The organism is Rhizobium sp. Leaf453 (genome assembly GCF_001425605.1).
Lineage (GTDB): Bacteria > Pseudomonadota > Alphaproteobacteria > Rhizobiales > Rhizobiaceae > Pararhizobium.
This window is the reverse complement of sequence record NZ_LMRG01000004.1, coordinates 54,168-162,821: the sequence shown is the minus strand read 5'-3', so window position 1 is coordinate 162,821 and position 108,654 is coordinate 54,168. Positions and strand designations below refer to the sequence as shown.

The following is a 108,654-nucleotide window of genomic DNA, read 5'->3' as shown; positions in this document are numbered from 1 at the left end:
CTTCGCAAAGGCTTTGGCATCTTCCCATGGCGCGGCCTTCGCCAAGGGCACGATCACATGGATACCCTTGCCACCGGAGACCATGGCGACCGATTTCAGCCCCAGAGTCTGCAGCGCCTCGCGCAGCACGAGGGCCGCCTTCTTCACCGTCTCGAATGTCACGCTCGGATCCGGATCGAGGTCGAACACCAGGCGGTCGGCGGCATCCAGCCGCTTGATCGTCGAGCCCCAGATATGCAGTTCGATCGTGCCCATCTGGACAGCGGCGACCAGTCCCCTGGCATCATCGACATAGAGGTAATTGGCGGTATCGCCGTCTGATTCCTCGATCGGCACCTGATGGATTTCATCCGGAAAGCCGTCGCTGGCGTGCTTCTGGTAAAAACACTGATGATCCGGGCCTTGAGGGCAGCGCAGGATCGAGGCGGGATGATCGGCGATGAAGGGCAGCATGCGGTGGGCCACGACACCGTAATAGCGGGCGAGATCGATCTTGGTGATATCCGGATCGGAGAACAGAAGCCGCTCCGCATGTGTGATGCGAATTCCGAGCACATCGCCGTCCGTGTCCTTCTCCCTGCGCTTTGCAACAGGCTTTTCCGGAGCTTTGTCGGTATTCGCCGCCTTGCTTTCCTTCTTTGCCGCAGCCTTAGGGGGCGGCGTCTTCTTCGTTTCGGGTGTCACGGCGGAAGCCTCCTTGTCCTCGCGCAGGCCTTCGAAGGCACCATGGCGAATGTGGCCGTCAGCGGTAAATTCGGCGAAATCGACTTCCGCGACAAGCTCCGGTTTCAGCCAGATGGCCCCACGAGAGATATCTTTCGGTACGGTTTCAAACGGCGAGGTTTTGCGCTTCAATCTCTCGAACCGCGCAGCCAGATCCGCCATCGTCTCCTCATCGAAACCGGTGCCGACCCGGCCTTGGTAAACGAACTTGTCGCCATCATAGGCACCTACCAACAGCGAGGCGAAGGCGCGGCCGCGTTTGTCGGACGGCGAATAGCCGCCGATAACAAATTCCTGCCGTTTGGTGCATTTGATCTTCAGCCAGCTGCCGACGCGGCCTTCGCGGTAGGGCGCATCGGCCTGTTTGGCAATGATACCTTCCTGTCCGGCCTTGCACATGGCTTGAAAGACCTTTTCGCCATTGCCGCGAACATGCTCGCTATATTGAATGGCGCGTGTGGTCTCCAGCGTATCGAGCAGGGTCTTCAAGGCCTGCTTGCGCTCGACGAGCGGCTTCTTGCGCAGGTCCTTCCCATTCAGGTGCAGAAGGTCGAAAGCGTAGAACCGCGTTTCGCCGCCGGTCTTGATGGCCTTCTGCAAGGCCGAGAATTTGGAGCCTTCCTCAGATGCGGCCACGGCTTCCCCGTCGATCAGCGCGGTATCGCAATCGAGATCGGCGAACCCATGGGCAATGTCCGGAAATTTTTCCGTCCAGTTGAGCCCCGTCCGGGTAAAGCAGGCGACGCCTTGCTTGCCGATCGAGATCATCAGGCGGTAACCGTCAAACTTTGCTTCGTTCAGCCAGTCATCGCCAACGGGCGCATCTGCGGTCAGTGTCGCAAGCTGCGGGTTGACGAAAGCCGGCGCGTTGCCACGACGTTCTTTCGCGGTCTTCGGGGCGGTCGGTTCCTCGGCGATGGCGCCGGCCTTGACGTTGGCGGCGGCGCTTTTGCTCGACTGCCAGACATGGGCCGTTTTCTCGCCATGGCCGGAGGCGATCTCCTCCATCGAGCGCCCGGTTTTCACACTGGTGAGATTTTCGGTGAGCAGGCTTTCGCCATCCTCGTCCGTCTCGTCGTCGTGCTCCTTGATCAACAGCCAGTTTTCCCGCTTTTCGCCATTTCGCGGCTTCATCCGCACCAGTGTCCAGCCGCCGTGCATGCGCTGGCCGTGAATGTGGAATTTCAGCTTGCCTTCCTTCAGGCCTTCATCCGGGTCGTTGTCGGGTTCCCACCAGCCGGTATCCCAGAGCATGACCGTGCCGCCGCCATATTGCTTCTTCGGGATCGTACCCTCGAAATCGCCATAGGCGAGAGGATGGTCCTCGGTGCGCACGGCAAGGCGCTTGTCCTCGGGATTGATGCTCGGCCCGCGCGTCACCGCCCAGCTTTTCAGTACGCCCTTCCATTCCAGCCTAAAATCGTAGTGAAGCCGGATTGCGTCATGTTTCTGCACCAGAAACAGCTTTCCGGCCTTCGATCGTTTCGTCGCGCCTTTTGGCTCCGCGGTCTTGGTGAAGTCACGCTTGCGATTGTATTCGGTCAGGGAATCGTACTGCTGGACCATGAGGTTCACGCGGACTTTTTCTTCGCAGGTGCCTTCTTCGGCGCGGACGGTTTGGCGCTGCTGCCTTCCAGGCTCTTCTTGAGGGCCGACATCAGGTCGACGACATTGTCGCCGCGCTTGCCCTTGTCATCCTCTTCCTCATCCACCTCTATCTTGGCCTTCTTGCCCTTCAGCTTCCGCTGGACGAGGTCTTTCAATGCAGTGGAGTAGTTGTCCTTGAAGTTCGCGGCATTGAATTTCGAGGTCTTCTTGTCGATCAGCGCTGTCGCCACATCGAGCAGTTCGTCATCCGATGTCTTTCCCGAAAGCCCGTGAAACATCGGGTCCGCCTTGCGCAGTTCATCGGCGTAATGCAGCGTTTCGAGAAGCAGGCCATCACCGCAGGGCTTGATGGCGGCGATATATTCGCGTCCACGCAGGGTCAGTTGACCGAGCCCTACCTTTCCAGCCTTGCGCAAAGCGTCGCGAACGACCCGATAGGCGTCCTCGGCGAGATCGTCGGAAGGGACGACGTAATAGGGCTTGTCGTAATAGATCGGGGAAATTTCTGAGGCATCAACGAACTGGACGAGTTCCAGCGTCTTCTTCGTCTCGAGCTTCACCGCATCGATTTCTTCCGGCTCGAGCAGGACATATTTGCCGCTCTCATACTCATAACCCTTGACGATTTCGTCGGTGTCGACGGGACCTATGCCCTCAACCACCTTGTCGTAATGCACCGGCTTGCCGGAAGGTTCGTGAATCTGGCGAAAAGAAAACCGAGCGCCGGTCTTGGTAGCGCTGAACACTTCGACGGGAATGGAAACGAGGGAGAGGCGCAACTGACCTTTCCACATTGCACGCGATACCATGTTTCCACCTTTTGATGTTTGGAGTGCTAGTGCGAAATCTTTCCGTTGCTGCCGTCGCGGGCGAGAAGACGTTCGAGGGCCGCGACATCCTCGCTGGTGATGACCGGCACGGGATCGGTCACCATCGCCTGCAGCACTTCCGGTGACATGGCGTCGTTCTCGATTGCCCATTCCAGAGCTTCGCGGGTTTCCCGCTCGGCGCGGAGTTGCGCGTAGAGCGCTAGGATCAGGCGGTCGCGATGGTCGAAATGCGGCCGGGAAGGGCGCTTGGTCGATGGTTTCGGGGTTATATTGCTCATGGCCGCATAACGTGGCGATGGGCTGAATGTTCCGCCGTCACGGTGCCGTAAAGGCAAACGGACGCCGCATTGCAGTGCAGTAAAGTAACACTCCCTTAACCATAATGATGTCTTAATGCCTCTATTAGGGTTTTGTGCAATGCACGTCATCCTTTCACCAAGATTGAACGCAAGAAGGCAGACAGGAAGCTTAAAGACCGGCATGACGTCGGTTCAACGGCAGCTGCCGGGTCAATCTTGCAACAATGACGTTTGAGCTACCTGGCTGTGAGCATGAGACTGCTCTTGCCGGGCGTTTGGATTCGGGGATTTGAGACGATGGAACAGGTTGGATTGGCTGCGGCGACGACGGACGTGACGCTGTGGTCGCTATTCATGGAAGCGGGCTTCGTCGTGAAGCTGGTCATGCTGGGACTGATCGGCGCCTCGATCTGGACCTGGGCGATCGTTGTCGACAAGACGTTGAAATTCGGCAAGGTCCGCCGTCAGCTGGATGCCTTCGAGCAGGTCTTCTGGTCCGGCCAGTCGCTGGAAGAGCTCTACCGGACGCTCTCCGACCGGGCGACTTCCGGCATGGGTGCGATCTTCGTGTCGGCCATGCGCGAATGGAAGAAATCCTTCGAGCGCGGCGCCCGTTCGCCGATCGGCCTGCAGATGCGTATCGACCGCGCCATGGACGTGACGCTCGCCCGTGAAGCCGAAGCACTGGAATCGCGGCTCGGTTCGCTGGCCACCATCGGTTCGGCCGGTCCGTTCGTCGGTCTGTTCGGTACGGTCGTCGGTATCATGACCTCGTTCCAGGCCATCGCCGGCTCGAAATCGACCAACCTCGCGGTCGTTGCTCCCGGTATCGCGGAAGCGCTTCTCGCCACCGCGATCGGCCTTCTCGCCGCTATTCCGGCGGTTATCGCCTACAACAAATTCTCCGCCGATGCCGGCAAGCTGACCTCCCGCATGGAAGGTTTCGCCGACGAGTTTTCGGCCATTCTTTCGCGCCAGATCGATGAGAAGCTGCAGCCTCGCCAGGCTGCACAATAAGCGCTGCGCGACAAGCGCACGGTCTTCGCAGGAACAGGGGTATAGACGATGGGTATGTCAGCAGGTGGAGCCAAGGCCTCGGGTGGCCGGCGTCGCGGTGGCCGTGGCGGTCGCGGCGGCAAGGCCGTGATGAGCGAGATCAACGTCACGCCGTTCGTCGACGTCATGCTCGTTCTCCTGATCATCTTCATGGTCGCCGCACCGATGATGACGGTCGGCGTGCCGATCGACCTGCCAGAAACGCAGGCCAAGGCCCTGAATTCCGAAACACAGCCGATCACCATTTCCGTCAAGAGCGACGGCCAGGTCTTCCTGCAGGAAACCCCGATCCCGGTCGAGGAAGTCGCCGCCAAGCTCGAAGCCATCGCCACCACCGGCTACAGCGAGCGCATCTTCGTGCGCGGCGATGCGACGTCTCCCTATGGCGTGATTGCCGACGTCATGTCGCGCATCCAGGAAGCCGGCTTCAAGAATATCGGTCTCGTAACCCAGCCGAAAAAGGGCCAGTAGAGCGCGTACGATGAAGACCAGTCTCATCACATCGGCTGTTCTGCATGCGCTGGTGCTCACATGGGCGCTGGTGTCGCTCGGCAGCCCGGCTGACTTCCAGGTCGCCGATGTCGAGGCGTTGCCTGTCGACATGGTTCCGATTGAAGAACTGACGCAGTTGGAGCAGGGCGACAAGGAAGCGCCCAAGGCTGAAGTCCCATCCGTCACGCCGACCAAGCGTCCGGATACCGTCGAAAATGCCGAAAATGTCGGCGAGAACAATGTCGATCTGAAGTCGGCTCCAGTGCCGGACGCCAAGCCAAGCAACAACGAAGCGGCGGCAGCTCCCGAAAAGACCGAGAAGGTCGAACCGACGCCGGACCCGGCAAAGGAAGAGACCAAGGAAGTCGTCGAGGAAAAGCCTGCGTCTGAGCCGGCCACCGAAGTTGCCTCGCTTCCCGAGCCGAAACAGGAAGTCAAGCCGGACTCGAAGCCGGAAGAGCAGCCGGCTGAAGAAAAGCCCGCCGAGAACCCGGAAGCGGAGGCCTTGCCGGATAAGGTGCCGACGCCCATGGCCAAGCCGAAGGTTGAGCAGAAGGCGCAGACGGCCAAAACCCCGGATCGCAAGAACGAAGAAAACAAGAAAGAGAAGAAGAAGGCGTCGTCCGCCAACGATTCCGATTTCAACGCGGACGAGATCGCGGCGCTTCTCAACAAGACCGACCCGTCCAATGGCGGTGCGAAGCGCGGCAAGACGGAAAAGGCGTTCGGCGCGTCCAAGACGACCGGTAACACGCTGTCGCAGAACGAAATGGACGCACTGCGCGGGCAGATCCAGAAGAACTGGAGTTCTTTTGCCGGCATCGAGGGGCTGGACGGCATGATCCTGACGGTGAGCTTCGAACTCGATCCGCAGGGCAATATCGTCGGCCAGCCGGAAGTCGAGACCAAGGGTGGCTCCGAAGCAGCGCGACGGACGATGGCCGGCAGCGTACGCCGCGCCATCCTGAAGTCGCTGCCTTTCGAGGGGTTGCCGGCTGACAAATACGATTCATGGAGAGAGATGGTCGTGAATTTCGACCCCAGCTCCATGTCGATCCAATGACAAGCAATGAATGAATGGCTGAAAGGCTTGGATAAATGCTGAAACGCAACATCTTCCGTTTTTTCGTCGCGCTCGCGGCGGTGGTCACGCTGTCGACCTCGCCCGTGTCGGCGCGCGTTGAACTCAACATCAACAAGGGCAATGTCGAGCCCATGCCGATCGCCGTCAGCGATTTCCTGCAGGGCGAGCTTGGCCAGAAGATTTCCGATGTAGTCGCCGCAGATCTGAAGCGGTCCGGCTTGTTCGCGCCGATCGACAAGAACGCCTTCATCGAGAAGATTTCCAACCCGGACGCCGCACCACGCTTCGAGGACTGGAAGGTCATCAATGCGCAGGCGCTGGTGACCGGCCGCGTCACGCAGGAAGGCGATGGCCGCCTGAAGGCTGAATTCCGTCTCTGGGATACGTTCGGCAACTCGCAGATGACCGGCCAGCAGTTCTTCACCCAGCCGGAAAACTGGCGCCGTGTCGCCCACATCATTGCTGACGCGATCTACAAGGAAATCACCGGCGAAGACGGTTATTTCGATACCCGCATCGTCTATGTCGCCGAAAGCGGCCCGAAGACGGCCCGCAAGCGCCAGCTGGCGATCATGGACCAGGACGGCTTCAACGCTCGCGCGGTCACCAATTCCAACGATATCGTCCTGACGCCGCGCTTCTCGCCGAACAAGCAGGAAATCACCTACATGTCCTTCGAGGGCAACGAGCCGCGCGTTTACCTGCTGCAGCTTGAAACTGGACAGCGCGAAGTCGTCGGCAATTTCCCCGGCATGACGTTTTCGCCACGTTTCTCGCCGGATGGCCAGCGGGTTATCATGAGCCTGCAGCAGGACGGCAACGCCAACATCTACACGATGGACCTGCGTTCGCGCACGACGACGCGCCTGACCTCGACGGCCGCCATCGATACCTCGCCGTCCTATTCGCCGGATGGCAGCCAGATCGTATTCGAAAGCGACCGTGGCGGTCGCCAGCAGCTCTATGTCATGAGCGCGGGCGGTGGTGGCCAGAACCGCATTTCCTTCGGCGACGGCTCCTATTCGACCCCGGTCTGGTCGCCGCGTGGAGACCTGATCGCCTTCACCAAACAGTCGGGCGGCAAGTTCTCGATCGGCGTCATGAAGCCGGACGGTTCGGGCGAGCGCATCCTGACGACGGGCTTTCACAATGAAGGTCCGACCTGGGCGCCGAACGGCCGCGTGCTGATGTTCTTCCGCCAGAGTGCCGGAGCCGGCGGTCCGCAGCTCTACTCGATCGACATCACCGGCTACAACGAACAGCAGGTCCAGACCAAGGGTTTCGCATCCGACCCGGCCTGGTCACCGCTTCTGGAATAGCATTGCCACAATGCGGCGGGAAATGTGGCGACGTGCCCCTTTCCTGCCGCAAAGTGCTGATTTAGCAGGCCATAATACGAATTTTGACGTTCTGTTAACCATAGCTGTTGAAAGTGGATTAACCGCTTCCGGTTACAGTTCGGCAACCCTGATTTTACACTTCCAAGGAGACCGGCCCATGAGCCGCATTCACGCCCAGGCCGAAGGCCGCATGCAGACCCTCGCCCGCAACCCGGTCATGGTTGCCCTGTTCATGACGCTCGCCATTGCCGGCTGCGCCAACAAGAAGAACAGCCTGCCGAACGACGCTGCTGGCCTTGGCCTCAACGCCGCTACCCCGGGTTCGGCCCAGGACTTCACGGTCAATGTCGGCGACCGCATCTTCTTCGATACGGACTCCACCTCGATCCGCGCCGATGCACAGGCAACGCTCGATCGTCAGGCCCAGTGGCTGGCCAAGTACCCAAACTATGCGATCACCGTCGAAGGTCACGCCGACGAACGCGGTACCCGCGAATACAACCTGGCTCTCGGCGCACGCCGCGCTGCCGCGACCCGCGATTACCTCGCTTCGCGCGGCATTCCGGCCGGCAAGATCAAGACGATCTCCTACGGCAAGGAAAAGCCGGTCGCCGTCTGCGACGACATTTCCTGCTGGTCGCAGAACCGCCGCGCCGTCACGGTGCTCGGTGGCGCCGGCATGTAATTGCCGGACAGTCGAAAAAGCTTCGAGAGCGGGCGGTCTTCGGGCCGCCCTTTCTTTTTTGTCACACTTTAACCGAACTCCGTTGCTTTTTGGGGCCAATTGGAAAACTGTGCGGCAATCGTCCAAGGCCTGATTTGCATCGGCTGGCGGCGAGAGTGGAATAATCAAACAGGACTCATGACATGAAACATTTTGTCGTGGCGGGAATGATCGGCCTCACTGCCTTCGTAGGCTTCGGGCAGATGGCGACCGCCATGCCGCTTTCCGCGTTGTTGAACCGCGTCATCCATGGCGAGAGCCAATCGCCGCAGAAGACGCCGCTGCTGAAAGTCCAGTCGAGCGAGGTTGGACGCATCGGGCAGCTCGAGGAACAGATCCGCCAGCTCAATGGGCGTATCGAGGAAATGAGCTTCCAGCTTCTGCAGATGCAGGAGCAGATCCGCAAATTCCAGGAAGACAACGAATTCCGCTTCCAGGATCTGGAAGGTGGCAAGTCGGGCTCCACCAAGAAGAGCCAGATTGAAACACCCAGCACAAACGACACTGCATCCGCGACCCCACCGGCCACGGATGACCAGGCAGCAGCCGATCCCAACGCAGGTTTGGGGTCGGATACCACTGCCGGCGCCAACAATGGTACGCCACCCTCGACACTCGGCCAGATTATCTTCGACGACGCGGGCAATCCGGTCGGCGCCAATCAGGATACGTCCAGCCTCGAGCAGACGCTTCCGGGCGTGGATACGGGCATCAACCAGACGCCCGAGACGCAGCAGCAGTCCGCTTCCCTCGACAATCCCGGCGATCTCTATCAGTCCGCCTACGGCCATGTGCTGACGGGAGACTACAGCACCGCCGAAAACGAATTCCGCAGCTACCTCGAAGCATTCCCGAAGGGCGAAAAGGCCGCGGATGCCAGCTTCTGGATGGGCGAGGCGCAATATTCGCAGGGCAAGTTCAACGATTCCGCCAAGACCTTCCTCGATGCGCACCAGGCGTACAGCAAGTCGCCCAAGGCGCCGGAAATGCTCCTGAAGCTCGGCATGTCGCTCGCCGCCCTAGACAACAAGGACACCGCCTGCGCCACGCTGCGCGAGGTCAACAAGCGCTATCCGAAGGCATCTTCTGCCGTGAAGGCAAAGGTCACCAGCGAACAGAGCCGCCTTGCCTGCTGACCGTGCAGCGCCGCAGTCTGCTGCCGCGCCGCACCGCGCCGTCGAGACGGCAAGACATTTTCTTTCTTCTTTCAAGACGCCTGGCCTGATCCTTGTCGCGATCTCCGGGGGCAGCGATTCCAAGGGGTTGCTGCTGGCGCTCAGCGAGGCGATTTCTGGTGACGGATTTTCTGCATTTTCGCTGGCAGCCTGTACCATCGACCATGCGCTCAGACCTGAATCCGGTGACGAGGCCCGTGCCGTTGCTGCTTTCTGCGCAGCGCGCGGCATTACCCATGTGACCCGGCGATGGAGCAGTGAAAAGCCGGTGACCGGCATTCAGGCTGCGGCACGGCTGGCCCGGTACGGCCTCCTGGCCGACGTGGCGCAGGAATTTGGCGCGCAGTGTATCGTGACCGGTCATACGCTGGATGATCAGGCGGAAACGGTTGCCATGCGGCAGAGCCGATCGGAACCGGATGCGATCGGGCTGGCGGGTATGGCTGATGGCGTTCTGTTCGACCGGCGAATCTGGATCATGCGGCCGTTCCTCGGCCTGCGCCGCGGCGACATCCGTGAATACCTTATGTCCCGGCAGGAAGATTGGTTCGACGACCCCAGCAATTTCAACCGGGGTTTCGAGCGTGTCCGCGTCCGGCAAGCCATTGGCGAGAATATGGCTTCAGATCGCGATCAGTTCATCGCCGCCGCCACGGCGCGCCGCCGGTCGAGTGAGCGCGTCGCCGAGCTTCTCGCGTTGCACGTCACCGGCTTCGGCGCGCTCGCCATGCGGATCGATCCGGCGCTGGCCGAAAACATCGCCGATCCGATTTGTCAGCGGGCGATCCTGTCGCTGGCCGCCGTCATCGGCGGGCGATCCTATCCCTCGGGTCGGGAGACGGTCGCTCGGCTTGCCGCCCTTCTCGCCAAAGGGCAGGATGGTCGCATGACTGCTGGCCGTGTCGTCTTCGACCGCCGCCGGTCGGGCCTTTACCTTTATCGCGAGGGAAGGGGGCTGCCGGAGTTGGCGGTGCCGCCGCTGAGCACGGCCATCTGGGACAATCGATTTCTCGTCGCCAATTCCGGTGCGGAACCACTTGTTATGAGAGCCGGCGCGGATGCCGCACGGCTCTCTGCGGGACCGATTGCCGCAGGCCTGCCTGAAGCGATCGTCAAGCGCGCGGCCATATCTACCCCAAACTTTTTCGACGATCTGCCGCCAGAGGTATCCGTCGAGGCCCTAATCGGTCTTTATGACACCTTTTTGCCGCGTTTCGACCTGATTATGGCGGATGCGTTAGCCGTGCTTTTGGGCCGTGACCGTTTTATTCCACCTCCGGTTCACGATGTTTTGACGGAAAAGAAGGGTTGGACTTGAGTTTGCCTTGGCAAGCCAGTCCCGCAACCCTATGTTAGGCGCAAGAATGCAGCCACAAATCATTGCGGGTTGCGACAGAGGTTCCGGGGAGTTCGATGAACCCTAATTTTAGAAATTTCGCCCTTTGGGCGATCATAGCCCTGCTGTTGATCGCGCTGTTCAGCATGTTCCAGCAGCCGACCGAGCGCACCGGGTCGAAGGATATTCCCTTCTCCCAGTTCCTGAAGGACGTTGACGGGAGCCGGGTCAAGGAAGTGCTGATCACCGGGAACAAGGTGATCGGTTCGTATACCGAAAGCGGCGCGACCTTCCAGACCTATGCGCCGGCGATCGATACGGCGCTGACCGAGCGCATGGAAGCCAAGAACGTGACCGTCACGGTTCGCCCCGAGACCGATGGTTCGTCTGGTTTCCTGAGCTATGTCGGCACACTTCTGCCCATGCTGCTGATCCTCGGTGTCTGGCTGTTCTTCATGCGGCAGATGCAGGGCGGTTCGCGCGGTGCGATGGGTTTCGGCAAGTCCAAGGCGAAGCTTCTGACCGAAGCGCATGGCCGCGTCACGTTTGACGATGTCGCTGGCGTCGATGAAGCCAAGCAGGACCTTGAGGAAATCGTCGAGTTCCTGCGCGATCCGCAAAAGTTCCAGCGTCTCGGCGGCCGTATTCCGCGTGGTGTGCTGCTCGTCGGTCCTCCCGGCACCGGTAAGACGCTGCTGGCGCGCTCCGTCGCCGGCGAAGCCAATGTGCCGTTCTTCACGATTTCCGGTTCTGACTTTGTTGAAATGTTCGTCGGTGTCGGTGCAAGCCGTGTCCGTGACATGTTCGAGCAGGCCAAGAAGAATGCGCCTTGCATCATCTTCATCGACGAAATCGACGCCGTCGGCCGCCATCGTGGCGCCGGTCTCGGCGGTGGCAATGATGAGCGCGAACAGACGCTCAACCAGTTGCTCGTCGAAATGGACGGCTTCGAGGCCAATGAAGGCATTATCCTGATCGCCGCGACCAACCGTCCCGACGTTCTCGATCCGGCGCTTCTGCGTCCGGGCCGTTTCGACCGCCAGGTCGTCGTGCCGAACCCGGATATCAATGGCCGCGAGCGTATCCTCAAGGTGCATATCCGCAACGTGCCGCTGGCGCCGAATGTCGATCTCAAGGTTCTGGCCCGCGGCACACCCGGTTTCTCGGGCGCCGATCTGATGAACCTCGTCAACGAAGCCGCCTTGATGGCTGCGCGCCGCAACAAGCGTGTCGTCACCATGCTGGAATTCGAAGACGCCAAGGACAAGATCATGATGGGCGCGGAACGCCGCTCCTCCGCCATGACCGAGGCCGAAAAGAAGCTGACCGCCTATCACGAAGCAGGCCATGCTATTACGGCGCTCAAGGTTCCGGTCGCAGATCCCCTGCACAAGGCGACGATCATTCCGCGCGGACGTGCGCTCGGCATGGTCATGCAGTTGCCGGAAGGCGACCGCTATTCCATGAGCTACAAGTGGATGGTCTCGCGCCTCGTCATCATGATGGGTGGCCGTGTCGCGGAAGAGATCACCTTCGGCAAGGAAAACATCACCTCCGGCGCTTCGTCTGACATCGAGCAGGCGACCAAGCTTGCGCGCGCCATGGTCACGCAGTGGGGCTTTTCCGACGTGCTCGGTCATGTCGCTTATGGCGAGAACCAGCAGGAAGTCTTCCTCGGTCATTCGGTTTCGCAGTCCAAGAACGTTTCGGAATCGACAGCGCAGAAGATCGACAGCGAAGTGCGCCGCCTGATTGACGAAGCCTATGTGGAAGCGACCCGGATTATCACCGAGATGCACAGCGAGTTCGTCGCTATCGCCGAAGGCTTGCTCGAATACGAGACGCTGACCGGCGACGAGATCAAGTCTCTCATCCGTGGCGAAAAGCCGGCGCGTGACCTCGGTGACGATTCGACGCCGCATCGTGGTTCGGCCGTTCCCTCGACAGGCACCAAGAAGGACGGCTCCGTCGGCAAGGGCGATGAAGCGGAAGGCGGGTACGAGCCGCAGCCGCAATAAGGCTTTCGGCTACAGGCTTGTGTGTGACAATAAACCATCATAGAACCGCCGCGCCGTGAGGTGCGGCGGTTTTTCTTTGCCATTCATAGTACAAATGTCTTCGTTGCCGGTTCCTGCTTGGTAACGTGCTGTAATGAATTCTGATGATAAAACGGGATGCTGTCGCGCCGGTTTTATGGCAAGAGAAGAACCATCGCAGTTTTCCACGCGATCGCGGCCTGATGCAGACGCATCGGCATGCGATCCGGAAATGCCGGTATTGCGGGAAGACGTTCCTGCGGAGCGCGAACGTCTCGCGGCGGCGCCTTTGACCAGAACTGGAGTTTTTATGAAGCGCAAATATTTCGGCACGGATGGCATCCGCGGACAGTCGAACCTTTTCCCGATGACCCCGGACCTTGCCATGCGCGTCGGCATCGCTGTCGGTACGATCTTTCGCAACGGTGCCCATCGTCACCGGGTGGTGATCGGCAAGGATACGCGCCTCTCCGGTTACATGCTGGAAAATGCCTTGGTCGCAGGCTTCACTGCCGCCGGCCTCGATGTGTTTCTGCTCGGACCGATCCCGACGCCCGGCGTCGCCATGCTGACACGCTCGCTGCGCGCCGATGTCGGCGTGATGATCTCCGCCTCGCACAATCCGTTCGAAGACAATGGCATCAAGTTGTTCGGACCGGACGGCTACAAGCTTTCCGACGAGATCGAAAGCCAGATCGAGGATCTGCTCGACAAGGACATGGCAGCGCAACTGGCGAAGTCCCACGAGATCGGCCGCGCCAAGCGCGTCGAGGGCGATATCTATCGCTACGTCGAACATGCCAAGCGCACGCTGCCGCGCGACGTGACACTGCAGGGTCTGCGGATCGCCATCGACTGCGCTAATGGCGCTGCCTACAAGGTCGCCCCGCTCGCACTTTGGGAGTTGGGCGCCGAAGTCGTCACCATCGGCAACGAACCGAACGGGATGAATATCAACCTCGAATGCGGCTCCACCCATCCGGACACGTTGGCTCGCAAGGTCCACGAGGTGCGCGCCGATATCGGCATCGCGCTCGATGGCGACGCCGATCGCGTCCTCATCGTCGATGAGACCGGTACGGTCGTCGACGGTGACCAGTTGATGGCGGTGATCGCCGATGGTTGGGCGGCCGATGGCATGCTGCGAGGCGGCGGTGTCGTCGCCACCGTCATGTCCAATCTGGGCCTCGAACGCTATCTCAAGGGCCGTGGGCTGGATCTGCACCGGACCAAGGTTGGTGACCGCTATGTCGTCGAGCAGATGCGCAAGGGCGATTTCAACGTCGGTGGGGAACAGTCCGGTCATATCGTTCTGTCGGACTTCGGTACGACAGGCGACGGTCTCGTCGCCGCGCTGCAGATTCTTGCCTGCGTCAAGCGGCAGGGCAAGACGGTCAGCGAGGTCTGCCACCGCTTCGACCCCGTGCCGCAAATCCTGAAGAATGTGCGCATCTCAACCGGCTCGCCGCTCGAGGACATCACGGTTCGCCAAGCCATCGCCGATGCGGAAGCAGAACTGGCCAAGAACGGCCGATTGCTGATCCGTCCCTCGGGCACCGAGCCGTTGATCCGCGTCATGGCGGAAGGCGATGATCGTACCCAGGTGGAGCGGATCGTCGATGAGCTGATCGGCGTTATCGGCGGCGTTCGCAACGTCGCCTGACGAATCAGAAAATCACAAGATTTCCAGTTTCGAAACGCACCGGCTTTAGTTTGCCGGTGCGTTACTGCTGGCGGTTGCAAAATGTCGCGTAAAACGCACAAAACATAGTAAATTTCTATACTTAATGCTATATTAACCGCCGTCTGCAAGGATTATCCCAGTTTCAATTTCGCCCGATATAACTTTCTGTCGGTGAGACTGCGGAGAAACCCGATGAACAAGTATTTAATAGCTATTGCGGCAGGATTGCTCGCCACCTCCGCCTCGGCTGCGGACCTCGTGTACGAAGAACCACCCGTCGTCGTGCCGATGGGCGGATGGTATCTTCGTGGTGATCTGGGCATGAGCAACCAGCGCCTCGGTAGCCTGGAACACCCGCTGTTCAATGACGTCGAAATTCACGACATGACGGATGACGGTGGCTTCGGCAGCGCGCCGACTGCGGCAATCGGTGTGGGTTATCAGTTTAATGACTGGCTGCGTGCCGACGGTTTTGTCCAGTATCGTGGCAACGCCGAATTTACCGGCGCGGACCGCTATGGGCACACCGAGAATGGTGACGTCGTCTGGGACGGCACCAACGATTACAGCGGCGAAAAGTCGGAATGGCTTTTGATGGCCAATGCTTACGTCGATATCGGTGAATGGTACGGCATCACCCCCTATGTGGGTGCCGGTATCGGTGCTTCGCGCAACACCATTTCTCACTTCCGCGACGTCAACGTTCCGACAGGTGGTTTTGCCTACGCGGACAGCGGCCACAACTGGGATTTTGCCTGGGCTCTGCATGCCGGTCTCGCCTACAAGGCGACTGATCGCCTAACGGTCGATTTCGGCTACAGCTACCTCGACCTCGGCGATGGCGAGACGGGTGGTATCAATGCCTATGACGACACGGTCAGCACCTCGTCTATGAAATTCAAGGACATCACATCCCACGATTTCAAGATGGGTCTGCGTTATTCTCTGCAATAGTCGTGCAGACAAAACGACATGAGGGGCTGCCGGTTCGGCGGCCCTTTTTTCGTTTTTCAAACTATTCTGTCGTTAACTTTTTCTGAAAAAACATGCTTAACCGCTGCTTAACTTGTCCCTGCAATTGTTAACGCCTGCAGACGGCGCGCCGCGATTCGCTCGCCGTCAATAAAGGTGGACGAGGGTACAATGATAAACTGGCGGTATTTGTTTCAGGCGGCCTATACGCCGCTTGCCTTGGCCGTTATCGTCGGGTCCGTACCGCCCGCTCATGCTGCCGACGACTTGCTTGATGCGCCCGAGGTTACGATCTCTGCCGCGGCTGGCGGTGATGCGGGTTTCTATGTCCGTGGAGACTTGGGCTATGCAGGCTGGGCAGGAGAGGGCACACCTTCGCTGCGCGCCTTAAATACCGTTGCCGGAATCTCGGATAGCGCATCCTTCGATGATGCACGTTTCGGCAAACCGTTTTCGGGATCGCTGGGCGTTGGCTACCAGTTCAACGACATGATGCGCGCCGACCTGACCGGCGAGTATTTCGGTGGCGACTACGATGCATCAGGGCAGGCGAACTTTGCCTGCGCCGGAGAAGCGATCGGTACGCGCTGTGCCGGTGACGCGCGCGCCGACTACAGAGGCATCGGCCTGATGGCGAATGGCTATGTGGATATCGCCACGCTTGCCGGCTTCACACCCTATCTCGGCGCCGGACTTGGCGTCACACGGCTGGACTGGAGCGACGTGTCGCTCACGACGGAATGCGTCCCCGGAGTGGTGGCCTGTTCCGGCGCGGCAGCGGCGACGCAGTCGCTGAACGGCGACAGCAGCTGGCGTTTCACGTATGCTCTGATGGCCGGCGTGTCCTACGATGTCACCGAGCGCCTGAAGCTCGATCTCAACTATCGGTATTCACAGATTGCCGACGGCGACATGTTCGGTGGCACCGACATCAAGGGTTTCGACGACGGTTTGTCCCGCCACGAAATCCGGGCCGGCCTGCGGCTGTCGCTCTGGTAGCCGCGCGAGGTTGCCGAAACCGCCAAAAATCTTTTCACCAGCGACATAAGTTTCTTGACTTCCTTCCGCTCCCGCCATATCCACGGCGGCAGGCCACCTCTCCCTAACGAGAGGCTTTCTATCTGGAAGGATAGCTCAGATGACGACCCCTGCGACGCCGGAATTGCGCCCGGCAAATACCCATTTTTCCTCTGGTCCTTGCTCTAAGCGTCCCGGTTGGTCGCTCGAAGCGCTCTCTGATGCCGCGCTCGGTCGCTCGCATCGCGCCAAGGTTGGCAAGAGCAAGCTCAAGCAAGCCATTGATCTCACCCGTGAAGTCCTGAACGTTCCGGCGGATTACCGCATCGGCATCGTGCCCGCGTCCGACACAGGCGCCGTCGAAATGGCGCTCTGGTCGTTGCTCGGCCCGCGCGGCGTCGACATGGTCGCCTGGGAAAGCTTCGGCTCCGGGTGGGTTTCCGATGTCGTCAAGGAACTCAAGCTCCCTGATACCCGTAAGTTCGTTGCCGACTACGGCAAGATCGTTGACTTCACTCAGGTCGATTTCGACCGTGACGTCGTCTTCACCTGGAACGGCACGACCTCGGGTGTGCGTGTTGCCAACGGTGACTTCATACCGGCCGACCGCAAGGGCCTGACCATCTGCGACGCGACATCGGCCGCCTTCGCGCAGGATCTCGACTTCGCCAAGCTCGATGTCGTCACCTTCTCCTGGCAGAAGGTTCTGGGCGGCGAGGGTGCGCATGGCATTCTCATCCTGTCGCCCCGCGCCGTCGAGCGTCTCGAAAACTACGAGCCGGCCTGGCCGCTGCCGAAGATTTTCCGCATGACCAAGGGCGGGAAGATCATCGAAGGCATCTTCCAGGGCGAGACGATCAACACGCCGTCGATGCTCTGCGTCGAGGATTATATCGATGCGCTCAACTGGGCAAAGTCGCTCGGTGGCCTCAAGGCTCTGATCGCGCGGGCTGATGCCAATGCCCAGGCCATCCAGGATTTCGTCGCCAAGACCGACTGGATCGCCAATCTGGCAGCCGACCCGGCAACGCAGTCGAACACGTCCGTTTGCCTGAAGATCGTCGATCCGCAGGTTGCAGCCCTCGACGCCGCCGGACAGGATGCCTTCGCCAAGGGCATGGTCGCGCTGCTGGAAAAGCAGGGTGTCGCCCACGACATCGGCGCCTATCGCGATGCCCCGTCTGGCTTCCGAATCTGGGCCGGCGCGACGATCGAAACGTCCGACATCAAGGCTCTGATGCCCTGGTTCGACTGGGCGTTCGCGACGCAGAAGGCAACGCTTTCGCAGGCTGCGGCCTGATCGGTTTTCGACCGCGCTGACAGGCGCGGTCCTCTCATCCTTTTCAATTTTGACGAAACCAATGGAGGCCTCTCATGGCACCTCGCGTACTCGTATCCGATGAACTCTCCGAAACCGCCGTCCAGATCTTCCGCGATCGCGGCGTGGAAGTCGATTTCCAGCCGAAGCTCGGCAAGGACAAGGACAAGCTCGCCGAAATCATCGGCAATTATGATGGTCTGGCCATCCGCTCCGCCACCAAGGCGACCGAGAAGCTGATCGCTGCCGCAACCAACCTCAAGGTGATCGGTCGCGCCGGTATCGGCGTCGACAACGTCGATATCCCAGCTGCCTCGCGCCGCGGTATCATCGTTATGAACACGCCGTTCGGCAACTCGATCACCACGGCCGAGCATGCCATCGCGCTGATCTTCGCCGTTGCCCGCCAGCTGCCGCAGGCCGATGCCTCGACGCAGGCCGGCAAGTGGGAAAAGTCCAAGTTCATGGGTGTCGAGATCACCGGCAAGACGCTCGGCGTCATCGGTGCCGGCAATATCGGCGGCATCGTCTGTGCCCGCGCCATCGGCCTGAAGATGCACGTCATCGCCTATGACCCCTTCCTGTCGAAGGAACGCGCCGAGGAAATGGGCGTCGTCAAGGTCGAACTCGATGAACTGCTGGCCCAGGCCGATTTCATCACCCTGCACGTGCCGATGACCGACAAGACGCGCGGTATCCTGAGCCGTGAGGCTCTGGCCAAGACCAAGCCGGGTGTCCGTATCATCAACTGCGCCCGTGGCGGTCTGGTCGATGAGCATGCGCTGGCCGATGCCATCAAGTCCGGCCATGTCGCCGGCGCCGGATTTGACGTCTTCGAGGTCGAGCCCGCGACGGAAAGCCCGCTGTTCGGCCTGCCGAACGTTGTCTGCACGCCGCATCTCGGCGCTTCGACGACGGAAGCGCAGGAGAATGTCGCTCTCCAGGTCGCCGAGCAGATGTCGGATTACCTCGTCAAAGGTGCCGTCTCCAACGCCATCAACATGCCGTCGATCACGGCGGAAGAAGCGCCGATCCTGAAGCCGTTCATCAAGCTCGCCGACGTTCTTGGTGCCTTTGTTGGCCAGGTCACCGAAAGCGCGATCAAGGAAATCGAAATCCTTTATGATGGCGCGACCGCGACGATGAACACCAAGGCTCTGACGAGCGCTGTTCTTGCCGGTCTGATCCGCGCACAGGTGGCGGACGTCAACATGGTCTCGGCTCCGGTGATGATCAAGGAAAAGGGCATCATCCTGTCTGAAGTCAAGCGTGACAAGTCGGGTGTGTTCGACGGCTACATCAAGCTGACGGTGACGACCGAGAACCAGACCCGCTCGGTCGCCGGCACCGTCTTCTCGGACGGTAAGCCGCGCTTCATCCAGATCAAGGATATCAACCTGGATGCCGACGTCGGTAATCACATGGTTTACATCACCAACACCGACGTTCCCGGCATGATCGGCTTCATCGGCACGACGCTCGGCGACGCCGGCGTCAACATCGCCAACTTCCAGCTCGGCCGCCACAACGCCGGTGCTGATGCCATCGCGCTGCTCTATGTGGATGGTGCGGTCTCCGAGGAGGTTCTCGACAGGCTGCGGGCTAACACGGCGATCCGGGCTGCCAAGCCGCTCGTGTTCAACGTCGACTGATAGCTGCAAGCCAAATTCAAGGGTTCAGGGACGCGCCGGATCACCTCCGGCGCGTCTCTCGTTATGCAAAAGGTGAAGTTCGTGTTTGTGAGAGAGTGGAACTGGCGGCCCGCGTGTAGGGGTGACATAGAGGCGATCGACAGAATCCAGTGCACCGTCCATAGGGATCATGCTGAAGCGCCCGAAGTGCTTCTCGAGCGACTGGAATTGTGTCCCGAGGGCTGCTTCGTCCTAGAGCAGGATGAAACGATTTGTGGATATGTGCTCAGTCATCCATGGATTCGCCGTTCACCGCCACCGATCGATACACTGCTTGGGTCAATCCCGGACGCGTCCGATATCTGGTATTTGCATGACCTCGCTTTGCTGCTGGAAACAAGAGGTTCCGGTGCTGGCTCCGGGATTGCAGCTTTGCTAGCCCGTCAGGCAAAACAGGCGGGCTACGAAACCGCTGCGCTGATCTCGATCAATGGCTCGCAGGGATTTTGGCAGCGGCAGGGCTTTTCTGCACACCGGGAGGCAGCTCTTGCCCATAAGCTCGCGACCTATGGCGGGCAGGCCGTCTATATGGAAAAGGACCTCTTTGCCGACGCCATACGGCTCAGCGCCTAGCCTTCCCGGACGCTATCGGCTGGACGAGGACGTCCGCGTTCGGCCACGGCGATGCCTCCGAGCACCAGCGCCATGGCGATGATGTGGAAGGTCTGCAGCGTTTCGCCGATCAGGAAGATCGACAGCAGCGTTCCGAAGATAGGGATCGTGTTGATGAACAGCCCGGCGCGGTTGGGTCCGATCAGTTCGACGCCGCGGACATAGAGAATCTGCGACACCAGCGAGGGCAAGAGACCGGCATAGGCGATAATGATCCAGCCTTCGCTGTCCGGCCAGATGAAGCGATCCGTGGCGATCTCCCAGCCGACCAGCGGCAGGCTGCTGACCAGGGCGCCTAAGGCGGAAACGGCGATCAGGCTCTTCCAATGAATGTCCGGCTTGAAGCGCAGCGCTACGGTATAGCCGGCATAAACCAGCACGGCGAACATCATCAGCGCATCACCCTGATTGAGTTCCAGTGACAGCAAGGTCTTCAGATCGCCATGGGAGGCGGTCAGCCCCACCCCGAACAGCGTCAAAGTGAAGCCGGCAATCTGCGCCCATGAAAACGCCGTCCTGAACAGGACGTAATTCATCACAAAGATGACCATGGGAATGCCAGCCTGTTCGATGACCGCATTGATGGCGCTGGTATATTGCAGGGCCGAGTAGAGGAAGGCATTGAAGGCCGTGAACCCCACGACGCCATAGCCGAACAGCAACAGCCAGTTTTTGCTGATCGCCGGCCAATCGCGGCGCACTTGGGGAGCTGCGAAAACCAGCAGCACGAGGCAGGCAATGACCCAGCGCATGCTGGTCAGCATCATCGGGCTGACATGGCCGACGGCCATTTTTCCGGCGACCGAATTTCCGCCCCAGATCAACGTGGTGATGCAGAGAATGATATAGGCTTGTACGTTCACGGGGATTGTATTCCTGGGCGAGGGCGAGTGAGCCGATGGCGGATTGCGCGGTCCCATCCATCTATTTATGGCATCGCTTGTCGAGACACTATTGAATCAACCTGAAGCGGATATGGCAATGGGTATTATATGATGCCGTGGCATATGCTCGCCCATCAGACTTTCGACTATGATCTTGTGATGGATGCTTTGATCCCTCCGGCGCAGAGGTGGACTCACTTCGAATATTCTGATGAACTCATACGTTTAAAGCGAGTGTCCGGCCGGCATGTCGCGTGTCTGGACCCGTGACATGCCACCTGAATACGGCCCGAACGCCGTCTTTCCCATGCAAAAACCCCGAAACCCGGCCTAAACAGGGTCGCTTTCCAAAAAACAAAACAGTATAGATGCGCGGGTTTGAAGACAGCGCATGACTGGCGCCAAGGAAACAGGAAATCTGAAATGACGAATGTCGTGGTGGTCGGATCGCAATGGGGTGACGAAGGCAAGGGCAAGATTGTCGACTGGCTCTCCGAGCGTGCCGATATCGTCGTGCGCTTCCAGGGTGGCCACAATGCCGGCCACACCCTCGTGATCGACGGAACCAGCTACAAGCTTTCGCTTCTGCCGTCGGGTGTTGTGCGTCCGGGCAAGCTCGCCGTTATCGGAAATGGCGTCGTCATCGATCCGCATGCGCTGATCGCCGAAATCGAGAAACTGGACAAGCAGGGTGTTTCTATCACGCCGGAAAACCTGCGCATCGCCGACAACGCCACGCTGATCCTGTCGCTGCACCGCGAGCTCGACGGGATCCGCGAGGACGCCGCCTCTAACAGCGGCACCAAAATCGGCACGACGCGCCGCGGCATCGGCCCGGCCTATGAAGACAAGGTCGGCCGCCGCGCTATCCGCGTCATGGATCTCGCCGATCTCGATACGCTGCCGGCCAAGGTCGACCGCCTGTTGACACATCACAATGCGCTGCGCCGGGGCCTCGGCGAAGCCGAAGTCAGCCACGAGGCGATCATGGAGGAACTGTCCTCAGTTGCCGCCCGTGTGCTGCCCTTCATGGAAACCATCTGGCTGCTGCTCGATCGCCAGCGCCGCAAGGGCGCCCGCATCCTGTTCGAAGGCGCGCAGGGTACACTGCTGGACATCGATCACGGCACCTATCCCTTCGTCACCTCGTCGAACACGGTCGCCGGTCAGGCTGCCGCCGGTTCCGGCATGGGTCCGGGCGCACTCGGTTATATCCTCGGTATCACCAAGGCTTACACGACCCGCGTCGGCGAAGGCCCGTTCCCGACCGAACTGTTCGACGAAATCGGCCAGTTCCTCGGCGAGAAGGGTCATGAATTCGGCACGGTCACCGGCCGCAAGCGCCGTTGCGGCTGGTTTGACGCAGCGTTGGTACGCCAGTCGGTCGCCACCAACGGCATTACCGGGATCGCCCTGACAAAACTCGATGTTCTCGATGGTCTCGATGAGCTGAAGATCTGCGTCGGCTATACGCTCGATGGTGTCGAGATCGATCACCTGCCGGCCAGCCAAGCACAGCAGGCTCAGGCCAAGCCTGTCTACATCACGCTGGAAGGCTGGAAAGAATCGACCGTCGGTGCCCGCAGCTGGGCCGATCTGCCGGCGCAGGCAATCAAATATGTCCGCCAGGTGGAAGAACTGATCGGCGCACCGGTAGCCCTGCTTTCGACCAGCCCGGAGCGTGATGACACGATACTTGTGACGGACCCGTTTGAGGACTAGTCTTCAACCTTACGACTAGACAGTTTGGCGTGCGCGCGCTGATGGTATGAGAAAGTTCTGATGGCAGATTTTGTCGCTGTTATTCGAAGGACCGTTGATGGTCTGTCGGACAATGTTCCCGAGATGCGGGCCAAGGTCTATGAAAAGGCCCGTGGCGCTGTACGCCGTCAGCTGGAAAGCATGAAGCCGCGTCCATCGGACGATATGATCGAACGCCAGATGACCAAGCTCGAGGCGGCGATCAACGAAGTCGAGAATGATCATGCCGAGGCGTTGCCCGCGCTCGATGAACAGTACGTCGATCCCGCTCCCGAGGCCGTCGCAACCGAAGAACATGCGACGACCGAGCCGGAGGTCGAAACCGTCGCGGAAGCGGAGCCTGTCGCGGAGGAAAGCCCGGTTGTCGAAGAGCAGCAGCCGGCGGAAGTAGCGCAGCCGGAACCGGTCCAGCCTGTTCAATACGACGAGCCGGTCGAGCGTTACGAAGAGCCCGTCGCCGTTTCTCCCCCGGCGGAAGAGACTTTCGAAGCCGTTGTTGCCGAGGAACCTGTAGAGCAGCAGGATATCGTCGGGGATCACCCTGTCGTTGGACAGGAAGACACTCCCGTGGCGCAGGCCGAGCCCGAGACGGTTCAAGAGGCTTCACCGGAGCTAGAAGAGCATCACCATGAGGCTGTCGCCGAACAGCACATTGCTCACTTTCCGGAACCTGAGCAGGAGCCAGTCATTGAGCCGGTCGCCGAGCCTGAACCGGTAGAAACGGCTCCGCAGGTCGAGGCTGCTGCGGAAACCTATGAGCCCGCGCCCGAGCCGGTTGCTGAACCTGCCCCGGAACAGGTGGAAGAAAAGCCGATGCCGTCGGCATCGTCGGAATGGGAACTGCCGGAATGGAATGATCCGCTTCCGGTCGCCGCCCACAGCGAGACGGTGAGGAATGAGCCGGTCGATTCGGCTGTCATCGTCGATGAGATCCCCGACCTCAGCAATTATGAGCCGGTCGAAACTGTCACGCCGCTGACGTCGGATACCGACGGCAAGGAACACGCGCCGGGCGAACCATCCCATTCCTGGGCGTGGGACGATAATGATCCCTTTACCCAGACAGCGCCTGTTGCGCCCGTCGAGGGCTCGGAGCCGGCCATTTCCGATTGGTCCTGGCCCGTCGAGAAACAGGCGGTTTCGGTGGAGCCGGAACAGGACAAGCCTGCGAGCGACGGTTGGGCCGACATTGACGAACTGCTGGAACAAGGCCGTGCGGCCCCTGCAGCCGGCGCTGCCGTGGCTGCCACGGCGTCGCAGTCACAGGCCGAGCGGCATGATGGGGCCGCGACGCTTGAGGATGAAATGGAAGCGCCGGCACGCCCGGTTTCCTATCGCGTCGAGCCGAAGCGTTCGCGTCTGAACCTGAAGACCCTGGGTCTGGTTGCCGGGCTTGTCCTGGTCCTTGGCGGCGGCGCCTTTGCTTATTGGCAGAACCAGACAGCGGTCAATGCGTGGGTCACGGAGACCATCGCGTCTGTTTCGACGCAGGCTCCAGTCGAGACGACGCCAAACACATCTGTGCCTGCGGAAGGTACAAAGGACCTGACGACGCCGGCGCAGACCGACACACAGACGCAGACCCCGACGCCTGCGACCAACGAGGTCGCTTCGGCTGATACCAGCTCGAAGTTCACGCAGCGCCTCCAGCCGGACGGTTCCGAGGTGGACAGTGGGCCGGCTGCAGCACCGGCTGGCGAAAGCGCGGCCGAGGAAGGCAAGTCGGTTGCCGCCCAGACGGAAGCGGGTACACCACCGCAGGATACCGCGCAGGCTACACCGACAACCCCCGATGGGCAGGCGACCGGCACGCAGCCGGCGGATAGCCAGCCCGCGCAACCTGTTCCGGGGCAGCAAACCACTGCAGACCCTGCAACACAGCAGATCCCTGCCGGCGCCCAGAAGATGTTCCTCTATGAGGAGCGGCTCGGCCAGTCGGCACCCACAGCGATCGAAGGCAATGTCGTCTGGTCGTTGAAGGAGGAATCTCCGGGCGACGACGCCAAACCGGAGCCGACAATCCAGGCGCAGATCAATGTGCCCGAGCGCGGTCTGACGGCGCTGATGACAATCAAGCGCAATGCCGACTCGTCGTTGCCGGCGAGCCATGTCATCGAGTTCGTCTTCTCGCTGCCGGAGAATTTCGAGGGCGGCAGCATCGACAGCGTCCAGCGTGTCGCGATGAAACGCAACGAGCAGGACCGCGGCGATGCGCTGATTGCCGTGCCGGCGAAGATCACCGAAGATTTCCACATGATCGCGCTCAACGATTTCCCGGAAGCTGTGGCGACCAATACCGACCTGTTGCGCACCCGCAGTTGGATCGACATTCCGTTGACCTATCGCAATGGCCGCCGCGCGCTGCTGACGCTCGAGAAGGGGCCAGCCGGTACAGAGGCCTTCACCAAGGCCATGCAGGCCTGGAGCCTGGCTGCGAAACCAACGCCGGCCGTTCAGTAAATTCTTGCAGGCGCGAAAAACCCGGCTGGAGCGATCCAGCCGGGTTTTTTATTGTGCGATATCGGGCTTTTGGTGTGCGTCAGGCGTCTTCGACCACACGCAGCGCTTTGAGACGCTCTTCTGCCGCCTTGCGGACTGCATCCTGAACCTTCTCGAAAGCGCGAACCTCGATCTGGCGGACACGCTCGCGGCTGATGTCGAATTCGCTCGACAGGTCTTCCAGCGTTACCGGATCCTCGGTGAGGCGGCGAGCCTCGAAGATGCGGCGTTCGCGGTCGTTCAGCACCTTCATCGCGCTGGACAGAAGGCTGCGGCGACTTTCAAGCTCGTCCTGCTCGATCAGGATGTCTTCCTGGCTGTCGTGATCATCGACCAGCCAATCCTGCCACTGGCCGGATTCACCTTCGCTTGCCTTGATCGGTGCATTCAGCGATGCGTCACCGGACAGGCGCTGGTTCATCGAGATGACTTCAGCTTCCGACACGTTCAGCGTCGTGGCGATCTGTTTGACCTGTTCGGGCTTCAGGTCACCTTCGTCGAGTGCCTGTATCTTGCCCTTGAGGCGGCGCAGGTTGAAGAACAGCCGCTTCTGGTTGGCGGTCGTGCCCATTTTGACCAGCGACCACGAGCGCAGGATGTATTCTTGGATCGACGCCTTGATCCACCACATGGCATAGGTCGCCAAACGGAAACCGCGTTCCGGATCGAACTTCTTGACGGCCTGCATCAGGCCGACATTGCCTTCGGACACGACTTCGCCGATCGGCAAGCCATAGCCGCGATAACCCATTGCGATCTTCGCCACGAGACGCAGATGGCTGGTGACGAGCTGATGTGCCGCCTTGCGGTCGTCATGCTCCTGATAGCGCTTGGCGAGCATGTACTCTTCCTGCGGCTCGAGCATGGGAAATTTGCGGATTTCGTCGAGATAACGATTGAGACCGCCTTCTCCGGCGGTAATAGACGGCAACGTACTGCGGGCCATAATGCACCCCCCTTTCGCGTTCCGGCTTCCTTCTGGCAGGCCGGGCATGTGGGTCTATCCGACCCCACATGCTCATAGATAAGTGCGGCGAAAGCATGATTCAAGAACTCCGGTTTCACGCTTATGTGAGGCCAGAGAAGCATAATGCTCCGGGTGGGTTACTCCCCGTAAATTGTGTCCGCCCTCGAAATATCAAGGGCGGAAATCGGAACTCCGCGAGAAAATTCGTTGCTTCAGTGAACGGAAGAGCCATCGCCTTCTTCTTCGGCGGCCGTGACTTCGGCGCCTTTGGCGGTAAGCCGGACACGATTGCCATCGACGCTTTCGACCAGATCAAGCTCGATGAAATGGTGGTGGTCCTGATGACCAGCGCCGCTGTCCTTTTTCGTCAGCTTGATCCGGCTTCCTTCCACCCGGTCAACCGTGCCGACATGCAGTCCATCAGCGCTGATGATTTCGGCATGTTCCTTGATCTGTGTTGCATCAATCATCTGTCTTCTCCTTCGTGGTTTTCCCTGACAACGCGCCAGCGAAATAAAGGATGCATGATGATCGAAATTTCATGCAGATGGATAAGGCGAGCCAAGCTCAGTCTCCCGCTTTCAGCGCTTCGATCAGTTCCTGCATGTCGGCAGGCACGAGGGATTCGAAATGCATGGTCTCGCCAGTCGTTGGATGTTCGAAGGCCAGCATGAAGGCATGCAGGGCTTGCCGGGGGAAACGGTTGACGACGGCCTTGGCGTTGTCCGGCAGGAGATTGGCCTTGGTTCGGAAGGCAGCGCCATAATCCGTGTCGCCGATTAGCGGATGTCCGATATGGGCCATGTGGACGCGGATCTGGTGCGTGCGGCCGGTTTCCAGATTGCAGCGGACCATGGCGGCCAGCGCAGTCGAATCCGGCTTTTCGTGATAGCGCTCGATGACCTGGTAGTGGGTGATGGCTTCACGCGCATCGTCGTCGCCCTCGCGCTTGACGGCGCGCTTGATCCGGTCCCCAGCGCGGCCGAGCGGCGCGTCGATCGTTCCTTTCAGGCCGCGCGGGCGTCCCCAGACGATTGCTACATAGGCGCGCTCCAGCGGACCGGTGCGGCCATGGTCGGCGAATTGGTCGGACAGATGGCGATGGGCAATGTCGTTTTTGGCGACGACCATGACGCCGCTCGTATCCTTGTCGAGGCGGTGGACGATGCCGGGACGCTTGACGCCGCCGATGCCAGAGAGGCTGTCGCCGCAATGATGGATCAGAGCGTTGACCAGCGTGCCTGTCCAGTTGCCGGCGCCGGGATGGACGACGAGACCGGGCGGTTTGACGAGCACGATGACGTCGTCGTCCTCGTAGAGCACGTCGAGCGGAATGTCCTCGCCCTTGGGCTCGGGATCTTCCGGCTCCGGCATGCCGATCTCGAAGACGTCGCCCGGCTGGACCTTCTTCTTGCCCTCGGTGACGACCTTGCCGTTGATCGACACCTCTCCCTGTTCGATCAGCGCCTTGATGCGATTGCGGGAGAACTCGCCGCCGAGCGCTTCTGTCAGGAAGGCATCGATGCGACCCGTGGCGTCCTCATTTGCCGTGAGGACTTTCCTAATCGCCGAGGCTTGTTTAAAGGGGTCGTTCATTCTTCATTCCATTCCGCAGGTAAGGCCAGCCATGTCCAGTCAGAAGCCAATCGAACAGGAAGACAAGCCGCTCGATCCGGTGATGGAGAACGTGCGCCGCAAGATGATCAAGCTTCAGCTGGTCTCGGCCGGTGTCATGGTTGTCATGCTTATGGTCGTGCTTTCGGCGATTGTCTACAAGCTTACGCGTCCGGGCAAGGTGGAGACGGTTCAAACGACCTCCGTTGCCGTTCCAGGCGATGCGCCAGTCGTGGCGACGGCTGCCCTGCCAGCGGGTTTCGAAGTTTCCGATGTCGCCCTGTCGGGTGGCCAGATCCTGTTCTACGGTTCTGTTCCCGGTGGCGGGCGCAAGGCGATCGTATTCGACATCGCCGCTGGCCACATCGTCGCGGATGTGTCCGTCAAGGCAAACTGAGGCATCCGGACCTGTGACCAGCCTTCCCATCCGGATTGACGACCCCGCCGATCCACGCATCGCTGGTTTCGTCTCGATCAAGGAACGGGATCTGACCGGCCGCCACGGCCTGTTCATCGCCGAAGGCACCGTCGTCTTGCGCATGCTGGCGGCGGCGCATCGGGCGGGACAGGGTATCCGGGCCGAGGCGGTCCTCTTGCTGGAAAACCGGGTCGAGGGCGTCGGCTCCGTTCTTTCGGATTTCCCGGACTCCGTTCCGGTCTATGTTGCCAGTGCCGCGGTCTTCGATGCCATCGCGGGATTCAACATGCATCGTGGCGTGCTGGCACTGGGGAGCCGGGATCAGGCGCTTCGGATGGAAGCGCTGGTTGCCAGCCTGCCGGAAAGGAGCCTCGTGCTCGCCGCCTGCGGTATTTCCAATCATGACAATATGGGATCGATGTTCCGCAATGCCGCCGCTTTCGGTGTGAATGCAGTGTTGATGGACGAGACCAGTTGCGATCCGATGTATCGCAAGGCGATCCGCGTTTCGGTCGGGTCGGCCCTATCGGTCCCCTTCGCCCGCGAAGGTTCGGCGACGGCGCTGGTTGGACGTCTTCAGGCGGAAGGTTTTGCGATCTGGGGCTTGTCTCCGCGTGGCGGAACGGATCTCCACGACATTCCCGCCGCGCCGCGCACGGCACTTCTCGTGGGAACGGAAGGCGAAGGATTGCCGCAGCATATCCTGTCGTCTGTTCGTACAGCCCGCATCCGTCAGAAGCCCGGGCTGGACAGCCTGAACGTGGCGACCGCGACGGGTATCGCGCTGCATCAGGTGGCGATGATCAACGGGATGATCTGAATGGGTTGATGTTTACTGCTGGTCCGGGCGCAGCATGTCGCGGCTGCGTTTTGCAAGACTCATGCCCGCGCCGCTATTGGCTTCCTTGGCCATCTGCAACAAGGCGGGGATCGGCGATCCTGATCCCTCCTTGGCCGCAGTGAGTGCTACCATGGTGGCCGCTATATCGGCTATTTCATCGCGGATCGCATTATCATGCGCGTCGTTCGCCGAATGGGTCAGCCGATCGGCCAAGGCAGTCGCGCGGTTGCGCGCGTATTCTGTCGGCACCGTCAGATCGACGGTCGCAGTCTGCGTCATTGTGATGTCTGTCTTCATGCTGTCGGGCGCTGCATTGGCGGCCTGTTGTTTTTCCGCGCCACCAGTCGGCGAAGGGTTCTTTTCCTTGCGCGCCGGCACTGTCAGGCCGGCGGCGCGCAGCGCCTTGGATGCATCGCGCAGATCCGTGCCGGATTCCCTGAGCTTGGCCTTCAAGCGCTCGATCTCGGTTGCCCGCCGTTCGAGGAAGCTATCCTTGTCGGCGTTGCTGGCAATTTCCCTGCCGAGCTTGATGTCGAGCTGGCGAAGACGCGTTTCATCGCGGGCAAGTCTTGCTTCCAGTTCGCGGGCCTTTACGGTTTCGGTCTTCAGCTCCGCCCGAATTGTCTCGCGCTCGTCACGCAAGCTGGCCATGCGGCTCTTCAGACTTTCCTTTTCCGTCTCATAGGCTGCGACATCGATCCTCAGGCTGTCGACCTCTGCGGAAACGTGATCCAGCTGGCGGCTCAGCGTCTTGATTTCGATGCCCTTCTTGACGTTGTCCCGCTCGACATCTGCCAGTGTCGCCCGGAGCCGTTCGAGATGCTGATCCTGATGCCGTGCCGCCGAGCGCAGGTCCGCCGCTTCGACGTTCATATCCGCCAGTTGCGCATGCAGGTCGGCATTTTCTCCGGCGACACGCTGCGCTTCCTTCTGGATCGCGCCGTTCTGAACGAGGAGGTTCACGTTCTTCTCGCGCTCGCGTTTCAGTGTCTGGCTTGTTCGGGCATTTTCGGCGGCATAACCCGCGCGGGCCGCATCCTTTTGGGCACGAACCTCCTGCGGTGAAAGCGGCATGGTCGCCTTCAAGCGGTCCTCTGCGAAACGGACGATACGCTTCTGCACAGCGGGCGCCACCAGCAGGCCGAGGATCACCGCGGTCAAAAAGCCCAGAGCAAACAAAAGTGCAAATTCAATCACGGATTGGCCATTTTACTTCGAAGCACGCGGCATGCTTTGGTCTCGGTTCGGGTCCGTCCGCCTTGGGGCAGACGGCATAAGCGCTTCAAGTATTCGCGAACGCGGCTTTTTTGCAAGACGCGGCGGCATGGAAAAGGCCTGCAGGGTAAAGAACGGGTCGTTTCCCCGTCAGAAGGGGTTCCACGTCGGCTGCTGGGTCAGCTTGAGGTAGCCCACATTGATGCCGAGGCGTGCGCCGATGCCGGTGCGGATCGGCACCAGAACGATATGCTCGTCGGTCAGAACCGTCATGCCGACGCCGGCGACGACATAAGCCGAGCCCGAAACGCCGCCGAAACGCTTGTAGAGGGCGGGAACGGACGGCAGGTTATAAACCAGCATCATCGCGCGACTGCCCTGGCCACCCCAATCGATACCGAGCGACGGGCCTTGCCAGAAGACGTCGTGCTGGCCGGCATTCTTCGTGTAAAGGTCGCCTTCGCCATAGGTCAGGCCCGCCACGAATGCACCGGAGCCTTCCTGCCCGAGAATATAACCGTTCGGCAGGCCGTAATTCTGGAAAGCCCGCTCCACGACCTTGGCGAGGCCGCCGGATGTCGATCCGAAGAAGCTGTGCCCGGCATCGACGATTTCCTGCATCGTGTACTGCGTGCCGTTGGCGCTCTGGGCGTGGGCGCCGGACATCAGGCTGATGGCGGCCACAACAATGACGAACGCGTGCAGGCATGTGGTTTTCACGGCTGAGGCAATCCGCTGCATACTTGTCTCCGTAAAGTCAGGAGCGCCCGGGACGGGTATCCGGGGGCTGTTGTCCTGTCCCGTGCCAGATTGTCACGGGTTCGGCTGATTGTGAGCAATTTGAACCGATCATCTTAACAATCGGTTTACCAAATGTGGTGTCATTATGATCTTCGCCTTGACGCTATGCCCGCGCAATATTCGCGGGCTATTGCATGTCTGGAGCAAGATTGCAGCAAGCTGCCTGATATCGACGGATGAACCAAAAGCCGGATGAAAGGCTATTGAGGAAACGACCATGGGAAAGAACCCGAACCTGACCTTGACCGGTCCCGATCTCGCAGCGCTTCTGTGCAGCCGCGTATGCCACGATATCATCTCGCCGGTCGGCGCCATCAACAACGGTCTTGAACTGCTGGACGAAGGCGGGGCCGACGCCGACGCCATGGACCTGATCCGCACCAGCGCGCTGAATGCCTCTGTCCGGCTGAAGTTCGCCCGCCTGGCCTTCGGTGCTTCCGGCTCGGTCGGCGCCTCGATCGATACCGGCGAGGCTGAAAAGGCCGCCAAGGATTTCGCTTCGGTCGAGAAGAAGACCGAAGTGACCTGGACCGGTCCGCGCGTCATCATCGCCAAGAACCGCGTCAAGCTGCTGCTCAACCTGTTCCTGATCGCCTACGGTGCCATTCCGCGCGGCGGCTCGATCGAGGTTATCCTGGAAAATCCGGAATATGACGCCGTCTTCAAGCTGGTCTGCAAGGGCCGGATGATGCGCGTTCCCCCGAAGCTGGTCGAGCTTTTGTCCGGAACGCTGGAAGAGGCGGTCGATGCCCATACAATCCAGCCTTACTACACCGTGCTTCTCGCGGAAGAGGCCGGCATGGAAGTCGACGTCAGCTCCACGACGGAAGAAATTCTCTTTACGGCCAAGATGGCGGGGGCCTGAACCGGGAGATAATTCGACTTTTCGTTCCCTCGGTAACTGAATCTTTGCCAAAACGGCATACGGTTGTTGATAGGGAATGAACTCCCGCTTAGGTATAGAGAAGGAGCCTCAGATGCAACGCTTGATGATCGCTGATGATTCAGATGTCGTACGCAAGGTCGGAAAGCGCATCCTCTCCGGACTGAACTTCCTCGTCTCCGAAGCAGGCAACGGTCTTGAAGCGCTCGTGCGTTGCGAAGCTGAACTCCCGAACATCATCATCGTTGACGCCGCCCTGGATGGCGCGCTCGAGCTGATCGCCAACATCCGCAATCTGCCGAACGGCAAGTCTGTTCGCATCTATTACTGCGTCGTTGAAGCCGATCTCAAGAAGATGATGGCCGGCAAGCGCGCCGGTGCTGATGACTTCTTGCTCAAGCCGTTCGATCGCAAGATCCTGACCAGCGTTTTCGGCGCCCTGTCGATCGCCGCCTGATCGTTTTCCCATTTCAACATGAAAGCCGTAACCTTCCGGGGTTGCGGCTTTTTTGTTGCCTGAAGGGCAGGGGGGTATGGTGTCAAGGCGCGGCCGAACGCGAAAAAGCCCGCCGATGAGGGCAGGCTTTTCAAACTCTGGCTGGATCAACCGTGGCATCCTGCACTATGCGGGATGCGGAATACCGACGGCTATCATGGCCGAAGTCGTAAATCAGGCGCTTTCGGCGAAATCGCCTTCCGGTTCGCGCAACACGTAGCCGCGGCCCCAGACGGTTTCGATGTAGTTCGCACCGCCGGCAGCATTGGCCAGCTTCTTGCGCAGCTTGCAGATGAAGACGTCGATGATCTTCAGTTCCGGCTCGTCCATGCCACCATAGAGATGGTTCAGGAACATTTCCTTGGTGAGCGTCGTGCCCTTGCGGAGCGAGAGCAGCTCCAGCATCTGGTATTCCTTGCCCGTCAGGTGAACGCGCTGGCCGCCGACTTCAACGGTCTTGGCATCCAGGTTGACGATCAGTTCGCCGGTGGCGATGACCGACTGGGCATGGCCCTTGGAACGGCGCACGATCGCGTGGATGCGGGCAACCAGTTCGTCCTTGTGGAAAGGCTTGGTCATGTAGTCGTCTGCGCCGAAGCCCAGGCCGCGAACCTTGTCCTCGATACCTGCCATGCCGGAGAGGATGAGGATCGGCGTCTTGACCTTGGAGAGGCGGAGCGTTCTCAAAACTTCATAGCCGGACATGTCGGGCAGGTTGAGATCGAGCAGAATGATGTCGTAGTCGTAGAGCTTGCCGAGATCGACGCCCTCTTCACCGAGATCGGTCGTGTAAACGTTAAAACTTTCCGACTTGAGCATCAGTTCGATGCTCTGCGCTGTCGCGCTGTCGTCTTCAATCAGTAGAACCCGCATAATTGTCCCCTTTTCCGCCGCCGAAAGGTGTTGATGGCCCCCTTACGCGATACGGATCCAGTCGTTGCCTGATTTGGAGGCTGCCACGAAATGGTTAACAAATTCTGATTCACTCTGGCAAGTCCGCAGAATTCGTTAAATATTTGTCGCAGTCCTCTGTTTTCTCATATGAATCTGAAACGGGCTTCTTAACTTATTAGATTAAGAAAACTCGCTATCCGACTCATCCGACTCAATCTATGGCGAACCTCAAATTTGATGTCCGGCATTTACTGACCCTTAAATGATCGTCCCTATGATTAACGATGCCCGTAAACGAAAGGTTACCAGCGGTAGGATTTTGTTAAGATCGCTGTAATTTTTTTCATTTTCCGACACGGTAAGGTCGGTTGGACGGGCCAAATCCAGTAACCGGGGTCTCGCATCACGGGAGTATTGCGTATGAAGTCACGTGAGAGCCTTGTTCGCCTGAAGGAATTTCAGGTGAAGGAGAAACAGCGTCAGTTGAACCAGCTTCAGCTGATGATGGCCGAATTTGAGCGGATGACCAAGGAATTGGAAAACCAGATCACGTTCGAAGAGAAGAAATCAGGGATTTCCGATCCCTCGCATTTTGCCTATCCGACGTTTGCCAAGGCTGCCCGGCAGCGGGCCGACAATCTCCAGGTCTCTGTCCGAGAGCTGAAGATTCAACAGGATGCCGCTGAACTGGCTCTGGAAGAGGTTCAGGCGGAATTCGCCAAAGCCGCAGCGCTCGAAGAGCGTGATAGCAGCGTTCGCATGCGCGCTTAAGGCGCGTTTGTCGAACAGCGAAAACCACAAGGCCCTTCTCACGGACTTGGACAAGTCCGTGAGAAGGGCCTTGTGCATTTTTCAAGTGACTCCTTGCGGGTGTCGTCAGCCCTGGATTACGTCCTGCCAGTCGGGGTGGCGTTGGACCTGTGCACGCATGAACGGGCAGAGCGGAATGATCTTCCAGCCGCCTTTTCGTGCCTCATCGATGGCATGGGCGGCCAGTGCCTGACCGACACCCTTGCCGCGCAGCGCATCCGGAACGCCGGTGTGATCGATGATGATCAGCTGCGGCGATGTCCGGGAATAGGTCATTTCACCCGTGTGTCCCTCGATTGTTGCGCTGTAGCGGCCATGCGAGCCGTCTTCCGAATTTTCGATCTTCATGATTTGTCTCCATTGCTGGCAGAGGCTTTGTATCATTACGGACATGCGCCGGTCGCTGTGCAATGTCCGGGAAGGTTGATATGTATGACGCCCCGCAACAGAAGATATGATTCATGCGCCTCATCACACCGGTTTTCCTGGTCCTCGCGACATTTTTTCTGGCGCTCGGTCTGGTGCTGCCGCTCGTGAGGTTCGAGAAACTCATCTTCTTCAATGAAACGCCATCGCTTCTGGGAATCGTCTGGGCCTTGTGGGAGAGGGACAATCCGCTGCTTGCGGTCATTGTCGGTCTTTTCTCCATCGTATTTCCGTTCGCCAAGCTGATCGCGATTGCCTTCGAAGCGACGGTGCCGGCGGATGACGCCGCGGCAAGCACAGTTGTGTCGCGCCTCATGCCCATTCTGGGCAAATGGTCGATGATGGATGTGATGCTGGTGGCCTTGGTTATTTTCGCTGCGAAGACCAGCGGTCTTGCGGAAGCGTTCACACAGGCGGGGCTTTGGTTCTATGCCGGATCCGCCATTCTGACAGGGCTGCTGCAGATGCGGTTGCGGCCGCACTGAGGCGGCCGCGATGGTCTTGCAAATATCAGATCAGCTAGTGGCGGTACTGCTGGATGCGGGTCGTGCGCAGACCGGCGAGGCCATGGTCGCTGATGGATGACTGCCAGGACAGGAATTCTTCGACGGTCAGGGTATAGCGCTCGCAGGCTTCTTCCAGGCTGAGAAGTCCGCCACGAACGGCGGCGACAACTTCAGCCTTGCGGCGAATGACCCAGCGACGGGTATTGGCCGGGGGCAGATCTGCAATCGTCAGGGGGCTGCCATCGGGGCCGATGACATATTTCACGCGGGGTCGTATCATTTCGGTCATTGGACTCTCTACACATACTCAAGACCATATGAGCTCAACTTACCCTGCCACATTTAACATTTGCCTAAACGTGCGGTAACAATTTGCTCATAATTTGAGAGACTTCCGGCGCGTGCATCATGCCACCGTCTTTTTCTGGAGCGTGCGACCGAAATCGCGGCCTGGACCGGGATGCATCCAAGGCTCCGGTGCATTTTTGCAACCGCTGATATTGTAGAGTGGGCGGTTGCATAGGAGCCATGCAAATATAATGATTCAATTTGCCTAAAAATATTGCTATATCAGCACTGTAATTGAGCATAAGCATCATATTGATGCTCCGGAATGCTCTCGCTGCGTCACTTTATTTCAAAGCCACGGCCTTTTTGCTTCGATTGTGTCCTTCGCGGGAACATTCGAAGTTTTGGCAATGGCGGATTTAAGCGTGTTGACTTCGAAAAATTCCGGAAAAGAATTTTTTGAGGAGCCGGTATTTCTGACCCGGCAAATTGGTGATCAAAAATATGAAAGACCCTGACAAGCTGGCCTTGCGAAGCGAGGCTTATGCTGATTTCCTTTCCAGTATGAACAGTTCGACAGTCCAGACGGAGTACGAGGTTCTGCACCTGATGCGCCAGTGCACGGCGCAGTTCGGCTTCTCTCACTTCATGATCGCGCGCATCCCATTCGGGGAACAGCAGCGTTTCGCTGAGCGCCTGGTGCTGTCGAGCTGGCCGTCGGAGCTGGTGCGCCAGTATGATACGGCGACAATTTTCCATGCCAGTATGCTGGTCGAGCGGCTGCGCCACACCAAGCTGCCCATTTTTGGCGAGACGGCCGCCCTGCTCAGCGCGCCTTCGACCGACACAGCCGCCACGATGGAAGGCCTGCTGGCCGACTACCCACTGCGCAACACCTTCGCCGTCATGCTGCACACCACCTATGGCGAGGCCTTTGCCGTTCTTCTGTCCGGCGCGCGCTCCGAACCCGACAGGGCGGAGGCTTCCGATCTCTACTTCACGCTGTTGCAGCTGTTCGAAACGCTGGAGCGGACCTTCGAGGTCGGCTCGTCGGCGCGCGACAAGCTGTCGACGCGGGAGATCGAATGTCTCCGCTGGGCTGCGGCCGGCAAGAGCAGCGACGAGATCGCCATCATTCTCGGCATCTCCGTCTATACCGTCTCGAGCTATTTCAAGACCGCGACCCGCAAGCTCGATTCCGTCAACCGCATGCAGGCCATCGCCCGCGCCATGCGGATGAAGCTCATCTGAGCCGGCAGTTTCCGGCGCTCTTGTTCCCATCCTCGCAACTTTCTATATAGCGGCCTTGCGCAAAGGCCTGAACGGCTGGCCCGCTTCGCTGCGGCGTTGGCCGTTTGCTGGAAACAGGGTATGGTCGCGCTGAAATGCCGAAAACCCGCCGATGGACCGGAACGCCGGATTGGATGCCGTGAACAGTCTCGATTTTGATCGCAAGCCCGAAGATACGCGTGTCGTCGTTGCCATGTCCGGCGGCGTCGACAGTTCCGTTGTTGCCGGTATCCTGAAACGCGAGGGCTATGACGTCCTCGGCATCACCCTGCAGCTCTACGATCATGGCGCCGCCGTGCACCGTGCCGGCTCGTGCTGTGCCGGCCAGGATATCGACGATGCGCGCCGGGTCTGCGAAGTGCTGGGCATTCCGCATTATGTTCTCGATTACGAACAGCGCTTCCGCGAAACCGTGATCAATCCCTTCGCCGAAAGCTATGTCGCTGGCGAAACGCCGATCCCCTGCGTCGCCTGTAACCAGACCGTCAAGTTCGCCGATCTGTTGGCGACTGCGCGCGATCTCGGCGCCGATGCGCTGGCGACCGGCCATTACATCCGCTCGAAGGCCAACCCACAGCCCGGCGCACCCGGCCGCCGCGCGCTGTTTCGCCCGACCGATGCCGATCGCGACCAGAGCTATTTCCTGTTCGCCACGACGCAGGAGCAGATCGACTATCTGCGGTTCCCGCTCGGCAACCTCACCAAGGCGGAAACCCGCGCGCTCGCCGAAGACATGGGCCTCGTCGTCGCCAAGAAGGCCGACAGCCAGGACATCTGTTTCGTGCCGCAGGGCAAATATGCGGATATCATCAACAAGCTGAAGCCGAACGCCTCGCTGGCGGGGGATATCGTCCATCTCGACGGTCGCGTGCTCGGCAGCCATGACGGCATCCTGCATTACACGATCGGCCAGCGCCGCGGCATCGGCGTCGCGACCGGCGAGCCGCTCTATGTCGTCCATCTCGACGCCCGCTCGCGCCGCGTCATCGTCGGCCCGAAGGAAGCGCTGGAAACCCGCCGTGTCTATCTGCGTGACGTCAACTGGCTGGGAGACGGCGATATCCATGAGGTGGCGAAGGACGGCTTTGCCTGTTTCGCCAAGGTGCGCTCCACCCGCCAGCCTGCCCCGGCCATCCTGCGCGCTGACGCCTCCGGCATCTCGGTGGAACTCCTCGAAGGCGAGGCGGGCGTGGCGCCTGGCCAAGCTTGTGCACTCTATTCCGGTATCGGTGAGGACGCCCGCGTCTATGGCGGCGGCTTCATCCTGCGCTCCGAGCGCGAAGCGGCTGCCGAAGCCGCGCTGAAGGACCTGTTGCAAGGTGTAGCCGCGGCCTGATCGGACGAGGGCAGGGCGCCTTTGCGCGCCCATCCCCAACCCCACACCCCAAGCATTGTCCGCCGCCTTTGGAAAACTTCCGTTTTTTTGAAACAGGTCCGCTTGACACCACCATGAACCGCACCTTATAAGCCGCCCACCGATGACAAAGACGGCGGCCAAGGCCAGCGTCGAAGTCCGATGGCGGGGTAGCTCAGGTGGTTAGAGCAGCGGAATCATAATCCGCGTGTCGGGGGTTCGAGTCCCTCTCCCGCTACCATCAAAACAGCCGACATTTCCGGGCTGACCAAACTCGACAGATATCCCTTTATCTCGATCTGATAGTGCTCTCCGGGCTGACGCTTTGCGACAACCACACCCGCGATGACCTGCCTGAATGCCTGCGCCAGTTCAATTGACGGCTCGGCTTCCTTCTTAGTCAGTATTTCTGCCAGCGCTTCGACGTTCTGCCTGAAGATGCTGACGGCCTTAGGCTGGATCTCGATCACGTTTGCCAGCGGCGGTTCGGCTGCAAGTTCCTTTCGCCAGTGATCGCGCTGCGCTCGTAGACCGGGCAAGAGAGCTGCCGCGTCGTCGTCCTCGATCAATCCCTTCGAAAGCTTTTCGACAATGCGGGTTATGCCGTCCACGGCTTCCTGCAATGATTTCTCGGCCTGCGCTCGCCCTCGGCGCCGTTCGACTTCCACGCGACGGCGCTCGGCCTGATATTCCTTCACGTAGGCGTCGATGATCGCCGTGTCCGCGAACTGGATGCGGAGGGTGTCAATCACCTGCCGTTCGATCTTCTCGACGTAGTAACGGCCGTTGTTGTCGCAGCTGCGCGATTCTTTGTGGTTGCTGCAAACCACGCGCGGGCCGCTCCGGTCGGCGCCGACGATCGACAATCCCCCACCACATGCACCGCATTTCAGCAGGCCGGATAGCAGGCGTTTGCTCTTGGGCGTCGTCCTGGAATGCTCGCCGCCGCGTTCGGCCTTCCGGCGCTGTACGATCTCGAACAGGGCGTCGTCGATGATCCGCAGATGCGGGGCGCTGGTCTCCTCGTAATCCGCCTCATCGTTCACGCGCGACACGCGGCGGCCGGTGGACGGGTCTTTCACCATCCGAACCCTGTTCCAGATAATTTTCCCGGCATAGATCGGATTGCGCAGGATACCGTTCCCCCGCTGGCCGTTGCCGTTGATCGTCGAGGCGTTCCACTGTGTTCCTCGCGGTGCCGGTACCGATTCGCTGTTCAGCGCGCCCGCGATTGCCCGCGGCGAAAATCCATCCCGATACATCTCGAAAATGCGGCGCACCGTGCCGGCCTCGGCTTCCACGATCTCCAGTTCTCCGGGTTTACCGACCGTCGGCGTGTAGCCGTAGGCCTTGCCGCCAGCGTTACGGCCGGAGCGAACCACGCCAACCATCCCGCGCTTGACCTTCTTCGCGCCTTCCTCTCGCTGCATCTGGCCGATGACGCCATACATTCCGACCTGAAGCGTCTCGATCTTTCCGCCGTTGACGCAGTTGATCTCGACTGAACGGAACGTCAGGTTTTTGTGGATGTGGGCGAGGTCGCCGATATCGCGAGACAGGCGGTCTGTCGCCTCGGCAATTACCATGTCGAAGGCAGAGAGTTCAGCCGCCTGCATCAGGGCTGACAGACCGGGACGCCCGAACATGGAGGCTCCCGATTTTGCCCGGTCGTGGTATTCGCTGACGACAGTCACACCAAGGCGGTCGGCATGGGATCGACACACCCGAATCTGATCTTCGACGGACTGGTCGTTCTGCAGGTCCGTCGAATATCGTGCGTAGATGACCGCTCTCTTCATTGCTTCCTTGCGCCTTCGTCTTTTTTCTCATCGTCATTAGCGGCGGGGGGCGGTGTAGCGTCAAGGCGCGCCTGCCGCCGTGCGAGGGCTTTGACGAAGGCGATTAGCGGGGTATCCGGCTCAACCATCAGCGTTGTCCCCACTATCCCCGTTATCCACAGAGGTCCCTGTGAAGAACGCGAGCGCGCCGCGAATGAGAGGTGCGGCCAAGTTGGGGCAGCTATCATCGCATTCTCTAGCGGCCTGGCGAAGCGCAGTCACAGCGCCTTCCATCATGGTCGCGTGTTCGGTGGTCGTGGCCAGTTCTTCCAGGACAGCGCTGTGTGCCTGCTCCATCGTCGTCAAGCCAACCTTGTCGTCAGCCGGCCATTCGTTGTAGGCCCTCTCGATCTTCTGATAGCGAGAGACAAGTTCCATAAGTGGATCGGTCATCGGCTGGGCACTCCGATCAGCTTGAGGCGCCCGCAAAGGTGGCTGTCCTCATCCATCGTCTCTTCGCGATCATCGTCTTCGAGATCAGGGTCGCCGTCGAGGTGGTCGAGCAACGCGATGGCGTTATCGATCCAGCGTTCAAGCTCCTGCCGGCGGAACTGGTATATCGCAGGGGAGGCTGTCATTTGAGCTCCCCCTGGATTTCCTCAATTCGCTCTTCGACGGCGAGAAGTTTGCTGTCAATTTCGCCCGAAACGGCTTGGATCGCATTCGTCGCATCGCGTGTCAGCGAGCGGTCGGCAGCGGCCATGAAGACGGCCTCGTTGAGATATCGGACGGTGGCGAGAAGATCCACGATGTCGCCAAGGCGGCGTTCGATGTTGTCTGTCATCGTCCGGCCTCCCAACTTGCATAGGCATTGGTGCCGGTGACATCGTCGGCCAATAGCGGCGATCCGTCATCAATGTGAACTTTCGCAACCGGTGCCGAGCGCTTTCCGACGTGATCCCCGACGACCAGCGCGAACTGATGTTCGTGACATACCTCGGCACGCCACAAGTGGTCGGGATGCATCTTGGCCATGGCGTCGGCCAGTGCGTTGGCGTGATACCTGACAATTTCAGCCGGCGTTGCCTTGGCGAGAAAGTCGTCGATGCTCATGGGGACCGGTGCCGTGGCGGCGACGGCGACCGCTGCCATCGGCGGAAAGGATGCGCCGGCCAAGAGAGCGAGCGACTGACGGCGGGTCAAATTGATCGTTTTCACAGGCCCGCCCTCCGTTCGCGCTCCGACTTGATCCAGCCGAGTGCAGCCTTCATCATCCCGGTAATGCGCGGCGTTTCGCCGATGTCGTGGTCTTGAATAGCGAGTTCGAGTGCCTGTTCCGCCTCAGCAACGCTTGCGGCCGGTCGGCTCCAGTTCGCAATAATTCGCTCCGAGGCCTTATGGTCGGTCGGCAGCACGGCATTCCGATCACCGCTTTCATCCGCAGCGATCGAAGCTGCAAGGAAGTCGTTCCAATCGGCGCGATAACGATAGATCGCGTAGGCCAAGGTGGACGCGGCCGGTTCAACCGCCTTCTGGTCGCAATTGTCAACGAACCAAGGGCAGGGGCCATCAAGGACTACGGTTTTCGCGCTGATCCGCTTGGTGTGTTCGATGGCGATCCGCTGGATAGACGCGACCTGATCCAGCTCTTCATTGCGTGAGCCGTCGGCGTGAGCGTAATGCATCTCGTGCAAGATGTTGTAGCTCGCCTGCAGGAGGTGCAGCAGGTCGCTGACTTCGTAGACGATATCGCTGGGGTGGAAGTCGGCGGGCAGGTTGTTTTTCGGCATGGCTTCGCCAGCGGCCGGAACGGTGTTCGGCATTGGTATTCTCCAGATTTGAAAGGGTGGAGATCGGCGCAGTTGTGCGCCGGTCGCTGGTTAAGCGGGCGTCATTCAATCTGTCCGTAGATGAATGTGGTCAGCTTCCTTGTGGGGCCGATTGTCGTATCAGCTTCGAAAATAAGCCATTGTTCACCGCGCTCGGGTGCATGGTGATAGGTGTTCGACGAAGCGAAGCCCGTTGCGCACAGTTCCAATAATGCACGCATCACGTGGAGCGACACAGTCGGCTCATCGGTCTCGAAGTGTTTGATAATGTGCGACAGCAGTGCTTCATAGGCTACCGGTTCAATCCGCGTTGCTATGAACCTGATCACCTCGGCCAGAACCGCTGCCTTGCTTTCCGGTGCGAGTTCGCCGCCTTGTTCGCAGACCAGGGTCATAGCAGCGTCTCCGTCAACTGGCGTTGAACAAGGGCGATGACACTGGTCGGCCACATGATCTGCTTGACGGGCCGGCCCTTAAAATCCTTCTTGCCGGTGTCGAAGATATCGCCGCCGGCGGCGCGACCCGCGTCAGTCAAATCCCAATAGGCGATCCGCATCTTGCCGGGGCGCTTACCTGGAATGCGGTGCGCCGCTTGAAGGCCGAGCTTTTCAAGGATCAGGTTCACCTCGTTCGCCGTTTTGGTTGGGTCAGTCCGCTCGCCGACCGAAGTGGAGTTGATGAACTGCTGGGAAATATCAGCCTTCAGATGTGTTACGCCGGTAAGTTCGAGCACATTCACCCCGGTCTCGCGTTGGGTTGCCATTGCTGCCGAAAGCGCACGCTGATTGCCTTTCAGGCCGAGCAGCCCTGCGAGACGACTGAAACCATGCATGACGTCGCCGACGGTCTTGAGCTTCTTTGAGAGAGGCAAGCGCGACACGTCTATCGCGCCTTCTTGTGCGGCAAAATAGACGTCTACCATATCGCCCTGGACTTCCCACGCCCGATCGTCATTCATCGGCTTGGTCAGCTTGAGGTATCCGCGTTCAGTCAAAACGTTGGCCCGCGCTGTCCTCGAAGGGAAAATACCCAACTGCGACATCGTACGTATTTCGTCCGATGTCAGACTGTGGAAATCCGCGCCTTCGACAAACCGGTCACGGTTTTCGTTGAAAGTGCGACGGGCTGTGTCGTCTGGCCGCTGGTGTATTTCATCGACCTGAGACATCGTGACGATCGGCTCGCCGCGATAGGTGATGCGCTTAACATCGACCCCACCGATTGAAACCGTAGGCATAAGTGTGCTACTGGACTGGCTGTCCATTTCGGCATCCTCATTGTTGAAACTGGCATTCCGATTTCCGCGCTACGAACGCGGCAGTCATTTCGAGAACGGCTATCGAGGCGGGCTGGCACCCGATTCGGTGGCCGTTTTCATCTTAGGCTAACCCTGCTTTTTCAGATGCGCAGGAAATTTCGTTGTCATTCCTTCCAACGCTTTGAAATTTGATCATTCTTTCCCGCACGGCACGAATGATTTCGCTGTTCTGCGAGCTGCCATTTTGCTCTGCCTGCTGGTCGAGGAAGAGCCTCACGTCATCGGGCAGCCGGAACGTGGTCTTTATCTTTTGGCTCTGGATACGATCGGACCGCATCTATTAATCCTTTGTTAGGAAGAGAATGGCATGATGCCATCACGTCCGCAAGTAGCTGGCATAGTGCCATCATTTATTTTCTGTGGACATGGCATTATGGTATCACTTATGGCTGTCTCTCTTGCAAAAGACCTCGACAAGTTTGTGCTGCGCCTCCCATCAGGGTTGCGGGATCGCATCAAAGTCGTGGCCGAGGAAAACAACCGCTCTATGAATGCGGAAATTGTTGCCACGCTTGAAGTGAAATATCCGGAAGTCGCGTTTGACGTCGGGGCGTTCATGACTGATTGGATGATCCCAATCCTGCGAGCGACGTCCAGCGCGGGCCGAAGGGCGACTGTCGGCGCGGCGAACGCGTATCTCGACAAGAACAACCCGGGCATGTTCGTGGAGCTTTTGGAGGATGACGATCGTCGCCCGCAGGTCGTGTTAAACTCTAATGGCGCTCGGATCATGGTGTCTGAGCCTCCGGCGCCGCAGCAGCCAGCAAAAGAGAATGAAGAAACGCCTGAAGAGTAGCCACCCCGCCGTACTCATCGTAATCAAGGCACTCGACCAGCTTCATCCGCTCGCCGACTGATCCGTTCAGGATGTAATGGAGCTTGAGCTGTACATCCTCGACCGTGGCGCACGGTGCCGAGATCATGGCGAGGTAGGCGACAATCTCGGCGGCGCCGGTTCTGTCGGCCAAGGCCACGGATTTTGGCCAGCCTCCATTGAAGAACGAAGATTCGTCGATATCGATTGCCTGGCGGTGCGCCTCGATCGCTTGCGCGACCGTGTGGGGCGGGGTGACGGCGATGTTCATGTCGGCTCCATCGGTTAAGATGGAGTAAACATAACGAATGATTTTTCAGCCGTCAATCTTCACGACTGAAATATCATTCGCCATCTGAAATTTCCCGTTCCACCCTGATGAGGACGCCGAAAACGCGCACTTGCCCGTCGTGGATGTGATAACGGTTCGGATCCCCGTCGATGCCTTCATCTGTGACATCGGCTAGTTCAATTGTGATCGATCTAGATTTCACGGCGTTTTCGTCGGCGTTGCCGATCAAAAAGCTGATCCTGCGGCCATCGTTGGACACATACCTCACACTGATCTCAAATATGCCATGCGCCACTCGGCGCTTTACGCCTACAAGCATACCGTTCCGAAGTGGGATGGCTTCCTTGGGGTCTTTGGGATGGGCGAACGTAAGAATATCGCCTTTGATGATATGGAAGCTTGAAAACGAATCGTCGCCCATCGTCGATGCGGAGGTGTCCCAATTGGCGTACTTCCTACTGGGTCGCACATACGTGTGAAGAAGTGCCTTGCTCAACCCGGAACGGAAGACCTCGTCTTCTTGATAAATGCCCACTTGGAGAGACCCGACGATGGGAACCCGCGCCGGCCCCATTCTTGGAATGTCATCGGCTGCAGGCTGCTTATCCGGTGCGTCTGTAGCTCCCACTAGGAACGCGAGCGTGCAGTCCAGCACCACAGCAAGCTTCTCAAGGGTAGCGAGGCGGGGGCTTCCAGAATTCCCAGAGAGAATATCTGTGATAGCAGAGCGCCCTAGGCCCGCCTCTAGCGAGGCTCCGGCGGCGCTTTTCCCGATTTCTTCGAGGCGATTTTTTATTCGATTAGCGAGTTCGTTTTCCATGGCTGATTTATCCGACACAATCTCTGAAAAAGCCAGACTGATTTTTCAGTCGAACGGTTTACAGGCGAATGATTTATCAGTATGTTTAACGGATGGAAAACGAACTCCGCAAAATCTTGCTCACTACAGCCAGCGAATTCGCGAGCGTCGAACGCTGTGCAATCTCAACAGTTTCCCGCCGCGTTAAGAACGACGCGACGTTTTTCACCCGCATCGCAGACAAGTCGAAAAGTTTCACCGCAAGAACCTTCGACGAGGTCATGCTGTGGTTCGCTGAAAACTGGCCAGCCGACCAGCAGAGGCCGCTCGATCTTATGAAATGGATGGCGGATGTGGGATTCCGTCCAGCGGTGTCTGCATGACCGCCCCTCACGTGCATGCACGTGCGAGAGAGCTTCCGCATCCGCCGGAAGTCGTCGAGGCCGCACAGTATTTGTCCGACACGCCGGCGCCGCCACGCCCGATTGTCCCGCACCTGACCGAGCGCTTCGGCCTCGACCCGTCCAAGGCCTGCGCCGCGATCTACCTCGCCGGCGAAATGCGGCTGCTGCGGAGGGTGTTCGGATGACGATCGCGATCACACGTCGGGACGGCGTTGTCATATTCCCGGTACACCGAACCCGTCCACCATCCATCATGCTTCGGTTTGCCGGTCACGTAGTGAAGCTGCCAAAAACAGAACTTGGCCGGCATTTCCTGATCCGGGCGCTGCGCTTCGGAGACAAGCTCGAATGGTACGGTCCCGGTTATGACTGGGACGCGGAAGCAAAAAGTATTCGCGATGCACATGAGTGGTGCGACCGTCAAGAATGTCAGAATGACGAAGGAGCGTCACAGTGAACCCTGATTACGTTCCAGACTTCACCCATTGTGTGCTGCCATACGTGCAGTGGTACCAAGATGACTTCGTCGGCGGTGTTCGCGGGATGAAGGCTCACGAGATCGGCATCTACACGATGCTACTCATGGAAATGTACATGCGTGGTCGGGCGCTTGACCAATCCCACGACAGGCTTTCCCGCATGTGCGGCGCCGATCTTCGCACCTTCGAAAAGGTTCTTTCGCAGCTCATACCTGATGGGAAAATCGTCAAGTTGAACTGCGGCTATTGGAATGAACGATGCGAAAATGCGTTCAGGTCACGCGCAAAAATGCAGGAGCAGCTATCAATCGCGTCTCGGCAGTCGTGGCAAAAACGCAGAAAAAACAATGGCCCAGATATGCCTCTGCATAGCGATTGCATAGCGGATGCAAAGCGAAACTCAGAAGCTCAGAATATAATAAAAGAAACACCTAAAGGTGTTTCCAAAAAACGCGCCTCAAGGCTTTCGCCGGATTGGCAGTGCCCGGATGATTGGATCGATGAAGCGGTAAAAGCTGGTCTGAAGCGAGACAAGGCAGTTTCAGAGTCAGTTCGAATGCGGGATTGGTCACTTTCCAGCACCAACGGCAAGAAGATAGATTGGCGCGCCGCGTGGCGGAATTGGTACAAGGATAAACTCGAAAAGTTGCCGACCGGCAACGGGCGCGGTGCCGACGGTCACCTGACCAACGATTTCCTTTTCGGAGGTCGTTGACATGGTCGACACCAGAGCCGCCCTTGCCGAACACAATATCCGCCTCCGTAGCGAAAGCCCCGGCAGCCACAAGACCATTTGCCCAAGCTGCAGTTCTTCCCGCCGCAAGAAGAACGATCCCTGCCTCTCGGTTACCGTTGAAGGCGATGGTCGAGCGCTCTGGAAATGCCATCACTGTGGATTTGCTGGCGCTACTGCGGGCGAGGGTTATCGTCCAGCGCGCGAACGTCGCGTGTACCGCAAGCCCGTCCGGCCAGCGCGGCGTGAACGCCCGGATACGCTCCTGGCATGGTTTGAGAAGCGCGGCATCAGCCCCGAGACGGTTGTCAACTTCGGCATCCACAAAACGCGCCACTGGTTTCCGCAGACCGAGAAGGAAGAGGATTGCATCGCCTTCCCGTACGAGTGGGACGGGGAGTTGCGGAACGTCAAGTACAGGACGGTTGATAAGAATTTTGTCCAGGAAAAAGACCCGGAGCCGGTGTTCTTCAACGCAGACACAATCGGAGCCGGCGAGGATCTGATCATCTGCGAAGGCGAAATCGACGTCATCACGCTGCACGAGGTAGGATATCACCACATCGTGTCCCTGCCTAATGGAGCCCCCAAGGGGCCAGAGACAAGCGACAAGCGGTACGAGCCATTCGGCACGCATTGGGATTTGCTGACGAAGGTCAAGCGTGTCCTGATCGCAAGCGACATGGACGAGCCCGGCGAAAACCTCGCACAGGAAATCGCCAAGCGGATCGGACGTGATCGCTGCTATCGTGTGAAGATGCCAGCTGGCAGCAAGGACGCCAACGAGTGTCTGATGAAGTTCGGCGCTGACGCATTGCGTGCGGCCGTTGACGGTGCGGAGCCTTGGCCGATCGAAGGGCTACACGATATTGACGAGTTTTTCGCCGAGGTTATGGACCTTTACGACGGCAAGGGCCCGCAGCCGTTATCCACCGGATGGCCGGAAATGGACCGAGCCTTCAAGTACATTCCCGGGCAGTTCATTGCGGTAACAGGCATACCGAACCACGGCAAGTCGAGGTGGCTGTCGCAGGTCATCGTGCAGTCGGCGCGCCTGCGAGAGGAAAAATGGGCGATCTTTTCACCGGAGACCGGCCACGCCAACCAGATCGCGGACCTGTCTGAAATCTGGGCTGGCAATCCTTTCTACGATGGCCCGAGCATGCGCATGACGCGCGAAGATGCCGCCAACGCCATGATGTGGTTGCGAGAGAGGGTTTACCTGCTTGGCACGCTCGAACATACGCCGTCGATAGACTGGTTGTTGGAGCGGGCGCGCGCCGCCGTGATCCGGTACGGCGTGAGAAATATCGTCCTCGACCCATACAACGAGATCGAGGCATCGAGACCCGATAACCTGACCGAGACCGAGTTCGTTTCGCAACTGATAGCCAAGTGCAAGCGGTTCGGGAAGCTACACGACTGCACGGTCTGGATGGTTATCCATCCGCGCAAGCTCGGAAGCCCTGTGGACGGCAAGGAGCCGGTCCCGCAGCTCTACGATCTCGCCGGCAGCGCGCATTGGCGCAACAAAGCCGACGCCGGCATCGTGGTATATCGAGACTACGAAAAGAACGTCACCTTCGTCATCGCACAGAAGATCAGGCGGCAGCCGATGTGCGGGAATGTTGGGTCAGTTCGCCTAGAATTTGTCGGTGCCGAGCGCCGCTTCCATGCAATTCCTGCCAGCTACCAACCCCTTGGGAGGGAAGACATATGAGCCGTGACGACGACAATCGTAATCTACTCCAGGGCGAGGTGGTCCTTTGGAGCAACAAGCAGTGGCGGGTGACCAACCTCGTCTTGGAACAGGTTCCTGAGGACGGTGGGTGGTACTACATTTACGCGTCCGACTTGCACCGGGACATGTGGCCGGATCACATGCGGGAAAAGGGCTGGGTGGATTTTAGCAGCTTCATGGAAGCACTGACGAAGGCGCGTGAACTGCACCCGCTGAGGATTGCAGCATGACCCAGATCCTCAGCGTCACCCGCAAGGGCGATCTCCATTTCGATATCACCGACCAGTTCGGCAAAACGGTAAATGGTCCGTTCGACACGAACGCCGCTGCATGGAAGGCGCTCGATCGGCTGGACAGCGCGAGCAGCAACCAGCCGCCGGCACATCCGAAGAGCAACAAGAAGGTGTTATGGGGCAAGCCGCAGAAGAAATCGAAGAAGGCACGCCGGAAGGAACGCAAGCAGAAGGCTATCGATCTGGCCAAGCTCGACCAGAAGATGAAGGTTAACGCCGAGAAGGCGCCCGGCTGGATTCGCCGTGGGATGATCGGCAAGTTCGACCCGGCCGGCGAGCTATCATATCGGGATCACAAGCTCGGAACGTTCGGCGCTGCTTCAGAGGTCAAGCAGATCGATCCGGCCGTTTACTTGGCCGAAAAGGCGGCGCGTGGGAGTGACAATCTGTGACGATTGCCGAACGCAAAGCCCGCGAAGCTTACGACCGCGCCAACCCATGGCGGCCGATGTCAGAAGCCGAGGCCGATGGAACGATCTGCGAGCTGCAGTTTAGCGACATGGTCGGCAGCTTCGACGCCGATAGCCGCCGATATTTCCTGACCGCTACCGGGGACTGGTTCCAGATCGATCCACCCGCTCAGGTCTACAAACCACCCATGAACTGGCGCCCCGCTCAGTTGAAAATGTCACTGGAGCGACGCGCTGTCGTCATTCGCGAAAGCCAAAGGAGGCGAGCATGAGCAACGTTGTGCAACTCGGGAGCAGGAAGCCGAAGACCGAACCGGCCACGGGACCGCACTTCGCCGGCAGCCCGATCAAAGAAGCGTTCCCCGCCATGACTGTTCGTCGACCTGGTCAAATCCCTCGGAACACACCGTTCATGTTGGATGGCGAAGTTTATTTCCTGGAAGAAGATGGCCCAGAGGGTACCGCCTGATGCAGCACTTGCAAAAGACCGTTAAGCCGATTGGCGCACAAGCCGGATTTGCTGTCGTGATCCCTGACAGCATGGCAGGTTGGAAGATAATCGATCAGGGGTTTACCCTCGATCGATCCGCCGCCGCTGTCCGCGCCGCTGGCTTCGATAAAGCGCGTGTCCTCGCTGCAGTGCAGGAAGAGCAAGAGATCACCACCGTAACGACCGCCGTGCAGACGCATTACGCTGTCACCGTGGATTGGCAATCACTGTCATTGTCGGATGAGCGAGCCGAACAATGGTACGTTGTCCGCGTCGCGCCTGGCGCGCAGAAGGTAGCCGCAAAGGTCCATGACGCGCCTGAATACCGCGTTGCGGAAACCATCGTGGAACGTAATCTGCGGGAGAAGGGCGTTGATGTATACATGCCTGCATTCTGGCAGGAGAAGCGGCTTCACCGAGGCGGAAAGCTTCGATCCCGTCGTCTCCCTTTCCTGGTTGGCTACGCCTTCATCCGGCGCAATCCGGCCCTCGGGTTCGAGGCTATCCGCAAGATTGAGGGTGTGATTGACGTGGTGTCATTCGCAGAGCGGCCGATGGTCATTTCAGAAGAGGATGTTCGCTTCCTGATGATCACGATGTTCGATCGTCATCAGTCATTCCTCTTCCAAAAGGCGCAGAACATCGAAGAGGCCCGGTTCAAGCGCCGGCAGAAGCTGAACGCCGATCTGGGGCGCCATTTGCCGAAGGGGCGCGGCCGGACCGTGTCCCTGAGAACCTATGCGAACGAGTGCATGGGGAACCTACCGAAAGCCGCAAGGAAGCGGGTTTTGGGAATAATTTCCGCAATCGATGGTCTAGAGGACGACGCAGCCCTTGATGAATTCCGCAAATCTGTATATTTTCCCAATCGGGATGACTGAATTCCTTGCGCCCTCCAAGCTTCGCGCTGGACAGCTGCCGGTCCCAATGCCGATCAATCGCAATCGGCGCGATGGGAAAGTTGCATCCTTTTTTCAGTCTTACAACTTTGTCGCTGCCTCTGCTGGTGTAGCCAGAGGCACTTCTCCGCCGAACTCGCCGTTGAAATACTTGATAGCACCGATGCTCAGGATCGACACAACGATAAGGCCGATGATGGCCCTGCCGGCGTAGATGTTGAAAATGGCTCGCATGATAACCGCCTGGACGTCGCTTGATCATATGCAAACACGGCGGCGCGCGGAAGGTTCCGGTGGCAACTGATTGCAATTGCGATGGGAGAGCCGTCGCCCTTTTCAGCTGCGGCGGGCAGGACTATGCCCTAAGGGTCAAGGGCTCTGCTTCACTATACCTTGCTCTTCAGCAGGCGACTCTCCAGTGTATGGGTTGGGGTGGAGCAGGAACTGATAGACCAGGGCACCGGCAATAAGAACGATCACTGCAACTATAAGCATGGAGCTTTTTTTCATCTGCGCCTCCTGATGGACAGCTGACGAGTGTTTAAGCGGCTTCGGGTTCCCACACGAGTTATGACGAAGCGCGCGCGCTTTGAGAGACGACATGCTAAGGCTTTTGCCACGCGGCCGTCGCTCTACAACAAGACGAAGTGGCTTTAGCTCAGCAAAACCACTGCAAGAATCAAACAGGCCGTCGCACTGTTCGTCAAAACGTAGATCGTGAAATCGTGGTTGTTTGAATTTCTGCGCATGAACATTCCTCCTGAGGCACTAACCAACATGCCGTCGACTGGTTCCACCCGCCTCGGACGGGTTAACTGTTCATTGAGCATTACGACGATACCCCTAGAACTTTAGGGGTTTTGATGCGTTCTTCGGCTTCACTGCAAGGGGGACTGCATGAATATCTGCCGGCTCGAATGGTTGCTGGACGCGCGCGACGCGACGAGCTACCGCCGAATGTACGGACTGGTCATACTGATCATCGCGAGTAAATCTGCGACGGCGGCCGAGCGCGGGACGGCCGAGTATTTGAAGGAACTCCTGGAGGAGGTGATCGAGCTGGCAATCGCTCCTTCTGCGTCGCTCCAAGTAATTCGACATGGATTTGAGTTGCTGGTCAACGTCGTCGAGAACGAAGATGCTAAGGTGCTTCGTGAGGCGCTTGGAGCATCCGATCTCCAAGCGGTGCTCAGCGGCACGCAGGCGGCATAGAGATCGGGAAGGCGGGCAATCGTTCGTGAAGAACGGGTTCGCGTCCAGTCGCTCGTTCTTGGCAAGGGGAACTTGAATTATTGGAATTTTGCTCCTACCTCGTGCCCCGTCAAACGCGTTCGAGAAAGGAGATGACGATGGCAGACCATCTGTTTGACGCCCCACTGTTCCTGAAAAAGCGCCACTATGTTCAGGAACTCGCAAGCCTCGAGGACGTCTTCGACTTCCTTGAAGATTGGCCAGAAGACGAGCGAGATACGACGTTTGAGGTGCTTGAGAAGGCATGCCGCATGGCAGCGCAAGGAATATTTCCATTGCCGGCAATCCGGGAAAATGTGCGCCGTTTCCTGATAAAGCGGCATATGCTGGCGAACATCGAGGAAGTACCGATCCTGGCAAGGCGCCAAAGCGACCAAAACATCGGGTCATAAGCGCGTCTTAGGCACACAAAATGTTCAGCCCGTCCGCATCGCCGAGACGGGCTTTGTTATGCCCGACGTCACTCATTTATCGAGGTCCTCCAGCTTTATACCCAGCCCAAAAGGACACCGCATGTCGGAACACCAAATCCGTTACCTCGGCGACATGCAGCGCCTAGACCTCAAGCAGGGCGACCGTTTCGTTTTGACGCTGCCCGCTCCTGCGTCGTCGGATATGGTCGCCAGACTGCAGGAAGCATGGGCGGCCTTTGCCGATGGTGCCAAGTTGTTTGTTCTGGAGCCCGGCATGAAGATCGGCGTCATCAGCCAGTCGAGCGAGGACGAAAGCACGCCTTTGATGAGTCGTGGCGTAACCTCAACGGCCGATCTGGTTCCGTCTTTCCCGTAACGGGTGGATCGGGAGCGCCGGCCAAGCCGCCGAAGCGGTAGGAGAGTACGATGGCTGGCACTATTGAAACGAAAGCCTTCGACCCGGAAGTGCCGGACACCTACACCAGGTATTCGGAGGAAACGCCGGATGGCGGCAAGATCGTCCTCGTCCGCTACCCGGAAGGATACCGCCTTCGCCTCAATGGCGAGGTGGTTTGGCGTGAGGGAGAGGTCTCAGGGCATCAAGAGATCTTTGTGGACATTAATCCGCGCATCAGGGCGGAAGCCTATGCGGAAGTTGCGAGGCGAGGTGTCATCGGGATGGGCGCTCGTCGGTGAAGGCGTCCGATCATCGTGAATCGGCATCATCACGTGGCTATGACTGGGAGTGGCAGAAGGCAAGAGCAGCTTTCCTCTCTGAGCCTCGGAATCAACTCTGCGAACGCTGCAAGGAACGCGGCATCCTCAACGCCGGCAATCTCAGGATGGATGGATCACCTCAGACAAACCTGCAGCGCATACACTTGGTCGTCAACCACCGCATACCGCACAAGGGCGATCAAAGACTATTTTGGGATCGGTCGAATTGGGAAGTCGCCTGTCCGGATCATCACGACATCAGGATCCAGCAGGAAGAAAGGGGCAAGGTTCGTAGCGGCACGGGCTTAGACGGTCGCCCGCTTGATCCTGCGCATCCATGGAACCAGAGATCTTAAGCTGCCGCCGACCGTACGACTCCATAAAGACGTTCTTCTTTGATGGTTCCGTCCGACCTATGGAGCAGCGCACTGCACGGCACACCCTTCAGCCTGCTCGTAGTGCACACCCTTCGGACCTGAGCTTCGGATCCAGCCTGCGTTGGATGGGACGATAGCAGGACGCCATCAGACATCACCGCCCATCCTTCGCCTTCTTTGATCGAATGGTAGATGATGCGGTCGCCCATGTCGGTTCCTATCGGTTAAACCGGATAGATAGAGCACCGTCACCGCATATCGAGGTGGAACGTTCGAATGATCGGAGACCCAGCCTTTGAACCCCAATCCACGGTCAACGTTGGGGCATCTCTCCCCTGGTGGCATGGGGGTGGGGCGAAAGTCTGGGATCGACTTGGGGGCTGACCGGTCGGGGCAGTCGTTCGCACTGGAAGCAAATTTAGGGAGGGGGGATGTCGACCATCCCCGTAGGGGATGACAACGGCATTTGGTGAAATCCTCGGGGGCGATGGTTCCCCGCCTGAACCAGACTGGGCTTCGATCTACGCCGACGAGTTCGATATTCTCGAAGCGCACGAGCAGTGGTCGATCGTTCTCAACGAATTGCGAGACGCCCACACCCTGGCCGTATCGAACGGCCATGCCATCAAGCGCCTTGTCGAGTTTCGAGTTCAATATGAGAGATCGTCTAAGCATGTCGCCGAGCACGGCCCGGTCCTCAAGGGAAAGCGGGCTAAGGTCGGCCAGTGGAACCCGCACTGGTCGGTGATGCGGCAGGCCGATGAGGCGATCCGCGTGATCGAGGCGGAGCTTGGGATCGCCCCGGCGCGGAGAGGCAAGGTAACGAAGGTGCAGCGTGGCAAGAAAACCTCTCGCGCGGCGGACGGCTACCTCAAGCCAGTATCCGGGTGACCCGACTAGTCAATATGCGGCCGACGTCTTGGCCGGAAAAATTGTTGCGGGCGAGCATCACGCTGCAGCGGCCGAAAGGCACCTGAAAGACATCAAGGACGGCGGCAAGCGCGATCTGCACTGGCGACCGGAGATTGCCGGGCGCGCTATCGGCTTCTCGCCGGCGGTGCTTTCCATCACGGCGGGGTCGCATGAAGGCCGTCCGTTCAATCTTTTGCCCTGGCATATGTTCTGCACGGGCAATCTGTTCGGCTGGCGAAAAGATAGTGGCCGGATGCGTTTCCGGTCCGGCTGGGTCGAGACAGGGAAGGGGCAGGCAAAGAGCCCGTGGATGGCCGCGATGGGCCTGTACATGGGCGGCTTCTACGGCGTGAAGCGCGCCGAGGTCTATTCGATCGGCCAGGACAAGAACACGGCCAACGTGCTGTTTCGGGATGCCGTCGCAATGTGCCAGGCCAATATTCCCGGCGCCGACGAGTTCGAGACCGATACGTTGGAATCGCGGGGTGAGGTCATCATCCGCGGCACCGGTGACAACGCTTGGAAGATCGAGTTTCCGGAGACGGGCAGTAAATTTCAGGCGCTGGCGAACGGTGAGGCGATCAACGGACCGCGCCCGATCATGGTGGCGGCCGACGAGATCCACGAGTTTAAGACGAACACCTCGATCGAGACATGGAAGCGAGCTTTGGCGAAAATGCCGGGTGACGCGCTGATGCTTCTCGGGACCAACACGCCGGCGTCAGCGCAGATTGTCGGCACGGAATATTCAGAGTTTTACCAGAAGGTCGCCAAAGGCGAGATTATCGACGACGAGGCGTTCGCTTTCATCGCCCGCGTCGATAAGGCCGACCGCGCCAACGTATTCGACAACGAGAGCTGCTGGCCAAAGGCGATGCCAGCGCTTGGTGTGACTTTCCCCGTCGAGAATATTCGCGGCGAGGTGGCGACCGCCAAGGTGCTGCTCTCGACGTCGTTCTCGGTCAAGCGCCTGTATATGGGCATCCCGATCGGCTCCACCGAGTTCTGGATCGCGGAAGAGGCATGGTCCGACGTCCAGGGGAAGGTCGATGCGGAAGATTGGAAGGGCTGCAAATGCTGGCTCTCTCTCGACCTCTCGCAGAAAAATGACCTGACCGCTCTTACGGCGACGTGGGAGGCGGCCACTGGCCATCTCTACTGCAAGACCTGGTATTGGACGACGCAGGACCGCATCAAGGAACGCGGGCTCGCCGACAACGCGCCATATGAGCAATGGGCGGCCGATCCGAATGTAACCCTGACGGCAATGCCCGGCGCAGTTATCGACAAAACGTTCGTCGCGGCTGAAGTGCAGCGCATCTGTGCCGAGCACGAGGTCGAGTTCATGGCCTTTGACGTGGCCGGCATGGCCGATTTCATCGCAGCTTGCGAGCAGATTGGATTCCCGGTGTGGAAATATGCCGGGCCGGACAAGCCAACGGGCGTTGGATTGAAGCTCGTCAGCCATGCGCAGGGCACCCGTGTGGTGTTCGAAGACAAGCAATTGACGATGCCGCGATCGATCGAGCGGCTTGAAGATCGCATACTGGCAAAGACGATCACCATCGACGCATCGCCCGTCACCTATTCGTGCGCGGCGAATGCAGCAATCGACACGGACGGACAAAAAAACCGAGCGTTCGACAAAAAGCGATCACGAGGAAGGATTGACGGCATGGTGACGATTGCGATGGGCGTCGGTGCCGCGACGAACGAATTTGGGGATAAGCCCGTCGATTTCGACGCACTCATCAAGAATGCTGCGGTGTTCTGATGGCGGTATTTGGTTTGAATGGCTGGTTCGGGAGTCTGTTTTTCAGGTCAACCGGCTACAAGGCAAAGCTATCGACTGTCGAACCGGAGCGGGTCGGCCCGAACATGACGGCTGACACGGCGATGCAGCTCGACACTGTATGGTCGTGCGTGCGCCTACTGTCGGAAACTATCGGCACTTTGCCGCTCGGGCTCTACCGGAAAGACGAAAACGGCGGCCGTGTCTCCGACACAAGACATTCGCTTTACGCTTTGTTGCACGACAGCCCGAATGCTGACCAGACGGCTGCAGAATTCTGGGAAGCGGCGGTCGCGTGCCTGTGCCTGTGGGGCAATTTCTATTCTGAAAAGGTAACGAACAGCAGCAAGGAACTGATCGCGCTGAATTTTCTGCGCCCAGACCTGATGACGGTATCCAGAGACAGGAATGGTGCTCGCGTTTATCGGTACGAGGACAAGGATGGGCGCAAAACCTATTCCGAGAACAAGATATTCCACATTCGCGGCTTCGGCGTTGGTGGTGACACGGGTCTTTCGCCGATCGCGTATGCTCGCCGGACGCTCAGCCTGTCATCTGACACCGACCTGGCAGCGTCCAGCGCCATGCGCAATGGTACGCGCCCGGGCGGTTTCCTCGTCGTTCCCAAAGGTGCCACTCCCGAGCAGAAAAAGGAACTTCGGGAGACGTTTATCGACCCCATAACGGGGCCGGGCGCGACAGCCCGAGCGGGTATTCTGGAACACGGCCTCGATTGGAAAGAAATCAAGGGTATGCCGCCCGAAGACCTCCAGCTTTTGCAGGCTCGTGGCTTCAATGTCGAGGTTATCTGCCGTTGGTTCCGCGTACCGCCATTCATGGTGGGCCATACGGAGAAGACAACAAGCTGGGGCACCGGACTTGAGCAGCAGATGATCGGATTTCTGACGTTTTCGCTCCGCCCATACCTCACTCGCATCGAGCAGGCGGTGAAAAAGCAACTGATCGCGCCGGCCGAGCGCGGAACGATATATGCCGAGTTCGTTCTCGAGGGGCTCCTGCGCGCGGACAGCGCCGGCCGCGCCGCAATCCAGAATTCGCAGTCGCAAAACGGCATTCTGACGCGCAATGAAATCCGCGCCATGGAAAACCGGCCGCCGATGGAAGGCGGAAACGTCCTCACGGTTCAATCAAACCTCGTTCCGCTTGATCAGCTGGGGGCGATTGCCGCCGGCAATGAGGCTGGAGCGCGAAATTCACTGATGGCCTGGCTCGGCATCGATCAATTGGTTGATCAGGCAGTCAAAGCCCGCATCGGTCACAACGGTGGCCCGCCACTGGAGACAGAGCAATGAAACACAAGCACGGTTCCATGAAGGTCCGCGATTTCCACCTGAAGGTGAAGGCCGTCGAGGAAGACGGCAAGTTTTCCGGTTACGGCTCGGTCTTCGGCGTCGTGGACAGTTACAAGGAAGTCGTCGCGCCTAGCGCCTTCGCCGAAAGCCTTGCTGAATTGAAGGAAAAGGGCCGTCCGGTGCCTGTTCTTTGGCAGCACAGGTCAGGATCGCCGATCGGGATCTGGGAAAGCCTGATCGAGGACGACCGGGGCCTTTTCGGTGAAGGAAAACTGTTGATCGGCGACGTCTCCCAGGCCAAGGAAGCGCACGCACTCATGAAGGCAGGCGCTGTTTCTGGCCTTTCCATCGGATATTGGGTCCGTGAATCGTCTTACGACGAGAAAACCGGCATCCGTACGCTGAGCCGGCTCGACCTCGTGGAAATCAGCCTCGTGACATTCCCCGCGAACGAAGACGCGCGGGTCGATGCGGTCAAGATGAAGCTCGCCCACGGCGGACTTCCCACCCTTTCTGAATTTGAGGACGTCCTGCGTGAGGCAGGGTTCTCGAAGACCCAAGCTGCGGTGATCGCCAATCGCGGCTTGAAGCACCTGCTCGATCGGAGTGAGTCCGAGGGCAAAGGCGACATCGAAGCTGCCAAAGGTCTCATGGAGCACCTTGGCAAGTTCAAACTCCCTTCGTTCTAAAGGAACAACTCCAATGAAAACCCTCATTTCAAGCTGCGCTCTCGCGGCGATGTTGACGCATGACAATTCGTTCGAGCGCGGCCGTAAGGATGCCGGCGGCAGCGAGGAAGTCGATATCAAGGCACTGGCGGCGGGCCTCAAGCTGGCGACCGACGAGGTCAAGCGCTTCGCCGAAGAGGCCGACAAGAAGGTCAAGGCCGGCGAACAGCTTTCGCAGGAATCGAAGCAAAAGGCCGACGAAGCGCTTGTAAAGCTCAACGAGATCGGCGCCCGCATGACAGAAGCCGAGCAGAAGCTGGCCCGTCGTGGCGGCGACGATGACGGCGGCAACCGTCGCAAGTCGATCGGCGAGCAGGTCACCGACAACGAAGAGGTGAAGGCACTCCTGGCGTCCAAGCGCGGCCGTGCCCGTGTCTCCGTCAAGGCGATCATCTCGTCGCTCACCACGGATGCCAACGGCTCTGCCGGCGACCTCATCGTGCCGCAGCGCCAGCCGGGTATCGTCGCGTCGCCTAACCGTCGCATGACCATCCGCGATCTGCTGATGCCCGGCCGCACGTCGTCCAACGCGATCCAGTACGTCAAGGAAACCGGCTTCACCAACAACGCCGCAACGGTTTCCGAGACCTCTGGTGCTTCCAAGCCTCAGTCCGAAATCAAGTTCGATCTCGTGACCGCACCGGTGACCACGATCGCTCACTTCGTCAAGGCAACCGTACAGATTCTCGACGACGTCCCGCAGCTCCAGAGCTACGTTGATGGACGCCTGCGCTACGGTCTCGACTTCGTCGAAGAAGCTCAGCTTCTGATGGGCGGCGGCACCGGTACCGACTTGAACGGCATCTATACCCAGGCCACGGCCTTCTCGGCGCCGTTCACCCCGGCCGACCAGACCATGATCGACACAATCCGTCTGGCTCTCTTGCAGGCGGCGCTCGCTGAATACCCGGCGTCTGGCATCGTGCTCAGCATGCATGATTGGGCTCGTATCGAAATGACCAAGGACGGCGAAGGTCGCTATATCCTTGGTGGCCCCGGCAGCGGTGCGCAGCCGCTTCTCTGGCGTCTGCCGGTCGTCGAAACGCAGGCAATGACCGTGGACAAGTTCCTCGTCGGCGCCTTCAACATGGCGGCTCAGATCTTCGACCGCGAAGATGCCCACGTCGATATCTCGACCGAGGATGCTGACAACTTCACCAAGAACCTCGTGACCATCCGTGCAGAAGAGCGCCTGGCGCTCGCTGTCTATCGCCCCGAGGCCTTCATCAAGGGCGATCTCGGCAACGTTCCGTGATCGTTCGGTTGATCACAAGCGGCGGCCTCACTCGCCGCCGCTTTCATGAGCCGAAGGAGAAACATCATGAAACTGAAAGCACTCGATAGCTTCTATTCGTCCGAGACCAAGCAGGTTCATGCCGGCCAGGTCTTTGAAGTAGAGAGCGAGGAACGCGGCAAGGAGTTCGTCAAGCGCGGGCTCGCGGCCGTGGAAGGCGAGCCGAAAGCCGTCAAGAAGGCCGCCGCCGAGCCAGAGAACAAAGCCGCCGCCGAGCCTGACAACAAAGCTGCTTCCAAGCCGACCAAAGGAGAGAAGTGATGAGCATTCGTCGTCCCAACCCCAACACGCTCATCACAGGGCCGAATGACATCGTCGATCTCGGCGGTGGCGTGGCCGGCGCATCAATCACAGTCGGCGCCGAAAACACCAATGTCCGCGCCATCGCGATCCAGCTCAAGGACGGGCAGGGGAATGACCTTGCTGTTCGCGCCTCGGTCGAGATCGCCGTCTTCGCTGATGCAAACGGTGATGCTTTCGTTGCAACCGGCGGCTCCACTGGCATCGCTGTCGGCACGGATGGCGCTCTGCTGACGATCGTCGCCAAGAAGCTTTTCCGCGCTGTTTCCGAAGCGGACGGTGACATCGACCTGACATGGACCGACACCGGCACGGAAGCCGCCTATCTCGGTGTGATCCTGCCCAGCGGCAAGGTCATCATCAGCGCAGCGCTGACGAACACGTAAGGAGGCCGGCATGGCGCTCAAGGAACGTTCGTCGGTCAAAAGCCGATCGTCATTTGGCACTCTCGGCCGCGTCATCACGCCGAACAATTCGACTGATGTTGCTGACGCGCCCGTGAAGTGTGTTGTCTGTCTGACCTCAGGCAACATCGCCGTGATCCCGACCAACAACGCAGACGGATCACCGATCGCTTTCGTCGGCGTCAGCGCGGGGTTTATCCCACCATTCGAAGTTCGGCGCGTCATGGCGACTGGTACGACCGCGACGGTCGCAACGGTCGAAGACTGATCGATGGCAGTCCGCCGCATCTCAGGCCCGGCGCCTATCGTAGCCCCGGACAAAATTGCCGGTAGCCCTGGACCCACCGATCCTGTCGTTGCTGCACAAATTCTTGCGGTCCAGCGCAGCATCGATGGACCCACGGGATGGCTCGGGCGCGCGCTGGGCAAGCAGACGCTGGAACTGTCTCTTGAGACCTGGGAGCGGTGCGGGGATTACATCCGGCTGCCATATCCGCCTCTGATTTCTATCACCAGCGTAAAGTACATCGACAGCTCCGACGTAGAGCAGACTGTGCCGGACACGGATTATCTGAAGACGGACTTCGGCATCTGGTTTCGGCCATCGTTCTCCGCGCCATATCTCTCCGGTCAGCCGGAGCCGATCAGGATCCGATATGAGGCGGGATACGAAGCCGATGACGTGCCGGAGGAGGCAAAACAGGCTGTAATCCTTATGGTTCAGCAGCTGCGGGCAGTCGGGTCCGAAAATCTGTTTCTCCGTTCGGAAGAAGTCGAGGGCGTTGGCACCACTCAATATACCGTCAGTGACCAAGCGGAGAATGTTATACGCCGGGCCTGTGAAAGCCTACTTCAAGGTCTGAGGGTCTACGCATGACCCCAGCACAGGCAATCGGAGCGCTCGACCGGCAGCTCGCAAAACACGGGCAGGCGGTCACACTCCGCAAGGGCAACACGACAACGGGGCAGGCGACGGTCAAGGCCTTTGTGCGGGGCGTGAAGGCTGAGGATATCGTCGGCACCATCACGCAGACCGCCAAGAAAGTGACGCTGTCTCCGACTGGTCTGGACGCATTCGGCCTTCCCGGTGCCAACACGATCGTTAAGCATGCGGACGGGCAAGGCGGTATAATCGGCATGCCGGAAATCATTCGTCTCAACGACATCGTCGTGCGCATCAACATGGTGATCAAAGGCTGATGGCGCGCTACGGCTCGATGTCGGAACTGGTCCGCGTCCTGAAGCAGGAAACTGTGGAAGAGACGCAAAAGTTCATCGTGCGGATTGCGAAGCGGGCGCACAGCGAGGTCATGAGCGACCCGCCGCCGCCATCGTCTTTCGTCCGGATCGTCGATGGCCAAATCGGGGCGCCGGAAGAGGCGGTCAAGCACGATGGGCGGATTGTCTATCAGTACAGCCGCATTCAGGAGGTCGTGGATTTCGCTATCGCCACGCTGATCGACAAGTCGCCGGAACTTTCTGGAGCGTACAAGAACGCGCACCGGCTTTACCTGAACGGGCATCCCGTGGCGGATCTTTCGGGCTATCAGTCAGGCGATGACGTGATGATCACCAACACGCTCCCCTATGCGCGGAAGATCGAAGTTGGCGCAATGAAGATGCGGGTCTCTGGCACGTCCAAGGTCTATCAGCAGGCGCGCCGGATCGTCATGGGCCGGTTCGGCAACATGGTCAAGGTCGAGTTCACATTCCGGGCTGTCATCGGCGGACAGGCAGTGAACCAGGCAGAGGCGGCGTCGACCGGGAAATCATGGTGGCTCGGCCACGACGGCGTTGCACGTGCCGCCTCCGGTGTTATCGAAAGCGCGATCGGAAAGCGCCATGGCAAGACGGCACATAATCGATCGGATGTCCGGTATCCGTGCCTGGTTATCAGGGAACTGTGATGGCTGATTATGCGGGTGCCGAACTGGCAATCAAGGCACGGCTCGTAGCCAACTGGACGGCACACCGGATCACCTATCAGAACGAGACGCCGGCCGATCCGTGGCCGCCGGCGGATGGAGACGGCATCCTGTTGCCGTGGGTCAACCTTGAGATCGAATGCTTCAACAGCGAGATCGTCGGGCAAGGCCGGCCGGGCAATCATGTCTATCGGTATGACGGGCTCATCCAGGTGCATGTCTTTACCCCGATCGGAACCGGTCCCGAAGTCGGAAAGCAGATCGCCGTGGATATCGGCGAAATCTTCCGGCGCAAGAAATTCTATGACGACACGCCCGGCTGCTGTGTCCGCACCGAAGATCCGTACCCGGAAGGCGGCAACAGCGGGTCTGACGATGGGGCTTGGTTCGGCACGACCATGACCTGCGCTTTCGTCTACTGGCACCGCGGCTAATCACCACCATCATCAACCCGCCTTGATGCGGACATCCTGAAGGAGCGACGCATGGCGTACGCAGAAAATTGGAATGGCTACGTCGCCTTCAAGGCGCAATCGGCCAAGGGTTCACAGGCCAGCGGCTCGGGCGCCCAGATCCTGCCGACCTCGGGCGGCGCTGGTGGCCAGCTATCGAAGGCAGCGGTGCAGTCTGCGCTGGTTCGCGGCGATGGGCAGCAGCTTCGCGGCCGTCACGGTTCGCGCCGGACGAGCGGCACATATTCGAGCGAAATCGGCATGGGCCGCGCGGATGCCGTCTGGGAAGCTCTGATGCGCGGCACCTGGTCGGCGGCAAACCTGACCATCACGCAATCGGCGATGACCAGCGTCACCACGGGCGCGAACACGATCGTTGCCGCCGCCGGCAGCTGGATCACCGAAGGCCTGCGCGTCGGCCAAGTCATTCGTGCCACAGGTCTTCCGGATGCGGCCAACAACGGCAAGAATCTGCGAATTACCGGCCTGACGGCGACCACCATCACTGTCTCCGAAACGCTGGTGGTGAACGCATCGGCGGATACCGCCTTCAGCATCGTGCGCGTCGGCCGGGTGCTGACCAACGGCAACGTTGGGTCGATGTCGAAGACCTATTTCACGATCGAGGAGCATCTCTACGATCTCGACGCTTCCGAGGTCTACCCGGACTGCCGTTGGGGCCGGGGCATGATCCGGCTGAATGCCGATGGCATGCTCGATGCGGAATACAGTTGGACCGGAACGGGCGAAATGGATGTGGTCAACGGCGTTTCCGCACCGCATTTCACCAGCCCGACCGACCCGACCGAGCTTTCGCTTGCGGCATCCGAGGCTGTTATCCGGCTAGGATCGAGCGACGTGCTCGACCTGACGGCGTTCGACTTCACGCTGGACCTGCAGCCGACCGCACCGACAGTGGTCAACCCGACCGGCATTTCGCCGGATGTGTTCATGGGGACGCAGCAGGTCTCGATGAACCTGACGCTCCTGTTGAAGGACTTGCAGGCGCTGGCTGATTTCGACGCAGAGACGCAGCTTTCCTTGCATCTTCTGGCGTCCGAGAACGAAACGTCGCCGACCGACTTCTTCTCGCTCGTAGTCCCGAACTTCACACTCGGCTCTGTCGCCAAATCTGCCCTGCAGAAGTCCGGCGGTGCCCGCACTGTGACGCTCGGCATTCCCGCTGATCTCGTCGGCAAGGATAACCGCGGCGGCGCCTTCGACCCGACGACTGTTACCATCCAGGTCAGCAACGCGGCCTAACCCTGAAAGGAACTGGCATGAGCAATCCCGAAAAGGCAGTGCGAGACGCTGCCCAGAATTTTCATGAGGCACTGGTCGAGGCCAAGACCGCCGGCCTGGCGGTGACGTGGCCGCTGACCATGGATGCGCTGCTTTCGCTCTCGGTCAGCGAGACCGGCAAAGTATCGACAACCGTACAGGTCAACGCCTCCGATGAGGTACCGGTCGAAGTCGCTGACAAGGCGGCACTGGCTGCCCAGAAGGCCGCAGACAAGGTTGTCGAAAAGGCAGCAGTCAAAAACTGACGAGATCGGCCCCGACAGCCGAAAGACGTTGCATGCAGCAAGGAGGCGGCGGGTAGTCGGACCTGTCGCCTCCGCCCCTTCCGACAAAGGATCAGAACATGACGACTGAAGCGAAATCCGCCGGCCCGATCGATATCACCGGCTTCTTGCCTACACAGAACTATGTGCTCGAAATGGTTTCCGGCGACCGGAAGATCGGTTGGAGCCTCACCCTTTGCCCGTCGTCTCACCCCAAGGCAAAGGCGTATGCCGAGCAATCAGCCAACCGCAATCTTGAGCGGTCCCGCCTCATTGAAGCGGCGACGATCAATGGTCGCCCGTTTATCCCCGAAGAAAAGAGCGCTGACACTGCGCGCCGAGACAATGTTCAATGGGCGGTTGCACGCGTCCTGGAATGGACACCCATCTCCATCGACGGCAAGGTCTATGAATTCACCGACGAGAATGCCACCGAGCTTTTCATCAGGCCAGAAATGAGCGGCTATTACGCCCAGCTCACCACGGCGCTGAATGACGAGACCCGTTTTACGCAGCGCTTCGGAAAGACCTGATCTCTTTTGCGGAGCGCGCATTTTCGCTCTCGGTGGTAGGGGAAGACGGTGTTAGCCATCGAGAGCGGATCAAAGGGCTTTTGAAGCGGGCGAGAAAGTCGGAAAAGATTGCGGAGTACGAGGCCGAACTCGCGTTACCTGAGTTCCCGAAAGACTTGGGGTTCCTCTGGAGTGCGTATAATCGCATCAGACGTCGGAAATCGCCGCTACAGAATGGTGCCAGCGCACCGATTGAGTGGCCTGATATCGATGCATTCTGCCGGAACACTGGAATGAAGCTCGACCCTTGGCAGATAGAGGTTCTTGAAGACCTCGACAATGCTTTCTTGGCGGCAAAGTAGCCTCAACAGGGGCTATTCATACCGGTAATGAACATCTCGCTTTTCAGTCCGAAGCGAAATGGCTGCGTCCCCGTGTAGCCGCCCATCTCGTTCTTGGCATTCACGAAGCCTCAGACATAATCCTGGTTATCCGGATCTTTATGCAACTTCGTGAGCCTCGCAGACTCTGGGTCCTTCAGAAAGTCGGGGAGCACTTTGTAGAGGCTCTGCAGCTCGACAGCCGAAATAGCGCCGGCTGACCCATCGGTCACGGTCTGCCCGTACGACGATGCGGCAGTCAGCAGTGAAAATACAATCGAAAGAACGACGCGCATTTGGACCTCCAGCAACGAAGGGACGATAGCGCACGATCCCGCAAAAGGTAAGAGATGGCCGAGAGAGTGCAAAAAATCACCGAATTGGTGATCGATGCTTCTGGCGTTGAGGCCGGGATGCGTCGTGCCGAGATAGCATATGAGCATCTCGGCGATCGTGCGGCAGCCGCAACTGCGAAGGCTACTGCGTCGTTCGAACGTCAGCAGCAGATATTTTCGTCCAAGCTCCCCCAATCCATTGACCGCGTTGCTGATGCCTTCGACAATCTTCGTGCCAAAGGTGATCCAGTTGTAACAGCGCAAATCCGCCTCGAGCGGGAGATGACGCGCTCGCTCGATGTCATCAATCGCGCCGTGTTGACGGGCGTGGCTACCGAAGAACAGGCGACCGCTGAATTGTCGCGGATTCGGACGCGGCAGATCGCCGAACTGGACGGCGTGCGGCTTGCTCACGATGCGGTCGCCGCTGCTGCGAAACGTCAGGCTGCGGAATATGCCCAGCTCGCCGCAGCAGCGCGGCAGTCGCAGGTGGCGGATCGTACTCAAACGGCATTCAACAGCCAGTTGGGTATCGTCGCTCCACAGACTGGCGATGCCCGCGCATCGGCTTCCGTATTCGAGGAACAGTTCCGTGAAATGGAAGCCGCAGCCCGCCGCGCTGAGGAAATTTCCATGCTGCGCTCGCAGCAGAGCGGCGCCAACTTTGCCCAAGACCTGAACGGCCGGTTTGGTATCGGTCAACAGGCGATCTCGGCCCGTGCATCGGCTTCCGCGTTCGAGGAGGCTGCACGCGAAGCCGATGACCTCGCTGCCAAGGTTGCTTCGTTGCGGGCGGAGATCAATCCGACGCAAGCCGCCCAGGACCGACTGAACGCCGAGCTTGAGCAGTACAGCCTGCTGGCTGAAAGGGCCGGTCTGAGCGCGAAGGAGCTGGCGCAGGCGCAGGCTCTGGCGCGAGCGCGGTTTGACGCTTCGGTTCCGGGTCAAGGCGGGGCGAACGATAATAGCGGCCAGTCCCGCCGTCAGAACCTTATTTATCAAGGATTCGATATCGGCCAGGGCTTTGCCGGCGGGATGCCTGTGGGCATGATCGCTGCGCAGCAACTGCCGCAGATTGCTCAAAACTACGTCGGACAAGGCGGGTTAAGGGCGGCGGCAAGTGACATTGCTACTCTCGCGACCGGTGCTCTAGCTGCGATAGGTCCTGTCGGCATCGCGTTCGGTGTCGCTGGTAGCGCTGCGCTGGCTTATTATGCCCTTAATAAGAGAGAAACCAAGACGACTGAGGATCTGCTAAAGGAACACCAGGAAAGCATTCGCAGCGTGGGCGCTCTTTGGGGTGACGCGGCCGAGCAGCGAAGCCGGTACGGTCGTTCAAGCACTGACACTGTCACGTTGGGGCTGGATAACAGCATCACCGCGTTGACGAAACGGCTCCGCGAGAACGTCGAGAGTGGGGATGTCGGGGCTGGTATTTCGTCAGCCATCAATCTCAACAGAGATGCAACTGGACTGAACGGGCGGCAGTTCCGAGAATCTAGTTTCTTCAAAGTTCTGCAACTGGATTTCGACGCGCTCCATAAGGCAACCGTCGCTGGGAAGCCGGATATTCTCGGTTTGATCGGACGCTTGCAGGATATCCGCCGCACGTCCAATAATTCGGGCATTCGCGAGATGGCGGATGATGCTATCGCCGCGCTCAAGCCATTCCGCGACCTTGCGGAAGCCCTTCGCGACGTTGAGATGGATCGTCGCCGCCTGTTCGATGACCGGGGGCCGAACGGAAGACTTCTGTCTCGCGGAACGACAAACTCGGCAGATGCGGGGAATCTCTCCCTGTTTGAAGCCCGTGAACGTATTGCTCAAGAACGCAGCCAAGCCGCACTTGACGCGCAGATCGCATCTCTCAATGCACGTTCACCGCAACAGAAGGCAGATGCTGCCCGCCAAGCCGCCGCTGCGCAATACAACGACAATGAAACAGCTGCTGCCCGCCGCCTTCGTATTCAGCAAGAGGGGACTCTTGCACTGGCGCAAGCTGAAAAGACACTTGCCGATGCCCGCGAGGCGCGGTCGGTCCGCCTTTCGAGGATCGTCACTGACCAGCAGCTTGAAATCCAGCTTGTAGGCAAGACCGCCGGCGAGGCCGCAACTCTTCGGCGCGAATATGAACTGCTCAACCAGTTGAAGGACGAAGCGCGCCAGAACGGCGGGATTGTCGATCCGGATGAAGTGGCGCGAATTCGCGGCGCGGCCTCTCAAGTTGGCAGGCTCACCGAGGAGCTTTCCCGCGCTCGCCTCCAGCAAGACGCACGGTTTGAGCGTGAACAGCTTTTCCGGACGAACCAGGAGGCTGGAATCGCATCACAGTTGCGCGGCTCCGGCTTGCCGGTCGATCTGGCCAGCCAGGATGCCGCCATGCTTCGTTCGTTGGAGATTCTTCGGGAGAACAAAGCAGCCTGGGAAGACATCCGCGATGTCGGCCGGTCGGCGATAGACGACATCGTAGACGGTATGTCAAACGGCTTTGAAAACGGTTGGGATATCGTCAAGAACATCTTCACGGACATCAACAAGGAGATGCTCAACCTTGCCGTGGCGAACCCGCTCAAGAACGCCCTGTATGGCGACAACCTTCCGACCATGCAAAGTGTTGGCGGTCTTGGCGGCATATTCTCGGCGCTTACTGGCGGCAAGTTCCCCGGCGCCGACGCGGCGGGCAAGGCGGTCGGCGCAATGTCCGTCACGGCTGGCTCTGTTGTGGTCAATGGCGGCGGCATCGCTGATCCGGCGAACGTCTCCCGGATGTTCGCGCCTGCCAACAGCAATGATCCGTTTCAGGCGATCATGCGACCGGCTGGTGGCAACATCTCCGCCTACGCCCGCGCAATTCAGTCAATCGAGAGTGGCGGACGATACGATGCGCTTGGACCGATCACCCGCAACGGGGACCGCGCCTATGGTGCATATCAGGTCATGGGCAACAACGTCGGCCCGTGGTCGGAAGCAGCTCTTGGTCGGCGGCTCACTGCAAACCAATTCCTGTCGGATCGGGGCGCGCAAGACGCGATCTTCAATCATCGTTTCGGTGGCTACGTCGATAAATACGGTCCATCAGGTGCGGCGCAGGCTTGGTTTGGTGGCCCCGGTTCGGTTGGCAAGGGTGGAGGCTCCGCCGACATCCTTGGCACGACCGGAACCGCATATGTCAACAAGTTCAATAGCGCGCTGGATCGGGTCACGACTTCTGCGCTCTCCGCGAACCAAGGCCTGGGCACCTTCGGCGGCGGCCTCAACCAGATCGGTAGTGCTCTGTCTCAGTTCCCTGCCGCTCCACAGGGCGGCGGGGGCGGCGGTGGCGGTCTGTTCGGATGGTTGGGAAGCCTGTTGAGTGGACCTTTCGTCCCGAACGGTGCGCAGGCAACCTTTGCTGCCGGTGGCGGTATCGGGCTCTGGTCCGATGGCGGGTTTACAGGCTACGGCGGGAAAAACGATCCTGCCGGCATCGTCCATCGCGGGGAAGTGGTGTGGAGCCAAGCCGACATCGCGAGAGTAGGCGGCGTTGCAGCGGCTGACGCTATCCGGCGCGGTGGCATTGCCCCGATTTCTCGTCCCGTCGCGACAGGTGGCGGCAGCATCCGCCAAACCGTCAACCGCCAGATCAACATCATCAATGCACCGCCCGGCTACTATCCCGAGGTGCAGGAAGAGGAAGACGATGAGGGCAACGAAAAGGTCAATGTGACCTTCTCGAAGATGGCCGCGAATGAAGCGCGTCGTCCCGGCTCACCACTGAACAAGCAGTTGAAGAGCATGGGCGCCCGGCAGCCGAGGGTGCGCCGATGACGATACCCGCCTATCCTTCCGAGCTGCCGCCGCCGCTCCGCGCGGACTTCGCCGATCAATCCGGCGAGGGGCGCTCTTTCTTTCGTCCCGACGCCGGGCCGGCGGTGCCAAGCCTTCGGTTCGCGGCCGTGTCTGATGTCGTGCCTTTTTCGACCCAACTGGAGCGCTGGCAACTCGGTGTCTTCGACAAGTTCTATGAAGAGACGACGAAGAAGGGCGCCTTGCCGTTCACGATCCCGGCGCCGCTGATCGACGGTTTCGCGATGCTTGATGAGAACCTGGACGTGCTTCTCGACGAGAACGATCAGCCGCTACTCTATACCGAGACCATGCTGGTGATGTTTGCTGATCAGGGTCTGCCGGCGCGCAGCCAGATCGACGTCGAGGCGTATCGTGTCACGTTTCGCCTTGCACGGTTGCCGTCGTGAAATATCCGCTGTCGCCTGCCGCAAGCAAGGCTCAGGACGCCGTCGGCTCCGATGATTACGAGGTAGTGCTGATCCGCATCCGGCATCCCGACCTCGTCGAGGACATCCTGATTTCGTCGGACCCGAACTCGGTGGTTTCCTATGAGCCCTATATGCGCGGAACGGTGTCGCCCTGGCTAGCCGAAGAAGGGGAGGAAAACACGTTCCTGTTCATCGGAATCGGTTTTGACCTGCCCGACGATGTTACCGACGCGGCCATGCAGGGCGCTCTCATCATCGACGTTCTCGACAGTGAGATCGCGAACATCTTGACGTCAACGATCGAACCGGCGGTGGTGGACATGTGCACGGTCATGCGGTCCAGCCCGGATTTCATCGAGCGGCAGTTTCTCGGACACCTCATGTCGGGGGCTGAAGGCGATGGCGGCGCGATATCTCTTTCGTTCAACCGCCGCCACGTACTCGAAGAGCCTTGCCCGGCCGACCGGACAACGAAGGAACGTTTCCCGGGGCTGCATCCGTGACGCTGGATTGGTCAGCCCGCTATGTGGGAACGCCCTATCTCGACCATGGGCGCGGGGCGGACGGTTGCGACTGCTGGGGGCTTGTTCGTCTGGTGCTGGCAACGGAAAGAGGCATTGTCCTTCCCTCCTATGACGAGGTGTCACCGGAGGAGTTGGCCGAGATCGCGGCGCTGGTTCGCGACGAGGTCGCCGCGGGCACGTGGAGCTTGAGGGACAGGGCAACAGCGCTTGATGTCGCGGTGTTCCGGCGCGGTCGTTACGACAGCCATGTCGGCGTCATGGTCGATCAACGGCGGATGCTTCACAGCGACAAGTATGCCGGTGGCGCCCGGGTTGAGCGCATAGATTCGGGGCGTTGGGCCTCGCAGTTCGTTGGTTTTTACCGGCATCGAGATCTGATCTGACATCATGAAAAGAAAACTGCTCGACCTTCCGACGCTGGCGCCGGGGGATGCGCCCGTGCATGTCACGGTCATGCCGATGTTCGACCCGGGCGAGGCGCGCACAAAATTCGTGGTGCCTCACGGCCAGACAGTGGCCCAGATCGTGGCGGCGGCGTTTCCGGTGGCGTCACCGTCGCTGCTGAAGCGTGTCCGGGTCTCGCTCGTCCGCAATGCCGGCTTCTGTGCCATTGAGCCGGCCGTCTGGAATATTGTTCGTCCGAAGGCGGACGTTCACGTTGTCGTTCGCGTCGTACCGGCCGGCAAGGCAATGCAAAGCGTTCTTCAGTTGCTTCTCACGGTGGCGGCTACTGCAATCACTGGACCGGGCGGTCTGGCGCTGCAGGGTTTCTTTCGGACGCTGGCGACGTTCGCGATCGTAACGGCGGGCGGCCTGCTGCTGAACTCGCTGTTCAAGCCGGAAACGCCATCACAGGACAAGGAAAAGCCGACCTACACGATTTCCGGCTGGCGCAACCAGGCGTCGCCCGATGGCTTCGTGCCTCTGGTCGCCGGGAAGATGCGCTACGCGCCACGATATGCAGCGGGCACATGGACCGAGATCGTCGGCGACCTGATCTATGTTCGCTCCGCCTTCCTGTGGGGCTACGGACCGCTGGCAATCACGAACCTGAAGATCGGCGAAACGCCACTCGACAAGTACGACGAAGAGACGGTCGAAACGCAATACGGCGCCGACGGTGACGTCCCGTTCACGCTCTACCCCTCACAAGTGATCGAGGAGAGCGTCGGCGCCGAAATCGTGATGGAAGCACCACGTGATGACTATGGCGAGCCAACCGAAGATCCAGCCGTTGCAAAGCCGGTCTCCCGATACACCGCGACAGATGCTGCCGAAGCTTGCGTCATTCTGTTTTTTGAAGGCGGTCTGTTCGAGACGGGAAGCGAAGGCGGACAGTCGTCCAAGCGTGTCGAGATCGAGGTTGCGATGCGCTTGATCGGTGCGCCCGATTTCGATGTCGTCACGACGTTGATCTATGACGAGGAGAAAACGAAGTCATTCTTCCGGGCATTCCGCTTCACGCTGAAGAACCATGCCGGCGTCGCGACGCGCGGCCGATATGAAATTCAGCTGACGCGCAAGACGAAGAACGATGACGATGTCGGCGACCAGGACGACGTAAAGTGGTTTGCGCTTCAGTCTTTCCGGCCTGAATCGCCCTTCAACTTCGCCAAGCCGCACGCCAAGACACTGGCCCGGATTAAGGCCACCAACCAGCTCAACGGCACGCTCGATGCGCTGAATGGTGTCGTGTCGGCCAAGATGCGCGACTGGAACGGTTCGAGCTGGACGCCTGCCGTCGAGACGCAGAGCCCGGCATCGTTCGCCCTGCATGCGATCACCGGAGATCACTTCGCATATCCTGCAAGCGACGAAGAGATCGACTGGCCGGCTTTCGAGGAATGGCACGAACACTGCGAGGATGTCGGGCTCAAATACAACCGGGTTCATGATTTCGAGAACGGCCTCGATGATGTTCTGGCGGCGGCGGGCGCTGCCGGTCGGGCGGCGGTCTGGTGGGATGGGGAGAAGTGGACGGTCACGATCGACAAACCCCGAACCGTGATCGATGACCATATCAGCGTTCGCAATGCATCCAATTTCCGCTGGTCGACAAAGTATTTCGAGCCGCCGGATGCGCATCGCGTGACGTTCCTCGATGAGACGAACGACTATCTGGAGGCTGAGCGCATCGTGCCCTGGCCCGCCGATATACGTTTTGAAACGAAGGCGACGATGGATGCCTACCTGTCTCCGCGCGCGGGAAAGCGGGCCGAGGTCTATGCCGACCCGACGCCGATCAACAATGGCTATTACAAGAAGGTCGGAGGCGCAGGGTCAAGCAGCTGGGTGTTGAAGCCGATTGACGTCACGGAGGCGCTGGAGCTGCCGGGGAAAACGAACCCGGACGAAATCTGGATCGAAACGCGCCGACTGCAGTACGAGCGCATCTATCGGAACACGGTCTACACTGCGACGCAGGCGGGCTCGATCCGTCGGGCCGCGCCTGGCAGCGCGGTCATGCTAGCGCGCGACGTGCTGGTGCGGGCGATGCATTCGGGCCGTGTGACGGCCGTTGCCGGCAATCGTATCGAGACAGATTCCGTCTTCAAGATGGAGGAGGGCGTCACATACGGACTGCGCTTCCGTCATTTCGATGATGAAGAGGACACTGAAGGCGTCTCCGTCCTTCGTACCCTGAAAACCATCCCTGGCGAGAACCGGGCTGTGTCGCTGGTCGGGAGTGGCGAAGTTCCCGTCTACGGGGATCTCGTGCATTTCGGGCCTATGGCGCAGGAGAGCATCCCGGCGATCGTCGCGGGCATCGAGCGCGGCAACGACAATTCGTCGATTTTGCACATGCTGTCAGCAGCCGACGAGATGCACGAGAAGGTCGCAGCCGAGGTGCCGCCGACGTGGAACGGGCGGGTTGGCGCGGACGCGGTCGGATCGAATACGGCGCCGCCGGTGCCCATTGTCACTTCCGTTCGCAGTGGCATCACGGGAACGGACGACGCCGACGGCCTGATGATCCGGCTTCGTCCGGGTGAAAACAGCCCGGTGATCGTCGATCGTTACGAGGTCCGCCATCGTGTCTCTGGCGCCGGCTCGTGGTCAACCGCGGCGACGGCCCCGGCATCATCAGGAGTTGTCGATATCCCCGGCTACGCGGCCGGCAATACAGTCGAATGGCAGCCTCGGTCGGTTTCGAAAGATGGCATTCCTAGTGTTTGGGGCGTGTCCAGAACGACAACGATCGGCGCCGATGATCCAGTCGTGCCAGATGCCCTCAATGTCGGCTTGATCGTCGTCAGCGGCGGTCTCGGCAAGGCTGATATCTTCCTGACCGTGCCTGACGATGCGGAGACGACAACGCATGTCAAACTCTACCGAAACACCTCCGGCGTCTTCAGTGAATCCGACGCTACCCTTGCTCCAATCCCTGTCGCGGCCGGAGGCTCTTACAACCGCGTCCTGGGTGATGCTTCGCGCGTCACCAAACTCACAAATGGTGACTTCTCTGCTGCAGCTCCACCCCCCACAACCGGAGCCGGATGGACAGTAGGCAGTGGCAAGGCCAACCACGCGGCCGGAACTGCCGGAACCCTGTCCTGGACGAGCCTGACGCTGACGGTGGGAAAGGTCTACCGCTACAGCTTCTCAATCGACAGCATCAGCGGATCCAGTGCCGCAGCGTCAGCACGCCTGACCGGCGGCAGCAGCGTCATCGGTCCGAACCATACAGTGACCGGCATTCAGTATGGCGCGTTGACAGCGGTCTCCGGCAACACCGGATTTGCCATTAACGCCAACACGAACGCGGTCGCTCAGATCGATGGCGTTGCACTCTACGAAGAGACGGCGACCTGTCTTTCGCAAGGCACTCTTTACGTCTGGCTCCGCCCGATGAACGGCGACACACCGGGGCCACTGGCCGGTCCCTACACCATTCTCGTCACCTGACCCTGAGGGAACCGAATGTCCGGCATACGTCTCAACGACAAAATTCCGTCTGCGACTGTCGACAGCTTGGTCGGCCTGCGTGAAACGCCGACTAGCCGCGTCACGCCGATCACTGTCGATAATCTTTCTGAGCAGATGCTCGCAGGGAAAATCGGTACCGAGATCGATAAGGCAGCAACGGCGGCGTCGGCCGGTATCCGGTCGGCAAAAACATGGGCAGAGCTCGCCGCTGTCGCCGGTTCTGCCGCTTTGCAAAAGGGCGAGGTGACGGATGATGCAGGCACTCACACCGATCCGGTTGTCGGTGGGAGTGTGCCGAACAAGGGTATTTTCAGCTGGTCGGTCTCACCAGCCGGGTGGAAACGCACAGGTGAATACATCGACGTTCGCGCGAACACCGTTTCAGGCGCTGGCATCGCCACCGGCAACACGCCGGTCGGGGACAACCCTGTCATCACCGTTCCCAAAGCCACGAGCACGACCGTTCGCGACAATCAGAACGATACCGACGCTGTCACGCCAAGCATGATGGACGTCGGACTGGAAGCGGATTTTGGTGATCGGGTTCTCGACGAGGATTTTGCAGCAGTCCTGCTTCGCGACGGGACCGGTGTACCGATCATTGCATCGAACTATGACGGGACTGCCTACATCCGCTCCACCTTCGAGTTCACGGACGCCGAGTACGAGTCCATTGAAGTAGACGACAACATGGTCATCCAGCGAGCCAAGCGGTGGGGCTCGAACAAGTGGGAGAACGGCCCGTTCAAGGACTTGCCCGCCCGCTTTGATGGCGCGTCCGCGACCATCGACGCCGGCAATGTCGTTGCGCTATTGGATCGAGAGATCAAGGCGACGTTCAACGACGTCAGCCCGAGAGACCCCAAGGTCGTCGATAGCGACCTCGTCTATAAAACCGTCACCGGCGGGCTGGTCAGCACGGTGAAGGAGGATCTGCTGGCGAAGAATTCGCTGGCGGCCGGTACCACGAAGATGAACGCCATCTATGGTGTCGGCCAGTCAACGGGCATCGGTCGCGAATGCTTTCCGCTTCTAAGTACGACAGCGCTCAACCCCGGCCGGTCCCTTATGCACAAGGGCTGCGGGATGCGCGTCACGGGCACGGTGCAAACCAGCTCATACGTGAACACGCCGGTCGCCAAGAGCGACCTCGTGGAGTGGGTCGATGCATTTGAGCGCCTCGACAGCATCAGCGGTGAAACGCCTTTCTCGGCTATGGGCAACCGTCTTGTGACATCAGGCGCCTTCGCCTCGACCGAAGCCTTCCTGTTCACGACGGTCGGCGTTGGTGGCACCGGCTATATGCAGAACAAGAAGGGTACCGTGCCCTATGCAAATCTGCTTGCCGCCATCAAACGCGACTGGATCATGTGCCAGGCGCTTGGAATTCCGATGGAAGTCTCGATCGACGTGTTCTTCGGACAGAACGATCGAGGTGCGGCGGCCGGCGTCGTCAAGGGCTACCTGGTGCAGTGGCAGTCTGATCTGACTGCTGATGTGCAGGCCATCATCCCCGGCCATGGCCAGGTTGTCTTCTACGTTTCGTCGCTGGCAAACTGGACCGCGCCGACCTATGCGGACGCATTCTCGTTTGTTCCCGGCGATATCGCCCAAGCTGCTCGCGAGAACCCGACGAAGATCGTTTATGCCGGCTCGGAATACATCATGCCGACGGCTGCGGACGGTGTGCATTTCACCAATGTCGGAAGTTACATGGCGGGCGATATGCACGCCGGTGCGCGCATCCGGCATAAGGCTGGTCAGGCGTCCTGCTTCAAAGCTGCCTCGGCAACTCGGTCCGGAGCGACGCTCACGCTCACGTGCAATGTGCCTGTCGGCCCGATCGTGCGAGATGCCGTCAACGTAACGCCGCCTGATGCAGATGCCGGCATCATTGCCGGGGTGAAAGACGGCTTTCGCTACTACAATCCGGCGGCGCCAACCACGATCAGCTCCATCGCGATTTTGGGTAGCGACCTCATCTTCACGCTGGCAAGCAACCCGGGATCGCTCACCGCGAACGAACGGCTTTTCATGGGCTGTGATGGCGCCGCCGGCGCAAACGGCGGGCCGACCACAGGCCCACGCATCTGCTACCGCGACAGTGATGCAGGAACCCACCCCTACGGCAACCGGCGCAACTGGCTGGCGGCGGACATCATTACTCCCACCTGATCGAAGGAACCGAACACATGGCTCAAAGAGGGCTGATCATCAACGGCTTGCGGACTTCGGGCGCAGAGTCAGCCAAGCGCATCATCATGACCCCGTTCGACAAGGCAAACGCTGCGGTGCCCGGCCTCGGTTATGACCTCGACGGTTCGCGGTTGAAGGATCAGGGCTCGCCGTACATTGGTCGCGCTCGGGGTGCCGACGCACTGCTGGCGGCCTATGGCACCGGCTGGTCTATTGTCAGTCCATCGTTGATCAACGGCAAGACCGCTCTTCGCCTGAACGGTGGCGTCGGTCATCGTATGGTCTTGTCGAAGGGACTGACTACCAAGTCCTTCACGATCCTTATGGTTGCGACGATCGGGCCGGAAATCCGGGACAGTGCGCCGGCTAATACGATCGAGCTGTTCTCGATCTACAGCGGCGCTACCGCGATTGTCCGCGCCCGGTTTGCAGTCACGACGGGCAACCTGTCATTCTCGACAACGGCTTCGCTCGGAGCGGCTACTGTCGCGAAGGCAAGTCTCCCCGCGTCCAATACGCCGGCGATCTTCGCGTTTTGCCGCGACGATGCCGACGGCACAATGACGATCAGCATCAACGGCGTCACCCTGGCAACAGGGACGGATCCAATGTCGCCCGATGTCAGCGAGGACAAGGTCATCAACCTTGGCGGTGTCGATGCGATCTCGGCCAACCGCAGCTACTACGGCGACATACTGCATTTCATCCCGATGGAAGGCCACCTCATCCGGAAGTACCCGGCGCTCTTCAATCGCATCATCACCACAGGCAAGGCCGAATTCGGTATCGCCTAACTGAGGAGGAAATCATGGAAGACGAAAAGCGGGAAATCAGCGAGGGCTCCCAGGTCGTCCTTCGCACAGGTGGCGTGGCCATGGACGTCGAGAAAGTCGTAAAGGGCATCGCACATTGCTTCTGGGAGAACCGGGCTGGTGAGCGCGTTGACGCGAGGCATCTGGTTGCCGATCTCGACATTTATGACGGTACCAATGGAATGCCGGAAGCTGTCTGAGGTGTTCGGAAGAAGGCCGGGGCGAGACCTGATCTCCATAGGGAGCTCGTATCACCAGGTCTCTCACTGCCCTGAGGAATTAATCCTACGCAGTACAGCTGCGAACAAAACGCGATGGTAACGTCAAAGTTCCGTAGCTTGAAGAACCCTGCCGATGCGGGCGCACCGGTCATTCACCCGGCCTTAAATCAGAACTAGAAGTGGCAACGACACGATCATCAGTGTCATCGCGACACCGGTGGTCAATCGCACAGCCTTCAACAATCGGCTCCGCCGGCCATCCCAATCGTAAGTCATTCATACCCCCTGGTTGCGCGAGTATCTGGTACCAGATCGGTAAACTTCAACCCGTGAAACATGGAAAAGCCCGACCGTCTTGGGGAGCGGCCGGGCCCTTTCGCTGCCCTGAGGTTTGGATCCGAACAGTTCAGCTAATCCTCAACCTATCGTCCTCCTTAAAGTTCCTCAACACCAAAGGATATCACCATGGCAAATCGCGAGCGAACCACGCTTGGGGTCGTGCACGTCACTGCCACGCCTCCGGGCTGGGACAAGGGCGCCGCCGGCATCCGGGCAATCCATAAGGCTCAGGGCTGGTCCGATATCGGCTATAACGAGATCATCAATCCGGACGGCCGGGCCGAGATGGGCCGGGGCAAGATGGCGATCGGCGCACACGTCGCAGGCTTCAACTCGATCTCCTACGGCCTGTCGATGGTCGGCGGCGTCGACGCCAAGAACCGACCAGCCTTCAACACGATCAAGGATGCGCAGCTTGAAACGCTTGAAAAGCGCATGCGCGATCTGACGATCGATTTCCCCGAGATCAAATGGTGCGGCCATCGCGATTTGAGCCCCGACAAGAACGGCAACGGCGTGATCGAGCCGTTCGAGCACATGAAGGCCTGTCCGACCTTCGATGTCATTCCTTGGGCGGCTGAACGCGGCCTGCCGGTGGCGGACATCAAGGGCACCTGGAAGCCGATCGTGCTGGAGCCGGAGAGCGATCGTGTCTACGACGGCCCGGATACCCGCACGGCTTACCTGCAGCGCCTGCTGACGCGCGGCGGCTATGTGCTGGGACCGATTGACGGCATCGCGGGAAAGAAAACCCGCACGGCCGTGAAGGCATTCCAGTTCGCGTCCGGCCTCGACCAGACCGGCGACTTCGATGCGCCGACGGTCGCGCGCCTCCGCTCCATCTTCGAAACCAAGGCTGCGGCCTGAAAGGAACAATCATGGACAGCAGCACATATCGCGAGCGGGCAGGGGTACTTGTTTCTGCTCTTGTCGTTATCGCTCTTATTCTGGTGGGGCCGAGCCAGATGATCGCGCAACTCCTCACGGGGCAGACGGTCGCGTTTGACAATACGTGGGTTGTGACGATCGCCGGCCTGGCTGGCACGGCCTTCGGCTTTCTGATCGGCAAGCAGTCCAGCAACCAGCCGGCCACGACGACGATCACGTCTACTCCGGCCACGGTCACGACGGCCGTTACCGGCGAGCCGAAGGATGGCGGCTAATGGACGGCTCCAGCTACACCGGGCCGGGCATCTGGATCCGTATCCAGCACCGGTTCGGCCCGCGCATGACTGAATGGATATGGGCGGTGATCATGACCGCCTGGGGCGTATCGCTGCTTCTGCCAGATCCGGTTTTCGATCAAAGGGCTTTTGCATTCTTCCGGCAGTTCTTCGAGGAGGACACACTCGGCTGGCTGATGGTCGTCGTCGGGCTGCTGCGCATCATCGGTCTTGTGATCAACGGCGCCCGGAAGAACGTCACGCCGTGGATCCGCGTTTTCTCCGCCGGCGTCGGCTTCCTCGTCTTTGGCGGCATCAACTACTGCTTTGCTTCATCCGGCGTCATCAGCACGTGGATTGCGATCTATCCCATGCTTGCACTTGTCGAGCTCCTGAATGCCTACCGCGCAGCGCATGACGCCGGAGAGAATTATGCAGTTTCAGGATATCGGTAACCTGCCTCCGCTCGCCATCATTGCATTCGGCATCAGCCTTGGAATTCTGTACTTTGTAACCAAGGGCGGCTTTTCCAGTGGTCAGAAGACCACGCCAGCCAATGATGTATCCACGGCTCAGGTCGCGGCTGTGATCGTCGATCCTTCCGCACTAAACCGGGGCACTGCTGCGATTGAAGCTCTCAACGTCACCCTCATGGAAACGAACGCGATTGGTCGAGAGCACGCCAAATCAAACGGCGCGCTCGCCGAAGAGCTGGACCGCGTTCGGGAAGAGCTGCGCATACAGCGCGAAATCAACCGTCGCTGACCGAAGGAATCATCATGCTTGGTCTCAATCTTGGCCTCAACCTCGGCAGTGCTGCCCTACGGGCGGGAGCGGGGGTGCCTTGGCTCACGCCCTCGACGATCGTTGCCGAGCCCGGTTCCGGAGTGAACGGCGTCAACCAGTGGAGATGCAACGATATATCGGCCGCTGGCGGTGTGATGACTATCGATCCGACGGTTACTCGCAGACCCGGCGTGTCCACTCTGAAAATCGATGCATCAGCAGCCACAGCGGAAGGCGTTGCCTATTTCAAGACCTTCCGGCACGCAATCCCCGTTACTGCACTGACCGGCGCTGTAGAGATGATCGCCAAAATACCTGTAACAAGTGCAGGCGGCATATCGATCACTCCACGAGTATCCTCTGACGTGGTGGCAAACCCGCCAACCGCTGCGGTGGTAAATAAGGTGGATCAGGGATTTACCCCTGACAAGCGGCAGGCCGGGGACTGGACAAGCCTGTATTGGCATCCGGACGGAAAGTTGTTCAGCTCCGCGCACCCCAACGGGATAGCCACGACATTTGGCGGTACGTTGGACCGGGGGAATATCCGGGAAGTAGAGTTCGAACTGAGCATATCCGCCGCGACGCCACTGGCCGAGCGATATATCCATCTGGACTGCTTCGCGCTGAATGGTCGCTCGCGACCCGCTGTGGTCTTCGGCTTCGACGGGTTTGGTGATGCGTCTCATGAGAGCATCGTTCTTCCACTCTGCCAGAGCCTCAACCTGCGAGGATACATCGCAGGCGATGGCAATGCCGCCGCCGCCAATGTCTCGAAGCTTTTGACCTTCCAAAGTGCTGGCTGGCCGATCGTTTCCCAAGGCATGAACCATACGGACTACGCGCTCAATCCGGCTCAACTGTCTCCCGACTTCGACGAGGCAAGCGGCATTCTGGAGGGACTGAACCTTGACAGCGCCTTGGAGTTTTTCGCGTATCCCTACAATTCCCGCTCGCTCGCCACGGATGCGACGCTGCTTGCCAAGGGGGTGAAGTGGGCTCGCACAATCGGCGGCAACAGGTTCCCGGCGACATCCATATTCAAGCCTAACACGCTTATGATCGGCGCGCTGGATATCGGCCAGAAGACATTTGCTCAGGTTAAAGCCTGGATCGACGATGCAATATTGGCAGGATACACGCTGGTCCTCTACGGCCATACTATCGCTACAACGGCATCGACAAGCCTCATCACCGCGACGGCCGAGTTCACCGCAATCATGAACTACATCGCTTCCCTGCGGGACGCGGGGCAGATCGAAGTTCTGACGCCGGTCCAGCATGCGCGGCGGGCGGCCTAGCCCCGCTCCCCGCCATCAAGCGCGATCACATAGAAGCTTGCGGGCATGCCGCGCTGCTTGATCGAGGCGGATGCGGTCTTTTCCTTGACCCAGTTCATATCGATACGTGGCAAGCGAAAAACTGGAGAATTCGGAAACAGCTGTCATCTTTGTCGTTCGTGTAACTTCGAATTCAACAACCAGACTGTCGTCCACCAGCACCGTATAAAGGTCCTCACCTTGTTCCGGTATGTGCCTCAAAATCTGAAAAACAAAACCGCGCACGCCGTGCTCAGACATGAGAGCGACTAACTCGGCATCGCTCATCTCCCGGTCTGGCTGCAAAACGTAGGTGCTATACCTGTCATTGAGACGCTGCGGTGACATATCGTTCCCTCGGTGTAGCGAAGAACTTGCAGCATTCAGTTCGCGACGACAACGAGAAGTTTTTCAACACTATCGGCCAGAAGCTGCCCCATCACCTGTAGATCATCTAAGTGTGGCGCAGCCTAGCTCCTCGAACTCGGACGATAGCCACTCAACGTCATCCCGATGAAGATCGATCACATTCATTGCTTCGCCGAACGTGTTTCCCAAAACAAACCCTGGCTCACCCTCCATAGAGAGTGCGGGCGGCCATTGCTTGACAGTTTCCGGTGGGAGTTTTCCGCTGTTACGTGCCTCAACAAATGATCGGCCAGAGTCCATTGCAACTTTGAACAGAGCGGTTCTATCGTCTTCATCGAGACTACCCGATGCGCCTGCTATAAGGGCGCACTGAAACGCCGCCCAGCTATTATGCCCGATCCTAATAAACTCTTCCGGCGTTTGGGCGTAAGCCGTCGTTGCCGAGGATATAAGACCAATCGCCAGTAAAAGATTTCTCATTTTGATCTTTNATGCCCGATCCTAATAAACTCTTCCGGCGTTTGGGCGTAAGCCGTCGTTGCCGAGGATATAAGACCAATCGCCAGTAAAAGATTTCTCATTTTGATCTTTTGCATTGCCAATCCAGCATCACCCTGTCAGCGCCACCACCCCTAGGTCATAGCGCAGCTCAAGGCTCGACGCGATAGCGCTGATAATATTCGCGGTCTTCCCACTCGGGGTTGAATGCATCAACGAGGCGCTTATACCTCGTGTCGAATGGGAACAAGCGGCGCCGTGTTTCGATGACCTGGTGAAATTCTTGCCATTGAAGTTCGTGAACCGCGACTTCCAAAAGCTCCAGTGGAACCGGCGCTTGAGCGGTCCAAAACCCCTCCTGTTCGCTCAGTGTGGCCTTGGCCAGCCGTAGGAACTCTTCTTTCAGGTCTGCTCGTTCGTGTAACAGGTCAACGACGGCAAACATTGCACTCTCGGCGCGGTCATTCCCGAAATTCGCATCAAAGATGCGCCACGCATTTGCTATGTAAATATCCAAGAGTTTAACGGCATGTGAGTGTTCCATCCCGTAGTCATAAAACAATTGGAGGGAAAAGCTAGATTTCGCTGACCTGCGCCCCACCATCATAGGCGCGGGCTCCGACCATCTATCATAGGCGGATGAAGAGACCGATCAAGCGACGCGCCAAGACTACTTATACCGACGGCACTTGCCAACTTCAGTGCTCGGGTGTTCGTCGTGAAAGAGAATTCGCCGACGATCGATTGCTTCATAAAGTCGGTTTTCGCGGTCGCGCACCTTCGCTTCGTATACCTGCTGCTTCTGCCAAGGCGCTAGAGATGCGGTAGCTTTTGCCAGACATTCCGCATACTCGCCCGGCATCGAAGAATAGAACTCGCGGAGGGCGTTACTAAAGTCCGCATCGAGATCGAGGTTTGAACCGGCGCGGTGCGAATAACCTTTCCACGTTCGGCAGGATGCAATCACCTGAGCCGGTACTTTTGTGGGCAAGGCTACTTTACCACCCCCGGGTCGCATAGCGGCAGAGCACTCTTTAAGAAGCTCCCTTTCAGAAGCAGACATTGTTGTCTCTTCCTGCGGACGCAAAGACTCCGCAGCTTCAGCGAACGACCTTTCCGACAGCATTATTATCGCCACCAAAAAGAAAACCGTCCCGAAGTCGCACCGCATTTCACACCTCGATAAACCCTGGAGATAACTTGCCCGCAAGAAGTTTCCGAATATGTAAAAATCGAGCGGCACCGCGCCCTCAGATCAAAGAATGAGGTGGTGTCGACTTTGCGCCAATTGTGGTCATTCGTGAAATGGTTAGTATTCCGACTGCCACCACATTGATGGCTTACGGATTGGTGTCGATGCATCTTGTCGCTATGAAAATCGTTGGCACTGTGTTTCGAGTTGATGGGACCCCTTGGGACTACCATAACAATTTGCAGCCTTTGGCCTTGGGGATCGGAGGATTCGCGACTTGCGAAGTGGTGTTGCCTGATCCAAAGGACTTAATCACGACAATGCCTCAGCCAGCCGAACTACACTTTTTTCGAGTCGTTCAGCTAGAGGACGGGGTCGAAGAAATTGATCTCTATGACTGCCCCAAGCTGATCATGAAATTCCGACCGGTGACTCTCGCAGAATGCAGGCCGTTAGTGCCACCGTCTGATTGTCGAGGAGGTCTGCTTTGGGCCCAAAAGCGGCCCCATCACCCTCAGATCGATCGGAGTCGGCGTGTGGTGTTTTTGGCCGGTTTGCGCCATTTGTAGACATCACCGGTATAACTCAACTCCAATCCACCGAGACGTGAGACGTGGTTCCTGTTTCATGGTTCCAGAGAAACATTTCTTCAGAACCAGGCTGCAAAATCAGTAGGTCGCCCATCCCGTTTGACGCAACTGCGATGCCACCAGTTGGAAAACTCGGCCAGCCTCGGGCCCGCTGCGTTTCCTTGACGATATCGTTCGCGGTTCTTGCTGAACGCTTTCGATCAGACGCATCTCGAACTGGGTTCAGTATCCAATCGTCTTCGGCCGTCGATACATCCCCGCCATTGTTGATCTGAAGACGCTCACGAAGCTCTGCAGGGAACCGTCTCCCTAAAGCCGTCTCAGCGGATTGGATGTTGTCTTCAGAAACAGGGAAAGCCATGCAAACCTAAACTCCTACATAGTCTGCGTAAATCCATGCCAGCTGCTGCATAATTGTCAACGGTGTCTGCAATGGGCCGAAAGCGGCCCCATCGCCCAACCATCGATCGGAGTCGTCGTGTGGTGTTTTTGGCCGGTTTGCGCCGATACCGTTGAAAAACACCCTCGATGTGAGGTGGCTCAACGTTGCCGAGATATCAAGTAACGAGTTGCAGAAGTAGCGAAGGCGAACTCAAGAAGCCGCCAACAACGAGGCCAGCGAACCCGAGAGCAACCGCTCCGACAACGCCATGGTTCTCCCAACCAATCAAGGTTCCCACCGCAGACGCTGCGACGATGATCGATACTGACCATACGATCTTGATGAGCGAGACTATGCGCCGGCTGGCTGTGGCTTTTTCTTGCGTCATGGAAAAACCGGTTCGTTTCGAAGCCTTTGTTGATTGAATATAATATCGAATTCTCTTTTCACGATAGGCATGATTCAATCGTCTCATTGATTTGCGGAGGATTGAGCGATGATGGGATGTCGGGCAGCTCCAGCGCAGCTCTTCTACGATTTCAGCCTTGATGATCACGTTCCCACCGACCACCTGCTGCAATGGGCCGAAAGCGGCCCCATCGCCCAACCATCAACTAAGAGACTATCGACGACCGACGCGGTTCACTGGCCCGCCTCGATTGATGGCGGTCCCTTGTGTCGCTTTTCCGGTTACCGCGCGGGCAACCGGGCGCGGCCTAAGCACGGCGCCGGTCCTCACGATACAGCCGGCCGGATAGCTGACGTATTGGCAGTAGACCACGGCATTTGCAGTATCTAGGGTAGGGGCCGCAAACCCTACCGTTAGAAAGGCAAGTGAAACAGCGATCATTCTTATTTTCATGTTCCGCTCCACATCCGCGCTATATTGCTTGGTATTTTCCCAAAATCAGCAGGCACGATCGACATCACTGATGTTGATCCTATTTACTCCAGCTGGCAATGAAAATCAGATGCGTACGGGTCAGATATAGCGGATTTCTTGCCACTTTATGCAACCGGAACGGAATATCGCGTGTTGGGATTGCTCTTCGAGAGAGTCAAAATGCCCCCCACCATCTTCTGTGGGCCGTTTATTCGATCAATCTTGTGATCTGCCACACGAGGACCCCGACGAGCAGGATCAACCAAAAGACCTTTTTCTTGGCAACTCTGATGAAGAGCCGGAAGAGTAATTCGAATAACGCCTGGGCAAAAGCTTCCATGCCTATCTCCGGCCGATGATCTCGCCGACCATAACGGAAGCCGCTTGATCTGGCAGTGTGCGGTGACCGAGCAAGGCGTGCAGAAATTCGACGGGGTCGGAATAGCCGAGGCTGCTCATCACCTGATCGAACCCACGCTTGCGGATCGCACCGAACAAAATGGTTCGGCCTGAAGCTGTGAGGCGTGGTTCGTGTCCGCCATCGTATTCGAGGTAGGGCGGCCCTTTCGCCTCGTCTCCGGGCTCTACCTGGTCGAGCACTTGGCGCACTGCATCACGGATGAATTTCGAACGGCCATGAGTTCCTGCCACCGCATCGATGCGCGCGATATCCTCGGGCGTGATGGTGACGTGAAGGCGGATAACGTTGAGCGGCGGTCTTCCCATGGACGGGATGATGGCAGAGACGTGGTTAATAAATTTCCCACCGGTCTCCGGGATCAAAGGCCTGTCTTAATTCTGATCAGCTGCAAGTTTTGCCTTCTTTGCCTCGCGGTAAATTCCTACGATCAGAGCAGAGACGCCGATATAAACAGCGAAGAATGCAAGCGCACTAAAAGCCCAAAAGCCTTTGGCAAGCGCGCCCCGGCTCTGCTTTTCCAAGGCGTCAAAAAAGATCAGCGCAGGCATGAAAAAAGCGAAGAAAGCCATAAACTTATCCTTCACAGTCGTGTATTCCCAGAAAATGCGAAGTGCGTTCATTTCCAATCATCCCGTTGGTGGCTTCACCTCCGCACTATATGAAAAGGTTTGCGGAACGCTAATACCCCGCGCCCCAGGATCAATGGGAGTCGGCTTCTGGTGTTTTTGGCCGGTTTGCGCCATAAGCGGACGAAATACAGGCATTTGGTTGTTACACACCTAGCTTGCCGCAGGGGGATAGGGTGACGTTTTCAGAAGAACAGCTTTGGGACGAGATCAATGCCGGATGGAGCCGTATGTCATTCAAGCAGCGAAACCTGTGGGAAGTGATCAAGCGCTCTCCTGAGGAATGGGAATTGAAAGGCTACGGCTCATGTTGGGTTGTCGCGATGATCGGTGAGACAGTGATCTACTACAATCACTTTGAATATGGCTTCAACCGCTCATCGTGGACCTCCTACGGGGTCATTGACCACTTCCAATCGCTGCAATTCGGACTTGAGCAAGCCGTTCAGACCCAGCTAGATATTATCAACTCTGGGCACGATGTAGGACCTCGATCAAGCGGGCCAATCGCAGGGGAGTACCCAGGAGAATAAAGCGGCCTTGGGGTCGCGGAGGCGCTACCCAATGTCGGCATAGGGCCCAAAAGCAGTCCCCATCGCCCAACCATCATATGAAGGGCCTAGAGTTAGACCGAGCTACATTACTCATAGGGAAACGCTTCAAAGGCTTTCAAGACCTCAGCAGCGCGTTCTCGGATAAGATGCCAGTCAGCATCCTGCTGTACCAGCGCCTCAATGTTCGACCTGTCGTAAGATGCCAATATGTCGGGCATATCGCGCAACGCTTCGCAGAGATTGGCGATTGCTGCACGCTGCTTCGCACTAGACGGGGCGTCGATCTTGATAGTTATCTCGCAGAACCGGGCGGCGTCATGCAGCAATTCTTCGGGAACCAGATATTCTGCTGCGGTTCCGTGCACGATCCATCGAACCTGAGCTTCCTTCGAGGCCATATATTCGAGCAAATATACCGGTAATTCTGCCATACGCTTCACTGTCTTTATACGAATATCGGATTGTAGCTGCCAACTCGGTGAAGTACCAACTGCTACGCGTGCTTTCGCTAACGGTTTCAAAACTCGTTGTTTCAGATCAGCACCATAACCTGCTCCCCCGGATCATTTGCGGCCAATGGTCGGATATGGCCGAGGATGATCCGATCCGCATGGAGGTGATCGAGCACAGCCAAGCATTCTGAGGTGGCCTATAAAGACTCACCCCTCTGATCGAGCGCCTGAGATGTGGAGAAAATGGGTGGCTTTCGAACAGTCTGAGTAAAGCCAGTGGCTGTGAAGCGAAGGTCTCCCACGTCGAGTTCGATCTGGTAATCCCAAAGCATGATCTTTCCATTTGGGGATAGGCGACTATTCGTGCGGGTGATGTCTTGGATTGAGGTGTCGCCTTGAGTTTGCCAATCCAACGAAACCCTCAGATCGGACACGTTGTTGAATTCCAGCGTGCAAGGGGCAACATCCCATCGACGCACCGCCTCGCGTTCCCAATGCCATTTGAAAATATAATCAATATCGAGGCGTATCGTGTAGTTCGCTTGGGGGAAACTCATAGAGTACAGGACGGCGTCGTGCCAACCCATGTCGACAAAATCCGCCTCCGTCCATATCTCGCGGTATTTCATTGCGCCCCCAAAAAAACAAGACTTACTCTCGCGGGCGGTTCATAGCAGCGTTTGGCGCATGGTCGCAATCAAAGCCAAAGCAGGTTGGCCACAGGCCTCATCGCTACCGACATTCGACAGATTATGAAATCTCGCGACGTGTGAGCGGAACACCGCTTTCCGGTCACGTTCGACAGCTGGCTATAGCCTACGGCCTCTGGACTCGGCGAGGATAGCACCGTGACATCAATCTCGCCCCAAGCAAAGTGGCCTCGACATATGAGCATAAGAGCATGCCGTCACTTGAGGTGGCGGTCTTCAAATTAAGCAGGCCTTCCCTACAAAGGACCATCCAAGACATAGTGTTTGAGAGCCGGGGATCGCCTGATAGTGCATGCATGGAAGCACCTCTCATTAGCCTACCGCCGACAACCCCACCTAGTAGGCTGTATTTGAGATTTGTCGACGATGGCGGAACGGTACAGCCCGTGACAAGATCGTTCCACGTATGGGCGCAAACATGTTTGCGGATCTTCGGCCGTTGAAAGTGGGATTTGATTGATGACAGTGAAATTCGAGAATGGGAAGGTCGGGGCTGACGAGGACATTGAGGCTTTGGAGTCGGCGGTAGGTTCGGTGATATCGGCCGATTACAAGCAATTCTTGCGATTTAATGACGGTGCCGAGCCTGAACTGAATATTGTTGCAGAAAACAGAGATATCGGCGTAAATCGGTTCATTCCTGTGAAACAGATATTAGAGGAGGCAATAAAACTCGCACCACTCTCGGAGGGTTGCTTTCCTATAGCCTGGGCAGAGGGCGGGAACTACATCCTAATAGATGAGAGTCAAAACGGTGCGATTTTTTTCTGGGATCACGAGTCCCAGGAAGAGCCCCTGAAAATCGCTTTGAACTTCGATTCTTTCCTACTCCAAATGAAACCGTTCAGCATAGAAGTCGACCGACGTAGGGCAACCAGATCGTGGATAAACCCGGAATTTCTCAGGCGTCAAACCTGAGATAAGCTGTGACGACTTACAAGATGTTGGAGCCGTGACCCACCGCCTTCGAACCGAGAGATCGTCGTCCGTTAACCGCTTGTGGTTCGAGGGCTGGGTAATCATTCAGTTCGGATCAAAAGACCCCCAGCCCTGTCGCGGAGAAAAAGGGCTGCTCGATGGGCAAGATCCTCGATCTCCGCCTTAATGGATAAGTTTAGCAGCCCTTCAGTAATTATAGGGTCGATATCGACTCGTTGAGAATTGTCCGGTCTCAAAGATAACGTCAATTCAGTCCAGTCGGTCGCATCCGGAGTTGAGCTGTTACCGTCTGAGTCGATATTGCAGCCAACGCCCCAAAGATGCTCCGCCACTTCGTAGTAGGGTGGGCGCTGACCGACGGACGAAAGAATGAACTTGCACATCCCATTATCATAAACAGCTTTTGCTAAGCTGTCTCCTGCTAGATACGTAACGACGGTTCCCATCACCCTCAGATCAAATGGTGTGGCAATTTACTGGCGGCGCCAACGGCCGAAGAACCGCTCTCCAAGTGCCCACAGAATTGCCACAACCATAGCGCCCCCGGCAGCCCTATGCATATCGTGGAGGAAATACAGGAGTGCCAGCAGTGCTGCCGCCCACACCGCAAGGGTTCTAATAAGGCGATACCCCATTTTCGTTGCCTCGGAAAAATCGCTGTTGCAATCACACTGCCTACAGCCGGAACTTGCACGAGAATTACTAACAGTTTGGGCAGTGCAAGCTCACCCCACCAGAACCGAGGGCCCCCGCTCCTGTACCTATTCTTCTGTGTCTCTTACAAGAAAAATCGTGATTTCGCGACCGCGTAGAGCAGGCCACTCCCAACAAGCCCTCCTACAACAGCGTTTGTAAACAGCATGGTCACCAGCCCGAGTGCGACTACACTACCGCAGGCAATACCAAAAAGAGGGGCACGTGGTTTTGTTTTACCGCGCCAACTGCACACGAGCGAAACGGCGACGAACAAAAACGTGATTAAGGTCGCTACACCCCATCCTGAGAGCCAAAACTTTGGAAACACGACTGCCACCGCAAAGCAAATTACAGCGAACACTATGACGGATGCGTACACGAATTTTTCCATCGCCACTTGCCGAGCTCCACTGTCGCGGTTTAGATTTAACTGGTCATCTTTAGGCGACAGATTTTGTCTTTTGCGAAGATAGTCAAGTCCGGCAGACGCGGCCCATCCATCGATTCACTCACCACCCCTAAATCAAACGATGTCATCGTTTTGAGGGGCGATCTTGACCGCGCTGCGAAGCTTTCTGACGCGACCTCTGATATGCCATCCACACCTCGTAGGCTGGGGCAATCTGCACTCGCAATAAAGGGTCCGCTTTAAGGTACCGTTTCAAGTCCTCCCAAGACGTCGCGTCTGGCATGTGTGGGTCGAGCTGGGCATTACGCGTGAAATGACCGGATGCAGTGTTGAAGGTTCGGCGGTTTTTCAGGTAATCCTTAAATGACATTTTATGCTCGGATTAAGCCTACCAATAGGTGGTCTGTGTACGTCCGCACGTTCCTCGATATACCCAAAGGTAATGCTTGCAAGGGTCCGAAGCGTCAACAAAAAAAGACCTCGCGGGTAGCGAGGTCAGGCTTGCTCGGGGCTGTGACCCGACTGGCTGAACGAACCAGTAGCAGAACAATAAGACAGCTTCAATAAAGTTTGCGTCGGTGAACTTGTCAACCCTGCATTCCTATCAAATAGCTTTGGCTCGCGTGCCGTTGTCCTTTCGGCCGCTTGACAAGCCTTCGATATCGGCCAGGGACTCCCGCACCATGAATTCGGCGTGTTCGCCGCTTGCGGTAGTGCGAACGATGGTCGCCTCGGCACGCTGATAGATACCCACAGTTTGGCTTCGGTTGAAGTGCATCTGCCCGCCGTCCTTGCGACGTTTTAAGGTAATGAATTGGACTCCGGCGGCTGAAAGATGCTTGACTACGTCCTCTGTTGATTCAGCAATCACGAAGCTTGTGTTCTCTCCACCGGCAGCGGTGCGGATCACCGTCTTGGTCTGGGATGCATAAACGGCGACGACCGATTGTGCATTCAAATGAACTATCCCTTTACCGTCGGTTCGGGTGAGTTTTGTGAACATTATTGGCTCCTATCAATATGATGAACATTAAGGCGTTGGGGCTTCCCTCGCCCCTTCAATATCTTCGGAATGTACCATTGTTTTCACCGGAGCTCTAAAATTCGAACTCGCGGTCATTGTCCTTCAAGTCGCTGCGGAACGTTTTGTCCCAGGGGTTGAAGAGTGCCGGAGGAGGAGGAGTGTCGTCGTTCGGCACCTCTCGCGGCACGGCTCTTTCGTCCGTGTTCGGCTTTTTGGTGATCATCTCGCGTCTCCAGATTGACGCGCGCAAAGAGCATATATTTAAAAGTTAATCAATATGCGTGTAGCCTATGTTTGGCCTCCTCACGCTGTTTCAGGTAGTCTGTCCGCCGCCCCAGTATTAACCGTGAGCATTTATTGGTTATTGGCAGCAATATCCTGCCCAGTTCTGGCGAAGTAAATGGACTGCTTGCTCCAAGCGGCAGTCAGCTGGGCTGCGATTTCTTCAACTGTCCAATCCGGAAACTGGTCATGAAGCGCGTTGGCGAATTCCAACGTCACGGTGTAAAGCCTGCCGCGCGCAGCTCAATCAGCATTAAAGTTGATCGTATCGAAAAGTGTCTCATCTGGGCCCATCACCAATTTGCAGTTGCCGTTTTTTTTCCCTCGGCAAGAATTTTGGTGGCGATCACGTTCGTATTGTTGGGAACGCGTTGACGTGCGAGCGCTTTACGTGAGACTGGGAGCGGCCCGCAGAATTCGAACGCTCCGGGCTAGATAGGGCTCCCGCCGGATCCAACGGGAGCCCTATCCGATTTTGCCACGACCCCGCGCCCCACCATCATCTAAGTGTGGCGCAGCCTAGCTCCTCGAACTCGGACGCTAGCCACTCAACGTCATCCCGATGAAGATCGATAACATTCATTGCTTCGCCGAACGTGTTTCCCAAAACAAACCCTGGCTCACCCTCCACAGAGAGTGCAGCCGGCCATTGCTTGACAGTTTCCGGTGGGAGTTTTCCGCTGTTACGTGCCTCAACAAATGATCGGCCAGAGTCCATTGCAACTTTGAACAGAGCGGTCCTATCGTCTTCATCGAGACTACCCGCTGCGCCTGCTATAAGGGCGCACTGAAACGCCGCCCAGCTTTTATGCCCGATCCTAATAAACTCTTCCGGCGTTTGGGCGTAAGCCGTCGTTGCCGAGGATATAAGACCAATCGCCAGTAAAAGATTTCTCATTTTGATNTTTATGCCCGATCCTAATAAACTCTTCCGGCGTTTGGGCGTAAGCCGTCGTTGCCGAGGATATAAGACCAATCGCCAGTAAAAGATTTCTCATTTTGATCTCTTGCATTGCCAATCCAGCATCACCCTGTCAGCGCCACCACCCCTAGGTCATTCAGCCGATACTGATGGCCATGCGGATTTGCTTTACAGTGTCGGTCCGCAACGTTATCGTTGGCGTCCCGTACTTGAAATCACATTTGGCGAATTTAAGTGGCAGCAGTTGAATCCTTTTTCGTGGGAGTGATATTTCGTGCCTACTTTTACGCTTAAGCCGTCGGGCAATAACGGCGTCGATCTGACCAAGTATGACATAACCGACATCGCTTATTACGATGACTGGGCCGGCAATGCCACAACGATCCGGTTTTTCGATGATGCGAACAACTATACGCAGTTCACCGGTAGTGGCATCAAGGTCACGAAGACTTCGACGGGTGAACTGATGGATGTCACTGCCGGCACGATCGACACGTTTCAGGTGTCGATCGGCGGCGTGCGGGTGATTTCCGCCACCAACCTCAACCTTTCGGCGGCCACGCTGTTCGACTTCTATCAGGCCCGCTATGCTCTGGGCGCGGTCGATTACCTGCTCTCAGGCGCGGATATGATCCATGGCACCGAGTTCAGGGATATTCTCTCGGGCTTCGGCGGTGATGACCGCATCTATGGCTACGGCGGCATCGATGTGCTCGACGGCGGCGCCGGCAACGACGTGGTGCTCGCGGGTGCCGGATGGGACACGGTTTTCGGAGGTTCCGGAAACGACCGGCTTTACGGCGAGGAGGATGTTGACAGGCTTTACGGCGGAGACGGTAACGATATTCTGGTCGGCGGCCATCAGAACGATTTTCTGGACGGCGGTGACGGCAACGACGACCTCAGTGGAGGCGACGCCACCGACAATTTGCGCGGTGGCGGCGGCAGTGACCGGATTAGCGCCGGCCATGCCGATGACCGGCTATCCGGCGGCGCCGGCAACGACAGGCTCTACGGCGGTGACCACTGGGATCGTCTGGAAGGCGGCACCGGCCTCGACAAGCTCTACGGAGGCACTGGCAAGGACCGGTTCGTCTTCTCGTCGATCGCCGACTCTACGCTATCGGTATCCGGCCAGGACACGATCTACGATTTCAGTCAATCCGAGTTCGATACGATCGACGTGCGGCTGATCGACGCCAATGTCAACGTGGCCAAAGGGCAGGCTTTTGATTTCATCGGTGCGGCGGCGTTTAGCGGAGAAGCCGGAGAACTGCGTTACGCAAACACCACGGCTCGCACCTACGTTCAGGGTGACGTCGATGGCGACGGTGCCGCGGATTTCCAGATCTGGATCAACTCTGTCGTCACACTCATCTCGACCGATTTCGTCCTGTAGCTTCTCAAGTCACCGTGTCAATCTCGACATCGGGGTGGTTCTGGCCTGTGTTCGGTCTATGAAGGCCGAGCATTCAGGAAGTGATACACGACCCCGCTCCCCACCATCATGTGGAAGGGTCGCTAAGATGAATGTCTTGAACGTAGCGCTAAATCAAGAGTTGTCGGCTTCATTCACCCATAACAGCAGCGTCACAATTCCGACTGGTCCTGTGGCTGCGCATAAGGCGCCCCAAACAAGAGGTCTGGCCCCCTTCGATTTCGCAATGCTGGCTCCCCATGTTCCGAACACAGTAGCGAGCAGCAGCAGCAAAATAGATAAGATCATTTCCATAGAAGAGATGTACGACGTTTCTAGCGAACCATTCAACTCCAAAGCGCAGAACGTCAAACATCAGCGACTTAGCTTTAGTTCCTCGAGACGTTGCGGCCCTGTCATCTGCAACGCACCCTTTAAGAGAGTGCTTGGTTTACGGGCGGGCAAAGGTCATCTCGCTAATCAATTCCGGTAGACCTTCTTCAATTTCCTCCGAGGTCGGATTATCCGCCAAGCGCTCTAGGTCTTGGATCAAACAACTAAACGCCTCTGCGGGTAGCTGTCTCACTACCAAATCAAGGCAGAAATATTTGTATGATAGATCATTGCCGTTCAATACTCTCCTCACAAGCGGGACGATCAGTTTGCCGTGTGCAGCGAGGAAATCTGCCATCGGTCTAGCGACCGGCCAGTTGCCGTCTTCTGTCCATTCAAAAAGTTGATCTAGGATAGGAGTTATCGACGCAGGATCTGCCTTCTGAAGATTTTTGACCGCAGCGAGGTCATGTTTGCTTTTTGGAATTAAATTTTTCACCGTCATCATGACAATAGCTCCATGTAACGGGCGCAAGTTATCAACGCGCCGCCACTGCGTATAGCCGTCACCCCACGATCATAGGCTATAGCGAGAAAGCCCGGCCGATCGGCCGGGCTTCAGCTTTTCACGATACAATAGTCGATCAGATGATAAAATCCGAGGCAATCAGGGATATTGCCCGGTCGAGGGTGATCCGGATGTCTGCTACGCCGTCGCCGGTCACATCGGCTGAAATTGTCGTTGTCCCGCCCGATATACCATAGCGGAGTTCTCCGGCCGTTCCGCTATAGGCTGCCCGCCCGATGAACGAAAACGATTGGTGGCCATCGGTGAAATAGTCGGCGTCCACGCCGCTCAGATCGATTTTATCGCCGTGTGTGCGAGCAAAGTCGAGAATAGTATCTCTTCCCGCCGCGTGCATCGTGGAGTCCGGGAGACGAGGGTTGGCGAGATTGGTCATATAGGTGAACGTGTCAGCGCCCGCACCACCCGTAAGGAAATCCGCGCCTGTGCCCCCGGAGATCACATCGTTTCCAACGCCGCCGAAAAGGGCGTCATTGCCATTCTCGCCGACAAGGACGTCGTTTCCAGCACCCGCTCTGATTTCGTCATCGCCTCCAAAGCCGTACAGCCTATCATCCAAAATGCTGCCAACTATGTCGTCCGCATAACTGCTGCCGCTATGGTCCAGCGCGGTGTTCTGGAGTTGATCGAGAAGCGCACCTGGCATTGTTCCCGTCATCAGCCTCAGGAATTCACGCGGGGTAAGCGAGAAGCCCTGATATGCTCCGTACATTGAGTTGTCGCTGTTGTAGATGACGATATCTTCGACGGTGCCGCCGACAAGCGCACCATTGTCAAATACGAGATCCCGCCCTCCGATCGCTGCGAAGAACTCCACTCCTGAATCCGCATAAATTGCCCCGAGCGACGTGGTGTTTGAGAATTCATTACCGTGGTAGAGGTAGTCCAAGATTCCGATGGCGGATTGATTGAAATACCCGCCCACGTTCTGCGTAATGCTTATCACGATGTCCTTCTCCAACCTTCGGCTACACGCCCCTCATTCCCGGATGAAGTCTGCCGGACGGCAGGCTGTCCCGCATCCCCCATTTGCGGTATACCAATGCGGTCCCTTTTATAGGTTTGATCGCCGCCCTAACCTCCAGCGGTCATTCCCAGTAGTAGGAGTCCTCATCGGCACAGCGCTCTGGGGACAAAGCGTCCTGCTTCGTTTCGGGCCACCAAACCTTGGCGACCGATCTCGAATAATCTCCGGGTTTCATACCAAAGGCATTGCGACCCGCGCGATACCAAAGGAGCACCCGATCTTCAAACCGCTTGCAGAACTCTTTCTCAGACATGGTTAAAAGAGTAACACGCCGGATGCAGCTAGCAAGAAGATGAGCGCCGCACTGTGCCCCGCCACCCCAACCTCAAGTGAGGGGAAACTCAAACCGAGCTCATGTCCGCAAAGTGGCGAACGGACCAATCTATGCGTCGGAAATCTCTCTGTGGCCCCGCGAAATTTGATCTATTAACGCGCTGTTTTCTCTTCATAAATTAACGATTTCAATGTATCATTGAGCCTCGTTTCGGCTCTTTTAGAGGCTTGTCATGGCAGACACATCAATCGAGTGGACCGATGCAACGTGGAACCCTGTTGCCGGATGTTCGGTAGTGAGCCCTGGCTGTACGAATTGCTACGCAATGCGCATGGCTGCTCGTCTCGAGGCTATGGGGGTTGATAAGTATAAGGGTTTGACCCGCAAGAGCGGCGGGCGCGCCAAGTGGACTGGGGACCTGTACCTCGACGAAAAGGCGCTGTCCGTACCCGAGGCCTGGTCGAAGCCTCGCAACGTTTTCGTCAACTCGATGTCTGATCTTTTCCACCCGGACGTTCCTGCCGAGTTCATCGGGAAGGTGTGGCGCGCGATGGCACGAACGCCTCACCATACCTACCAGATCTTGACTAAGCGGCCTGATCGCATGGCGGAGGTGCTCTCGGACGGATTCGATATCCTATCGAATGTGTGGCTAGGCACCAGTGTTGAAGATGGCAGAGTCCTCCATCGCTTGGACCACCTGCGGCAAGTGCCTGCGACGGTTCGCTTCGTCTCTTTCGAGCCGCTGATAGGTTCTGTGTCTGGCGGTAAATTGGACGGCATCCAATGGGCGATAGTCGGAGGTGAATCCGGGCCGGGCGCGCGCTACTTGGATCCCGTCTGGATCGACGAGATTTTTGATATGTGCACAGATGCAAACGCAGCGTTCTTCTTCAAACAGTGGGGCGGGAAGAACAAGAAGGCAGCAGGTCGGTCTTACCGAGGGCGCGTTTGGGACGAAATGCCGGCCACCGCTACGCTTTGAGGATACTGCTACCAATTTTGGTGGCCAGTCCTATTGCCTTTGGTGCCGGGTTGGAAATGGCCAAAAAAAGAGAGAACATCGGGACGCCGCTCCCGTTCTTCAGCCGCTTTGGCGGCAGCACTTTTGGGAAGAGGCTCTTTAACCGAGCTTCCACGAATTTCTCGATGGCTTCGACGTCAGCTATGCGCTGATATGTCTGATCGTGGGTTCCGAACAGATCATCTTTCTGCGGCCGATTGTACCATGCATCAATCCAGTCGTCCGTACCGAGCATGCGGGTTATGGCCGCACGCTTCTTTTCATCCATCTTGTCGGGATCTCGCGTAGCCTGTCGGAAAAGCCCTGCCAGCGAAACGAGATACCAGACATCAATGGCCTCGGTTTGCCTGATGCGCTGCAGGGTCGACCAATTGACAGCCATGCCGTACGGATCAAGGAAGATGACGGCGCGCTTGCCAACCCATTTCATCGAGTCAATCTCAGACTCGATGGCGGTGTTCGCATCTCCTCGCACAATATCTATCCGGCGCCCTGGATATTGTTCCCGCAGCCGTTCCAGTGCCTTACAGTACGCTTTTTTCTTTTCCATGAAGATAACCCGGTTAAAGGCGGGCTCAATGTCGAGTGCGATCCTTGCGGAGCCTCTTCGTCGTTCAATACGCTCTTCCCGACCGGGCATGAGGTCATCGGCGATGGCATTCTGCTTGATGACACGCTCGCCCGTTCCGGCGAATGCGTCGATGTACCAGAGTTCTGGGAACTGCGATCGCAGCGCCGTTGTAAATGCTTTGAGATATGCCTCAATCAACGAGAGCTTGAGATCTGTAGAAACATTTCCAAATTCATGATCGCTCAATGCGTTGTCCCCATTGCTGGTGCTATTGCGCCCAATAATGAACGAAGCCCGGCTCATCACCGGGCTTTCGTCGTTTCGCTCCTACTTTGCCTTCTTCGTGGCAACCGGCGTGGCAGGCACATTGCAGCCCTTCGCCTTCAACGAGGATTCGACCGCGTTGACCTTGCCCTTGCTCACGGCGATCTGGCCTTCCTTGTCGCCGCCTGTCAGGCTCGATGCCGGCACGCCGACCAGGAATACGCCGACAGCGTCGCCTGTGGCGGCTTGGTTCTGCTGCTTGGACAGGGCGGCGAGATTGTTGTGCTCGTTCAGGTATTCCTGAGCGAGCTGCGCACAGTCCAGGTTCCCGTAGGCGGCCATTGGAATATCGACAGGCACGATCGCGTCCGGCCTCTTTGCGCATCCGGATGCAGCCAACAAAATTGCCAGCGCAAGAATTCGAAATTTCATAATTGCCCTCAGAGAAATGGACGTCCCCACGTCCAGAGCGTGTAGCGTGGCACAATGGATGCGCGTGTCAAGGGCATGTGGGACTTGGCTTCACACCAACTTCGTCCAAGTCACCGACCAGTCGAACCCGTCATCAACATCGACATGCCGAAACTTGCCACTGTCCGGCACGATGCCATCGGCGTCGGCGGTGATGTCGGCCGGGTTGCGCAGGCCGGGTAGGTCTAGCACCGTCAGCGTCTGATGCAGTTCGTCGATGTCAGTCACGCGCTCTATCGGCTGGCGGTTTGGCACTCGGATCGTCCAAGCGTAGAGCGCCATGGTCAGCGCCGCGTCTTGGCGGCTGCAATCTTCTCATCGGTCGCCGCGTTGGCCTGCAGGCTTAGCATCCGATAGAGCCTTAAGAAAAGATGGTTATGGCTTTTCATGATGTGGCAGCAACCGCCCGTCGTCGGCGCCGGGGTCGAAACCTTCCTCCCAAAACACCTTATCGATTATAACCTTTTCCACAATGAAACCGCTGGTGTGGTCGCAGAAACCCGGCATGTCCATGACGCTGGCAACCGCCGCGTCCGCTTGCTCTTTGCTCGAGAATACTCCGACGTCCTTCGACTGAACCTCGCCGAATTCGTTCCTGTAAATATGGTCCACGGAATAAAGGTCACTCATTCAGGCCTCCTTCCAACGAATGAAACCCTGGCTCCATCCAACCCGATCTATCGCGACCTGGCCGATGACAAAACCCTTCGAATATTTCTTGAATCCAGGCTGGTCTTTTACCCGTTTGACGGCAGCCCTTGCCAGAGCACGGGTCGAAAAATACCCGATCAATTTTGCGTACTCGTCCAACTCTCCGTCTTCATAAATGTGCTCTGCCTTCCAAACCCTGCGCACGTTTCAACTCCATCATGAATTCCGATCCACGCTACGACAGGGGCATGCTTGCCGACAAGCGCTTTCGCCTCTCGGATAGCCCGACCTTCGTCCTGCATCTGTCAAGGATCGAACGCGAGCGACAGGTTGCCTTTGTCGTCGGCGTCGAAGGCCTCGAGGACGATGAGCTTTATCGATTTGTTCTGGTCGGCCATTATTCGGTCCAGTGTCTGATCGAGATCAAGATAGGGCAGGCGGACCTATCCTCAACGTTTAGTGCTTCGTCGGATTTCCGTACATCGCGTCCTCGATCGAGACTGTGGCGACGTAGTCGCCACCCGCATCTGCGACCGCAATCGCGCTGACATTGAGTGCGATGTTAAGCCGAGCCGCTTCATGGGCCATCTCAATTATTGCGATCCTGGCGTCTGCGATCGCAGCGTCGCTGTCCTTAAAGACAAGGCCGTCGTTATCCTCGTCAACTTCATCACCGTAGTGGACATCGAAGTAGTAACGCGGCATTCCAAGCTCCGGTAAAAAAGACCCTGCCGAGGCAGGGCCAGTTGCCTGATGTGCTGGATGGGGAGGCACGGACGTGCCGTTTCCAGCGCGACTCAACGGAGCTTGCAGGGCTTTGTTCCGACTCCCCTTATATGCAGCGTTCGCCATCGGTGCGGCGCGACCCTAGGCCGCTCCGAGGATCATGTCGGCGGGGCCGGACGCGGCTTCAACACCCGCGAGTTCGAAGCCCAAACTCGGACGGAACCAACACGACTGTTCACCGTGTGTGACGCTGGGAACTGCTCGTCGGTGTCTGTCGTGCTAGTGTAGGTATGTCGGAATGGAGGAGCCGAACATGGCAGAGCACTCGGCCACGATCATTTATGACGTTGTTTCGAAGGCGATTTTGATCGAATACCGCGACAAAGTCGTGACGGTAGACGGTCCTTGGCCAAGCCAGCAACACGCAAAGGCGGCAGCCGAGGATTACTGCCGTATCAGGGGCTGGCCTTTAGCCTAGAACCTGGCGCGCATCTTGTTCACGCTGCAGCCACGCCGCCCGTAGCGCCTTGGTCTACTTCTTATCAGCAGCCACACGCGCCTCTTCGCTGCCTGTCGCAAAGCGCTCATGGTTCCTCAGATTTCATCGCGGGTGAGGGCAGGCAGATACAACCGCTCCCACCCTAACGCGACTATTTTAAAGGGAGGATCATCCGCGCGATGATTTCGTGCTCCTGTTTTACGCCCTGACCATAGAGCTCGAATATCTGGCTGGCAATTTGCTGGGCTTCGGGGCTAGACGGATCGAGTTGTAGCATCTGGCAGCGACTATTGAATATCCGCTGGATGAATTCGAGGTCCTTCTTGGTGAAAGTTGGATTGTTCATCGGCTCCTCCAGCGATGATCGTGTCACATCGCTTCCGGCTGGGTCAACCGATGCGCCTCGGCTGGAGACCCCCGAAATCTGGCACAATCCCCGCCGCAGACGTGAGCGGCTGAAGCGATGATCTCGCACGCCGCCCCACGCGTCAGTTCTGCGGGGCGGGCAATTTCAGCACTCGCAGCGCATTCCCTGGTATGAATTCAATCACGCCCTCATGTGCGAGATCAAAGAGTGCATTTACGATCGGGTCTTGCTCAAAGCCGCGACCGACAAGCGGAACGCCGATATCATACAGGCTTCGCGGCTCTGTTCCAAACGTGGCCATGAGTTTTACGATGGCCGCCTTCGTTTCCTCGTAGCTGGGCATCAGTTGACTGGTGCAGGAGCCCAATAATCATCGGGCAGATGTTCCTTGCACCAGAAGCGCGGCCCATTGCGCGCACGCTCGAGGCCGAAGCAGCCCCACTGGACGCAACCAGGATGGACACAGACGCGCTCCTCATCAGCCCTCGGCGCGCTGATCGGCTGTTGGACCTCCATCGCCACGTCGATCATGAGTAAGCCTCCGTGGCCCAGCAATCGCGCCGGCATTGATCTCTCAATTCTCGTGCGACCACGATCAAGTCGATGCTATCCACCCACATGGGCACGGAGCACTCATCCATGTGGCTGTAGGCAGCAAGCGTCCGGTTACCCTCTCGGTCAACCAGAAAGAAGAACTCGCCCATGGGAGCCGCTGCAGTCTTCTCGAACACTGCGGAGGCGAACACCTCCATTCTGGAAATTGTTGGCGCCGCGTACATGAACATCGCCGGAGGGACTTCGATCAGCGCGGCAGGCCCCGGCGGAGTCCAGTAGGCATCTGACACGAACCGAAGGTCTACATCTGCGGCTTTTGTCGACTGCTTTCTTGCGAACATGACTTCTCCTCGCCGACGGCGGGCGCCGGTCGCTCAGTGGTTTGATTGTCGAGATGGCGGCCGCAACGCCGCGGAAGTTCTTATTATGTTCTCGTCTGGTTGGGAGTCAAGAGCGAGGTTTTCGCTTACTTGCTTTTGACTTTTCAAGCGCCAGACGAGCTCTTAACAGCAAGAGCTGCTGATAATCATCTTTTGGGGATTGGAATTTAGCCCGTCCGGCCGGTGAACGTGCAGGCTCTGGCTTACTGGCTTCCAAGATTGCATCAATATCTGTCTGAAGGAGGACCATTTTTCTGCCGATTATCCGGCAAGCTCCAATCTTGCGCGCAAACTCTCTCACGTGTCTAGGCGACCAGCCGAAATGGCTCGCAAACTCCTCGGGCGTCATAAACGCTGGCGCTTCAGTCATGGTCAATCCTCGGAATTGGTGCCTGAGCACCTATAACCATAGGGAAGTTCGTGTGCTGTCAATCAGATCGCTGACGAGCAGGGAGACGGATATTCGTCGCGTAGACAGAAAAGAAAAAGGCCGGGTGAAAACCCAGCCTTCCTGCGATCCGCAGCCAGTACATCCGTGGTCTGCAAGTCAGATGCGTTGAATCATAGGGAAGTTTTGCCGGAGGGCAACAGAGTAGATCGGCAAATCTGCGAAACCATCAAATCGGAAACCGTTCACTGACATTTCTGTTAGTTGACCGAATCTTGTCTGCCGTGTTTCGTGTCGGCATGGAAACACGTCTGTCAGAATTGCGACTGAAGCCTTGGCTGCTTATGGAGTTGAACCAACGCGGATACGAAACCGCTGTCGACATGGCGCACCTATCAAGCGAGGAATGCCTGCGAATACCAGGCATGGGTGGGCGAGACTGGCGGAAGGTAGCCAAGGCGATGGGCCGGGAGCCGTACGATCCTCACCCACGCTGAAGAGCAAAAGGCAGTCTCCTACACCACAGAGGTGCGCTGGCAACGGCTCTCATTTAATTTCCACCGCCGCTAGACAGCGGCGCCATCGCGCGTTCACGGAGTGCGCTCTTCCGGGCCTCTGATTTCACCGATCATAATCGAGACCTTTGAGTCCACAATGACGCGCAGGTCCCGGATCATTCCCGCCGCTTCCAGCAATGCCTTCTGAGCCTCCGCATCGGTGCGTCGATGAATCGAGCTGCATATCTCCGCCAGGTCCAACAAAGCATCAGCGTCGGTACCGCTGCTCGGTATGCCGATGATATCGCGCATGTCCCGGATGGTGTGGATTGCCCGCTCTAGAAGCCGGCGTCGCTCGAACAGGGAGACTTGGCCAAGCGAGTTGGCGGCTCGCACCAGTTCGGCGATGAAATCGGTTGTTGCGGTCATGATCGACCAATTTTCCCGCGTTTCGATGATATGGCGGATAACAACGTCTGTACTTCAGTGTGATCGAAAGCTTCTACAGCCTTAAGCCCGGCTTCGGTGAGAAGATACGCCCCGACCCGATCGGGAAACTCCTCTTGCATCCGAATTTCGATGAAATCTCGAGCGTGCAAACGCTCCTCGGTGCTTGGACCGCACCCCTTCACGTCTTGCCAAGGTACCAGCACGCCAAGTCCGTATTCACGAAGCTGCAACAGCGCTTTCTTTTCGGCCTTGAGGAGCTTCTCCAACGGGATCTCGGCAATCCGCTTCGCGTCTGCGATTTTATACAGCCGCTCGTAGTCTTTATCGCTCATAGATTTCGGATCATATCCGATGCTGTCATAATGCCGCTTGACGATGGCATCAGGGTCGAAAGTCTTGCCACTTTTACTCTCGTTTTTACGAGTCCACCATTCGTGCTCACCGTTACCGCTTTTTTGGAAAGTCGGTTCAGCAGCGCAAAAATTACCATCGAACGGCATTACCCGAATCTTGACCCCGTCGCGCTCGATTTCGACGGTGACATTTTCCGACCTTGCCAGCTTGGCAAGGCGCGTCAATTCTGACGTTTTGATCAGCCCTTTTCTAATCATTTGGGGTTTCCTGGCGTCGTGCTCGCGAAATGGAGAATAAAATAGGAGGTCGGCAATTACCGCTTTACCTACTAACGCCTCCCGACCGCTCGAACCTTTCGATCTCATCCCAGGCGACACGGACAAGTTGCCCGCCCCACTGGAATGCGCGAATGTCGCCTCTCTTGATCATGTTTCGGACATGACGCTCAGAGCATAGCCACCGTTCCGCAAGGCGCTTCGGAGTGAAGGGGCGCTTATCTTCCTCGAGGCGAGAGACCGCGACCAGCGACGGACTGGCGTCCGCCTCGATTGAGCTCAACCATTCGTCCAGCCGATGGCGAAGATATCGATGTTCTACCGGCCGAGCCGCAAACTGGATAGGGTGAACTGGGCAAAGTTTTTTAAAACTATCAGGCGAGAGGCCGCAATATGCAGCAGCCATCTTATGGTTTAGCGCAGCGGGCCAGTAGGGCAAACGGGCAGAAGCATCATCCATTTAGTCGTCCCAATAGTTCTGTTTCGGCGGGGGATCACCTTCAGGGTCAAATAGGTCGTCCGGATCCGGAAATAAATTTTGGCGGCGTATTTCGGCCTGAATGCTTGCGGACGTTGTCAGTGCCTCGAGATCACCAAGTCGCTTTTGTGCCCAAGTGATCATCCGCTTGTTTTCTTCTAGGTAAATCTCATCGCCAGTTGCAGCCTTGATCGTCTTCCTTAGCTCGTCAATTTCGATGCGCGTGTCAGCCACCCAGCGAAGAAATTTCAAGCGATTCTCTTCTCTCTCGGTTCTCAATGTTGCGAGCTCACGCCGTCGGCGCAGCTCTTCCCGCCGCCGTTCGGCTTCTTCGTGGATACGAGCATTCTCGGCACGAGCGGCAAGTATAACGTCAAGGTTGTCGATGAACGCATCCAGGATCGTTTCGATCCTTTGAAGTTTTCCGTCGGACCAGCTTTGCCGTAAACCGTTAACCCAGAGTGCAATGGTGAGAGTTAGTTTGCCAGTATAGACGATATCAAATTCGGGCCAAGGCTCTAGACGGTCGAAAAACCATTCGCCTATCCTGCTGTTCTTTTTTCGTTTGGCAAGTAAGCGTTCATACTCGGCTTGCTCTTCGGCTGTTGGGATATGTTTCTGGCGACGCTTTTCCTCAGTTAAGGTGAATTTGGATGAGCCCATTTCAGATATGAGGTGCAAACTTTCGTTTCTTACTTCGACCTTAGCGCTTTTCGCAGTAGCGGTGAGCGCAAGGTTGTGAAGAATCGCTACAACGCGTTCTCTGCTTCGCTCGTGAACGGTGACGCCGTGCGCTGAGACGAGACCCTCGCTATCGGGCTTCGCTTTGCGCAACATTTTAGCGGCTGCCGCTATCGAAGGATGGGGATTATCTCCAGGGCTCTGAAATGTCGTCTGACCATTGACCGGACTACGCTTCTCTTCCCTTTTTTTCGCGACATTTTCCGACTTCGCGGCGGCCAGTGCCACACGCACAGTATCACTTAGGCGTGCGGTAGAAGAACCGATATGGATAGTGTGCAGGCTGGGATTGGCGACTTTTCTAAGAGGGGTTTTCTTGGCCGGCTGACCGGCTTCTATCTTTGCCCAGTATCCTCGAGGCGGCGTCGGCACCAGGTGTTTAGCGCATATCTTTCCCAGCCCTCTATCGGATATGCCAAATCTTTCCGCTAGTTTCAGGATTGGAGTGCTCCAGACTAACGCATGCAGTTCTTCCCTGCTTAGTACGCGCTTGAGCTCTTCCATCGGAAACCTGGGAGTATGTTGGATCGCGGCAAAAGTGCCTAGAGGTGCCATAGAAGTCAACTGAAACGCTTCCGTTCAGTTATCGGCCCTGCACTCGATCTGGCAACATCGGAGCACCGGCCCGCTGATCGTTCACAGGAGCCGGAGGTAATTGATTTTCAATGTATTTTTTGACTGCCCGGACCATGGCGACTTGCCATGTGCCCAAGCTGATCATGTTCGGTTCATGGTGTCGGCTGTCCTGACCACTTCGGTCTCCCGCTACCATTTTTCCAATTTTCCATACGTGAGACATAGGTAACAGGTTGTCCCTGAGACATGGGTGACAACGCCTTGATTGACGAGCCGTGCGTTATGTCCTCCGTCCCAGACCTATCCGTCCAAAGCATAAAGCGCCCATCGCCTATCGTGGCGACGGCAGGGTAATCGTGAATCGCCATGAAAACCGGACATTCGGCGATCGGCACACCGCGATGCGAGTCGCCGATCGCTTTTACCGGTCGTTGGCCTACAGGATAAAATCCGAGGCGACGAGGGCAATGGCGCGGTCCAGCGTGATCCTGAAGTCGGAAGCGCCATCGCCGTCAACATCCCCGGAGATGACGGTCTCGTTGCCGCTCACGCCGTAACGGAGTTGACCCGCCTTTTCGCTATAGGCAGCCGTGCCGATGAACTTGAAGGACTGGTTCAGCAGGAGCAGCGCATTCGCGTCCATCGGGCTGAGATCGATCCGGTCGCCCTGCGTGTGCGAGAAATCCATGATCGTGTCCTGAAAGGTCGTGGATACCGTCGAGTCGGTCACAGCGGAAAAGATGAAATGGTCGGCACCGCTGCCGCCGAAAAGCTTGTCGGGTCCTTTGCCGCCCTGCAGCTTGTCGTTGCCGGCGCCGCCATCGAGAACGTTTCTGGCTGAACTGCCCGTCAACACATTGTCGAGGGAGTTGCCCGTGCCATTGATGTTCGCCGGGCCAGAAAGCGTAAGCTGCTCGACATGGATCCCCGCAAGGGAAAAGCTCACGCGAGATTCGATACGATCCAGGCCATTGGATGCGGTTTCGATGACCTTGTCGCCGATGTTGTCGACGAAATAAAAGTCATCGCCTTTGCCGGCGGCCATGATATCTGCGCCCGCCCCCCCGTTGAAATAGTTGTTCTTGTCATTGCCGATGAGATGATTTGCGAGGGCGTTGCCGTATGCACGAGAAGCTGCGCCAACCAGGGTGACGTTTTCGATATTCGTCGCAATCGTTATGTTGATCGATGAGATGACGTGGTCAACGCCCCCGTTGCTTCCCTCGATCACCTGATCCGAAACGTTATCGACGTAGTAGGTGTCGTTCCCGGCACCGCCAGTCATCTTGTCGGCGCCTTCCCGTCCATCGAGAATGTTGTTGCCGATATTTCCCGTCAGCCTGTTGTCTTCCGAGTTTCCCGTACCATTGAGATCCGCGCTTCCAACCAGTTCGAGATAGCTAACGTAAGCAGGAAGTACGTAGGAGACCGAACTCTCGATCGTGTCCCCGTTGCTACTCAGCTTCTCCACGACGATATCGGCAATGTTGTCGACGATATATCGGTCCGCGCCGTCGCCTCCCACCATGGTGTCCTGACCGGTGCCACCGTCAAGAATCTCGCTGTCATCCGAGCCCACCAATGTGTCGTTGCCACCGTAGCCCAGAAGGCGGAAACCGATTGCGTCGTCCCAGAAATTCTTGACGTAGACGATGGTGTCATTTCCGCTGAATAGCAATTCCGCGATGTCGGCCGATGAGAGGTTCCCGGTAAAGGTGCTGATAGGTCTGGAGATATCAACGATTTGATAGCGGGTATAGCCCTCAATTTCAGTGCCTTCGTCGCTGGAGATATAATGGGGAAAGCGTGCCGAAACACCGGTGACTGTGCCTTGGAGATTTTTGACTTCGCCAGTGACCTGATCGACCGTATAACTGAACGAACCGGTCAGGGTAATGTCCCCTTGCGTCAGCTGACTTGCATAGACCGTTCCCGTCGGCAGCGGTCCCGTTACCGTCCACGTTGCGGGAAATTTGATGCCGTTTCTCGGCATGTCGTCGCCATACATCAGCGCCATAGCTGCTCCTCCGGACAGTGGGAGACAATGCGATGACACGATCGCCGTCTCTGTCTATTTCAATTCGTCCCAGAGTATATACCGGAAGTTTTTCATTATTCTATCGTTAGTTTCCGGCGCTGTTTGCTTTGTATTCTTCATGTACATCGCGATGGAAAGAAAATTCCCCAGGTTCAACGTGGCGAGTAGCATAACAATGACAAAGCTTAAGAACTGCCATATCTGATCGGCCGGCGTTCTTGTCTGTGGTGGCGCAATGAAGCCTACGAAATAATCACAGAGGCTGTGAAGGGAACGAGAAGCAGCAGGGAATATTTTCGCTTCATTGCCCCTATCTCCGGACGCCATTCGCCAGGAGGGGCGGCGTTTGCAGTCCTCCCATCACCCCTTCGACGAATCCCGCCAGGCCCGCTCGAACGGCAGACGCCAGGCATGTGGCGCAATCAGCTGGTGGATCGACTTCGGACCCCAGCTGCCTTGATCGTAGAGCCGCACCGGCGGCGGGTTTTCGAGGAGGGGTTGGGAGACCTCCCAGAGCCGCTCGATGCCTTCGGCGGAGGTGAACAGCGTGTGGTCGCCGCGCATGGCGTCGAGGATCAGGCGCTCGTAGGCTTCCAGCACTTCGCCGATCAGGCCGGTTTCGCTCATGGCGAATTGCAGCGATAGCTTGTCGAGCCGGAAGCCGGGGCCGGGGCGCTTGCCGTAGAAGGACAGCGAAACCTTTGAGGCATCGGCAAGATCGAAGGTGAGGTGGTCCGGCCCTTGCGCGCCGACGCCGGAGCCTGCCGGGAACATCGATTTTGGCGGCTCGCGGAAGGCGATCGAGATGATGCGCTGACCTTCGGCGAGGCGCTTGCCCGTCCGCAGGAAGAAGGGTACGCCCGCCCAGCGCCAGTTGTCGATGGCGCATTTGAGCGCGATGAAGGTGTCGGTATCGCTTTCCGGATCGACGCCCGGCTCCTTGCGGTAGCCGACATACTGGCCGCGCACGACGTCGCGCGGCTCAATCGGCAGCATGGAGCGGAACACCTTGTTCTTCTCCTCCGAGATAGGTGCCGGTTCCAGTGCGGTCGGCGGCTCCATCGCCATAAAGGCGAGGATCTGGAAGAGGTGGGTCACCACCATGTCGCGATAGGCGCCGGTCGTTTCGTAGAAGGCGGCACGGGTGGAAAGTCCGAGCGTTTCCGGTACGTCGATCTGCACGTGATCGATGAAATTGCGGTTCCAGATTGGTTCGAACAGGCCGTTGGCGAAGCGGAAGGCAAGGATGTTCTGCGCCGGTTCCTTGCCGAGGAAATGGTCGATGCGGAAAATCTGCTTCTCTTCGAAGACCTCGTGCAGTTTCCGGTTCAGCTCGACGGCGCTCGCAAGGTCGGTGCCGAACGGTTTTTCCATGATGATGCGGCAGCGTTCGACCAGCCCGGCCTCCGAGAGAAGCTGGACGGCCGGAAGGGCTGCCTTCGGCGGCACGGAGAGATAATGCACACGCCGCGTCTCCGGCCCGAGCGCTTCCTCGGCCTTCGCAACGGCTTCCTTCAGTGCGCCCGCGCCGGCGGAAAGCGAGACGTAATCGAGCGACTCGGAAAAGGCCTCCCACTCGGCCTTGGTGAACTTGCGGGTGAGGAACGTGTCGAGCGATTCGCGGGCGATGGTGCGAAAGGCATCGACATTGATATCGTCGAGCGAGACGCCAACGATCCGGCAACCCGGGATGAAACCGGCATTGATGAGGTGAAACAGGCCGGGCAGCAGTTTGCGCCGGGAAAGATCGCCGGTTGCGCCGACCAGCACAACGACTTGCGGATAACCGGGGCCGACCCGGTTGGAGTTCTTGCGCAAAGTGCTCGTTACCCGTTCTGCCGTCACGACATATCCCCCGTGCCTGTTTTGTCGAATAGAGGCATGGATTGCGCAGCGGATCAAGGCATCTCGCGGCGCTGCCGCCACAGCCAAATGCCGGTATTGCCCAAAGAAGGATTGCACGCGACGGAAAATGCGACGAGCGTGGCGGCCTACCTCGCATCGACCACGCAATCCCGCACGGAATCGTACAAGAAAATGCAGATGATGATTCAATTCGACTGGCTCGGCCATATCGTGGAAGCGCTCGTCATGGCCGGTATCGTCGGCGTCGCGGCCATGGCGTTTTACGAGCGACGCGTGGCCGTTCTGATCGGTTTGGCCTTCGCAGGCGGGCATTTCCACGGCAGAGAAAAGCGGGACTACGAGATCAGCGTCCACATGCCGCCGCCGCATCTGGATGCCTATCTGATGTGGCGTTGGTCGTGGGACCAGATGACGGATTTCTGGCCGGCTGCGCTGGTGGTTCTCACGATTTCGGTGTGGCT

At 58.2% G+C, this 108,654-nt stretch carries 131 protein-coding genes and 1 tRNA gene (2 of these 132 running past the window's edge); 76 read left to right on the top strand and 56 right to left on the bottom strand.

All coding sequences use genetic code 11. The features are described from left to right. The 3 genes in view from ligD to ASG68_RS07570 are tightly spaced (at most 26 nt apart) and all read right to left on the bottom strand, a layout consistent with a single transcriptional unit that may run on beyond the window. Nucleotides 1-2,289, bottom strand: the 5' portion of a protein-coding gene (gene ligD, locus ASG68_RS07580) for a DNA ligase D (protein ID WP_062603928.1). The gene continues 327 nt to the left of window position 1, outside the view; only the first 2,289 of its 2,616 coding nucleotides appear in the window; the start codon lies at nt 2,287-2,289; the stop codon falls past the left edge of the window. A gap of 5 nt (nt 2,290-2,294) precedes the next feature. Next, entirely contained in the window at nt 2,295-3,140 is an 846-nt protein-coding gene (locus ASG68_RS07575) for a Ku protein (protein WP_062579562.1), read from the bottom strand. A gap of 26 nt (nt 3,141-3,166) precedes the next feature. Further along, complete coding sequence (locus ASG68_RS07570) at nt 3,167-3,439, bottom strand: hypothetical protein (RefSeq protein WP_062579560.1); 273 nt, start codon at nt 3,437-3,439, stop codon at nt 3,167-3,169. A 318-nt stretch (nt 3,440-3,757) separates the two neighbouring features. On the opposite strand from ASG68_RS07570, the gene tolQ reads away from it, so the two are divergent. The 8 genes from tolQ to ftsH all read left to right on the top strand — a co-directional run bounded on the left by tolQ (nt 3,758) and on the right by ftsH (nt 12,685). Further along, nucleotides 3,758-4,477, top strand: coding sequence for a protein TolQ (tolQ, locus tag ASG68_RS07565; protein WP_062579558.1), 720 nt, complete (start codon nt 3,758-3,760; stop codon nt 4,475-4,477). A 48-nt stretch (nt 4,478-4,525) separates the two neighbouring features. Then, entirely contained in the window at nt 4,526-4,987 is a 462-nt protein-coding gene (gene tolR / locus ASG68_RS07560) for a protein TolR (RefSeq protein WP_062579556.1), read from the top strand. Nucleotides 4,988-4,997: 10 nt separating this feature from the next. Then, nucleotides 4,998-6,071, top strand: a complete 1,074-nt coding sequence (tolA, locus tag ASG68_RS07555; RefSeq protein WP_062579554.1) for a cell envelope integrity protein TolA — start codon at nt 4,998-5,000, stop codon at nt 6,069-6,071. Nucleotides 6,072-6,106: 35 nt separating this feature from the next. Continuing rightward, nucleotides 6,107-7,411 carry a Tol-Pal system beta propeller repeat protein TolB gene (gene tolB, locus ASG68_RS07550; RefSeq protein ID WP_062579552.1) on the top strand — a complete coding sequence of 435 codons (1,305 nt, stop codon included), beginning with the start codon at nt 6,107-6,109 and terminating at the stop codon, nt 7,409-7,411. A 178-nt stretch (nt 7,412-7,589) separates the two neighbouring features. Next, nucleotides 7,590-8,117 (top strand): peptidoglycan-associated lipoprotein Pal, encoded by a 528-nt coding sequence (gene pal / locus ASG68_RS07545; RefSeq protein ID WP_062579550.1) that lies wholly within the window; start codon nt 7,590-7,592, stop codon nt 8,115-8,117. A 182-nt stretch (nt 8,118-8,299) separates the two neighbouring features. After that, nucleotides 8,300-9,292 carry a tol-pal system protein YbgF gene (ybgF, locus tag ASG68_RS07540; RefSeq protein ID WP_062579547.1) on the top strand — a complete coding sequence of 331 codons (993 nt, stop codon included), beginning with the start codon at nt 8,300-8,302 and terminating at the stop codon, nt 9,290-9,292. Beyond that, nucleotides 9,282-10,649, top strand: a complete 1,368-nt coding sequence (gene tilS / locus ASG68_RS07535; protein ID WP_062579546.1) for a tRNA lysidine(34) synthetase TilS — start codon at nt 9,282-9,284, stop codon at nt 10,647-10,649. The genes ybgF and tilS overlap by 11 nt, the downstream gene beginning before the upstream one ends. Before the next feature lie 95 nt (nt 10,650-10,744). Continuing rightward, on the top strand, nt 10,745-12,685 hold the full coding sequence (ftsH, locus tag ASG68_RS07530; protein WP_062579544.1) for an ATP-dependent zinc metalloprotease FtsH: 1,941 nt from the start codon (nt 10,745-10,747) through the stop codon (nt 12,683-12,685). Nucleotides 12,686-12,694: 9 nt separating this feature from the next. Here ftsH and ASG68_RS31205 read toward each other — a convergent pair whose 3' ends face one another. Beyond that, nucleotides 12,695-13,036 (bottom strand): hypothetical protein, encoded by a 342-nt coding sequence (locus tag ASG68_RS31205; RefSeq protein ID WP_156373942.1) that lies wholly within the window; start codon nt 13,034-13,036, stop codon nt 12,695-12,697. Here ASG68_RS31205 and glmM point away from each other — a divergent pair. The 6 genes from glmM (at nt 13,014) to ASG68_RS07500 (ending at nt 19,958) form a co-directional block, all read left to right on the top strand. Next, nucleotides 13,014-14,366 carry a phosphoglucosamine mutase gene (gene glmM, locus ASG68_RS07525; protein ID WP_062579542.1) on the top strand — a complete coding sequence of 451 codons (1,353 nt, stop codon included), beginning with the start codon at nt 13,014-13,016 and terminating at the stop codon, nt 14,364-14,366. The genes ASG68_RS31205 and glmM overlap by 23 nt on opposite strands. A 213-nt stretch (nt 14,367-14,579) precedes the next feature. After that, on the top strand, nt 14,580-15,341 hold the full coding sequence (locus tag ASG68_RS07520; protein WP_062579540.1) for an outer membrane protein: 762 nt from the start codon (nt 14,580-14,582) through the stop codon (nt 15,339-15,341). Nucleotides 15,342-15,578: 237 nt separating this feature from the next. Next, nucleotides 15,579-16,358, top strand: coding sequence for an outer membrane protein (locus ASG68_RS07515; protein WP_062603941.1), 780 nt, complete (start codon nt 15,579-15,581; stop codon nt 16,356-16,358). 139 nt (nt 16,359-16,497) lie between these two features. Then, entirely contained in the window at nt 16,498-17,676 is a 1,179-nt protein-coding gene (locus ASG68_RS07510) for a phosphoserine transaminase (RefSeq protein WP_062579538.1), read from the top strand. A 74-nt stretch (nt 17,677-17,750) separates the two neighbouring features. Continuing rightward, nucleotides 17,751-19,346, top strand: coding sequence for a phosphoglycerate dehydrogenase (gene serA, locus ASG68_RS07505; protein ID WP_062579536.1), 1,596 nt, complete (start codon nt 17,751-17,753; stop codon nt 19,344-19,346). Between the two features lie 81 nt (nt 19,347-19,427). Beyond that, complete coding sequence (locus ASG68_RS07500; RefSeq protein WP_162243608.1) at nt 19,428-19,958, top strand: GNAT family N-acetyltransferase; 531 nt, start codon at nt 19,428-19,430, stop codon at nt 19,956-19,958. Here ASG68_RS07500 and ASG68_RS07495 read toward each other — a convergent pair. After that, nucleotides 19,955-20,860: a DMT family transporter gene (locus ASG68_RS07495; RefSeq protein WP_062609217.1), complete on the bottom strand. Its 906-nt coding sequence runs from the start codon at nt 20,858-20,860 to the stop codon at nt 19,955-19,957. The two genes, ASG68_RS07500 and ASG68_RS07495, sit on opposite strands and share 4 nt — an antisense overlap. A gap of 444 nt (nt 20,861-21,304) precedes the next feature. Here ASG68_RS07495 and ASG68_RS07490 point away from each other — a divergent pair, with 444 nt between their 5' ends. Together ASG68_RS07490 and ASG68_RS07485 are read left to right on the top strand one after the other, a co-directional pair. Further along, nucleotides 21,305-22,603 carry an adenylosuccinate synthase gene (locus ASG68_RS07490; RefSeq protein ID WP_062579531.1) on the top strand — a complete coding sequence of 433 codons (1,299 nt, stop codon included), beginning with the start codon at nt 21,305-21,307 and terminating at the stop codon, nt 22,601-22,603. Nucleotides 22,604-22,663: 60 nt separating this feature from the next. Further along, entirely contained in the window at nt 22,664-25,102 is a 2,439-nt protein-coding gene (locus ASG68_RS07485; RefSeq protein WP_062579530.1) for a hypothetical protein, read from the top strand. A 79-nt stretch (nt 25,103-25,181) separates the two neighbouring features. On the opposite strand, the gene rpoH is transcribed toward ASG68_RS07485, so the two are convergent. The 3 genes from rpoH to ASG68_RS07470 all read right to left on the bottom strand — a co-directional run bounded on the left by rpoH (nt 25,182) and on the right by ASG68_RS07470 (nt 27,704). Further along, on the bottom strand, nt 25,182-26,087 hold the full coding sequence (gene rpoH, locus ASG68_RS07480) for an RNA polymerase sigma factor RpoH (protein WP_062579529.1): 906 nt from the start codon (nt 26,085-26,087) through the stop codon (nt 25,182-25,184). Between the two features lie 233 nt (nt 26,088-26,320). Continuing rightward, nucleotides 26,321-26,578 (bottom strand): DUF2171 domain-containing protein, encoded by a 258-nt coding sequence (locus ASG68_RS07475; RefSeq protein WP_062579528.1) that lies wholly within the window; start codon nt 26,576-26,578, stop codon nt 26,321-26,323. 97 nt (nt 26,579-26,675) lie between these two features. Further along, a complete protein-coding gene (locus ASG68_RS07470; RefSeq protein WP_062579527.1) occupies nt 26,676-27,704 on the bottom strand; it encodes an RluA family pseudouridine synthase in 1,029 nt (342 codons plus the stop codon). Nucleotides 27,705-27,735: 31 nt separating this feature from the next. On the opposite strand from ASG68_RS07470, the gene ASG68_RS07465 reads away from it, so the two are divergent. Beyond that, nucleotides 27,736-28,119 carry a hypothetical protein gene (locus ASG68_RS07465; RefSeq protein ID WP_062579525.1) on the top strand — a complete coding sequence of 128 codons (384 nt, stop codon included), beginning with the start codon at nt 27,736-27,738 and terminating at the stop codon, nt 28,117-28,119. Nucleotides 28,120-28,132: 13 nt separating this feature from the next. Continuing rightward, on the top strand, nt 28,133-28,960 hold the full coding sequence (locus ASG68_RS07460; RefSeq protein ID WP_062579523.1) for a TrmH family RNA methyltransferase: 828 nt from the start codon (nt 28,133-28,135) through the stop codon (nt 28,958-28,960). A 12-nt stretch (nt 28,961-28,972) separates the two neighbouring features. On the opposite strand, the gene ASG68_RS07455 is transcribed toward ASG68_RS07460, so the two are convergent. Further along, nucleotides 28,973-30,178, bottom strand: a complete 1,206-nt coding sequence (locus ASG68_RS07455) for a hypothetical protein (protein WP_062579516.1) — start codon at nt 30,176-30,178, stop codon at nt 28,973-28,975. Nucleotides 30,179-30,346: 168 nt separating this feature from the next. After that, a complete protein-coding gene (locus tag ASG68_RS07450) occupies nt 30,347-30,937 on the bottom strand; it encodes a DUF1134 domain-containing protein (protein WP_062579514.1) in 591 nt (196 codons plus the stop codon). 277 nt (nt 30,938-31,214) lie between these two features. Here ASG68_RS07450 and chpT point away from each other — a divergent pair, with 277 nt between their 5' ends. Together chpT and ASG68_RS07440 are read left to right on the top strand one after the other, a co-directional pair. Beyond that, nucleotides 31,215-31,862: a histidine phosphotransferase ChpT gene (chpT, locus tag ASG68_RS07445; protein WP_062579511.1), complete on the top strand. Its 648-nt coding sequence runs from the start codon at nt 31,215-31,217 to the stop codon at nt 31,860-31,862. A gap of 112 nt (nt 31,863-31,974) precedes the next feature. Next, nucleotides 31,975-32,337, top strand: coding sequence for a response regulator (locus ASG68_RS07440; RefSeq protein ID WP_062579510.1), 363 nt, complete (start codon nt 31,975-31,977; stop codon nt 32,335-32,337). Nucleotides 32,338-32,550: 213 nt separating this feature from the next. Here ASG68_RS07440 and ctrA read toward each other — a convergent pair whose 3' ends face one another. Beyond that, nucleotides 32,551-33,249, bottom strand: a complete 699-nt coding sequence (ctrA, locus tag ASG68_RS07435) for a response regulator transcription factor CtrA (RefSeq protein ID WP_062579509.1) — start codon at nt 33,247-33,249, stop codon at nt 32,551-32,553. A 441-nt stretch (nt 33,250-33,690) separates the two neighbouring features. Here ctrA and ASG68_RS07430 point away from each other — a divergent pair, with 441 nt between their 5' ends. Continuing rightward, complete coding sequence (locus tag ASG68_RS07430) at nt 33,691-34,041, top strand: hypothetical protein (protein WP_062579508.1); 351 nt, start codon at nt 33,691-33,693, stop codon at nt 34,039-34,041. 105 nt (nt 34,042-34,146) lie between these two features. Here ASG68_RS07430 and ASG68_RS07425 read toward each other — a convergent pair whose 3' ends face one another. Continuing rightward, entirely contained in the window at nt 34,147-34,428 is a 282-nt protein-coding gene (locus ASG68_RS07425; protein ID WP_062579507.1) for a GNAT family N-acetyltransferase, read from the bottom strand. A 113-nt stretch (nt 34,429-34,541) separates the two neighbouring features. Between ASG68_RS07425 and ASG68_RS07420 the strand changes: the two genes are divergently transcribed. Further along, nucleotides 34,542-34,991: a paraquat-inducible protein A gene (locus ASG68_RS07420; protein WP_062579505.1), complete on the top strand. Its 450-nt coding sequence runs from the start codon at nt 34,542-34,544 to the stop codon at nt 34,989-34,991. Between the two features lie 34 nt (nt 34,992-35,025). Here ASG68_RS07420 and ASG68_RS07415 read toward each other — a convergent pair whose 3' ends face one another. Continuing rightward, nucleotides 35,026-35,301: a DUF1153 domain-containing protein gene (locus ASG68_RS07415; protein WP_004430042.1), complete on the bottom strand. Its 276-nt coding sequence runs from the start codon at nt 35,299-35,301 to the stop codon at nt 35,026-35,028. A 563-nt stretch (nt 35,302-35,864) separates the two neighbouring features. Here ASG68_RS07415 and ASG68_RS07410 point away from each other — a divergent pair. The 3 genes from ASG68_RS07410 to ASG68_RS07400 all read left to right on the top strand — a co-directional run bounded on the left by ASG68_RS07410 (nt 35,865) and on the right by ASG68_RS07400 (nt 38,185). Beyond that, nucleotides 35,865-36,551, top strand: a complete 687-nt coding sequence (locus ASG68_RS07410) for a helix-turn-helix transcriptional regulator (RefSeq protein ID WP_244484133.1) — start codon at nt 35,865-35,867, stop codon at nt 36,549-36,551. Between the two features lie 178 nt (nt 36,552-36,729). Then, nucleotides 36,730-37,926 (top strand): tRNA 2-thiouridine(34) synthase MnmA, encoded by a 1,197-nt coding sequence (mnmA, locus tag ASG68_RS07405; RefSeq protein WP_062579645.1) that lies wholly within the window; start codon nt 36,730-36,732, stop codon nt 37,924-37,926. A 182-nt stretch (nt 37,927-38,108) separates the two neighbouring features. Beyond that, nucleotides 38,109-38,185: transfer RNA gene (locus tag ASG68_RS07400), tRNA-Met, on the top strand. Here ASG68_RS07400 and ASG68_RS07395 read toward each other — a convergent pair. The 9 genes from ASG68_RS07395 to ASG68_RS07355 all read right to left on the bottom strand — a co-directional run bounded on the left by ASG68_RS07395 (nt 38,142) and on the right by ASG68_RS07355 (nt 43,146). After that, the gene (locus ASG68_RS07395) at nt 38,142-39,743 is read right to left on the bottom strand and encodes a recombinase family protein (protein WP_082553961.1); all 1,602 of its coding nucleotides are present in this window, start codon (nt 39,741-39,743) and stop codon (nt 38,142-38,144) included. The genes ASG68_RS07400 and ASG68_RS07395 overlap by 44 nt on opposite strands. A 120-nt stretch (nt 39,744-39,863) precedes the next feature. Further along, on the bottom strand, nt 39,864-40,175 hold the full coding sequence (locus ASG68_RS07390; protein WP_062578385.1) for a hypothetical protein: 312 nt from the start codon (nt 40,173-40,175) through the stop codon (nt 39,864-39,866). Beyond that, nucleotides 40,172-40,360 carry a hypothetical protein gene (locus tag ASG68_RS07385; protein WP_062578387.1) on the bottom strand — a complete coding sequence of 63 codons (189 nt, stop codon included), beginning with the start codon at nt 40,358-40,360 and terminating at the stop codon, nt 40,172-40,174. Before ASG68_RS07385 ends, ASG68_RS07390 begins: the two co-directional genes overlap by 4 nt. After that, nucleotides 40,357-40,566, bottom strand: a complete 210-nt coding sequence (locus tag ASG68_RS07380) for a hypothetical protein (protein WP_062578389.1) — start codon at nt 40,564-40,566, stop codon at nt 40,357-40,359. The genes ASG68_RS07385 and ASG68_RS07380 overlap by 4 nt, the downstream gene beginning before the upstream one ends. After that, complete coding sequence (locus ASG68_RS07375; protein WP_062578391.1) at nt 40,563-40,940, bottom strand: hypothetical protein; 378 nt, start codon at nt 40,938-40,940, stop codon at nt 40,563-40,565. Before ASG68_RS07375 ends, ASG68_RS07380 begins: the two co-directional genes overlap by 4 nt. Next, a complete protein-coding gene (locus ASG68_RS07370; protein ID WP_062578393.1) occupies nt 40,937-41,545 on the bottom strand; it encodes a hypothetical protein in 609 nt (202 codons plus the stop codon). The genes ASG68_RS07375 and ASG68_RS07370 overlap by 4 nt, the downstream gene beginning before the upstream one ends. Nucleotides 41,546-41,613: 68 nt before the next feature. Further along, nucleotides 41,614-41,946, bottom strand: coding sequence for a hypothetical protein (locus ASG68_RS07365; protein WP_062578395.1), 333 nt, complete (start codon nt 41,944-41,946; stop codon nt 41,614-41,616). Beyond that, nucleotides 41,943-42,815 (bottom strand): ORF6N domain-containing protein, encoded by an 873-nt coding sequence (locus ASG68_RS07360; RefSeq protein WP_082553959.1) that lies wholly within the window; start codon nt 42,813-42,815, stop codon nt 41,943-41,945. The genes ASG68_RS07365 and ASG68_RS07360 overlap by 4 nt, the downstream gene beginning before the upstream one ends. A 115-nt stretch (nt 42,816-42,930) precedes the next feature. Continuing rightward, entirely contained in the window at nt 42,931-43,146 is a 216-nt protein-coding gene (locus ASG68_RS07355; protein ID WP_062578399.1) for an Arc family DNA-binding protein, read from the bottom strand. A 30-nt stretch (nt 43,147-43,176) separates the two neighbouring features. On the opposite strand from ASG68_RS07355, the gene ASG68_RS07350 reads away from it, so the two are divergent. Beyond that, nucleotides 43,177-43,665: an Arc family DNA-binding protein gene (locus ASG68_RS07350; RefSeq protein ID WP_244484131.1), complete on the top strand. Its 489-nt coding sequence runs from the start codon at nt 43,177-43,179 to the stop codon at nt 43,663-43,665. Here the strand turns inward: ASG68_RS07350 and ASG68_RS31200 are convergent. Next, on the bottom strand, nt 43,598-43,954 hold the full coding sequence (locus ASG68_RS31200; protein WP_156384825.1) for a hypothetical protein: 357 nt from the start codon (nt 43,952-43,954) through the stop codon (nt 43,598-43,600). The genes ASG68_RS07350 and ASG68_RS31200 overlap by 68 nt on opposite strands. A gap of 73 nt (nt 43,955-44,027) precedes the next feature. Then, entirely contained in the window at nt 44,028-44,795 is a 768-nt protein-coding gene (locus tag ASG68_RS07340) for a helix-turn-helix domain-containing protein (protein WP_062578404.1), read from the bottom strand. Between the two features lie 92 nt (nt 44,796-44,887). Here ASG68_RS07340 and ASG68_RS07335 point away from each other — a divergent pair, with 92 nt between their 5' ends. The 10 genes from ASG68_RS07335 to ASG68_RS07290 are packed head-to-tail and all read left to right on the top strand — an operon-like array spanning nt 44,888 to nt 50,205. Further along, nucleotides 44,888-45,157 (top strand): hypothetical protein, encoded by a 270-nt coding sequence (locus tag ASG68_RS07335; protein ID WP_062578406.1) that lies wholly within the window; start codon nt 44,888-44,890, stop codon nt 45,155-45,157. Then, nucleotides 45,154-45,363, top strand: coding sequence for a hypothetical protein (locus ASG68_RS07330; protein WP_062578408.1), 210 nt, complete (start codon nt 45,154-45,156; stop codon nt 45,361-45,363). Before ASG68_RS07335 ends, ASG68_RS07330 begins: the two co-directional genes overlap by 4 nt. Then, on the top strand, nt 45,360-45,635 hold the full coding sequence (locus ASG68_RS07325) for a hypothetical protein (protein WP_062578410.1): 276 nt from the start codon (nt 45,360-45,362) through the stop codon (nt 45,633-45,635). The genes ASG68_RS07330 and ASG68_RS07325 overlap by 4 nt, the downstream gene beginning before the upstream one ends. Further along, the gene (locus ASG68_RS07320; protein ID WP_062578412.1) at nt 45,632-46,372 is read left to right on the top strand and encodes a YdaU family protein; all 741 of its coding nucleotides are present in this window, start codon (nt 45,632-45,634) and stop codon (nt 46,370-46,372) included. The genes ASG68_RS07325 and ASG68_RS07320 overlap by 4 nt, the downstream gene beginning before the upstream one ends. 1 nt (nt 46,373) lies before the next feature. Further along, entirely contained in the window at nt 46,374-48,110 is a 1,737-nt protein-coding gene (locus ASG68_RS07315; RefSeq protein ID WP_062578414.1) for a toprim domain-containing protein, read from the top strand. After that, nucleotides 48,107-48,361: a hypothetical protein gene (locus ASG68_RS07310; RefSeq protein ID WP_062578416.1), complete on the top strand. Its 255-nt coding sequence runs from the start codon at nt 48,107-48,109 to the stop codon at nt 48,359-48,361. Before ASG68_RS07315 ends, ASG68_RS07310 begins: the two co-directional genes overlap by 4 nt. Beyond that, the gene (locus tag ASG68_RS07305) at nt 48,358-48,816 is read left to right on the top strand and encodes a hypothetical protein (RefSeq protein WP_062578417.1); all 459 of its coding nucleotides are present in this window, start codon (nt 48,358-48,360) and stop codon (nt 48,814-48,816) included. Before ASG68_RS07310 ends, ASG68_RS07305 begins: the two co-directional genes overlap by 4 nt. Then, nucleotides 48,813-49,106 carry a hypothetical protein gene (locus ASG68_RS07300; RefSeq protein ID WP_062578419.1) on the top strand — a complete coding sequence of 98 codons (294 nt, stop codon included), beginning with the start codon at nt 48,813-48,815 and terminating at the stop codon, nt 49,104-49,106. Before ASG68_RS07305 ends, ASG68_RS07300 begins: the two co-directional genes overlap by 4 nt. After that, entirely contained in the window at nt 49,103-49,303 is a 201-nt protein-coding gene (locus tag ASG68_RS07295; RefSeq protein WP_062578420.1) for a hypothetical protein, read from the top strand. The genes ASG68_RS07300 and ASG68_RS07295 overlap by 4 nt, the downstream gene beginning before the upstream one ends. Then, on the top strand, nt 49,303-50,205 hold the full coding sequence (locus tag ASG68_RS07290) for a transcription termination/antitermination NusG family protein (protein WP_062578421.1): 903 nt from the start codon (nt 49,303-49,305) through the stop codon (nt 50,203-50,205). Before ASG68_RS07295 ends, ASG68_RS07290 begins: the two co-directional genes overlap by 1 nt. Before the next feature lie 99 nt (nt 50,206-50,304). On the opposite strand, the gene ASG68_RS31195 is transcribed toward ASG68_RS07290, so the two are convergent. Continuing rightward, a complete protein-coding gene (locus ASG68_RS31195) occupies nt 50,305-50,457 on the bottom strand; it encodes a hypothetical protein (RefSeq protein ID WP_156384824.1) in 153 nt (50 codons plus the stop codon). Nucleotides 50,458-50,592: 135 nt separating this feature from the next. Then, on the bottom strand, nt 50,593-50,733 hold the full coding sequence (locus ASG68_RS31190; RefSeq protein ID WP_156384823.1) for a hypothetical protein: 141 nt from the start codon (nt 50,731-50,733) through the stop codon (nt 50,593-50,595). 387 nt (nt 50,734-51,120) lie between these two features. On the opposite strand from ASG68_RS31190, the gene ASG68_RS07285 reads away from it, so the two are divergent. The 19 genes from ASG68_RS07285 (at nt 51,121) to ASG68_RS07195 (ending at nt 64,199) form a co-directional block, all read left to right on the top strand. Next, nucleotides 51,121-51,435: a hypothetical protein gene (locus tag ASG68_RS07285; protein WP_062578425.1), complete on the top strand. Its 315-nt coding sequence runs from the start codon at nt 51,121-51,123 to the stop codon at nt 51,433-51,435. A 137-nt stretch (nt 51,436-51,572) separates the two neighbouring features. Beyond that, complete coding sequence (locus ASG68_RS07280) at nt 51,573-51,866, top strand: DUF982 domain-containing protein (RefSeq protein WP_062578624.1); 294 nt, start codon at nt 51,573-51,575, stop codon at nt 51,864-51,866. A 121-nt stretch (nt 51,867-51,987) separates the two neighbouring features. Further along, nucleotides 51,988-52,263: a hypothetical protein gene (locus tag ASG68_RS07275; RefSeq protein ID WP_062578427.1), complete on the top strand. Its 276-nt coding sequence runs from the start codon at nt 51,988-51,990 to the stop codon at nt 52,261-52,263. 50 nt (nt 52,264-52,313) lie between these two features. Continuing rightward, the gene (locus ASG68_RS07270) at nt 52,314-52,583 is read left to right on the top strand and encodes a hypothetical protein (protein ID WP_062578429.1); all 270 of its coding nucleotides are present in this window, start codon (nt 52,314-52,316) and stop codon (nt 52,581-52,583) included. A gap of 851 nt (nt 52,584-53,434) precedes the next feature. After that, nucleotides 53,435-53,872: a P27 family phage terminase small subunit gene (locus ASG68_RS07265; RefSeq protein WP_062578431.1), complete on the top strand. Its 438-nt coding sequence runs from the start codon at nt 53,435-53,437 to the stop codon at nt 53,870-53,872. Nucleotides 53,873-53,900: 28 nt separating this feature from the next. Further along, nucleotides 53,901-55,667 (top strand): terminase large subunit, encoded by a 1,767-nt coding sequence (locus tag ASG68_RS07260; RefSeq protein WP_244484130.1) that lies wholly within the window; start codon nt 53,901-53,903, stop codon nt 55,665-55,667. Then, the gene (locus ASG68_RS07255; protein ID WP_062578433.1) at nt 55,667-56,998 is read left to right on the top strand and encodes a phage portal protein; all 1,332 of its coding nucleotides are present in this window, start codon (nt 55,667-55,669) and stop codon (nt 56,996-56,998) included. Before ASG68_RS07260 ends, ASG68_RS07255 begins: the two co-directional genes overlap by 1 nt. Before the next feature lie 44 nt (nt 56,999-57,042). Further along, the gene (locus ASG68_RS07250) at nt 57,043-57,687 is read left to right on the top strand and encodes an HK97 family phage prohead protease (RefSeq protein WP_244484129.1); all 645 of its coding nucleotides are present in this window, start codon (nt 57,043-57,045) and stop codon (nt 57,685-57,687) included. A 13-nt stretch (nt 57,688-57,700) separates the two neighbouring features. After that, nucleotides 57,701-58,981 carry a phage major capsid protein gene (locus tag ASG68_RS07245; RefSeq protein WP_082553958.1) on the top strand — a complete coding sequence of 427 codons (1,281 nt, stop codon included), beginning with the start codon at nt 57,701-57,703 and terminating at the stop codon, nt 58,979-58,981. A 66-nt stretch (nt 58,982-59,047) separates the two neighbouring features. Beyond that, complete coding sequence (locus tag ASG68_RS07240; protein WP_062578437.1) at nt 59,048-59,281, top strand: hypothetical protein; 234 nt, start codon at nt 59,048-59,050, stop codon at nt 59,279-59,281. After that, nucleotides 59,281-59,706, top strand: coding sequence for a hypothetical protein (locus ASG68_RS07235; RefSeq protein ID WP_062578439.1), 426 nt, complete (start codon nt 59,281-59,283; stop codon nt 59,704-59,706). The genes ASG68_RS07240 and ASG68_RS07235 overlap by 1 nt, the downstream gene beginning before the upstream one ends. A 10-nt stretch (nt 59,707-59,716) precedes the next feature. Next, on the top strand, nt 59,717-59,992 hold the full coding sequence (locus ASG68_RS07230) for a spike base protein, RCAP_Rcc01079 family (protein WP_062578441.1): 276 nt from the start codon (nt 59,717-59,719) through the stop codon (nt 59,990-59,992). Nucleotides 59,993-59,995: 3 nt separating this feature from the next. After that, nucleotides 59,996-60,601 (top strand): hypothetical protein, encoded by a 606-nt coding sequence (locus ASG68_RS07225; RefSeq protein WP_062578444.1) that lies wholly within the window; start codon nt 59,996-59,998, stop codon nt 60,599-60,601. Further along, the gene (locus ASG68_RS07220; RefSeq protein ID WP_062578446.1) at nt 60,598-60,924 is read left to right on the top strand and encodes a hypothetical protein; all 327 of its coding nucleotides are present in this window, start codon (nt 60,598-60,600) and stop codon (nt 60,922-60,924) included. The genes ASG68_RS07225 and ASG68_RS07220 overlap by 4 nt, the downstream gene beginning before the upstream one ends. Continuing rightward, nucleotides 60,924-61,631 (top strand): hypothetical protein, encoded by a 708-nt coding sequence (locus ASG68_RS07215; protein ID WP_062578448.1) that lies wholly within the window; start codon nt 60,924-60,926, stop codon nt 61,629-61,631. Before ASG68_RS07220 ends, ASG68_RS07215 begins: the two co-directional genes overlap by 1 nt. Continuing rightward, nucleotides 61,631-62,083, top strand: coding sequence for a phage tail terminator-like protein (locus tag ASG68_RS07210; RefSeq protein WP_062578450.1), 453 nt, complete (start codon nt 61,631-61,633; stop codon nt 62,081-62,083). The genes ASG68_RS07215 and ASG68_RS07210 overlap by 1 nt, the downstream gene beginning before the upstream one ends. 51 nt (nt 62,084-62,134) lie before the next feature. Further along, the gene (locus ASG68_RS07205) at nt 62,135-63,364 is read left to right on the top strand and encodes a phage tail tube protein (RefSeq protein ID WP_062578452.1); all 1,230 of its coding nucleotides are present in this window, start codon (nt 62,135-62,137) and stop codon (nt 63,362-63,364) included. 17 nt (nt 63,365-63,381) lie between these two features. Beyond that, complete coding sequence (locus ASG68_RS07200; RefSeq protein WP_062578454.1) at nt 63,382-63,648, top strand: hypothetical protein; 267 nt, start codon at nt 63,382-63,384, stop codon at nt 63,646-63,648. Between the two features lie 98 nt (nt 63,649-63,746). After that, nucleotides 63,747-64,199: a hypothetical protein gene (locus ASG68_RS07195; protein ID WP_062578456.1), complete on the top strand. Its 453-nt coding sequence runs from the start codon at nt 63,747-63,749 to the stop codon at nt 64,197-64,199. A 451-nt stretch (nt 64,200-64,650) separates the two neighbouring features. Here the strand turns inward: ASG68_RS07195 and ASG68_RS07185 are convergent, their stop codons facing one another. Beyond that, nucleotides 64,651-64,854, bottom strand: a complete 204-nt coding sequence (locus ASG68_RS07185) for a hypothetical protein (protein WP_062578460.1) — start codon at nt 64,852-64,854, stop codon at nt 64,651-64,653. Between the two features lie 54 nt (nt 64,855-64,908). On the opposite strand from ASG68_RS07185, the gene ASG68_RS07180 reads away from it, so the two are divergent. The 13 genes from ASG68_RS07180 to ASG68_RS07120 all read left to right on the top strand — a co-directional run bounded on the left by ASG68_RS07180 (nt 64,909) and on the right by ASG68_RS07120 (nt 80,418). Next, nucleotides 64,909-68,700 carry a hypothetical protein gene (locus ASG68_RS07180; RefSeq protein WP_062578462.1) on the top strand — a complete coding sequence of 1,264 codons (3,792 nt, stop codon included), beginning with the start codon at nt 64,909-64,911 and terminating at the stop codon, nt 68,698-68,700. Further along, nucleotides 68,697-69,128: a hypothetical protein gene (locus ASG68_RS07175; RefSeq protein WP_062578463.1), complete on the top strand. Its 432-nt coding sequence runs from the start codon at nt 68,697-68,699 to the stop codon at nt 69,126-69,128. The genes ASG68_RS07180 and ASG68_RS07175 overlap by 4 nt, the downstream gene beginning before the upstream one ends. Continuing rightward, complete coding sequence (locus tag ASG68_RS07170) at nt 69,125-69,652, top strand: hypothetical protein (protein ID WP_062578464.1); 528 nt, start codon at nt 69,125-69,127, stop codon at nt 69,650-69,652. The genes ASG68_RS07175 and ASG68_RS07170 overlap by 4 nt, the downstream gene beginning before the upstream one ends. Beyond that, nucleotides 69,649-70,056, top strand: coding sequence for a C40 family peptidase (locus ASG68_RS07165; protein ID WP_062578466.1), 408 nt, complete (start codon nt 69,649-69,651; stop codon nt 70,054-70,056). Before ASG68_RS07170 ends, ASG68_RS07165 begins: the two co-directional genes overlap by 4 nt. A 4-nt stretch (nt 70,057-70,060) precedes the next feature. Further along, a complete protein-coding gene (locus ASG68_RS07160) occupies nt 70,061-73,579 on the top strand; it encodes a hypothetical protein (RefSeq protein WP_062609213.1) in 3,519 nt (1,172 codons plus the stop codon). Nucleotides 73,580-73,594: 15 nt separating this feature from the next. Continuing rightward, the gene (locus ASG68_RS07155; protein WP_062609210.1) at nt 73,595-75,775 is read left to right on the top strand and encodes a hypothetical protein; all 2,181 of its coding nucleotides are present in this window, start codon (nt 73,595-73,597) and stop codon (nt 75,773-75,775) included. 17 nt (nt 75,776-75,792) lie between these two features. Continuing rightward, nucleotides 75,793-76,590, top strand: coding sequence for a hypothetical protein (locus ASG68_RS07150; RefSeq protein WP_062578472.1), 798 nt, complete (start codon nt 75,793-75,795; stop codon nt 76,588-76,590). Between the two features lie 14 nt (nt 76,591-76,604). After that, nucleotides 76,605-76,808: a hypothetical protein gene (locus ASG68_RS07145; protein ID WP_062578474.1), complete on the top strand. Its 204-nt coding sequence runs from the start codon at nt 76,605-76,607 to the stop codon at nt 76,806-76,808. Between the two features lie 486 nt (nt 76,809-77,294). Continuing rightward, complete coding sequence (locus tag ASG68_RS30285) at nt 77,295-78,035, top strand: N-acetylmuramoyl-L-alanine amidase (RefSeq protein WP_082553957.1); 741 nt, start codon at nt 77,295-77,297, stop codon at nt 78,033-78,035. An 11-nt stretch (nt 78,036-78,046) separates the two neighbouring features. Further along, the gene (locus ASG68_RS07135) at nt 78,047-78,331 is read left to right on the top strand and encodes a hypothetical protein (RefSeq protein ID WP_062578476.1); all 285 of its coding nucleotides are present in this window, start codon (nt 78,047-78,049) and stop codon (nt 78,329-78,331) included. Beyond that, on the top strand, nt 78,331-78,786 hold the full coding sequence (locus ASG68_RS07130) for a hypothetical protein (RefSeq protein ID WP_062578478.1): 456 nt from the start codon (nt 78,331-78,333) through the stop codon (nt 78,784-78,786). The genes ASG68_RS07135 and ASG68_RS07130 overlap by 1 nt, the downstream gene beginning before the upstream one ends. Further along, nucleotides 78,764-79,096 (top strand): hypothetical protein, encoded by a 333-nt coding sequence (locus ASG68_RS07125; RefSeq protein WP_062578480.1) that lies wholly within the window; start codon nt 78,764-78,766, stop codon nt 79,094-79,096. The genes ASG68_RS07130 and ASG68_RS07125 overlap by 23 nt, the downstream gene beginning before the upstream one ends. Nucleotides 79,097-79,110: 14 nt before the next feature. After that, the gene (locus tag ASG68_RS07120; RefSeq protein WP_062578482.1) at nt 79,111-80,418 is read left to right on the top strand and encodes a hypothetical protein; all 1,308 of its coding nucleotides are present in this window, start codon (nt 79,111-79,113) and stop codon (nt 80,416-80,418) included. A gap of 15 nt (nt 80,419-80,433) precedes the next feature. On the opposite strand, the gene ASG68_RS31185 is transcribed toward ASG68_RS07120, so the two are convergent. The 7 genes from ASG68_RS31185 to ASG68_RS07085 all read right to left on the bottom strand — a co-directional run bounded on the left by ASG68_RS31185 (nt 80,434) and on the right by ASG68_RS07085 (nt 85,391). After that, nucleotides 80,434-80,724 (bottom strand): hypothetical protein, encoded by a 291-nt coding sequence (locus ASG68_RS31185; protein WP_156384822.1) that lies wholly within the window; start codon nt 80,722-80,724, stop codon nt 80,434-80,436. A 730-nt stretch (nt 80,725-81,454) separates the two neighbouring features. Further along, nucleotides 81,455-81,910: a hypothetical protein gene (locus ASG68_RS07110; protein WP_062609206.1), complete on the bottom strand. Its 456-nt coding sequence runs from the start codon at nt 81,908-81,910 to the stop codon at nt 81,455-81,457. Nucleotides 81,911-81,973: 63 nt separating this feature from the next. Beyond that, entirely contained in the window at nt 81,974-82,366 is a 393-nt protein-coding gene (locus ASG68_RS07105; RefSeq protein WP_156384821.1) for a hypothetical protein, read from the bottom strand. A 714-nt stretch (nt 82,367-83,080) separates the two neighbouring features. Next, nucleotides 83,081-83,446: an SMI1/KNR4 family protein gene (locus ASG68_RS30280; protein WP_082553956.1), complete on the bottom strand. Its 366-nt coding sequence runs from the start codon at nt 83,444-83,446 to the stop codon at nt 83,081-83,083. Nucleotides 83,447-83,642: 196 nt separating this feature from the next. Next, nucleotides 83,643-84,023 (bottom strand): hypothetical protein, encoded by a 381-nt coding sequence (locus ASG68_RS32195; protein ID WP_244484128.1) that lies wholly within the window; start codon nt 84,021-84,023, stop codon nt 83,643-83,645. A gap of 669 nt (nt 84,024-84,692) precedes the next feature. Continuing rightward, nucleotides 84,693-85,133 (bottom strand): ribbon-helix-helix domain-containing protein, encoded by a 441-nt coding sequence (locus tag ASG68_RS07090; protein WP_156384820.1) that lies wholly within the window; start codon nt 85,131-85,133, stop codon nt 84,693-84,695. A 9-nt stretch (nt 85,134-85,142) separates the two neighbouring features. Further along, the gene (locus ASG68_RS07085) at nt 85,143-85,391 is read right to left on the bottom strand and encodes a hypothetical protein (RefSeq protein ID WP_062609197.1); all 249 of its coding nucleotides are present in this window, start codon (nt 85,389-85,391) and stop codon (nt 85,143-85,145) included. 182 nt (nt 85,392-85,573) lie between these two features. Here ASG68_RS07085 and ASG68_RS07080 point away from each other — a divergent pair, with 182 nt between their 5' ends. After that, complete coding sequence (locus ASG68_RS07080) at nt 85,574-85,930, top strand: hypothetical protein (RefSeq protein ID WP_062609226.1); 357 nt, start codon at nt 85,574-85,576, stop codon at nt 85,928-85,930. A gap of 107 nt (nt 85,931-86,037) precedes the next feature. Here the strand turns inward: ASG68_RS07080 and ASG68_RS07075 are convergent, their stop codons facing one another. Together ASG68_RS07075 and ASG68_RS07070 are read right to left on the bottom strand one after the other, a co-directional pair. Further along, complete coding sequence (locus tag ASG68_RS07075; RefSeq protein ID WP_062609196.1) at nt 86,038-86,382, bottom strand: hypothetical protein; 345 nt, start codon at nt 86,380-86,382, stop codon at nt 86,038-86,040. A 218-nt stretch (nt 86,383-86,600) separates the two neighbouring features. Next, nucleotides 86,601-87,032, bottom strand: coding sequence for a hypothetical protein (locus tag ASG68_RS07070; RefSeq protein ID WP_062609194.1), 432 nt, complete (start codon nt 87,030-87,032; stop codon nt 86,601-86,603). A gap of 540 nt (nt 87,033-87,572) precedes the next feature. Here ASG68_RS07070 and ASG68_RS07065 point away from each other — a divergent pair. Continuing rightward, nucleotides 87,573-88,031: an SMI1/KNR4 family protein gene (locus tag ASG68_RS07065; RefSeq protein ID WP_062609192.1), complete on the top strand. Its 459-nt coding sequence runs from the start codon at nt 87,573-87,575 to the stop codon at nt 88,029-88,031. A gap of 799 nt (nt 88,032-88,830) precedes the next feature. On the opposite strand, the gene ASG68_RS07055 is transcribed toward ASG68_RS07065, so the two are convergent. The 3 genes from ASG68_RS07055 to ASG68_RS31180 form a co-directional block, all read right to left on the bottom strand. After that, entirely contained in the window at nt 88,831-89,145 is a 315-nt protein-coding gene (locus ASG68_RS07055) for a hypothetical protein (RefSeq protein WP_156384819.1), read from the bottom strand. A gap of 616 nt (nt 89,146-89,761) precedes the next feature. Next, nucleotides 89,762-90,160, bottom strand: a complete 399-nt coding sequence (locus ASG68_RS07050; RefSeq protein WP_156373635.1) for an FHA domain-containing protein — start codon at nt 90,158-90,160, stop codon at nt 89,762-89,764. A 94-nt stretch (nt 90,161-90,254) separates the two neighbouring features. After that, a complete protein-coding gene (locus ASG68_RS31180) occupies nt 90,255-90,404 on the bottom strand; it encodes a hypothetical protein (protein ID WP_156373636.1) in 150 nt (49 codons plus the stop codon). 134 nt (nt 90,405-90,538) lie between these two features. On the opposite strand from ASG68_RS31180, the gene ASG68_RS31175 reads away from it, so the two are divergent. Next, nucleotides 90,539-90,838, top strand: a complete 300-nt coding sequence (locus ASG68_RS31175; RefSeq protein WP_156384818.1) for a hypothetical protein — start codon at nt 90,539-90,541, stop codon at nt 90,836-90,838. Between the two features lie 821 nt (nt 90,839-91,659). Further along, complete coding sequence (locus ASG68_RS07040) at nt 91,660-92,784, top strand: calcium-binding protein (protein WP_062578487.1); 1,125 nt, start codon at nt 91,660-91,662, stop codon at nt 92,782-92,784. Between the two features lie 469 nt (nt 92,785-93,253). Here the strand turns inward: ASG68_RS07040 and ASG68_RS07035 are convergent, their stop codons facing one another. Together ASG68_RS07035 and ASG68_RS32725 are read right to left on the bottom strand one after the other, a co-directional pair. After that, entirely contained in the window at nt 93,254-93,643 is a 390-nt protein-coding gene (locus ASG68_RS07035; RefSeq protein ID WP_062578489.1) for a DUF5071 domain-containing protein, read from the bottom strand. A gap of 136 nt (nt 93,644-93,779) precedes the next feature. Further along, nucleotides 93,780-94,682 (bottom strand): calcium-binding protein, encoded by a 903-nt coding sequence (locus ASG68_RS32725; protein WP_062609185.1) that lies wholly within the window; start codon nt 94,680-94,682, stop codon nt 93,780-93,782. Nucleotides 94,683-95,254: 572 nt separating this feature from the next. Between ASG68_RS32725 and ASG68_RS07025 the strand changes: the two genes are divergently transcribed. After that, a complete protein-coding gene (locus ASG68_RS07025) occupies nt 95,255-96,007 on the top strand; it encodes a DUF5131 family protein (protein WP_062578493.1) in 753 nt (250 codons plus the stop codon). On the opposite strand, the gene ASG68_RS07020 is transcribed toward ASG68_RS07025, so the two are convergent. From ASG68_RS07020 to ASG68_RS06995, 5 genes are all read right to left on the bottom strand, one after another. After that, nucleotides 95,997-96,863, bottom strand: a complete 867-nt coding sequence (locus ASG68_RS07020) for a three-Cys-motif partner protein TcmP (protein ID WP_062578630.1) — start codon at nt 96,861-96,863, stop codon at nt 95,997-95,999. The two genes, ASG68_RS07025 and ASG68_RS07020, sit on opposite strands and share 11 nt — an antisense overlap. Before the next feature lie 81 nt (nt 96,864-96,944). Continuing rightward, on the bottom strand, nt 96,945-97,313 hold the full coding sequence (locus ASG68_RS07015; protein WP_062578495.1) for a hypothetical protein: 369 nt from the start codon (nt 97,311-97,313) through the stop codon (nt 96,945-96,947). Between the two features lie 90 nt (nt 97,314-97,403). Beyond that, nucleotides 97,404-97,634, bottom strand: a complete 231-nt coding sequence (locus ASG68_RS07010) for a hypothetical protein (RefSeq protein ID WP_062578497.1) — start codon at nt 97,632-97,634, stop codon at nt 97,404-97,406. Between the two features lie 93 nt (nt 97,635-97,727). Beyond that, nucleotides 97,728-97,982 (bottom strand): hypothetical protein, encoded by a 255-nt coding sequence (locus ASG68_RS07005; RefSeq protein ID WP_062578499.1) that lies wholly within the window; start codon nt 97,980-97,982, stop codon nt 97,728-97,730. Nucleotides 97,983-98,459: 477 nt separating this feature from the next. Then, a complete protein-coding gene (locus ASG68_RS06995; protein WP_062578504.1) occupies nt 98,460-98,708 on the bottom strand; it encodes a DUF6894 family protein in 249 nt (82 codons plus the stop codon). 334 nt (nt 98,709-99,042) lie between these two features. On the opposite strand from ASG68_RS06995, the gene ASG68_RS31170 reads away from it, so the two are divergent. Then, nucleotides 99,043-99,207, top strand: a complete 165-nt coding sequence (locus ASG68_RS31170) for a hypothetical protein (RefSeq protein ID WP_156373699.1) — start codon at nt 99,043-99,045, stop codon at nt 99,205-99,207. Nucleotides 99,208-99,379: 172 nt separating this feature from the next. On the opposite strand, the gene ASG68_RS06990 is transcribed toward ASG68_RS31170, so the two are convergent. From ASG68_RS06990 to ASG68_RS31165, 5 genes are all read right to left on the bottom strand, one after another. Then, nucleotides 99,380-99,574 (bottom strand): hypothetical protein, encoded by a 195-nt coding sequence (locus ASG68_RS06990; RefSeq protein WP_062578506.1) that lies wholly within the window; start codon nt 99,572-99,574, stop codon nt 99,380-99,382. Nucleotides 99,575-99,716: 142 nt separating this feature from the next. Beyond that, entirely contained in the window at nt 99,717-99,938 is a 222-nt protein-coding gene (locus tag ASG68_RS06985) for a hypothetical protein (protein WP_062578508.1), read from the bottom strand. Then, nucleotides 99,938-100,126: a hypothetical protein gene (locus ASG68_RS06980; protein WP_062578510.1), complete on the bottom strand. Its 189-nt coding sequence runs from the start codon at nt 100,124-100,126 to the stop codon at nt 99,938-99,940. Before ASG68_RS06980 ends, ASG68_RS06985 begins: the two co-directional genes overlap by 1 nt. Beyond that, nucleotides 100,123-100,491, bottom strand: a complete 369-nt coding sequence (locus ASG68_RS06975) for a hypothetical protein (protein WP_062578512.1) — start codon at nt 100,489-100,491, stop codon at nt 100,123-100,125. The genes ASG68_RS06980 and ASG68_RS06975 overlap by 4 nt, the downstream gene beginning before the upstream one ends. A 106-nt stretch (nt 100,492-100,597) precedes the next feature. Beyond that, entirely contained in the window at nt 100,598-100,900 is a 303-nt protein-coding gene (locus tag ASG68_RS31165; RefSeq protein ID WP_156373698.1) for a hypothetical protein, read from the bottom strand. 317 nt (nt 100,901-101,217) lie between these two features. On the opposite strand from ASG68_RS31165, the gene ASG68_RS32180 reads away from it, so the two are divergent. After that, a complete protein-coding gene (locus tag ASG68_RS32180; RefSeq protein WP_082478100.1) occupies nt 101,218-101,415 on the top strand; it encodes a hypothetical protein in 198 nt (65 codons plus the stop codon). Nucleotides 101,416-101,508: 93 nt separating this feature from the next. Here the strand turns inward: ASG68_RS32180 and ASG68_RS06970 are convergent, their stop codons facing one another. The 5 genes from ASG68_RS06970 to zwf all read right to left on the bottom strand — a co-directional run bounded on the left by ASG68_RS06970 (nt 101,509) and on the right by zwf (nt 108,172). Continuing rightward, entirely contained in the window at nt 101,509-101,844 is a 336-nt protein-coding gene (locus tag ASG68_RS06970) for a hypothetical protein (protein WP_062578514.1), read from the bottom strand. Beyond that, complete coding sequence (locus ASG68_RS06965; RefSeq protein ID WP_062578516.1) at nt 101,841-102,476, bottom strand: hypothetical protein; 636 nt, start codon at nt 102,474-102,476, stop codon at nt 101,841-101,843. Before ASG68_RS06965 ends, ASG68_RS06970 begins: the two co-directional genes overlap by 4 nt. A gap of 478 nt (nt 102,477-102,954) precedes the next feature. Beyond that, a complete protein-coding gene (locus ASG68_RS06955; protein WP_156384816.1) occupies nt 102,955-104,217 on the bottom strand; it encodes a hypothetical protein in 1,263 nt (420 codons plus the stop codon). 508 nt (nt 104,218-104,725) lie between these two features. Continuing rightward, the gene (locus tag ASG68_RS06950; protein ID WP_062609177.1) at nt 104,726-106,306 is read right to left on the bottom strand and encodes a calcium-binding protein; all 1,581 of its coding nucleotides are present in this window, start codon (nt 106,304-106,306) and stop codon (nt 104,726-104,728) included. A gap of 381 nt (nt 106,307-106,687) precedes the next feature. Continuing rightward, complete coding sequence (gene zwf, locus ASG68_RS06940; RefSeq protein ID WP_062578525.1) at nt 106,688-108,172, bottom strand: glucose-6-phosphate dehydrogenase; 1,485 nt, start codon at nt 108,170-108,172, stop codon at nt 106,688-106,690. A gap of 192 nt (nt 108,173-108,364) precedes the next feature. On the opposite strand from zwf, the gene ASG68_RS06935 reads away from it, so the two are divergent. Next, nucleotides 108,365-108,654, top strand: the 5' portion of a protein-coding gene (locus ASG68_RS06935) for a hypothetical protein (RefSeq protein ID WP_062578632.1). Its footprint extends 34 nt past the window's final position; only the first 290 of its 324 coding nucleotides appear in the window; it begins with the start codon at nt 108,365-108,367; its stop codon lies beyond the right edge, outside the window.

Excerpts from the sequence above, each read along its gene's own strand:
- ASG68_RS07305 (WP_062578417.1), top strand. The coding sequence starts at position 48,358 with ATGACCCAGATCCTCAGCGTCACCCGCAAGGGCGATCTCCATTTCGAT.
- ASG68_RS07380 (WP_062578389.1), bottom strand. The coding sequence starts at position 40,566 with ATGACAGACAACATCGAACGCCGCCTTGGCGACATCGTGGATCTTCTC.
- ASG68_RS07475 (WP_062579528.1), bottom strand. The coding sequence starts at position 26,578 with ATGATTGATGCAACACAGATCAAGGAACATGCCGAAATCATCAGCGCT.
- ASG68_RS31190 (WP_156384823.1), bottom strand. The coding sequence starts at position 50,733 with ATGAAAAAAAGCTCCATGCTTATAGTTGCAGTGATCGTTCTTATTGCC.
- ASG68_RS07270 (WP_062578429.1), top strand. The coding sequence starts at position 52,314 with ATGGCTGGCACTATTGAAACGAAAGCCTTCGACCCGGAAGTGCCGGAC.
- ASG68_RS07350 (WP_244484131.1), top strand. The coding sequence starts at position 43,177 with ATGATGCCATCACGTCCGCAAGTAGCTGGCATAGTGCCATCATTTATT.
- ASG68_RS06985 (WP_062578508.1), bottom strand. The coding sequence starts at position 99,938 with ATGCCCAGCTACGAGGAAACGAAGGCGGCCATCGTAAAACTCATGGCC.
- ASG68_RS07410 (WP_244484133.1), top strand. The coding sequence starts at position 35,865 with ATGAACAGTTCGACAGTCCAGACGGAGTACGAGGTTCTGCACCTGATG.
- tolQ (WP_062579558.1), top strand. The coding sequence starts at position 3,758 with ATGGAACAGGTTGGATTGGCTGCGGCGACGACGGACGTGACGCTGTGG.
- ASG68_RS07200 (WP_062578454.1), top strand. The coding sequence starts at position 63,382 with ATGAGCAATCCCGAAAAGGCAGTGCGAGACGCTGCCCAGAATTTTCAT.
- tolA (WP_062579554.1), top strand. The coding sequence starts at position 4,998 with ATGAAGACCAGTCTCATCACATCGGCTGTTCTGCATGCGCTGGTGCTC.
- ASG68_RS07085 (WP_062609197.1), bottom strand. The coding sequence starts at position 85,391 with ATGAACGCACTTCGCATTTTCTGGGAATACACGACTGTGAAGGATAAG.
- ASG68_RS07335 (WP_062578406.1), top strand. The coding sequence starts at position 44,888 with ATGGAAAACGAACTCCGCAAAATCTTGCTCACTACAGCCAGCGAATTC.
- ASG68_RS06975 (WP_062578512.1), bottom strand. The coding sequence starts at position 100,491 with ATGTTCGCAAGAAAGCAGTCGACAAAAGCCGCAGATGTAGACCTTCGG.
- ASG68_RS07330 (WP_062578408.1), top strand. The coding sequence starts at position 45,154 with ATGACCGCCCCTCACGTGCATGCACGTGCGAGAGAGCTTCCGCATCCG.
- ASG68_RS07195 (WP_062578456.1), top strand. The coding sequence starts at position 63,747 with ATGACGACTGAAGCGAAATCCGCCGGCCCGATCGATATCACCGGCTTC.
- ASG68_RS07065 (WP_062609192.1), top strand. The coding sequence starts at position 87,573 with ATGACAGTGAAATTCGAGAATGGGAAGGTCGGGGCTGACGAGGACATT.
- ASG68_RS07025 (WP_062578493.1), top strand. The coding sequence starts at position 95,255 with ATGGCAGACACATCAATCGAGTGGACCGATGCAACGTGGAACCCTGTT.
- ybgF (WP_062579547.1), top strand. The coding sequence starts at position 8,300 with ATGAAACATTTTGTCGTGGCGGGAATGATCGGCCTCACTGCCTTCGTA.
- ASG68_RS07490 (WP_062579531.1), top strand. The coding sequence starts at position 21,305 with ATGACGAATGTCGTGGTGGTCGGATCGCAATGGGGTGACGAAGGCAAG.
- ASG68_RS06950 (WP_062609177.1), bottom strand. The coding sequence starts at position 106,306 with ATGGCGCTGATGTATGGCGACGACATGCCGAGAAACGGCATCAAATTT.
- ASG68_RS07385 (WP_062578387.1), bottom strand. The coding sequence starts at position 40,360 with ATGACAGCCTCCCCTGCGATATACCAGTTCCGCCGGCAGGAGCTTGAA.
- ASG68_RS07420 (WP_062579505.1), top strand. The coding sequence starts at position 34,542 with ATGCGCCTCATCACACCGGTTTTCCTGGTCCTCGCGACATTTTTTCTG.
- serA (WP_062579536.1), top strand. The coding sequence starts at position 17,751 with ATGGCACCTCGCGTACTCGTATCCGATGAACTCTCCGAAACCGCCGTC.
- tolR (WP_062579556.1), top strand. The coding sequence starts at position 4,526 with ATGGGTATGTCAGCAGGTGGAGCCAAGGCCTCGGGTGGCCGGCGTCGC.
- ASG68_RS07415 (WP_004430042.1), bottom strand. The coding sequence starts at position 35,301 with ATGACCGAAATGATACGACCCCGCGTGAAATATGTCATCGGCCCCGAT.
- ASG68_RS07575 (WP_062579562.1), bottom strand. The coding sequence starts at position 3,140 with ATGGTATCGCGTGCAATGTGGAAAGGTCAGTTGCGCCTCTCCCTCGTT.
- ASG68_RS07510 (WP_062579538.1), top strand. The coding sequence starts at position 16,498 with ATGACGACCCCTGCGACGCCGGAATTGCGCCCGGCAAATACCCATTTT.
- ASG68_RS07160 (WP_062609213.1), top strand. The coding sequence starts at position 70,061 with ATGAAAAGAAAACTGCTCGACCTTCCGACGCTGGCGCCGGGGGATGCG.
- ASG68_RS07075 (WP_062609196.1), bottom strand. The coding sequence starts at position 86,382 with ATGGCAGAATTACCGGTATATTTGCTCGAATATATGGCCTCGAAGGAA.
- ASG68_RS07010 (WP_062578497.1), bottom strand. The coding sequence starts at position 97,634 with ATGGCGCTCTACGCTTGGACGATCCGAGTGCCAAACCGCCAGCCGATA.
- ASG68_RS07005 (WP_062578499.1), bottom strand. The coding sequence starts at position 97,982 with ATGAGTGACCTTTATTCCGTGGACCATATTTACAGGAACGAATTCGGC.
- ASG68_RS07155 (WP_062609210.1), top strand. The coding sequence starts at position 73,595 with ATGTCCGGCATACGTCTCAACGACAAAATTCCGTCTGCGACTGTCGAC.
- ASG68_RS07220 (WP_062578446.1), top strand. The coding sequence starts at position 60,598 with ATGACCCCAGCACAGGCAATCGGAGCGCTCGACCGGCAGCTCGCAAAA.
- ASG68_RS07215 (WP_062578448.1), top strand. The coding sequence starts at position 60,924 with ATGGCGCGCTACGGCTCGATGTCGGAACTGGTCCGCGTCCTGAAGCAG.
- ASG68_RS31195 (WP_156384824.1), bottom strand. The coding sequence starts at position 50,457 with ATGCGAGCCATTTTCAACATCTACGCCGGCAGGGCCATCATCGGCCTT.
- ASG68_RS07355 (WP_062578399.1), bottom strand. The coding sequence starts at position 43,146 with ATGCGGTCCGATCGTATCCAGAGCCAAAAGATAAAGACCACGTTCCGG.
- ASG68_RS07425 (WP_062579507.1), bottom strand. The coding sequence starts at position 34,428 with ATGAAGATCGAAAATTCGGAAGACGGCTCGCATGGCCGCTACAGCGCA.
- ASG68_RS06995 (WP_062578504.1), bottom strand. The coding sequence starts at position 98,708 with ATGCCGCGTTACTACTTCGATGTCCACTACGGTGATGAAGTTGACGAG.
- ASG68_RS07235 (WP_062578439.1), top strand. The coding sequence starts at position 59,281 with ATGAGCATTCGTCGTCCCAACCCCAACACGCTCATCACAGGGCCGAAT.
- ASG68_RS07370 (WP_062578393.1), bottom strand. The coding sequence starts at position 41,545 with ATGCCGAACACCGTTCCGGCCGCTGGCGAAGCCATGCCGAAAAACAAC.
- ASG68_RS07185 (WP_062578460.1), bottom strand. The coding sequence starts at position 64,854 with ATGCGCGTCGTTCTTTCGATTGTATTTTCACTGCTGACTGCCGCATCG.
- ASG68_RS07390 (WP_062578385.1), bottom strand. The coding sequence starts at position 40,175 with ATGACCGATCCACTTATGGAACTTGTCTCTCGCTATCAGAAGATCGAG.
- ASG68_RS07105 (WP_156384821.1), bottom strand. The coding sequence starts at position 82,366 with ATGTCTGCTTCTGAAAGGGAGCTTCTTAAAGAGTGCTCTGCCGCTATG.
- ASG68_RS07310 (WP_062578416.1), top strand. The coding sequence starts at position 48,107 with ATGAGCCGTGACGACGACAATCGTAATCTACTCCAGGGCGAGGTGGTC.
- ASG68_RS07470 (WP_062579527.1), bottom strand. The coding sequence starts at position 27,704 with ATGAACGACCCCTTTAAACAAGCCTCGGCGATTAGGAAAGTCCTCACG.
- ASG68_RS07205 (WP_062578452.1), top strand. The coding sequence starts at position 62,135 with ATGGCGTACGCAGAAAATTGGAATGGCTACGTCGCCTTCAAGGCGCAA.
- ASG68_RS07365 (WP_062578395.1), bottom strand. The coding sequence starts at position 41,946 with ATGACCCTGGTCTGCGAACAAGGCGGCGAACTCGCACCGGAAAGCAAG.
- ftsH (WP_062579544.1), top strand. The coding sequence starts at position 10,745 with ATGAACCCTAATTTTAGAAATTTCGCCCTTTGGGCGATCATAGCCCTG.
- ASG68_RS07145 (WP_062578474.1), top strand. The coding sequence starts at position 76,605 with ATGGAAGACGAAAAGCGGGAAATCAGCGAGGGCTCCCAGGTCGTCCTT.
- ASG68_RS06980 (WP_062578510.1), bottom strand. The coding sequence starts at position 100,126 with ATGATCGACGTGGCGATGGAGGTCCAACAGCCGATCAGCGCGCCGAGG.
- ASG68_RS07130 (WP_062578478.1), top strand. The coding sequence starts at position 78,331 with ATGGACGGCTCCAGCTACACCGGGCCGGGCATCTGGATCCGTATCCAG.
- ASG68_RS07120 (WP_062578482.1), top strand. The coding sequence starts at position 79,111 with ATGCTTGGTCTCAATCTTGGCCTCAACCTCGGCAGTGCTGCCCTACGG.
- ASG68_RS07325 (WP_062578410.1), top strand. The coding sequence starts at position 45,360 with ATGACGATCGCGATCACACGTCGGGACGGCGTTGTCATATTCCCGGTA.
- ASG68_RS07265 (WP_062578431.1), top strand. The coding sequence starts at position 53,435 with ATGACAACGGCATTTGGTGAAATCCTCGGGGGCGATGGTTCCCCGCCT.
- ASG68_RS32180 (WP_082478100.1), top strand. The coding sequence starts at position 101,218 with ATGGAAACACGTCTGTCAGAATTGCGACTGAAGCCTTGGCTGCTTATG.
- ASG68_RS07150 (WP_062578472.1), top strand. The coding sequence starts at position 75,793 with ATGGCTCAAAGAGGGCTGATCATCAACGGCTTGCGGACTTCGGGCGCA.
- ASG68_RS07125 (WP_062578480.1), top strand. The coding sequence starts at position 78,764 with ATGCAGTTTCAGGATATCGGTAACCTGCCTCCGCTCGCCATCATTGCA.
- ASG68_RS07280 (WP_062578624.1), top strand. The coding sequence starts at position 51,573 with ATGGCAGACCATCTGTTTGACGCCCCACTGTTCCTGAAAAAGCGCCAC.
- ASG68_RS07570 (WP_062579560.1), bottom strand. The coding sequence starts at position 3,439 with ATGAGCAATATAACCCCGAAACCATCGACCAAGCGCCCTTCCCGGCCG.
- ASG68_RS07015 (WP_062578495.1), bottom strand. The coding sequence starts at position 97,313 with ATGAAATTTCGAATTCTTGCGCTGGCAATTTTGTTGGCTGCATCCGGA.
- ASG68_RS07315 (WP_062578414.1), top strand. The coding sequence starts at position 46,374 with ATGGTCGACACCAGAGCCGCCCTTGCCGAACACAATATCCGCCTCCGT.
- ASG68_RS07465 (WP_062579525.1), top strand. The coding sequence starts at position 27,736 with ATGTCCAGTCAGAAGCCAATCGAACAGGAAGACAAGCCGCTCGATCCG.
- ASG68_RS31185 (WP_156384822.1), bottom strand. The coding sequence starts at position 80,724 with ATGAGCGATGCCGAGTTAGTCGCTCTCATGTCTGAGCACGGCGTGCGC.
- ASG68_RS31170 (WP_156373699.1), top strand. The coding sequence starts at position 99,043 with ATGGCAGAGCACTCGGCCACGATCATTTATGACGTTGTTTCGAAGGCG.
- ASG68_RS07225 (WP_062578444.1), top strand. The coding sequence starts at position 59,996 with ATGGCAGTCCGCCGCATCTCAGGCCCGGCGCCTATCGTAGCCCCGGAC.
- ASG68_RS07110 (WP_062609206.1), bottom strand. The coding sequence starts at position 81,910 with ATGATGGTGGGGCGCAGGTCAGCGAAATCTAGCTTTTCCCTCCAATTG.
- tolB (WP_062579552.1), top strand. The coding sequence starts at position 6,107 with ATGCTGAAACGCAACATCTTCCGTTTTTTCGTCGCGCTCGCGGCGGTG.
- ASG68_RS07395 (WP_082553961.1), bottom strand. The coding sequence starts at position 39,743 with ATGAAGAGAGCGGTCATCTACGCACGATATTCGACGGACCTGCAGAAC.
- ASG68_RS07180 (WP_062578462.1), top strand. The coding sequence starts at position 64,909 with ATGGCCGAGAGAGTGCAAAAAATCACCGAATTGGTGATCGATGCTTCT.
- ASG68_RS07175 (WP_062578463.1), top strand. The coding sequence starts at position 68,697 with ATGACGATACCCGCCTATCCTTCCGAGCTGCCGCCGCCGCTCCGCGCG.
- ASG68_RS07285 (WP_062578425.1), top strand. The coding sequence starts at position 51,121 with ATGAATATCTGCCGGCTCGAATGGTTGCTGGACGCGCGCGACGCGACG.
- ASG68_RS07440 (WP_062579510.1), top strand. The coding sequence starts at position 31,975 with ATGCAACGCTTGATGATCGCTGATGATTCAGATGTCGTACGCAAGGTC.
- ASG68_RS07135 (WP_062578476.1), top strand. The coding sequence starts at position 78,047 with ATGGACAGCAGCACATATCGCGAGCGGGCAGGGGTACTTGTTTCTGCT.
- ASG68_RS07430 (WP_062579508.1), top strand. The coding sequence starts at position 33,691 with ATGAAGTCACGTGAGAGCCTTGTTCGCCTGAAGGAATTTCAGGTGAAG.
- pal (WP_062579550.1), top strand. The coding sequence starts at position 7,590 with ATGAGCCGCATTCACGCCCAGGCCGAAGGCCGCATGCAGACCCTCGCC.
- ASG68_RS30285 (WP_082553957.1), top strand. The coding sequence starts at position 77,295 with ATGGCAAATCGCGAGCGAACCACGCTTGGGGTCGTGCACGTCACTGCC.
- ASG68_RS07340 (WP_062578404.1), bottom strand. The coding sequence starts at position 44,795 with ATGGAAAACGAACTCGCTAATCGAATAAAAAATCGCCTCGAAGAAATC.
- ASG68_RS07450 (WP_062579514.1), bottom strand. The coding sequence starts at position 30,937 with ATGCAGCGGATTGCCTCAGCCGTGAAAACCACATGCCTGCACGCGTTC.
- ASG68_RS07070 (WP_062609194.1), bottom strand. The coding sequence starts at position 87,032 with ATGAAATACCGCGAGATATGGACGGAGGCGGATTTTGTCGACATGGGT.
- ASG68_RS07035 (WP_062578489.1), bottom strand. The coding sequence starts at position 93,643 with ATGATGACGGTGAAAAATTTAATTCCAAAAAGCAAACATGACCTCGCT.
- ASG68_RS07210 (WP_062578450.1), top strand. The coding sequence starts at position 61,631 with ATGGCTGATTATGCGGGTGCCGAACTGGCAATCAAGGCACGGCTCGTA.
- ASG68_RS31200 (WP_156384825.1), bottom strand. The coding sequence starts at position 43,954 with ATGAACATCGCCGTCACCCCGCCCCACACGGTCGCGCAAGCGATCGAG.
- rpoH (WP_062579529.1), bottom strand. The coding sequence starts at position 26,087 with ATGGCCCGCAGTACGTTGCCGTCTATTACCGCCGGAGAAGGCGGTCTC.
- ASG68_RS31180 (WP_156373636.1), bottom strand. The coding sequence starts at position 90,404 with ATGATCACCAAAAAGCCGAACACGGACGAAAGAGCCGTGCCGCGAGAG.
- ASG68_RS07245 (WP_082553958.1), top strand. The coding sequence starts at position 57,701 with ATGAAAACCCTCATTTCAAGCTGCGCTCTCGCGGCGATGTTGACGCAT.
- ASG68_RS07295 (WP_062578420.1), top strand. The coding sequence starts at position 49,103 with ATGAGCAACGTTGTGCAACTCGGGAGCAGGAAGCCGAAGACCGAACCG.
- ASG68_RS06990 (WP_062578506.1), bottom strand. The coding sequence starts at position 99,574 with ATGAACAATCCAACTTTCACCAAGAAGGACCTCGAATTCATCCAGCGG.
- ASG68_RS07290 (WP_062578421.1), top strand. The coding sequence starts at position 49,303 with ATGCAGCACTTGCAAAAGACCGTTAAGCCGATTGGCGCACAAGCCGGA.
- ctrA (WP_062579509.1), bottom strand. The coding sequence starts at position 33,249 with ATGCGGGTTCTACTGATTGAAGACGACAGCGCGACAGCGCAGAGCATC.
- ASG68_RS07485 (WP_062579530.1), top strand. The coding sequence starts at position 22,664 with ATGGCAGATTTTGTCGCTGTTATTCGAAGGACCGTTGATGGTCTGTCG.
- ASG68_RS07255 (WP_062578433.1), top strand. The coding sequence starts at position 55,667 with ATGGCGGTATTTGGTTTGAATGGCTGGTTCGGGAGTCTGTTTTTCAGG.
- ASG68_RS07240 (WP_062578437.1), top strand. The coding sequence starts at position 59,048 with ATGAAACTGAAAGCACTCGATAGCTTCTATTCGTCCGAGACCAAGCAG.
- glmM (WP_062579542.1), top strand. The coding sequence starts at position 13,014 with ATGAAGCGCAAATATTTCGGCACGGATGGCATCCGCGGACAGTCGAAC.
- ASG68_RS07520 (WP_062579540.1), top strand. The coding sequence starts at position 14,580 with ATGAACAAGTATTTAATAGCTATTGCGGCAGGATTGCTCGCCACCTCC.
- ASG68_RS07050 (WP_156373635.1), bottom strand. The coding sequence starts at position 90,160 with ATGTTCACAAAACTCACCCGAACCGACGGTAAAGGGATAGTTCATTTG.
- ASG68_RS07275 (WP_062578427.1), top strand. The coding sequence starts at position 51,988 with ATGTCGGAACACCAAATCCGTTACCTCGGCGACATGCAGCGCCTAGAC.
- ASG68_RS30280 (WP_082553956.1), bottom strand. The coding sequence starts at position 83,446 with ATGGCTTTCCCTGTTTCTGAAGACAACATCCAATCCGCTGAGACGGCT.
- ASG68_RS07360 (WP_082553959.1), bottom strand. The coding sequence starts at position 42,815 with ATGGACAGCCAGTCCAGTAGCACACTTATGCCTACGGTTTCAATCGGT.
- ASG68_RS06970 (WP_062578514.1), bottom strand. The coding sequence starts at position 101,844 with ATGACCGCAACAACCGATTTCATCGCCGAACTGGTGCGAGCCGCCAAC.
- chpT (WP_062579511.1), top strand. The coding sequence starts at position 31,215 with ATGGGAAAGAACCCGAACCTGACCTTGACCGGTCCCGATCTCGCAGCG.
- ASG68_RS06965 (WP_062578516.1), bottom strand. The coding sequence starts at position 102,476 with ATGATTAGAAAAGGGCTGATCAAAACGTCAGAATTGACGCGCCTTGCC.
- ASG68_RS06955 (WP_156384816.1), bottom strand. The coding sequence starts at position 104,217 with ATGGAAGAGCTCAAGCGCGTACTAAGCAGGGAAGAACTGCATGCGTTA.
- ASG68_RS31165 (WP_156373698.1), bottom strand. The coding sequence starts at position 100,900 with ATGACTGAAGCGCCAGCGTTTATGACGCCCGAGGAGTTTGCGAGCCAT.
- ASG68_RS07230 (WP_062578441.1), top strand. The coding sequence starts at position 59,717 with ATGGCGCTCAAGGAACGTTCGTCGGTCAAAAGCCGATCGTCATTTGGC.